This is a genomic window from Leptothoe spongobia TAU-MAC 1115 (assembly GCF_018739885.1).
In the GTDB taxonomy this organism is placed as follows: Bacteria; Cyanobacteriota; Cyanobacteriia; order Phormidesmidales; family Phormidesmidaceae; genus Leptothoe; species Leptothoe spongobia.
Genome location: NZ_JADOES010000005.1, coordinates 1 through 115,343 on the forward strand (window position 1 = coordinate 1; position 115,343 = coordinate 115,343).

Here is a 115,343-nt window from a genome sequence, read left to right on the forward strand (position 1 = left end):
ACCCTTTAGACGTAAGAAAAAGAAGAAAAAAGCGGCCTAACGGCTGATCTAAAACAATCTCTTTTCAGCTTAAATTCTTTCTGCTGAGTGCAGAGATAGAGACACCTGGAATATTTTTTTGTTAAAAGTCCAATGTCCATATACAGCTCTACTTGATTGCGGTAAATTGCGACTGGCACTAGCGGTCTCTTTTTTTGGAGAGGTACAACCCTAGTGTCTTTCTTTATGAATCGCTTTAGTCAATGGTCAATGCTAGAGACTCCTCTATGGGGAGCTTTGATATGACCGGACTACCTATTTGTCATTACCCCTGATTAGCTGCCTATGTAATTGTCACCCTATAGTGCGTCGTGAAGCTGAGGTCAGAAAAGGGGGACACACGAGTAAAACAGACAAGGGGGCAGAACGTCGGGGGATCATCATGACGGTATTGGCAACCCTGAACACTCGCTTTGAGTCCTTTACATTAGAGACCCTGTTAGCAGAAATCACCCGATGGATTGATACCGGAGTATCCCTGTTTCAGGCCGAATTGGCGGATATCAACCAGGCAAATGCTCCGCCTACTGCCTAATCTCTCAAGACCCTCCATAACCTGCTGGCTTCTCAAGAGAGAGCCTGTTTTTCATGGAAATAGACACTTACCTTCGTTGTTAGTATTTGGACGCATTATACTGATGGTCACAACACACAGCAGTTTGCTTAAATTTTAGCGAACCAGCTTTCATCAACTTCTACTGCTTCAATGGTTATTATTTTTACACCTAGCTCTAATTCTTTCAGTTTTTGTACAAGTTGTTCTCCATCAATCAAATCTATTGGAGGAGCTCCATCCCTTGTCGCTTCTTTGATAGCGGCTCTAGTGAAGGTACCAGTTGTAATAAACAAGCCCTTGTCTGTTCGCCCCTGCATGGCCCCACGAAAATCTCTTATGTGGCTGGCAGATACCGATCCTTGATATCGTTTGCATTGAAACAGAACATGAAAACTCAAAAAACCATTAATGCGAACAATTCCGACACCATCAATTCCTCCGTCACCAGATTTACCTGTCACTTGCACCTGAACAAAACCAGATTCCCTCAATAAACGTTGTGCTAATCGTTCAAAAGCTGAGGGATCAAGGGCTAACAGTACTTTATGTAATTGTTGATGCCAAGTTTCTTTCTCTAGTGCATCATCTGAATTTACGAGTATATGTTCTTGCTCATTTGTAGCCTTACGCTCCTTAACTATACTCCTAACAGTTTTAACAATTTCTCTAGCATCAAGACTGTCAAGTGAGATGGCGGTTGAAACAAGTGACCAAACTCCACGCGCCGAATTTTGAAGTAGTCCATATTTCTTTAAATATGTCCGACTCCAAGCCAATCTATACTCAACTTCAGTTTGTGAAGTATTGCCATGTAAAACTTCTAAGACCTCATCAGATAAATTGAGAAGCGAAGCTACTTGATTGTAAATTTCTTCAATTGTACCAGATCCTCCTAAATGTTGTAATGCTTCAACTGTAGGTAACAACATGGAGTCAAATGTGGGAACATTAGGCGGTGCTTGGCTCATATGATGTGGATCGTTTCAATGCAAGATTCCGTGGAATCAAGTTTGTGAGTCTATCTATTATTGGCTATTGGCCGGTTAGCTAAATAATAAACTACTTCAATATTCCCGATTTCTTTCCAATTATTTCCTAAAAAAACTTCACCGGTCTGCCCTATTCTGCTGCTAATTACACATCTTTGTCAGCGAAAGAATCAAACAATGCGGCGACGAGACCTATTAAGGCATTTTACAGTAATCATCAGGGCAATATTCCTGACATCATTCACCTGCACCTGCAGTTTTCATTCCGTCGGTTGACTATTGATGGAAATTTGCAGCCTTTTGGCGTGAGAAAAGCCCCCACGAAACTGAAAGACTGGTTTTCCGGATTACTGCATCAGCGCTTAGATCGGTACTGAACGAATGAATAGTTCGCTAGAATAGCTCAATGTGGTACTAGCACCTGAATGAGCACATTACTTGCAATCGAGCAGACCATTTCAAGTTTTCAAGCCCTGCATGACCGTTTGGGCTTAAACCGTGCCACAGATGCATCATTTTTCTCAGAATGGCTAACTCCGCCTCTTGAACTAACCGAAGACGATCGGGCTTTTTTAGATCACCTACAGCAGCGTTACCTCAATTACTACAATGCAGACCTACTAACCGAAGGCACCGTACTCCTCTCTATTGTTGCCCCTCTGTTAGAGCGACTGGGATGCCACGAGCCGCCCTTTTTTGTACAGTCTGAAGTGCCGGTCAGGTTAGAAGTTACCGAACGAGACGAAATTTATCGGGGGCGCATGGATGTGTTGGTCCTGCGCAACTGTATCTGGATACTTACCCTAGAAGCAAAACGGGCTAAGTTTGCCGCCGATATTGCCCTGCCCCAATGTTTAGCCTACATGAGTGCTGCCCCCCAACAGCCTACCTTTGGTATGGTGACCAACGGGAGTGATTTCATCTTCTGTAAGTTAGACGGTAGCATGTACGATTTCTCGGACATCTTTTCCTTACTGTCTCGAAAAAATAAACTCTTTGATGTTGCCAAGATCCTTTCCCACTTGAAAAATATTCAATCTGAGCAGCAAGATTCTAAAGCGGGCCCAAGGTAAAGCCTGTCGCTTTGGGTGTTCTTCGCAAACTTCGAGATGTTTCTTGCTTATCTTCCCGATTTCTTCCCGAATTTTTCCTGAAAAACTTCACCCGGCTGCCCTATTCTGCTGCCAATTGCACATCTCTGTCAGCGAAGGAATCAGACAATGCGGCGACGAGACCTACTAAAACGCGGTACAGCATTTACCGGAGGCGTATCCCTAGCAGCCCTGATCAACGCCTGTACCTCACCAAAACCCACTGCCGAATCAACTGACGAGGCAAAACCCGCTGCTGACGCTGGTAAAGGCTCTGAACCCGCTGTACTCACAGTCGTTCAGGGCGGCGGCTTCCCCAACGGCCTAGACCTCCACCAGGTCGGTACCAACCGCCCCGCCTACGGTATTTCCTGGTGCCTCTACGATCGCCTCGTCACCTTTGGCACCAAAACCCTGGACGACGGCTCCCTCTCCTATGACTACACCGTCATCGAACCAGAACTGGCCGAATCCTGGACCGTCGCAGACGATGAGCTGTCCGTCACCTTTAACCTGCGCAAAGACGCCACCTTCCACGACGGTACCCCCATCACCGCCAAGGACGTGAAATGGTCCTACGACCGGGCCGTGTCCGTCGGTGGCTTCCCCTCATTCCAGATGAAAGCAGGAGCCCTGGAAAGCTCTGACCAGTTTGTCGTCGTGGATGACCACACCTTCCAGGTCATCTTCCTCAGAAAAGACAAGCTCACACTGATAGACATGGCAGTCCCCATCCCTGCCATCATGAACTCCACCCTGATCGAACCAAACATCACTGAGGAGGATCCCTGGGGCCTGGAATGGACCAACGCCAACCCAGCCGGTGGCGGTGCCTACAAACTTGACACCTTTAAACCTGAAGAAAGGGTGACATTAGTGCGGAATGATGACTGGAAATCTGGTCCTGCCCCTGCTATTGAAAAAATTATTTGGCTAAATGTGCCCGAAGCGGGTAACCGTCGTGCTCTGCTTGAGAAGGGCGATGTGGACATCAACTATGAGGTATCTGAAAAAGACATCAGCGAGCTAAAGGCCACTGGCAAGTACACCGTTGTCTCTACACCGATTGAAAACTGTCTCTATACCATCGACCTTAATGCCCAGCCTGAGCTAGCTGGCGCACCTAACCCCTTTAGCGATGTCAAAGTCCGGCAGGCGGTGGCCTATGCCATGCCCTACGATGCCATTGTGGACACGGCCCTCTACGGCGAGTGCGTCAAAATGTATGGGGGCAAAGACTTTGAGCCCAAGACCCTCGACTGGCCACAACCCTATCCCTACAGTACTGATATGGCAAAGGCCAAATCGCTGATAGCTGAGTCGGGCTACCCGGATGGATTTGACACCACCCTAGCCTTTAACTTGGGTACTCAAGAATGGGCAGAGCCTTTCTGTGTGCTGGTGAAAGAGTCCCTGGCCGAGATTGGTATTAATGCCACATTAGAGAAAGTTCCTGGTTCTAACTTCCGGGCGGTTCTGGTGGAAAAGAGTCGGCCCATGATCGTCAACAACTTTGGCGGCTGGCTCAACTATCCTGACTATTTCTTCTTCTATTCTTATCATGGGCAGAATGCCACCTTTAATGGCAGTTCCTACCAGAATCCTGAGCTAGACAAGCTGGTGGATGCAGCTCTGGCCAGTGGCCCAGGAGATCCAGCCTATGAGAAGAATGTCAAAGGATTTCTGAAAATAGCGTTTGAAGAGATGCCCCGGATTGTGGTGGCACAGCCGTATTTGTCGGCGGCGATGCAAACAGGGGTGAGTGGATATCAGTATTGGTTCCACAGGCAGTTGGATTATCGGCAGTTGAAAAAGGCTTAGGCTTCTCCTGTCGATGAAAAGATGCCAAAGGCGGGGGGCAACTATTATCAAGAATTACCGACCGCTATGTCCTCTCCTTTAGAAGCTACGGTGTATATGGAAGTCTTGGAAACTAGCTTTCGCGGTTGCCTAACCCCCTCTAACTCCCCCTTCGTAAGGGGGAGAACCGGATCTTCCCCCCTGACGCTACGCTTTAGCGCATGCCCGAAGGGCTTTAGGGGGGATTGAGGGGAGGTGATGCAGGATTTTGAGCCCTCTTCCAAGATGTGTGTACACTGTAGCCCCTTCTAAAGGGGAACCAGTTTTCGCCAGGCTTCTGAGAGCAATTGATTATCTTTTTGGGAGTCTTAAGGCAAATTATTCCCGTAAGTCTATTATGTCTCGTCCCTCCACACTCTCCGTTGTCATTCGTCGTATCATCGCCGCAATCCCTAGCATTCTCGGTGTCATTATCGTCACGTTTATCTTGACCCGAGCCCTCCCCGGCGATCCTGCTGCCTATTTTGCTGGACCTGCTGCTACCCAGGAAGCCATTGATCAAATCCGCGAAACCCTGGGACTTAATCGTAGTCTACCGGAGCAATTTATCATTTATGTAGGAGAACTCCTGCGAGGGGACTTGGGGAATTCCTTAACCACCGGACAAACAGTTTTATCCGATTTACTAACACGACTACCCGCATCCCTAGAACTTACTCTGGCGGGACTTCTCTTTTCTCTAACCTTAGCCTTACCCCTTGGAATTCTAGCTGCAACTCGCCCTGGTTCCTGGCTTGACCATGGGGTTAGAGTCCTGGCCACAGCAGGCGTATCTTTGCCCACCTTTTTTACGGGACTGCTGCTAATTTATGTATTTTATTTTCGCCTGGGCATCGCGCCAGCTCCCCTAGGACGATTAGCGATTCTCTACTCGTCCCCTGACCAGATAACAGGTCTGTTTTTGGTGGATAGTTTACTCGCTGGAGACTTTGAGACATTTCAAGCGGCGTTTGGCCAGTTGATACTGCCTGCAGTCACGTTAGGACTATTTGCCCTGGCTCCGTTGACACGGGTAACGAGAGCATCAATGCTGAGTGTTTTGTCCAGTGATTTTATTCGAACAGCAAGGGCCAGCGGATTAGCCCCTTCCATGATTCTGTTTGGCTATGCCTTTCGCAATGCCCTGTTGCCGGTGGTAACCACCTTAGGTGTAGTGTTCTCCTTCTTGCTTGGAGCCAATGTGTTAGTGGAGAAAGTCTTTGCCTGGCCAGGGATTGGCTCCTATGCGGTATCGGCCTTGATTGCGTCGGACTATGCGGCAGTGCAGGGATTTGTGTTGACCATGGCCCTACTCTATGTGGTGCTCAATTTATTGATTGATTTGTTGTATACCGTGATTGATCCGCGTGCGGGAGTAGAGTCATGACGTTATCTCAATCTGTCACCCAAAAGTCTTCACTAGCTCAGGCTCGTTATATCATCAGCGAGAACAGTATCACGTTTGGTGCGTTTTTGTTGTTCTTTGTATTTATACTGCTTGCATTATTTGGCAATGCCATTGCTCCCTATGATCCCATTGCCAGCAATGCGGCTGTGGCCCTATCGCCACCGTCTGTTGACCACTGGTTTGGTACCGATGACCTGGGTCGCGATGTCCTCAGCCGGGTGCTCGTCGCAACTCGCCTAGACCTGGGCATTGCGGTGGTGGCTGTGGCCCTGTCTTTTGCTTTGGGCAGTATTTTAGGAACTTGTTCAGGGTATTTCGGTGGGTGGTGCGATCGCATCATCAGCCGTATCATCGATACCCTCATGGCCTTTCCCTTATTCATTCTCGCCATGGGTCTAGTAGCTGCCCTGGGCAATACGGTAGAGAACATCATCTACGCCACCGCCGTCATCAATCTCCCCTTATATACCCGTGTCGTACGAGCCGAAATTTTAGTCCGTCGAGATGCGGGCTATGTAGAAGCAGCCAGACTAGCAGGCAATGGCCATTTGCGAATTATGGCAGCCCATCTATTTCCCAATGTGTTGCCGGTAATGATGGTGCATATTTCATTAAATATGGGCTGGGCAATTTTAAATGCGGCAGGACTGTCGTTTATTGGTTTAGGAGTAAGACCGCCGACACCGGAGTGGGGGATTATGGTAGCAGAAGGAGCGACGTATATTATCTCGGGCGAATGGTGGCTAGCAATTTTTCCAGGGGCCGTGCTGATGTTAGCAGTATTTTGTTTTAATTTGCTAGGCGATGGATTGCGAGATTTGATTGACCCAAGAATGAGGACTTAGAGTTATATGGATAAATATCAGAATCTTCCAGAGGCTTGGCGACACCTGGTTCCCCTTTAGAAGGGGAACCGTCAGGGAGGGGTCTGGACAACTTGCGCTAATGATCGAGACCCCTCCGCCTACGGCACCTCCCCTTCTAAAGGGGAGGATCATGTTACAACAGCTTTACTCATGTGAACTGATCTATGATCTCCCCACTCACCACCACCAAACCAGTCCAAACCTCCCTGCTCTCCGTACGAGACCTGTCAGTCGAATTCCGCACCCGCACTGGCATCGTCAAAGCCCTAGAAAACATCAGCTTCCACATCAGTAAAGGCGAAACCCTAGGCATCGTCGGCGAAAGCGGCTCCGGCAAATCCGTCCTTGCCCTCGCCATCCTAGGCATCCTCGACCGCGCAGGCCACATTACCAACGGAGAAGTGCTCTGGAGCCAGAATACAGAAACCCATAATCTCCTGAAAATGCCTGAAAAGAAACTGCGACAGTTGCGGGGCAAAGAGCTGTCTATGATTTTTCAAAATCCTCGGGTGGCATTAAACCCTATTCGCAAAGTGGGTAAACAGCTGGTGGATGTGCTGCGCTGCCACTCAAACCTATCCCGAAATCAGCTAAAAAAAAGGGCTCTAGAATTACTGGCCAGTGTAAAAATTCCTGACCCGCAACAGCGCTATGATGCTTATCCCTATGAACTGTCTGGTGGTTTGTGTCAGCGGATTATGATCGCATTGGCATTGGCTTGTTCTCCTAAATTGCTGATTGCAGATGAACCAACGACAGGGCTGGATGTGACCACCCAGGCAACGGTGATGAATCTGTTGAAGGACCTGGCCACGGATCAACAGATGGCAACGGTGGTGATTACCCATGACTTGGCATTGGCCTCGGAATATTGCGATCGCATCATCGTCATGCACGCTGGCCACATTGTCGAAAGTGCACCCACCCATCCTCTCTTTAGTCAGCCACGTCATCCTTATACAGCTAAGCTAATTGCAGCTACACCGGAACCTCATAAAGAGTTTAATGATTTGATTCCGATTTTGGGGAGTTTGCCGGATTTACGGCGAGAGGATTTGGCACCCTGTCGGTTTATTAGTCGGTGTGATCGGGCGAGTGAGAGATGCCAGCAGGAGGCGCTAATGTATCAACAAGTGGATGAGGCGCATTGGGTGGGGTGTTGGTATCCGTTGGAGGTTTAGTGGGGTGTTGGCAAATGGTGATAAAAACTGCTCAGGGCTTTCCTCCCCGAACCCCTCCTGTTCGTGGGGGCCTCAACTCCCCCACACCCCCCGAAAGTAGGTTATTGTTTATGGCTAATACTTTGGTAGGGGTGGAGTTACGGCGACGTTAGGGTAAAAGTTATCCCCATGTTATGTAATTGCTTCTTATAAATATTTTTTCTCCGTTCTTTTTTCTTTTTCTCCTTTTCATTTCCCTATGTTGCAAGTCACTAATCTTACAAAATTTTTTCCAGTTGCTGCTAAGACACCTCGTTGGATGCCTGGTGGCAAGCAGACGCAGTATCTCCACGCGGTGGATGGTCTGGATTTGACGATTCAGCCGGGGGAGAGTGTGGGGTTGGTGGGCGAGTCTGGTTGTGGTAAGTCGACGTTGATTCGATTAATCTCTCGACTGTTGGAGCCGACAGCGGGGGCGATTTTGTTTGATGGTGTGGATATTGGTCAGATCCCTGTAGGAGATTTTTCCCATAGTGCTCAACGGGCAAAACTGCAGATGGTATTTCAGGATCCGAGTGATAGTTTGAATCCTCGGTTTACGGCGTTTGATACGATTACGGAGCCGATTCGGCGGCTGGGTTCGAAACAGGATCAGCGGCGTCTACAACAGCGGGCTACGGAGCTGGCTCAGCAGGTGGGATTGCCGCCAGAATTATTGAGCCGTTTTCCCCATCAGCTGTCGGGGGGACAAAAGGCACGGGTGGGGATTGCTCGGGCGATTGCATTGAATCCGACAATGCTGATTTTAGATGAGCCCACATCAGCATTGGATGTATCGGTGCAAGCCGTAATCTTGCATCTATTGGCAGATCTGCGAAAGCAGATGAATATAAGCTATTTGTTTATTTCCCATGATTTGAATGTAGTGCGTTTGTTATGCGATCGCATCCTGGTGATGTACCTGGGCAAGCTAGTGGAAACTGGCCCTACGGATGATATTTTCAATCATCCCAGACATCCTTATACCCAGGCCCTAATTTCTGCCATCCCTGCGTTTGAGGCTAATCCCCATCGGATTCCCCTCACAGGCGAACCGCGCAGTCCCATTAATCCATCACCGAATATCTGTCGTCTGTATGGTCGCTGTCCCAAGGGAGACGATGGCTGTCAGCAAGCTGCCCCTAACCTGCAACCCATTAACGATTATCATCAGGTGGCTTGTCATTATCCTGCGTATCCTCAATGACGCCACTCCGTTCTACCAAACTGTGGGGAATTGGTTTAGTTCTCCTCAGTGCCCTGGGTCTGTCGATTCAAAACGTAGTCTTACGATTGTTTTTTACTGAGAGTCAGTTGTTTGGTCAGATTCCCTTTGGTGGATTTGTGACTCCTCGCCTGAGTAATGTAGTACTGTTACTGGCCATACGGATGTCGGTCATGACGTTATTGTTGGCGGGGCTGACTCCCTGGTTATATCCGAAGACGTTTAGGGTATTAAGTGCGTTGCCAAAGACGCCTAAGTTGTTAGGCTCTGTGGTGGCCAGCGGTGTTTGTTTGTTTTTTGGGTTGGTTTTGTTATACACAGCCCTGAGTCAGGTGGCGACTGGAGTTGCGATCGCAACGTTCTTTATCTATCCAGCCATTACAGTGCTGTTGGCCTGGTTATTTTTCCGACAGGCCCCGCCAAACTATCAGCTTTGGCTGATGGGAGTCATTTTTATAGGTGTTGTGCTCACCTCTCTGAACCCATCTGCTACACCTGCAGGCAATCCGTTGCTAGGAGGTATCTGTGCCCTGGGGGCTGGGCTGGGGTTGGGGCTATATGGCATCGTTGCTGAACTGTCGCTTAAGGGGCAACCGCCCCATTCCGGTTTGCATCCTGTGCCTTTTTCGCTATGTATATTCACATTGGTAGCAATCTTAGCTAGTCTGATGCTCCTGTTTCTTCAGGAAACAACCATTGCACCTATGGTTTGGCCTCCAGTCCTGGGGATGACTTTGTTTTCGGCTATTCTTACGTTGATGGCCTATGTTTTGAATAATTCTGGCATTGGCCTGATTGGGGCATCATTAACGGCGTTGCTTAGTGCTAGCGCGCCGGTATTAACTGCATTATTTGCCTGGTGGATATTGCAAGAAGAATTACAGCAACAACAAATTATTGGAATTGGGCTGGTGACCGTAGGCGTGGCAATGTTAAGCCTGAAATCTCGAAAGAGTGACTGAAACAAGGCCTCCTCTTTTTGATGTACAGACGTTGCATGCAACGTCTCTTCAGCATTAATTTTGGGATCTGATAAAACCCTTATCCCTTAGCTTCTAGCAACCGCTGCTCATTCAACCATTCTGAGTCGTAGATTTCTAACAGTTGTGTCAAAATCTCAAAAAATTGCTCTTCTGTCCCATCAATCGAGCGTCTAACCCACCAGCCTCCTGATGTAATGGCTACGTACCAGTAATGGGAATTTTCCTCCCCTTCAAAGGTATTTTCATGTTTAGTCGCTAAATAATCCGCCAGCCATCTACAGTCTTCGCCTAAATCAAAGCCAACATCTGACGCTGGGACATGTCTATTTTGAATGCGGGTTAAATAGTTGTTCTTGATTTCGTTAACTGTCAACGTTTCTTGCGCAAATCTTAAACTCAACCGATCGCCTGCATCTGCCTCCAGGATTTCTTGGTAATAGTCTCGAACAATTTCGTAGTCTTGCTTCACCGCCTCAAATTCTTCAGGAGTTCTGAACAAAGTCTGGTGAGCTTGATAGAAAACTCTTGCGATTAGCCGAATCTTAGAATCATAAACTGATTGGAATCGGTACTTTAATACCCTGTCATTAGGTGCAACCAGCACTTTTTCTTGGATCCAGGTCAAAAAGTCTGGATTGTAATATCCAAACGCGTATTCACCCCGTAAACTCAACTCGGCATCAGTATGGGGTCCCTGTCTAAAAATAGGTAGGCCAGACTTTACAGTTAATTTTTGATAATCAACGAACGGTTTGATATGACAGTAAAGTGCCCGCAACCCATACTCGAGATTAGTGTCACAGTCCACATAGCCATATTCTATGCCGTCATCGCCCGTGTAGCTTGTATACCCTATTTTGGGTCGATTAAGGTTGATCCAGATAGAACGAATCAGCTCGTCTTGGGTATGTGGTTTCGCAGCAATAGTACGCTCTACCTGCTTGACCGGCCCTGACTCTGCCCCGACTACTCTGACCGAAGCTAGCATTAACCCGACGGCAACACTACTTAGGACAATAATATCTCTCTTTTGCTTGCGAAGCTGCTTACGCTGCATCCTAATTCAACCTCTGGGCTTTTCCTAGATTTTCTTATCGTTTCGATTACTTCCGGATGCCCACCTTTTAAGGTATTACAACCAGGACTCATCGAAATACAATCTAAGTTAATAATTCTTGCTAAAGATAAATGACCATCATTTTACAACCTATCCATGCAGAGACGACAGTTTATTTATGCGGCGGGGAGTAGCCTGGTAGCCCTGCAATCCCATCGATTGCTTTATCCAGCCCATGCTTCTACCGATCAGTCTTTTCAGTGCCGGGCTTACCTACCCAATGGTGAGCCCTTGCCAGAGGCATCCTTGGCAAAACTTTACTTTCTGAGTCTACAGGATGAGCCGCTGCCCAACCCTGAACGGACTGTTGAAAATGGCTTACTGGTGTCTCAATCTCCCCTGCAGTGGCCCGTTGTCATTGCCCTACAGCTGCCGGTGGCAGGCTTTGGTGATGTGACTGTCTATGCTGACAATAAGGGACAAGGGTTTATGCCAGGGGACTTTCCGCTGGTGTTGAATCGGGCATTTGCTTGCGATCGCATTGCCCGTGTTACCCAGACCTTATCCCACTGGCAAGCCCAGGGCTATCACTTTTCTGCAACGATTCACCAAACCCTGGAAACAGCCCAAGACCTTTTCCAAACAGCCGAGCACCACGACACCCTCTCGGGTCAAATCCGAGGCTGGAATGATGCCCTTAGCCAAGCTCTTTGGGCTGGGGAAAACCTGGCCCTTAGTCGGGCTAGGCAGCGGATTGCTAGGGGCGAACCCCGACTAGATTTCAAATTTGGCTGCAATGCGTTTGCCCATCCCTCAGCAGGACCAAAATACGACCGCTATTTTACAGATTTGTTCAACTACGCCACTGTCCCCTTCTACTGGAGAAGTTTTGAGCCAGAACAGGGAAATCCCCGGTTTGATCGAGTGGATCAGCAGGTAGCCTGGTTAGAGAATGCAGGGATTACGCCCAAGGGACATCCCCTGGTGTGGTTCCACGAAATTGGGGTGCCTAACTGGATACGAGAGCAGCCCTACAATCAAGTCAAGGAGTCTTTGCGCCAGCGGATTCTGGAGATTATTCACCACTACGGCGATCGTATCCCCTACTACGATGTGATCAACGAAGCCCACGGGGTGCCCTGGGGCAATGAACTAAACTACGATAACGAACAGTTTCTCGACCTGACTCGCATGGCCTGCGATGTTGTTAGGGAAGGTAATCCAAAAGCGCAGCGTGTTGTTAATAGTTGTTGCCTGTGGGCACGACAGGTTGCCTTACTTGGGCCATCGGTGCAGAGTCCTTTTCAGTATGTCAAAGCCTGTCTAAAGGCCAATATTCCCTTTGAAGTTATTGGTCTTCAGCTTTACTATACCCATCAGGATATGTTTGAAATTGATCGCATGCTGGATCGTTTTACCACCTTTGGTAAGCCTATTCACATTACGGAAATGTCAACGTCATCCAGCACTGGTATGGATGAAAATTCTCAACTGGGTGCGGCCCGTGGGTTATGGCATGCTCCTTGGTCTGAGACAGTTCAGGCTGACTGGGTCGAGCAGATTTACACGCTGGCTTATAGTAAACCGGAAGTTGAAGCTGTTACTTGGTGGGATCTATCAGATAAGAATACGTTCTGGCCCTTTGGGGGATTGTTGAATGAGGCGAATCAGCCGAAGAGGGCCTATTACAGGCTTCAGGGTTTGAAAAAGTTGTGGGGACTAGCTGAGCTGCAGGCACTCTAACAGTATTACTGAATGCCAGGGCACCATTGCTATACAAAATTCAGGGCTTTGGTCAGCTATTCTATAGAGCATAAAAAACTTGAAGAGAGCTTAACCTCTAAAAGGTTAGGCCCTAAATCAGCAATAGCTATGAATCATGCCATTCTTAACCACATTAATTAGTAGAAAGCAAAATCAGGGCAGTTCGGAAGAGGGGATGACGTGATAAAGCCGATGATTGAATACATTTTATGCAAGGCCTCATCCACACAAGGAGAATAATCTGATGGGATGGTTTCACTCTAGTAATTGCCTACCAGTAAGGGGCTTACTAATCAGCAGTAGCCTTGTTGGTTTAACCAGTGGGTTAGCCAGTGGAGCTCTAGCAACAGAAAAGATCCTGATCGCACAGATTATCCCAGATAGCACATTGGGAAATGAGAGTTCTGTTTTAATACCTGGTATCGATGTGAGGGGAACCCCCGCTGACCTGCTTGAAGGTGGAGCCACTCGAAATAGTAATCTGTTTCATAGTTTTTCTGACTTTAATGTAGATGAGGGGCAACGAGTCTACTTTGCCAATCCAGTTGGGATTCTCGACATCTATAGCCGGATTACAGGCAGTACGCCCTCGTCCATACTCGGCACTTTGGGTGTAGATGGCGGTGCCAGCTTATTTCTCATCAACCCCAATGGCATTATCTTTGGACTGGAAAGTCAGCTAGATGTGACCGGTTCATTCACTGCTTCTACAGCAGAAAGTCTAATCTTCAGTGATGGCTCGTCATTTAGCTCAGTCAACCCCGATGCCGCCCCTCTATTGCTTATTAATTTAACCCCTGGGTTGCAATATGGTAACAACGCCTCAGCAGCCATTAACAACCAGGGGAACTTAGCCGTTGGCCAAAATTTAACCCTGGGAGCACCCCTGTTATCGCTCTCAGGTTCATTGACAGCCGGGCAAGACATTATCTTGCAAGGGGCAAGTCGTCAGCTGAGTAATGCGGACTATACCGTGGGAGGCTATCTGTTTACCCAAGCATTGGATGGCACCGGAGTGGAGATAGTTATTCCCCATTCCCAGGTGATCATAGCCGATGGTGATGTGCAGTTGGCAGCTAATTATAATGGGCCATCGCTGCATATTTTGGCGGGGGGACAGGTCACCCAGGCTCCTGGTGTGGAAACTATCACGGTAACCGGCGAGACCGGGGGCGATGTGAGCGGTACCCTGTCTGATGGGGATGGGGGCCGCCAGTTTGTAACAATCTCGGCAACCGAGCAACCTACGGTCGACATTCGCAGCGGTGTAGATTGGTTTACCCTAATTGGGGGACTCCCTGGAAATATAAACGCCAGTAATTTAGCGGTTATTTTTAGTGAAGCCACAGCTCCGAGCATTGCACTAGATGTAGTGACTAATCCTGGTGGCGCTATTGTTTTACAATCACCTGAGGATATTGCCGTCAGATTGCTAGATACTTCAGTGACGGTAATTTCGGTAAATGAAGATGCGGTAGGCAAAGATGGCGGCCCAATTACCCTGCAAGCAGGGCGTGATATATCGCTAACGCCGGTAGACGAGTCTTTTAACAATAATTTAGAATTCTTGTCGCGGATAGAGTCTGAAGGTGGAGACGAGTCTATTGACAATAATTTAGAATCCTTGTCGCGGACAGAGTCCGAAGGTGGCAATGTAGTTGGCGGCAATGGGGGGGCTATCACTCTGACTGCTGGCCGAGATATCCTTAACGCCTCCTCTGAAACGTCCTCTGTCTCTTTTTCGGTCTCCTCTTCAACGATATCAGGGGATGTAAAAGGAGGGAATGGCGGGACCATTTCTCTTTCTGCTGGTCGAAACATCTCCAATTCTAACTCTTTCTCTCTCTCTGACTCTGATTCTGACTCTGTCAATGCGTCGACGACATCAGGGAATGTAGAAGGAGGGAATGGCGGAACTATCACCCTCTCTGCTGGCCGAGACATCTCAAACTCGAACTCCGACTCAAGTTCAAACTCAAACTCGGACTCGAACTCGAATTCTTACTATATCTATGATAATTTTTTCACTATATCGGGGGATGTAGTGGGAGGAAATGGCGGGACGATAACCCTTTCCGCTGGTCGAAACATTTCCGACTCTGACTCTGAGTCTCTCTCTGTTTCGGACTCTAACTCTGACTATTCCTCTAGCTTTCTTTTCTTTCTTCCCTCTTCTTCTTCTTCGACCATATCGGGGAATGTAGTGGGAGGAAATGGCGGAACTATTGCTCTTTCTGCTGGCCAAAACATCTCTGGCACTTCCTCTGAAGCCGACTCAAGATCTTTCTCCTTTTCTGACTCTGGCGCTGAGTCCCTATCTTCTTCGACCATATCGGGGGATGTAGTAGGAGGAAATGGCGGGACCATTTCCTTATCCGCTGGCCAAAACATCTCCGCTTTCTCTGAGTCTGAATCCTACTCTTTTTCTTATACTAACTTCAACATTAGCCTTAACTCTCGCTTTACGTCTTTCTCAACTGTAACAGGGGATGTGACTGGAGGAGATGGTGGAGCGATTTCCTTATCTGCCGGTCAAGATATTTCTGGCAGTTCTGACTCTAACTCTTTCGCTTATTCCTTCAGTTATTCATTCTCGGCCCCTACTGCCTCTCCGACGATCTCGGGAAATGTGACTGGAGGGAATGGTGGAGCGATTTCTTTATCTGCTGACCGAGACATCTCTCGTTCCTTTTCTGACTCTCAATCTTTTTCTCGTTCTTTTTCCGATTCTATCTCCTCTCCAACTATATCAGGAGAGGTAAACGGAGGAAATGGTGGCATTACTTTTCTCAGAGCTAATCGTGACATTACAATTAATCGGTTAAGCTCTTTTTCACTTGCAGAATCCGACTCAGATAATCCTGAGCTAGTCAGTACGGGGGGTGGGGGTAAGGTAACGCTGATAGCTGAGTCAGGAGGGATTTTGGGTGAAGTGTCCGATAACATCTTTACCCCTGACCAGGAAACTCAAGCTAACATCTTTACGTTTTCAGTCGTTGAGAATGGAATGGCTAATACTGGAGGCTCAGTTTCGCTACAGGCCAATAGCATTATTCGTGACCTAAACATATTGACAACATCTTCCTCAGCTCAGTCAGGGGATATTACTCTAACTGGGTCAGGAAATCTGTTGATCGAAGGCGTTGATATTGCTACCAGTCAAACCGTCGAAATTGACAATCCTAGCATTCGTTCTAATCCTGACGAAAAAATAATAATTCCTGTTGGGGGTATCGGCCAGCCAGGAGATATTTCTATTGAAAGTAATCAAGCAGACAATCAGGATCTTATTTTTACTGACAGCCGGATTCTGAGTACAACCAACAGTCTTAACCAAGCAGGCATCATTAATATCACGAGTTCTGGTCAGCTTACCTTCACCAACGAGAGCGAGATTCGTAGCGAATCCCAAAGTAAGGCTGCCGCTGGTAGTATCCGCCTGAGAGCACCTACAATACTTATTGACCAGGAATCAGCGCTATCCACCTCAACCACAGCTAGTGGAGTCGCAGGCAACATTAACATCGACACTGATACGTTAACCCTGGTCAACGGTGGAGAAATTCTATCCGGCACCTCAGGACCTGGTGCAGGAGGCAACGTCATCATTCAGGCTACCGAAGCAGTCAACTTGGGGGAAGGTGTCCAAAACTTTGAACCCATTATTTCAGTGGAAACCAGTGGGGCTGGTACCCCCGGCAATATTGTCATCAATACTCCTCAATTCACCCTATCCGAAACTGCCCAATTGACCGCCACAGCCACTGACACCGCCACTAATTCTGAGGGGGGCGGCAGCATTACCCTTAGTGCTAACACCATGGATCTAGCAGGCATTGTCGGCATCTTTGCTGAAACCCAAAGCCAAACACCCGGTGGTACCCTCACCCTTGAACCCTACCGGCCCAATCCAGATCAATCCGTAACCGATCCTAACCTGACTGTCATCTTTGAACCAGGTGCTAAAATCTCAGCCTCTACCAGTAGCGACGGGCCAGGGGGGAACATTGAAATCGAAGCACCTGAATCAATCACCCTGATGGGGCCTGGTGAGCTAACCGTTGAAACAACAGGGGCAGGCCCTGCAGGGACAATCTCGTTCAATACCCAAAACCTGATTATCCAAAATGGCCTCACAGTATCTGCCGCTACTGAGGGTGGCCCAGGCGGCAACATCACGATTAATGGAACAGATACCGTTCTGATTGATAACAGCACCATCACCAGCGAAGTATTAGAAAGCGGAGAAAACAAGGGTGGCACAATAGAGGTTGTTACAGCTAATCTAGACCTCACCAATGGCACCGAAATCAGAACAGCCACCGCTGGGAGTGGCAATGCCGGAGACATTTTTCTAGTTGTTGAGGATACCTTCAAAGCTCAAGACAGCAGTCTACTGACCAATGCTGAAACAACGGCCGGTGGAGCCATTACAGTGAATGCATCCAATGTTCGACTATTTGGCGATAGCAATATTTTTTCCTTTGTCGAAAGCGGTGTAGACGGTGGTGGAACCATCACCTTCAATGGTGATACCGTAATCGCTTTAGATGACAGCGATATTCTGGCCTTTGCCGCCGATGGCCAGGGGGGAAATATTACGTTTAACACGGTCTTCTTTGGTGAAAATTATCAACCCGCCCCCCTTGGCACTGATCCACGCACCTTAGATGGCAATGACCGCGTTGATGTCAATGCCAGTGGCACTATCAGTGGAGAAATCTCTATTCCCGATGTCTCCTTTATCGAAAATAGCCTGTCTGAACTTGATGACATCTTGGTAGATCCCAATACGCTCACCGCTGGCAGCTGCATTGCCCGTACCACCGAAAACGAAGATTCATTCATCATCACGGGAACAGACGGGCTGTCCCAGCGACCTGACGACACAGCCATCAATCAGTTCTCCTCTGGCCAAGTCCAAACAATATCATCTAACGAGGAGAGCCCCCTTCTCTGGCACCCTGAAATGCCGATCATTGAACCTACCGATATTTATCAACTCTACAACGGACGCATCGTCATGAGTCGAGAATGTTCATCGGGGTAAAAATTAGGAAAATTTACTTTTGTAAGCAATTTTTAGCTATGAATCATCAACCTTTTGATTGCTAGCTCGGTTATCTTCTATATTTCTACCGAATCGTGGTTAGGTTACCGCTCAAAGACTCTAACTCGAAAAATTCATAAATTGGCCTTGAGGTTCGTCTTAAGTATGAAGAGCAAAATTGGACGACAGCAAAGTGGGTCAGTTGACATCAGTTGAGTGCTCAGGAACATAACTAGTTTCTTTATCAGAGCACCCTTAAACATCCCTGAGTTTCCACCCTTGGCTGTCGTCTGATGAGCGCATCCGTAACATGCCTAACTCTAGAGCAGTGGACCTATCTCTAATTTGGAAGGAGTAAACCGATGTGCGAATCCTCACCCTAGGACAGGTGCGGCTACCTAAAACAGCCGCACCTGCTTTTTTAGCAGCTAACAAAGATGATGCAGTCCGATAATGGGGCTACCGTGTACATGCATCTCGGTCAGTATTAGACCACTATCGGTCCATGTTAGAAAAGCATTGAAATCAGCTTTTCAGTTTAAGCTGACTTGCTGTGTCTTTTGTCTGCGCTAAAAAAGCATCAAGCAGTGGGCTGCCCAATTGCATAAATGATTGCACAATTTCTTCTCCCGCTGTTTCGGGTGTCCCCGCATTAAAAGGAGGTTCAGGTACGTATTCCATCATTAGTTGAGCCATCTTCGCAACCTCATCGTTTATTTCGGGGTACAGCGTTGGGGTATTTCGCTTCTAGACACAGAGAACCGTCTGGTTAGTAATGATAATGACCGGTCACTATCCAAACTATGATGTAAAGGTTATTTGCAAGGGATAATGGACAAAGTTAGCTGGCTCCACAACAGCCATGCTACTAGTTTCAAAACTTCACCATGAGCAGTCCAAAGCAGTCCAAACAGGAAATGTATCTGAAGATAAGACATTCTACAGCAGCTGACCGACTTACCATTAGTGGTATTCATGCCAATGCTTTTGGCGAGGAGCAAGGCCAAGAAATTGTAGAACTTGTTAATGATTTGTTCGTCGATAAGACAGCAAAACCTTTGCTATCACTAGTAGCAGAGACAAACGCAAGATTGTTAGGCCATATCCTCTTCACAGCAGCACAACTCCAACCCAAGCACCAAGAAACTTCAGTGCGGATTCTTGCTCCACTAGCAGTCCTGAGCGACGTTCAAGGCGAAGGTGTGGGAGGTGCCTTGATTAAAGAAGGTTTGAAACAGTTGACCGCTTCAAGGGTAGATCTAGTTTTTGTGCTTGGTTATCCTGGCTACTATTCAAAATTTGGATTTCAAACTGCAGGTATACTTGGCTTTGAAGCCCCCTATGCCATTCCTACGGAGCATGAAGACGCGTGGATGGTACAAGAATTGAAACCTGGAGTCATCGGTAATATTGTCGGTCGGGTTCAGTGCTCAGAGACTTTAAACCAGCCCCACCATTGGCAGGAGTAGGGCCTGCTAAGCATCGCACTATATCAGGATATTGACCCATAGCTAATTGTCCAACAAAAGTTATCCATAAAACGCCCGTCTCTACCGGATGAACGGTACGGTGCGGGAATAATGTGAGTACCCTCCTGATATCAGGCCCGTCTATGGTTGCCAGCCCATGAAGAATTTGCCAGAAAATACGAGTCGTCGATTGACGGTTTTATATATTTCTTCATTGAGTGCGATCGCAACCCTAGCCATCATGGGTCAGTTCCGTGTGCAACGGCTACTCAACGAACAAAAGCTAGACATTCAAGTCATTACGGCAGCCCAACGGCAGCAATTGGTCAGCCAACAGTTGGTAAAATCCACCCTGACCATCAGACTACCTATGGCGGATGACGCTAAGCAGGAGCATGCTGAACACTTACAAGAGGTGATTCAAAGCGCAGAATCCTGGCGACAAAAATTGATTGCCTTGCAAACAGCAACCCATCTGTCACAGCAACAGCAACAGCAAGTGCAAACCATGACCACCGACCTTGCTCACCAATATGAGATGTTGGTTGAAACGGCAACAGCAGCACTAGCAGACATATCCACCGGGAACACAAGGATTCAATCACCCAGACAAAATTTACAAGACGTAACCCAACTGCTTAGAACAGAAAAAGCCTTTATCAACGACATGGATCGATTGATCCTGGCCTACAATCAACAGGTTGACCTTGAAGCCAATCGGCTGAAACGCCTTGAGCATGGCCTTTTCTTAGTGACAATCACCGTTCTGATTTTAGAAGGCTGTTTAGTCTTTCGCCCAGCGACTCGCAAGATCCGCCACACATTGAACAGCTTAAAGCAAGCCTTGCAAGAGACCCAAGAGACAGCTGCCCAATTAGCCATAGAACAACAAAAATCAGAGAAACTGTTGCTCAATATCTTGCCTCAGCCCATTGCTCAACGCCTGAAGCAAGAGCCCCAGGCCATTGCCGATGGATTTTCTAGCGTTACTGTTTTATTCGCTGACATTGTTGGCTTTACCCAGCTGTCCACCCAGATTTCTCCAGAAAAGTTAGTTGCTCTGTTAAATAGCATTTTCTCCGCCTTTGACCAACTGGTAGAAAAGCATGGGTTAGAGAAAATCAAAACCATCGGTGATGCCTATATGGCTGTTGGTGGCTTACCATTACCCTGTGCTGACCATGCCCAGGCTGTGGTTAAGTTTGCCCTCGATATGCAAACTGTGATCGACAAGTTTAATTGGGAAACAGGCCACAATTTAAGTATTCGCATTGGCATTAATTCGGGACCGGTGGTGGCTGGAGTGATTGGTATCAAAAAGTATATTTATGACCTTTGGGGCGATACGGTGAATACCGCCAGCCGCATGGAATCCCATGGCACACCGGGAACGATTCAAATTACGGAAAGTACGTTTCAGCTGATCCAGAATCAGTTTCGAATTGAGCCCATTGGCCAGATTACAGTTAAGGGTAAGGGGAATATGATGACCTATCGAGTCATTAGCTCGTTAGCCGTCTAGGGCCTTTGCTACCATCCTTTTAATACTCCCCGGTAGTAAATTAGCTTCACTTAAGGCGTAAGGGCAGCAAAATCGACTATAATATGACGCTGCTTTGCTCACGGTTATCGGTCTAAATTTAGTCATATGAATAGTTTTGACCGCTCTAAACATGTCTACGTTTCTCCGGATTTTGATGAAATAATAAAAGACACAATACGTTTTTTTAACGGTACGCCTGTACATTCAATTCCTGTACCTGAACGTTTTCACGGCACAGGTGTTTATGCTTTGTATTGCATTGCTAAGTCTGGAATTTATTCAAGATTTAATTCAGTTAACAGGACTGCATTTCGTATTCCTATTTATGTTGGAAAAGCAGTCCCAAAAGGCTGGCGGCAAGCCAGAGAGTCATTATCTTCAGATACAAAAAGCTACGAGCTAAATAATCGAATAAGGGAGCATAGTCGCAGTATAGAGATCGGAGAAGGGATAAACAGCTCCGATTTCTTCTGTAGATTCATGATTCTTGAGGGTAAAGAAAGCGACTTAATTGGGACTGTTGAAGCAGCACTCATCAGAAAATATCAACCACTTTGGAATACTTTAATTGACGGTTTTGGCAACCATGATCCTGGAAAAGGGCGATATGAGCAAGCCAAATCTGACTGGGATGTTTGCCACCCAGGTCGTCTTTGGGCAGAAAAATGTCAGGGAGTTCACGCTAGCAAAGCAGAGCTCTTGCAAAGCATTGAAGATTTTATGAATGAATTGAATGAAGAAGATGCCTAAATTATCCTGTTTAGAGTTGTTTACAGGAGCAGGAGGTCTGGCAAAAGGTCTAGAGATGGCTGGAGTTCAGCACAAGGCCTTTGTTGAATGGAACAAGGATGCTTGCCTCACTTTGGCTAATAACTACAGTGCTCAGCTTGTTCATAATGTAGATATTCGTACATTTAAATTTTCACAATTTGGTCATGTTGACATAGTTTCAGGCGGACCTCCATGTCAACCATTTTCGATGGGAGGAAAACATAAAGGGAATATGGATCAACGAGATATGTTTCCTTATGCTTGTAAAGCGATAAGTATTTGTACACCTAAAGCCTTTGTGCTTGAGAACGTCAAAGGATTGCTACGTAAATCTTTCAGTAGCTATTTTGAATACATCCTCTTAAGATTGAGATATCCTGACCTTTCTCTCAGAGCTTCAGAGCATTGGGAAGATCATCTTGCAAGACTTGAGAAGATTCACACTTCAGGGAAGTATGATGGCATCAAATACAATGTTATCTTTCGGCTAGTGGACGCTGCAAATTATGGAATTCCTCAGCGTCGAGAAAGGGTTTTTATTATTGGGATTAGAGAGGATTTGAATATCGAGTGGTCTTTCCCTAAAGAATCTCATTCTTTAGATTCTCTATTGTGGTCACAATTTGTTACTGGTGATTACTGGACGAGAAATGAAGTAAAACCATCAGAAGTTGAACATCTAGACCAGAGAACAAGACAACGGGTTAAGCAGCTTATGCAACAGCCTAGTTTATTTCCTCCTTCTCTAGAACCCTGGAAGACAGTTCGAGACCAAATTGGAAAACTTCCAGATCCTGATACCAAAGGTAGTTTTGACAATGAACATGTCTTGAGAGAAGGTGCTCGGTCTTATCCCGGACATACTGGTAGCTATATTGATATGCCATCTAAAGCTCTTAAGGCAGGGGATCATGGAGTTCCTGGTGGAGAAAATATGATTAGATATCAAGATGGTCGAATACGTTATTACACTACGTTTGAAGCCAAACGAATCCAGACCTTTCCGGACAATTATAGGATTTCTGGCTCATGGACAGAAGCAATGAGGCAGATCGGTAATGCTGTGCCTGTAGAGTTGGGTTATCAAATAGCTAGCTCCTTAACCCAAATAATACATCCTCGATCGGATGAGCCAGCTAACCCTGCGTTGGTGCAGACGAGTTAAGAGGGATCGATGAAACTTAGCATTCGCTTGCCGCCGCACAACTCCAACGTTCAGCACTATGCACCAAAGCAGCCCTCCTGAAGTCGCTTTAAACAATTCCTAGGAAACTTTCTGATCCGTGATAGCGTTCTCAACTGGACAACCTTGAACTCGACACACAGACTCATTGCATAGGCGACAAATTCGTCTAGCCCCTTCTTGACCATCAGTCAAACCGCCAAGGATTGTCTCAAGCACTGGTATCAAGGCTTGTTGCTACTCGGTCGGAAGAGAGTTGAGCATCTGCGACGTGATCTGCTCACGGGCATGCAAGACGTTGTCGGCACGCTTTTGGCCTTTTGCAGTGACGCGTAGCACGACCGCTCGAGCATCGTCCTCGCTACGGTGTCGCTCAACTAATTCTTCTTTTTCCAGGGTGTTGATTAGTCGAACTGCCCCAGAATGACTGATCCCCAATACTTTACTCAATACATCAATGCTGTCATTTGGGTGGTTACAGATGGCTACCAAGGCAGCTTCATGGTTCAGGTTGCGTCCCCCCAATTCGGCGATTTCATCCTCGATCCGGGTCGAAACTGTAGTGGCGAAGGCCCCTAGAAGATTGGCTAAGTAGTCGTTATTGCTCATAGCTAAATTTTATATGACTGAATCATAAAAATCCATAGACAAATACTTTAGCTCCGACCAATACATGAGTGATTCATATAAATTACTTTGTAAACAGCCCCCATAAACCATGGAGCCAAGGACCAAAATGAGCACTGATACTGAAACCCTGCGTTATAAGAAACAGTTCAAAACCATTCTCGGTAAGCGGATGGCTTATGTTGACGAGGGCATGGGCAATCCCATTGTCTTCTTGCACGGCAACCCCACATCCATTTACCTATGGCGCAATGTCATGCCGCATCTGGAAGGGCGTGGTCGGGTAGTCCTATTTAGGAAAGGATGACCAAAAGCCTTGCCACAAAATCCTTTCAAGGATATCTACTCAGAACAAGAGCTTGAAGTATCTGGGCGATTTATAGGCATTTTCCGCTATTCAGCCAAAACATGAACGAAAGAATGAGCCTTTCAGCCTCTATTTTGTGCAAATACTTAGCTCTTCCCATGAAGTGATAAATCCTTGAAATCAATACTACAAAAGGATTCTCGCTATCCTTACCTTCAGGGCACTACCCACATATGGACTGGGGAGAATTTAGTATCCCACACGCTGTTTGTTGGCGAGTTTGATAGTCCCTTTCGATTTTCTGATGGCAAAAAAGTTATTGCAACATCGTACTGATGAACTTAAAGGGTGACAAGGAACTTCAAATTACTGAGTACCAGTAGAGGAGTAACACATTTTTGTTGTTGATGAGTAAAAATAATCGCTAAAAAAACTTTAAATCAATCTTTTTTAGAGTTATTTAAAGAGTTCTTGTAAAGTTCTGTTTGTTGCCCGGATTAACTCAAGAGCTAATATTCCCATAATCTTCTCTTTACCTGAAATCATTATCTTACTGGCGTGTGAGCGTCGAGATTTTCTTGCGCGAAGGGTTTGGATATGGTTTTGTTAATCTCTTCTTAACTGTATCTCTCTAGGCGTGGATCGTTTTGTCGCTCAGGGACACAGCTCAATTGAGCTGTTTGTTGAAGCCAAAATTCTATTGTTCCTCTTCGCTCTGCCTGCCGTTTGGTGTCAGGCCATTTTGTCATGTCAACGTCCGTTTCAACTCAATTCAATACTTCTCCCAATCGTCAGTCTGTAGAAAATATCGAGTTTTTGGGTGAGGTCCGGTTTCCAACGGGCACCGTATTTACACAACTGACTCCTGAAGGGTTTACTAATAATCAAACTGAGGTGGGCGGCCTGTCTGGTCTCGCCTATGATTCAGCCCGTGGCGTTTACTATGCCCTGTCGGATGACCGCAGCTCCGATGCCCGCTTCTATACGGTTGATATTGACCTGGGCGACGGCAGTTTGGATGATGGTGACGTAGAGTTTAAGGATGTTACCTTCCTACTAGATGCTGATGGTGAGCGGTTTGCCGATGGTGACGTTGATCCTGAGGGAATTGCCATTACTGGTCAGGGCACTCTGTATATTTCTTCTGAAGGAGATGCCAATGCGGTGATTTCTCCCTTTATTCGGGAGATTACTCTGGATGGAGACTACATTAAGGATTTGCCGATTCCTGATATTTATTTGCCCACGGCGGATCAGTCTAGCGGTATTCGTAATAATCTGGCGTTTGAAAGTTTAACAATTACACCAGATCAGCAGTTTCTTTATACCGCCACTGAGAATTCTCTATTTCAGGATGGTCCAGCAGCGGATGTGGACCAGGGAAGTTTGTCCCGCATTCTTAAGTACGATTTGACCACAGGTGAGCCGGTGGCCTCTTTTGTCTATGAGGTGGATCAGGTGCCGGAGGTGCCGGACCCTGGGGATGCTTTTCGCACTAATGGTTTGGTGGAGCTGTTGGCGGTTGATAATAATGGCACATTACTGGCGCTGGAGCGGGGTTTTTCTGTCGGCCAGGGCAATACGGTTAAGCTGTTTGAGATTCAGACCCAGGGGGCTCTGGATGTGCTGGATACCGATGACCTCTTCCGGGAGGATGCCCTGGTGGAGGATGGCGAGGTTTTGGAGCCCGGTCCCTTTGAGATTGACCCGGCGGTCATTAAGCGTGAGATTTTAGACATTGAGCAGGATTTGGGCATTGCTCCTGACAATTTGGAGGCGCTGGCCTTTGGCCCCATGTTAGAAAATGGTCGTCAGTCGCTGATTATTGCTAGCGACAATAACTTTAATCCCGATGGGCAGTTCACCCAGTTTCTGGCCTTTGCCATTGATACTGAGACCACTCCGGCGGCATCGCCCGTGGTGGAAACCCCACTGACCCAGGACGATGAGGATGCGGACACGCCCCTACTGGGTGACTCAGACGATCCGGCGATCTGGGTAAATCCTGCAAACGGCGATGAGAGTCGGGTGATTGGCACCCTGAAAGATGGCGGTCTAGCAGTGTTTAATCTTCAGGGTGAGGTGGTGCAGACGATTGCCCCCGAAGAGTTTGGTGACTTTCGCTATAACAATGTGGATTTGCTCTACGACATTGAGATTCCGGCGTTTAATCCCACGGGTAGCTTGACGACGGACCTGGCGGTGGTTAGCGATCGCGAAAATGATTCTCTGGCCATATTCTCCATTGGCGACGATGGCACCCTGAACGACATTACCCTGCCCCTGGTGGATGGTATCAACGATCCTGAGTTCTCTATCTTTGGTGTGGATGACGGAGAAGCGACTGCCTATGGTTTAGCCACCTACAAGAGTCCGGTAACGGGTAAGGCCTATGCCTTTGTTACTCAGGCCGATGGTAATCAGGTGGCTCAGTTGGGGTTAACCTTTGGTGTTTCTGGCGGTGGTGAGGAATTTTTGGATGGGGAGGCTGCGATCGCAGATGCTTCCTTCGTTGAAGCCAGGGTTGTACGCACCCTAGATCTGCCGGTACCGACGGGGGATGTTGCCGACTCCCAGTCCGAAGGCATTGTGGTGGACCAGGAACTGGGGCTGCTGTATGTGGCCCTGGAAAACGAGGTGGGCATTCTCAAGTTCTCGGCAGAACCAGACGGTGGCAATGACTTTCAGGTGGTGCAACCGGTGGGGGCAGACTATCTGGTGCCCGATATTGAAGGTCTGAACATTTACTACGGTGCGGACGGTAGCGGTTATCTGCTTGCCAACAGCCAGGGAGATTCATCCTACGCCGTGTTTAGCCGCGAGGGCACTAATGAGTACCTGGGCAGCTTTGTTGTGGGCGATGGTGTAAATGAGGGCGGCGACATCGACCAGGTGAACGAAAGCGATGGTCTGGATGTGATTAACGTGCCGGTGGGCTCTGCATTCCCAAACGGGTTGCTAGTGCTACAGGACGGCGCTAACGATCCTCAGAATGTGGTGGAAGATGACGAGGAGCTAGAAAACAACAGCACCAACTTTAAGTTTGTCCCTTGGGAATCGGTTGCGGGTGCCTTTGAGAATCCTTTGGATATTGATACCACTAGCTACGATCCCAGAAATCCTGAGGTACATTCCCTGGTCAACGGTGTGGCCAGCGGCGATGTCACCCAAGATTCTGTGGTGCTGTGGGCGCGCAGTACGTTCCCCGGTGAAGTGACATTTGAATATTCCACCAGCGAAGACTTTAGTGAGATTGCTGGTACCGCAACAGCGACGGTGACTGAAATCAACCTGCCGGTAAAAGTAGATGTAGCTGGCCTGGATGCTGGAACTGAATACTTCTATCGGGTGACTGATGCCGCTGGCGATAGCGAAGTCGGTCGTTTTGAAACCGCTGCTGTGGCAGGAGAACAAACAGGTCTGCACTTTGGTGTGACTGGCGACTGGCGCGGTGAGATTGCTCCTTATCCTGCGGTTAGCAATGTGGCTGAGAAAAATCTTGACTTTTTCTTGCTCCATGGCGACACCATCTATGCCGATGATGACTCTCCGGCGGTGCTTAATCCCGATGGCACCCCCAGCGATCAGGCCATTACTGTAGATGAGTTTCGCGCTAAGCATAATGAAGTCTACAGTCAGCGGTTTGGTCAGAATGTGTGGGCGGATGTGCGGGCCTCTACTCCGGTGTATGCCACCATCGATGACCACGAAGTCACCAATGACTTTGCCGGTGGGCAAACCATTGGGACAGATAGTCTTAACCGATTTTTGACCGCCTTCCCTGATGATGACCCCAACGCGCTAATTAATGACAGTACTCTCTACGAGAACGGTCTACAGGTCTTCCAGGAATACAATCCGATTCGGGATGAGTTCTATGGTGAGACTGGCGATCCGGTTACGGAAGGTGAGCGTAAGCTCTATCGCTACAACACGTTTGGTAGCGATGCAGCCACCTTTGTATTGGATACTCGCTCCTTCCGGGACACTGCGATTGCTCCCCCTGTGAATCCCTTTGACCCGTCTGAGGTCGGGGCTACATTGGCAGCCACCTTTACCCCCGGTCGCACCATTATGGGCCAGGTGCAACTAGCGGACCTCAAGGCTGATCTGTTGGATGCTGAAGCATCTGGGGTGACCTGGAAGTTCATCATGGTGCCGGAGCCCTTCCAAAATCTCTTCCCCGGTATCAATACCGATGCTTGGGATGGGTATAACGCCGAGCGCACTGAGATTCTCAAGTTTATTGAGGATAGCAGCATTGACAATGTGGTGTTTGTGGCCGCTGATGTGCATATGACCTCGGTGAACAACATCACCTATCAGGAGGTTCCCTTTGGGGAGCACATAGCCACGGGAGCGTTTGAGATTACCACAGGGGCCGTTGCTTACGAAGATCCCACCGGGCGCTTTTTGGGTGAAATATTCACTGCTAGCGACCCAGATCTACGGGCGTTTTACGACAGTCTTCCCATTGCCCCCGATACGGACGATCTGCCCAATGACAAGGATGACTTTGTGAAGGCCGCCATCAATGACACCCTGCTGGCACCGCTCGGGTATGACCCCATTGGTTTAGACGGTAGCCCCATTGATGCCACCCTGCTGCAGGGGGATTACTATGTAGGCCATAGTTCTACCTGGAGTGAGTTTGAGGTTGACCCGGTCACTCAAGCTCTAACGGTGACCACCTGGGGGATTGATGGGTATACCGAGGAAGCATTACTGGCTGACCCAACGTCCATTATTAACCAGGAGCCGGTAATTCTTAGCCAGTTTGTGGTGAATCCCCAGGGAACAATCCAGGGCGGCACTGACTCCGATGATGTTTTTGTCAACGGTGACGAGAACAGCAAGCTGGTGGGTCTGGCGGGTGACGATGTGCTGGCCGGTGACCTGGGTGACGATGTGATTCTCGGTGGCGACGGTGATGATGTGCTCAGGGGAGATCGCAACTCCCGCAGCGCCCAAACCGGCGAAGCGGGTGGTGACGACCTGATTTACGGTGGCAACGGCAACGACCGCATTGGCGGTAAGTCTGGCAATGACCGTCTATTTGGCGATGCCGGTGACGATCAGATTTGGGGTGACGATGGCGATGACCTACTAACAGGTGGTCTTGGCAACGACACTCTCACTGGCGATAACTTCTCCGGTGGCCAGGGTGCTGATACCTTTGCCTTTGCAGTGGGGCACGGTACGGATGTTATCACTGACTTTGAAGTGGGTATCGATACCATCGGTCTGCTGGATGGCTTGAGCTTTGGTGCTATCACTCAAACTCTTCAGGGCAGTGATCTGCTGTTAAATACGGGTGGTGAAACCCTGGCAGTGCTAGAAGAGGTGACTACTACATTAGAGGAGTCTTCTTTCCAGCAATTCTTTGCTTAAGTATCTGGCCCAAGTTTAGGGTGGTTGGCGTTAGCAGTAGTTTCTGTTGAATGCTAATTGCTCTGAATGTAGGCAGGAAATAACTTTAAAGTGGGTTGATGTAATATGCACCAACCCACTTTTTGTCTATCACTTACGTTCTCTCTCTGTGGTGATGGTCTTCGCCTTAACTTGATTGGCATTCGAGCTTGTAGAGGCGCTCCCTACTGCAACTTTTACTACCTTTAAAGTCCCACTAACCTTAATATTCGCTTTACTGGCCCTTTACCTGTCCCTGCAACAATTATTGGGGCAGAATTGCCGGGGACATCTACCTAATTTAGGTGAAATAACCACGCTGCGATAATAATAATATAGGCAAAGTATGAGCGTTTTTATTAACGAATTCCATTACGACAATGACGGTGCTGATACGGGCGAATTTATTGAAATTACTGGACCGGCAGGGACTGACTTAACGGGTTGGAGCATTGTTCTTTACAACGGTAATGGCGGTTCATCCTACGGGACGATTAATTTGAGTGGCACGCTCACTGATCAGAGCAACGGGTATGGCTTTGTTGTTGAAACCTTCTCGGGTATTCAAAATGGTTCCCCCGACGGCATTGCCCTGGTGGATAATACAGATACTGTGGTTGAGTTTCTCAGCTATGAAGGCTCTTTTACCGCGACTAATGGTCCTGCTAGTGGCCAAACCAGTATTGACATTGGTGTAAATGAGCTGGGGTCTACTCCTGTTGGTGAGTCTCTACAGCGTACGGGAACAGGGGCTGTGGCTGCAGATTTTACATTTGTTGCACCAGCAGCTGAAACCCCTGGCGCAGTCAACACCGGTCAAACATTTACCGGAGGAACAACGCCTGATAATGTTTTCATTAGCGAGATTCACTACGACAACGATGGTGCTGATACGGGTGAATTTATTGAAGTAACCGGTGATGCTGGTGTTGACCTGAGCGGCTATAGCCTGGTGCTGTACAACGGTAACGGTGGGGCCCCCTACAATACCGTAAGCCTGAGTGGCATATTTGCTGATGAGTTGAATGGTCTGGGTGCGATCGCATTTTCCATCTCCGGTATTCAGAATGGTAGCCCCGATGGTGTAGCGCTGGTTGATCCTGACAACAATGTGGTGGAGTTTTTAAGTTATGAGGGCTCCTTTACCGCTGTGGGAGGCCCCGCTGATGGCCAAACTAGCACCGACATTGGTGTCTCAGAACCCAGTAACACTCCTCTGGGTGAGTCGCTACAGCTCATTGACGGCATGTGGACTGGCCCCGCCGCAAACTCCGAAGGAGAGGTGAATGCGGCTCCTGTGGTTTCCGCCAATGCCTTTATTAGTGAGATTCACTACGACAACGCTGGTGCTGACGTCGGAGAGTTTATCGAAATTACCGCTGATGCCGGGGCTGACCTGGGCGGCTATAGTTTGGTGCTCTACAACGGCAATGGTGGCACTGCCTACAACACCGTTAACCTGAGCGGCATTGTCCCCGATGAAGTTAACGGTCAGGGGGCTGTTGCTTTCTCCATTTCCGGTATTCAAAACGGTTCCCCTGACGGTGTGGCCCTAGTGGACCCCGATGGCAATGTGGTGGAATTCCTTAGCTATGAGGGCACCCTCACCGCCACTGACGGTCCCGCCGCCGGTCTTACCAGTACGGATATTGGGGTAGCAGAAACCAGCTCCACCCCCGTGGGACAGTCCCTACAGCTAATCAATGGTGTGTGGACCGGTCCCGCCGCCAACTCCGAAGGTCAGGTTAACTCTGGCGGTAACGGCGGCGGCCCTGGCGAGAGTAAATTTATCCACGAAGTTCAAGGCAGTGGCACCGACAGTCCCCTGGTGGGTCAAACCGTCACCGTCGAAGCAGTGGTGACCGGAGACTTCCAAAATGGCGATGCGGATACCCTGCGTAACTTAGAAGGTTTCTACATCCAGGAAGAAGATACCGACTCCGATGCCGACGGCAGCACTTCCGAAGGTCTGTTCATCTTTGAAGATGGCAATTTCCTCACCGATGTGAATGTGGGGGATGTGGTGCAAGTGACCGGTACCGTCGAAGAAGCCTTTGGCCAGACTCAGCTAACGGTCACCAGTGCCTCAGACATTACTGTTGTGAGTTCCGGTAATCCGTTACCCACAACAGCCACGGTTAACTTCCCGGTGGCCACGGTTGATGACCTGGAGTCCTTTGAGGGCATGCAGGTGACCATTCCCGACACCCTCTTTGTTACCGAGTACTTTAACCTGGACCGCTTTGGTGAAGTGGTGCTGTCCTCTAATGGTGCCAGCAACGCCCCCGGTACCGACGGTCGTCTGGACCAATACGCCCAGTTCAATTCTCCTGATGTGGCCGGGTTCACCGCCTATCAAGAAGACATTGCCAAGCGTCGCATTGTTTTAGATGACGGTCAGTTTATTCAAAACCCCGATCCCATCATCCACGGACGCGGTGGGAATCCGTTGAGTTCTAACAATACCCTACGTGGCGGGGATACGGTGAACAACCTATCCGGTATCCTTGGGTTCGGCTTTGGCGACTATCGAATTCAGCCCACAGCTCCCGTTGATTTCCAGGCAACCAATCCTCGCCCCAATGCGCCAGAGGATGTGGGTGGCGATCTCAAGGTCGTGAGCTTCAACGTGCTCAACTTCTTCACCACCCTGGATGTATCTGGTAATCCCGGTAGCGGTCCCATTGGGCTAGACCCTCGGGGGGCTGACAGTCAGGCTGAGTTTGACCGTCAGCTCGATAAGCTAGTAACCACTCTAGAAATTATCGATGCAGATATTGTCGGTCTAATCGAGCTAGAGAATGAGTTTGTTAGCGATCAAAATGGCGACGGCTTAGTGGCCATTAATACCCTGGTGGATGCCCTCAACGCCAAAGTTGGAGCTGGCACCTACGCAGCAGTAAACCCCGGTCAAACCTTTGTAGATGTGAGTGATGCCATCTCTGTGGGGGCTATCTACAAAACTAGCACTGTAGAGTTAGCCCAGGGGACTTCCGTTGAAATTCTGGATGATTCTGACCTACCTGGTCTGGGTTTGAACCCTGGCAATGCCGTATTTAATGGGCCTAGCACCAATCGTGCTGCCCTGGCGGCTACCTTTGAGGAAAAGGCCACGGGTGAAAAAGTCACTGTTGCGGTAAACCACTTTAAGTCCAAGGGAAGTGTGAGCCCAGGTGCTGGTAACACAGATGCAGGTGATGGGGCTGGCAACAATAATGCCATTCGTCTACAGGGAGCACAGGCGTTAGATGCCTGGCTAGATAGCGATCCTACCGGTAGCGGTGACTCTGACTATCTGATTATTGGTGACCTTAATGCCTACGCCAAGGAAGATCCCATTACCTTCCTAGAAGGTGAGGGCTATACCAATGTGGTGGATAATCCTGAGTCTGCCTACTCCTTTGTCTTTGACGGTCAGTTTGGCACCCTGGACTATGGTCTCGCCAGTACCACTCTGATTTCCCAGGTGACTGGGGCAACAGAATGGCACGTCAATGCTGATGAGCCCGATGCCCTGGATTACAACCTGGACTTTGGCCGAGATCCCAGTCTGTTCGATGGCACTGTTCCTTTCCGTAACTCCGACCATGATCCGTTGATCATTGGTCTGGATCTAACTGGCGGCGGTGGAAATTCACCAACAGAAATCAACGGTACGAATCGTCGTGATACGTTGACTGGCACCGAAGGTGACGATATCATCAAAGGCTTTGGTAGCCGAGATCGGATTACCGGTGGTGCTGGTGACGACATTATTGTCGGTGGTCGCGGCTCTGATATCTTAACGGGTGGTGACGATAATGACACCTTCGTATTTGAAAAGATATTGGATCGAAGTGATCGCATCACAGACTTTGAAGTCGGTGCTGACTTACTTGACTTCAGTGGGGTATTTGAGCTGAGTCGATATGGAAGTTTAACGCCCTTTGATGACTACATTCGAGTGAGTCAAGGTAACGGCAGAACCTTTGTCCAAGTTGACCTCAATGGTGACTTTGGCAACCGTGACCGGTTCAGAACATTTGCAACGCTTAATGGTGTGATAGCGGCCGATCTCACGGTTGATAGTTTTGTTCTTTAATTACTGTTCTTGTTTCAAGAATAAATAAAAAGATCAAATCCTGATTAATCAACTGAGTCGTTACTAATTGATAGTCGCATTCTTTTCTCTATGTGAAAAGAATGCGACTTTTTTGAGCCACTTCACGGTGAATACAGGAGGATTAGCAAGGAGGATGTTTACAATACAACTTGTAATTTAGCCCCGTGGGGTAATGAAAATGGGTGAGGCACTTTCTGAATGGATACCTGGGGTATTAACCTAAGCCGGAAGGATTCACGGCAACAGAGAATTCACTCGGAACAACCCCAGGTATCAGCGGTAGGTTATGAACTGATAAGCCTGAATTATCCTCTAAATAGGTCGAGCGTGGCTCATCAACACCTAAAGAGAGAGGATTGTTTTCGATGCCGTCAGATGCGATTAGATTTGAGCCGGTTAGAGATAGATCTTCATCCAGGGTCAGGGGTATCTCTAGCCCAGGAGACTGAATCTCAGAGAAAGAGTCCGTCAGTGGATCTGTCTCCTTGTTTGCTCCGACCAGGCTAGACTGCTCTAACCGACCCACCAAGTTGTCTACCGATTTACTATCCTGGGGAAGATTAGGGGTATCGGTCCATTCCTTGGGTGTCCAATCAATTCCGGACTTAGGTGTCCATTCGCCCTCTGGTGGGATTGTCCAGCCTCCCGACGGCCAGTTATCTAAAGGGGGCCAGTCAGCTGGGATATCCTCAGGAATGGGCTCGGAAAGGGATTTTTTTAAGACGGTAAATTCATAGGCCCCACTCCAGTAATTGCCCGTTGTAGGACCATCATCCGTATCGCTGCCGGTAATGACAAAATTATATTGGCCTGGGTTTTCTTTGAGCTGAGCCCATTGCTCTTCGGTCATTGTCCACTGGGTCGCATCCTTGACCTTAGGGCTGATGGCTATCCGATTAAAGGCCTGATCGAAAATGATCACTTGAAATTCGTCATTGGCATAGTTGTTACTTGCCCACCAAAAGAAAGTAGGTGGTGGACTTTCGTCTCCACTTGGAAAATTAACATAAAGAGTATTCTGAGGTGAGGGCGATACATGGGCCTCTTCAAAAATGGCACCGATCTCGGCCAGCTGACGATCGGTGAGACTTCCCCGTTCAAAATGATTCCATAGATCATCCAAGGTTTCTAAATTAGGAATCGTTTTGAGTAGGTCGTAAAGACCTTGATGGCCGTAGGAGATGGTATCCCTGAGCCCATGCCGGAAAAGATCTTGGTTACTATCGGCTAAATCGAACAGAATGCGAGATACAGAGAGTTCATCCGCTTCCCCTCGACTGAAACGAATGCCCTCGTCTTCTAAATCATAGGAGATATTCGACTCAATCAAATCCGTATACCGGGTATCGCCTGTATTAAGGATGCCAGGAAGTATGCCAGCCTCTTGGGCAACCTGTTGAGCGGCAATACTTAAATAGGTTGACAGCCCTTCGTCCCAGGCCAGTCGGATAGCTCTTACTTTACCTTGGCTGGCCAGGTTGCTTTTCCCGGCAGCATGGGATCCACCAGGGCTGTTACTTAATTTATCTTCTTCTGCTAAGAAATGGCCATATTCATGGAGAATCACATCCCAATCCCAAGCGTCATCAGCATCAATATTGATGCTTTGGCTGCTGGGCAAGAAAAAAGAACCATCAGTGGTGTAGTTAGCTTCGACAACGGGCGGTGTTCCCCGCAACGTTTTGGCAAACATGGAGCCGACATATAAGGCATCGCTCACGGAAAAAGCTCGCTCAGCCTCTGTCTTATTCCCGAGGGTGAAAGCCAGGGTTCGGGGGCCATCGGGGATATCGTCAATCACCATGGATTTAACAGAATAGGCAGTGTTATCTCGGTCAACCGTACCTTCGACAAAATGATGGGGGCCATCGGCCACCACTTCGAGATAAATATCACGACCGCCACTGAAGAAGCCGTCGTCATTATCAAAGGTTGCAGTATAGTTACCAAATTGGTCGGTGGTCACCGTCGTCACCAGTTGATCGGCACCGACACTTTCTTGATCCCAGATCTTAACGGTGGATTCGCGTACAGCATGGGCCTGCCCCTGGCTATCTGTCCAGCGAATGATGCCAGAAAGAGTGACCTGGTTGTTAGCTTGCTTGATACTAGATTTGAGGTTGTTGCCTGTGCCAGCCATAGTCGTGCCTCACAACAGATTTACAAGTCCACCATGGCCAAGGCCCTATCGTGTTGTCAGTCGGCGGAGTCGGGTAAAAAAGTCGGAAAAGTCGGCAGTCTAGTCGGCAGCCAGATATTATGGTGCTTAACGTCAGTATGGGAGGTCAATGGTACCCAGGCGGGTACTGCCAACATCGAACGGAGCAATCCAAGCTTAAGTTGACGGTAGTTCAATCATCAAAACGCCTGTAGAGAAGGTCATAGAGACGCTACTCACCGCTATTTTAGCCTGAATTGAGGTTACTCACAGATTTCGATACCAGAAGAGCGCGCCATGAATGTTGAAGATGCTTTTACTCAGGTAGAGGCTGCAATCACAGCCCAGGGTGGACAACGGCTAACAACGTTACAAAAGGCAATCTTAGAAAGTGCCTGGTTTGGCCAGTCCTATAAAGCAGTGGCGGCAGCGGCTTACTGTACCGAAGGTCATGTCAAGGATGTTGCTGCCGATTTCTGGAAACAGTTATCAGCAATCTGGGGCGAAAAAGTTGGCAAGAAGAATTTTAAGGCGATGCTGACAGCCCAAGTGCAGACAGACTCCCCCTTTTCGATCATGGGTGGGATTCAACGAGTAAAGCCGATTGTCACCCAGGCTTACGATTGGGGCGATATTCCTGATGTCTCTCACTTTCTTGGTCGCGATGCCGAGCTAACCCGACTAAAAAGTTGGATATTACAAGATAGTTGTCGCTTAGTGGCGCTTTTAGGTATGGGGGGTATTGGTAAAACTGCTCTAGCGGCTAGCCTGGCCCGTCAGCTTCAGGCCGATTTTGACAAGATTATTTGGCGCAGTCTCCGCAATGCACCTCAGATTGATTTGCTGTTGGCTGAGCTGATTCCATTTCTCTCGGGGCAATCGGCCATGGCCTTAGCCCCCCACCTGGACGGCCAACTCTTGCAATTGCTTGAATGCTTGCAGACAAACCGGTGTTTAATCATTTTAGATAATGCCGAATCTGTCTTGAGCAGTGGGGCTAAAGTGGGTGTCTACCGGTCTGGCTATGAGGGGTATGGTCAGCTCTTGAGAACCATTGGGACCGTGGCTCATAACAGCTGTTTAATCTTGACATCTCGGGAAGAACCGCAGGGCCTAAAAGCAATTGCGGGAAAAAAATTGCCCGTCCGCTGCCTGGTGTTACATGGGGTACCGTTAGCAGTTGGCCAGGCGATATTTCAAGCCAAGGGCAAATTTAGCGGTACCCAGGCGCAATGGCAGCTCCTGACTGAGCGGTATGGTGGCAATCCGTTGGCATTCAAAATTGTGGCAGTTGCGATCGCAGATTTCTTTGACCATAGCCTGACCAACTTTCTAGACTTCTTACAACAAGGGCCCTTTATCTTTGAAGATATCCGCTCCCTGCTAGCCCAACAATTTGAGCGTCTCAGCCCCCGCGAGCAAGCGATCATGTATTGGTTGGCCATCAATCGGGAGCCCATGACATTTCAAGCCCTACAAACCGATTTAATCCATCCTGGCTCCAACCGTGAGTTGTTTCAGGCATTGGCCTCGTTACAACATCGCTCACTCATTGAAAAAAATGCAGTGGGCTTTAGCCAACAACCCGTCGTTATGGAATATCTCATCGATCGGTTTATCGACCAGGTTACCGATGAGATTAGCCAGGGTAAACCCATTTTATTCAACCAGCATGCCCTGGTTAAAGCTCAATCCAAAGATTACATCCGCACCGCTCAAACCCGTTTGATTCTTCTGCCAACAATAGAGAAATTAGCCCTCCAGTTCGCAGCCCCCCAAGAAGTTGTTAATAGGCTCACCCATCTGTTAGAGAACCTACGCATACACCCACCTGACCAGGGTTATGCCGGTGGCAATATCCTCAATCTCTTGCGCCAACTCCAAGGCGATTTAAGCGGTTACAACTTTTCTAGCCTCACGATTCGTCAGGCAAATTTGCAAGACATCTGTTTGCATAACGTCAATTTTGCCAACGCCGATTTAAGCCAGTCCACCTTTTCAGAAACCCTGGGCAGCATTTTATCAGTGGCCCTAAATCCAACCGGTAATCTGTTGATCTGCGGTGATATCGAAGGACATATCTACCTGTGGCAAATGCCCACCGGCCAGAGATTGTTGAGCTACTCTGGCCATCTCAATTGGATTCGCTCAGTCGCCTTCCATCCCCATGGCCAAACCTTTGCCAGTGGCAGCTACGATCATACTCTCCGGCTCTGGTCAGTCGACCATAGTAACTGTCTCAAAACCTTTCAAGGTCACCAACGAGGTATTTGCACCATCGCCTTTAGCCCAGATGGACGCATCCTGGCCAGTGGCAGTGCTGACGAGACCATCAAGCTGTGGGATGTTGACCGGGGCACCTGCCTCAAAACCCTCACTGGGCACAACAACTGGGTCAATGCTCTGAGCTTCCATCCAGACAACAGGATATTGACCAGTGGTAGCACAGACGGCACTATTCGGCTATGGGATACGGCCACAGGAGACTGTCTCACAACCCTGACAGGACATACATTAGGGGTGACTTCAGTTGCGTTTTCCCCGGATGGTCAAACATTGTTGAGCGGCAGTAGTGACCATACCCTGAAATTATGGCAAGTCTCCCAGGGACAGGCACAAGAACAATGCCTCAAAACCCTGAGTGGACACACTGACACCATCAATACCATTAGCGTCAGCTTTGACGGTCAATACCTAGCTAGCGGCAGTGCCGACCAAACCATCAAATTATGGAATAGCCAAACAGGACAATGCCTCAAAACCCTCACCGGTCATCGTAATGACATTTGGTCTCTGGCCTTTAGCCCTGTGGATCATACCTTGATCAGCGGCAGTGCCGACCAAACTATCAAACTATGGGATGGGCAGACGGGCCAATGCGACAAAACCATTAGTGGCTATACCCATTGGATTAACTCAATTGCCTTTAGCCCCAATGGAGAGACTCTGATTAGCGGCGGCTTTGGCCAAACCCTCGGCCTGTGGCATCCCCCTACCGGCCAATACCAAAAAACTCTCATCGGCCACACTGCCCCCATCTGTTCTGTAGCCTTCAAACAGGATAATAGTTGTTTTGCCAGTGGCAGTGCTGATCAGTCCATCCGACTCTGGCATGGCCAGACTGGAGACTATTTGCAACAGCTCACCGGGCACCATAGTTGGGTATGTTCCGTGGCCTTTAGCCCCGATGGTAAACATTTGGCCAGCGGTAGTTTTGACCACACAGTTAAACTCTGGGACCTTGACCAGTCCAGCTGCACCAGGACATTGACCGGTCATAACAATGTCGTCTGGTCAGTCGCCTTTAATCCCCTCGATCATCTCCTGGCCAGTGGCAGTGCCGATCACACGATTAAACTCTGGAATAGTCAAACCGGGCAGTGTCAAAACACATTAAGAGAACACGACAATGTGGTCTGGTCGATTGCCTTTGCCCCCACCGGCAGCACTCTGGCTAGCGGTAGTGCCGACCAGACAATTAAACTCTGGGATGCTCAGACTGGCACCTGTGTAACCACTCTGGCTGGGCACACAAGTTGGGTCTGTGCTGTTACCTTTAGCCACCAAGGGCATCTCTTGGCCAGTAGCAGCGCCGACCACTCTATCCGGATTTGGAACCTCAATACATTAGCATGCGACCAAGTTTTGACCGGTCATACCCATGGTGTATACACAATCGCCTTTAGCGCTGATGATCAAACGCTGGCCAGTGGCAGTCAGGATGGCACCCTCAAATGCTGGCATGTGAAAACTGGCAAACTTCTCAATACGCTGAGACCACCGAGACTTTATGAAGGTATGAATATTCATCATGTTCGCGGTCTCACAACAGCTCAGCGATTCACCCTGAAGGCTTTGGGCGCTGTCGATTAAGTTGGAGTAACAAGTACCGAGCTGCTCCATGGACACCCATTAGCACAGGCTGTTCTTCAGTCGTTTTTTGGTGTCACTCCACCGATTTGTCTGCCACAAAGCTGACCAGATTGTCTACGGTCAGCGCTCCCATAGCCGTTAGTCCGCTTAGTTCCCGATGGAAACAGTACTTAACGCTTTTCCGTTGGACATTAAGAGATAGTATAATTAAATAGTTTGAATGCCACGATAGTGGTAAAATTTGCAGCCTGCATAATAAGGTTTGGATAGTTATCTAGAAAGATAGCTATCCAAACCTTATGCCAAAAATTCCCAGCCTAGGATCTCAGTATTTATGCGTAGACTTACAGATAGTTCACGCGGAACTTACAATTACTGATGATTGTTATTCAGCTAAAGTACGAATTCTGATTATGGCTCCAACCCTTACTATATATATAACCTGAAAAGTGTCTCAACGCTGGACATATAGTAACTTGTTATGAGATGTGAGATTAAATCGGCCCCAGCCATCAGCTGTAAGGAAATTTTTGCTGTGAAACAAAGTCCACGAGGACTTCGAAGGAAAATCGAACTTTACAGCACAATCATTCACACTCTACCAGATCTCATATGGCTAAAAGATCCTGATGGTGTCTATCTAGCGTGCAATCAGCGTTTTGAAGATTTTTTCGGAGCTTCTGAACAAGAAATACGGGACAAAACCGACAATGACTTTGTGAATGCTAGGTTGGCAGATTTGTTTCACGAGCATGATGCAGCCGTAATGCTGAAAGGAGCTCCATCAATAAGCGAAGAATGGACCACCTTTGCCAAGGATGGACACCGCGAACTTCTTGAAATAAGCAGGCTTCCCATGTATGACGATAATGGGAAGCTGATCGGCATACTAGGCATTGGACACAATGTTACTGCTCGTAGAGCATCAGAGGAAAAACTTCAGAAAAGTGAAGAACGGTTTTCTCTAGCTATGCGCGGAGCCAATGACGGGCTTTGGGACTGGAACTTTGAAACCAATGAAGTCTATTATTCACCGCGCTGGAAAAGCATGTTGGGGTATGAAAATGATGAACTGACTGATAATTTGAACACTTGGCAAAGCCTGGTTCATCCAGATGATAAAGATATAGTCTTGAAAATGGTTCAAGATTATGTTTCTGGTAAAGCTAACTCATTTGATGTTGAAATGCGTATGCAGCATAAAGCGGGACATGACGTTTTTGTGCTGTCCCGTGCATTTCTTGTACATCGTGATTCTGACGGCAAAGCCGTTCGCTTGGTAGGAACCCACGTTGATATAACAGCCCGCAAGAAAGTAGAGTCATTTGATGACAAAAATGCCGAAATTCTGGAGATGATCGCAACCGGGAAACCAGCATCGGAAATCTATCCAGAAATTGCATTAATGTATGAAGGGCGTCATCCTGGACTGCGATGTTCCATGCTTGAGTTACAAGATGGTCGACTCATGCATGGAGGAGCTCCCAGTCTACCAAAGGAATACTGCGATGCTGTTCATGGCTTAAAAAATGGCCCTAATGTAGGCTCATGTGGCACATCGACTTATACCGGCAAGCGTGTTCTGGTTGAGAATATTGAAACAGATCCTAAATGGGCCAAAATTAAACATGTGGCTCTTCCCCATGGCATGCGTTGCTGTTGGTCTGAACCAATTAAAAACTCCTCGGGAATGGTATTAGGTGCATTTGGGATGTATTACAACCACCCGGCTCTACCAAATGAAGAGGAGTCAAACGATCTTAAGTCTGCAGCAAGGCTAGCTGGCATTGTAATGGAGCGAGACCACGCTCAGAAACGGATACGAGAACTAGCCTATATCGATGACTTAACAGGGGTTGCCAGTCGTGCTCACTTCTATCAAAACCTTGAATCATCAATCAAATGTTCTGACCGAAACACATCTCGTTTTGGTCTTCTATATATCGATTTAGATAATTTTAAGAGTGTGAATGACAGTCTGGGGCATGATGCTGGAGACTTCCTGCTCCAGGAGATTGCGAAGCGACTGCAAAATGTGGCTCGTGACATTGATTTTGTTGCTCGTCTGAGTGGTGACGAATTCTGTATTCTCGTGAATGATTTAGAGGATGATCATGCTGCTGCCCACGTGGCTCAACGGTGTCTTGATGTAATATCAAAACCAATCGAGTTATCGGGAAGAAAATTCACTCCAGCTTGTAGCATTGGGATTGCCCACTATCCTGATGACGGGCAAGATCTCTCCACATTAATAAAAGCAGCTGATACGTCCCTTTATGCAGCCAAGGAACGCGGAAAAAATCAGTATGCGTTCTATAAGCCGGAGCTAACTGAGAAAGCAGAGTATCGGTTTCGCGTAGAGCAAAGTTTAAGAGAGGCGGTCGAAAAACAGCAGTTATCATTGGTTTATCAACCCCAGGTTCAGATACTGACTGGTAACATTATCGGTGTTGAAGCATTGTCACGCTGGCATCATCCACGATTAGGTCAGATTTCACCCACTGAATTTATTGCCACAGCCGAAAGGATAGGTATGATTAAGCCCCTCACTGAATGGGTGTTAAGAACAGCCTGCAATCAAGCGGTTGCTTGGAAGCAGGCAGGTTTACCTGCAATTCGCATGGCGGTTAATATTTCTCCAGTCCATTTCCTTGATAAGGATCTTGTGTCATTAATTAAACGTGTGCTTGATGAGACAGGAATGGTACCATCTGAGCTAGAACTGGAGGTTACTGAGAGTATTGTCCAGACGGATCAACAGAATCTTTCCATTTTTCGAGAGTTGAAAGATCTAGGGGTGTTACTGGCAATCGATGATTTTGGCACAGGCTACTCATCGTTTGCATCGCTCAAACATCTTACGGTTGATTGTCTGAAAATCGATAAATACTTCATCAATGACATGCTTATTGACAATAAATCAAAAATCTTGATTGGCTCTATGATAGAAATGTGTCGCAATCTAGAGCATAAAATCATTGCTGAAGGGGTGGAAACCGAAGAACAATGTCATACGCTCCAAAAATTTGGTTGTGAGACTGTACAGGGATATCTGTTTAGTACGCCTGTCAGCCCCGATGAAATAGCAAAACTTCTGAATAATAATGTTGTCCATGGAAGCAGCATGTGGTCTTATTCTAGGTAATCACTGGGGTAATCTGCTCACTAGATTGCATCTCAACAGATTTTATAGGTAGCAAGCTTAAAAAGCCCCCAAACCAAGAAGTTTGGAGGCCTGAACAAACTTTAATCACCTTGATAAAGACATCAAGCCTATTCAATGCAATCCTTTACTTTGAATAGGCTAAACGATGGCTATTTAGATTGGTTATCTAGGTGATCTAAACGTGTCTCCTGGATATCTTTAACACTCTTGGATTGGTTATCTAAATGATCCAAACGAGTCTTGTGTAAACTGTTGCCACCAGAAACGTCTGCTAGCTGTTCGTCAGAAATTTGCTCGTCAGCCTGATTGTTCTTAGTTTGGTCTTCCATGGTAATAACCTCAAAAAACTAGAATGGGTAACAATTAACAAAAACAAAACGCTGTGTTCAACGCTTTATCTATCCCTCTACTAAGTTACCGATATTCAGCCGCTGTAGGCTGAGGGATTGATTAGAAGTCCATGACAGATTTGCATTAGTTTGCTGAGACTTCTCTCATAGAAGATGAGATATTAAATAACTGAAGAAGAAAACACGCTTCTCATCGCAGCATTATCTCGTTTTACGATGAGTTAACGGTGTAAACCCAGCTCGTTTTTCAGATTCAAGCTGATAACTCAGCAGTGTATTGTTTTTCAGCTCAGCTGTATATCGCCGTAAAGAGGACTGGGACGATTCAAACCACAGCTCAGCCCATACATGCCCCTGGTTTTGTTTCAGAATCTGCCCACTAGCTTTTCCCTGAAACCATTCCCATTGATATTGTCGTAAAAGCTCCCTTTCTAAAATCTGGAGTGGCTTAGGCAACAGACTCCAACCGCGATAGGTGGCAAGCAGGAGTTCAATATCCCCCTGCTGTTGGAGCAGGCACAACAGGGACTCCTGATTAAGGTTGCCGTAGTAACGACCCTGGGGAAAATCAATTAACGTAGGGGCAAATCGGTGGCCGCCAATGTGGCTGATTTGCCAAGGCTGAACTTGCTGGGTCAGGTTTAGGGTTTGGATAGCCGCGATCGCATCCTGATAAAACGGATAACCATATATGCCACAGCATTCATTATGACTAGCATGGGTGCACACCATCAAATGTCGTTGGCCAGAGTGTGCTGGCTGCCCAACCGGCTCACCTTTCAAGAACCCGTCCAGAGCTGGAGCCATATTAGCTGGACTATCCACCTGAATTTCCCAAGCCTTGTATCCCCCCAATAGCTGCCCAAACTGTCCTTGATGAGGCCGGGCGGATCGTCGAAACAGTAGGATACGTCGCCGCTTTTGATTGGGCGTTTGCTCATGGGCAATCAGATGAACCCGGACACCCGCTGCTAACCATGGTCTAATCACCTGCCTAACAGATTCAGGTATACCTGGGGACAACAGGGCTGGCTTATCCCAGGGGTGTGGAGTTTCCAATAGGACAAAGGTATCAGCCGGGACTGCCGTACCAATGAGGGATTTAGATTGAGTCAGCGTCGCCGTATTCATTGATTATTCGCCTTGTTCGCCAAAATATCCAGTCAATATGCTCTGGAAACATGTAGGGCAAATTGAGCCCCATCTAATGATAACTATTTTCATTAAAGATGCCATGTATAAAAAGTAACTTCTTGGTGTTCATAAACCCTGTTTATTAGATTTTTTAGTCTAAAATCTCTTATTAGATGGAGGTTTAACCCTGTGGCATCGTAAAAATAATAATTTCAATTTTGCACCACTATTGATATTAAGTTTCACTTTTGAGATAACCTGATTCAACTTCTGAGATCAATTATCAGAAGCGTTTGCAGATAAGGGTGTATTAAAATGAGTTATCTATCTACCAGTGAACCGGTGGGTTGTTATCGATTTGGCTTAGAACATGAGGTGGCCTTTTGGGATCAGCAAACGGATCAGTTTGCTGATTTTTCTAATACTTCGTTTCAACGATTTGATCGTTTAATTGCCCAACTGCCTGAGTATGCCTCCGACTATCCACAACTGCGCATTGGCGATGCCGGTATTAAACGCAAGCGCTGGTATATCGAAGGCTATGAACGTTTTTCTGAAACAGGCAACCTGATAGGCTGTATGCCCAAGGGGATTGAAATTCGCACCACACTCCAGCCCACCATGACTGGAGCCGTACAAGAACTGCGAGAGAGTTTTGCCCAGCTTTCTGAGGTGGCACTTCCCGCTGGCTTATTACCGGTATTGACTAGCTTTAATCCCATTCACAAAAGATTTGTCCCGGAACCTCCCCTAAATCATTTTGAAGCCCAGCGGCGGGAAGCCTCTCCCGAAAAGCAAACGGCCCATATTCCCATGATGACCTATGGACCCGATCTAAATTTTTCGATCCAGGGTTTATCCACCAAGGCCCTCATCCAGGCTGGTAAAAAACTGACCTATTACAGTCCTGCCATTGTTCCCTTTAGCTTTAGTTCACCGTTCTATGGGCAACAACTGTGGTCAGGTCTGTCGGTGCGCACCCATCTACGCACCGGACGACGACCGGCTGCCATGGTGTTTGTCGAACATCCTGAAGAGCTGATTTCTAGTTCTCCTTCCCTCACCAAAATTGCGCGTCTGCCTGCCGAAGTGGGGAGGATTGAATTTAAAGCCTGCGATAGCTGCGGTGATTTTGAACTCTATGGCAGCCTTTTGGCATTACTCAAGGGCATTGTGTTAGATCAAACTTTGCCAGGTGCAGCCTTGGTGCCCGATGCGGTGATGCACCAGCACGCTGCAATCCATGGGTTTCAGGATCCTGAGCTACGCGATCAGGCCCTCAGGCTTTTAGCAGCAGCCGACCGAGCGTTATCAGAAGCTGATGAAAGAGAACGATTGCAACCGCTGTGGCAGTTTGCTCAGCAAAAGACAACACCGGCCCAGGTCATGTGCGATCGCTGGCGATCTGGGGTAGATTTGGTCAACCTTCTGAGCCAGGGCTATACCACAGAATATGCTGCAATTAAGAAGAATCGGCTAATCCCTCAGGCTTGATCCAGCCCAGGGTAAGGTCAAGCTATTTACGCTAAAACAATAGAAGTATAAGGCCCTTACCCTGGCAAACCCTTGGAGGTAGACCCATGATTGTCTTGCGTACTGCCACCCCTGACGATTTAGAACTGCTCCGCTACTGGGATCAACAGCCCCATATTCTTGCATCTGATCCTGATAGTGACTGGGAATGGGAAATCGAGCTACTCCGCACCCCTGATTGGCGAGAACAGCTAATTGCTGAACTGGACGGGCGACCGATCGGGTTTATCCAGATCATTGATCCAGCCCGTGAGGATAGCCATTATTGGGGAGATATTTCTACAAACTTGCGGGCCATCGACATTTGGATTGGCGAAGCCTCTGACCTGGGGAAAGGCTATGGAACCCAAATGATGCAGCTTGCCTTTATTCGCTGTTTTGCTGATCTAGCTGTGACGGCTATATTGATCGATCCGCTAGCCAGCAATATCCATGCCCACCGATTCTATGAACGACTCGGTTTTCGATTTGTCGAACGTCGTGCTTTTGGAACTGATGATTGTCTTGTTTATCGACTCAGCCGTGATGACTGGTCTCATTTGGAAAATAGCTAATGTTCGAGTTATGTTAGCTTCAGTCCTTAACCCTAATACAGGACAAGATATAGGCAAAAATTATGCAGTCGGAACTGGTAATAGCAATTATATCGGGCCTAATTACCCTAGCAGCATCTTCCCTCATCGCGGTATATCAAGCCCGCACCGAATTCCGTAAACTGACAAAACAATTAGAGCAAACCTACACAACCTCCTTATTTGACAAACGTCTAGAGGTCTATCCAGTTCTATTCAAAGCCCTAAATCAATTCAACCACAGGATCGAATACGGTTCTCCCCATAAGCAACAGCTGATTGAATTTCAACATCATTATGATGATTGGATCTCTACCCATGCAATCTTACTAACACCCACTACAGCCCAGATAGTGTGGGGCTATCACAACTACCTGATTGATACGTTAGAGCAATATCACGACAGCTCCATACCGCTAGAGCAGTGGATAGAAATAAGAAATATACAGATTGTTATCGGTAAATTCTTACGGGCAGAAATTGGGGTGTTTGATACCACAGCCGCAGGCATTCCTGAACTGGAAAAACCCTATGTCAAGAGAATTCTTGACAAGCTGCAACATAGCTCGCAAAAAATCCGTAGTAGATTTGGCTACTGAGGGTGGGGTATCTCTTTAAGTGAGGTACAAATCTGGATAAATCAGCTCTACTATGCTCATATATAGTCTCAGTATGTTTTGAGTTGACCTGCCATGATGAAACCCTGGCTCCAGCCCCCTCGTCTCTGGGTGGGTGAAACCGCAGACGAACAACCTCGCCATGCTACCTGGTTAGAACTGTTTTACGATCTGGTTTTTGTGGTAGCAGTTTCCCAGCTGGCGCATATGCTCAGCGCAGATGTATCGGTCAAGGGATTCTTAGATTTTACCACCCTGTTTGTCCCCCTATGGTGGGTGTGGATTGGCACCACATTTTATGCCAACCGATTTGATAGCGACGACCTGGCGCGGCGAATTTTGATGGGGTTACAGATGCTGGCCGTGGCAGCCCTGGCGGTAAACGTTCACCATGGGTTAGGTGAGAGTTCTGGTAGTTTCGCTTTGGCCTATACAGCTTCTAGATTTCTATTAGTGTTGGAATATCTATGTGCTGGCTGGCATATCCCAAAAGCACGGGGGTTAACGAATCGATACGCGTTGGGATTTAGTCTGGGTGGACTGTTATGGCTGGTTTCTGCCTTTGTGCCGCTGTCACTACGGTTTGTACTGTGGGCAATGGGCATGGCCATCGATTTTGTGACTCCCCTAACAGCGAGAAACATGATTCAGCAGTTTCCACCCCATCCAGAACATCTGCCTGAGCGGTTTGGACTGTTTACAATTATTGTGCTGGGAGAGGCGATTATTGCCGTGGTTAATGGGGTGTCGGAAATGCATTGGGGATTAGCGAGTACCTTGTGTGCGATCGCAGGTTTCACTACTGCATTTTCCCTCTGGTGGCTCTACTTTGAAAACGTCTCCGGCTCTGCCCTAGAAACCGCCCGTACCTCTGGCCGGGTCCAGATTCTACAGCTTTGGCTCTACATTCATTTACCCCTGGTTGTGGGTCTTGCTGCGACCGGCATCGGTGTCGAAAAAGGCATTCTTGCAGCAGGAGAAACCGCTGTCTTACCCTCTTCTGCGCGTTGGTTATTATGTGGTTCAGTCGCCCTATGTTATGCATCACTGGCAGTCCTGCATCGCATGGGTGTGATCTTTATGTGTAAGGCCCGCACCCGGCATCGGCTGGTGGGGATGGCGGCTATGTTGGGAGTTGCTCTAGTGGGCACGGCTCTCTCTCCCATTGGTGTGATGAGTTTTGTGGCCCTGATGGGAATTGTGCAAGTTGGTCTGGATCTGTACCAGGGTAAACCCGCAACTTTAACAGGAGCATAGGATGGACCCTATCATTGTGATCACGGGAGGCAGTCGTGGCATTGGAGCGGCGACTGCTTGCCTGGCGGCAGAGCGGGGTTATGCGGTGTGCGTGAACTATCACCGGAATCGTCAGGCAGCTGATGCTGTTGTGGAGACGATCCGGCAACAAGGGGGGAAAGGGGTTGCGATCGCAGCCGACATAGCCATCGAATCCGATGTCATCAAACTCTTCAAAGCAGTAGACAACCAGCTTGGTCCAATCACGGCCCTGGTCAACAATGCAGGCATTCTAGAACAACAAATGCGAGTAGAAAACCTTGACGCCGCTCGCCTAAATCGAGTATTCGCAGCCAACGTTACTGGCTCCTTTCTCTGTGCGCGAGAAGCAGTAAAACGCATGTCTACCAAACATGGTGGTTCAGGGGGTGCGATCGTAAATGTCTCTTCGGTCGCCGCTCGTCTGGGAGCACCGGGAGAATATGTAGACTATGCAGCGTCTAAGGCTGCCATTGATGCCATGACTATCGGTTTGGCCAAAGAAGTAGCTGAAGAAAAAATTCGTGTAAATGCCGTGCGGCCAGGCTTTATCTATACAGATATCCATGCCGATGGCGGCGAGCCCAATCGGGTTGATCGGGTTAAAGAATTTCTTCCCATGAAACGAGGCGGTCAACCCAGGGAAGTCGCTCAAGCAATCCTATGGTTGCTCTCCAGCGAAGCTTCCTATACAACTGGCACATTTATTGAGGTGGCCGGGGGACGATAGCCATAGCATCGGCCATCTAGAATACTTTTGGTCTCAGTTTATCAAGTCTAGAATTTGCAAGACATGGATAAATCTGTTGCACACAGTTTTTGAAAAACTAAACTAGCAACAGCTTCATTACCTAGAGGATTAAGGTGTACCTTATCTCGAAAATAGGAATCAACCGTCGAATCAGGCAATGAAGACCAAGCCTGGTGTACATCTATAACAGAAATTTCAAGTTCTTCCAAAACTTCTAGAAATTCTGCCTTATAATCGGGCTCTGAAAATTCAGGTATTAAATCCTTACGAGAAGGTATAAACAACACAAAAGTCGGCATCTGAGATGCATCTATAAAGTTATCGATAGCTGTTAGAGATGCCATATTTTGTTGAAACTGGCGATCAATGGTTTCAGTTGTTGGGATCTCCTCAGCCAATTTTCCTTTAGACTGATTTAGTTTGAGGGTAGTTATTACTCGTGGCCAAAGATACCTGACTAGAAGTTCTTGAATTGCTAGTAAAGGTTTCTTATCTGGATGAGTAGATCGACCGACGACGTCACTAGTACTTGTAGGTTGAACTAGATCATGAGACCCAATTTGTAAAATAACAATATCACTATCAAAGAGACCAAATTTTTCGATGTATCCTGCCTGATTACCAATCCCCCAAGACCCTGCAGAGGCATTGAGCACTTCTACAGTGTCAACTCCATTAGCAGATATCTTCTGTTCTAATTTTTCTGTCAGGATATCTGCTTGATCAGTTGGATTACCTCCGTTAAGGACAGAATCTCCTGTCATCAGAACTCGAAAAGCCTTAGTTGTTTTATCTTCTGCAATGGCCTCAGAACGCTGCGAGTATTGATTGTACTCGATATATTTACCAAAACGAAAAATCCTCTGATTTGGCTTAAAGCGATAACCGGTTTGCTGGTCTGCAACTGACAATGCAGGCGAAGCTAACCCAAGAGATTTACGCAGAGCAATTTCAATACCTAATGATGCACACAGCAAAAAGGCAACTAAAATGTAGCATTTACGCATATAGGAAACATTCTTCAACTTAGAAAGTTAATACTAAACAGAAACACAGAAACACAGATTATTTTATTTTGTCGGTTTCTGGACATAGTTTAAAGCATTTGGGAAGAGACCATAAAATAATTCACCACTAAAAAACTATATCTTTTGGCAAACAATGATTCTCAATGACTATCTCATAAACATTTATTAATTGCTCAGCGATTACATCCCAACTGTAACGCTGCTGGGCTAGCTTCTTGCCATTTTTACTAAATTCTTTTTGCAACTCAGGGTCACTCATTAACTTTTCTATTGCCTGACTTAGATAGTCTTCTTCTCCTTCTACAATTAGACCAGCTTTGGCAGAGGCAATTTCCGGTGAAATTTGAACACCTGGCGTTGTAATTACTGGCAATCCTGATACTAAAGCTTCCGCAACAGCAACACCAAAATTCTCTGAAAAAGATGGCAGAACGAATGCGTTTACTCCTTGAAGTAACAAATCCTTATCTCGCCCTTGAACAAATCCAGTAAATGTAACACGGCCATTTAGATTAAGAGAGCTTACTAAATCTTTTAACTTACCAATATAATCTTTTTCACCTGTGCCTGCTAATAGCAAGTGAATATCTTTACCTCTATAGACTAGCTGATGTACAACTTGCAAAAGTAATTCTGGGCGTTTTTTATAATGTATTCTTGAAAGGAAAAGTAGCGTGAAACGTCCATTAGGTATTTCGTAAACTTGGTAAAGCTGACGAGTGGCATCAGGTATTACAGCAGGAACATCAACACCAAGTGGAATAGTAGCTGTTGATGTTTGGATGCCAATCTTTTTCACATCTTCCACCTCTCCCGTGGATGTGCAATGAATAGCAGCAGCAGACCTAAGGTTATGCTCTTCAAATAAAAAAGAATAGATTCGTTTTTTTGTCTGACTTTGCTTAAGTGCCCAAGGACTCAGCTGCCCCAACGGTCTTACAATGTAAGGAACATCATTTTGTCGTGCAGTTATACCTGCACAAGTAGGCGCAAAAGAAAATAGATAATGACTGTGAATCACATCATAGTCAGGTGCATTTTTCCACAACCATTGGAATAATGCGGGTGAAAAAATAAATTCCTTAAGAGGGGGGGAGAAACGTGGTAAGAACCAAACTGGGACACCTTTGTGGATAACTCTTTGTCTAGTAGGTACATCGAGAACATCATCTCGATCATCATTTGTAGTAACAATCTCTGCATCAATACCTTTTGTGATAAGAGCTTTAACTAGATTAAGTACAACATGAGTTGGACCACCTAGACTAGGGCTAACGGATGGAATAACATGTAGAACTTTCATAGGTCCAAGTACTGAAAGCTAAAGTGGGCTCTCTAAATGAGAGTACTTCATTCACGGCAAGACTAAATCAATATCAACCTAAAAAATAAAGAACTACCTGATATAACCTTCTTTTCGAGTAAAGTATGCGAGTTCCTCAGATAAAACTTTTACAGGCTTTGCAGGAACTCCTGCATATAAATGATAGCTATCAGAATATTTTTTATTTAAGAGTGCTTTGGCTCCTAGCACTGAAAAATCAGGCAACTGAGAACCTGGCAGAAGCACACTACACGAACCAATAAGGCAATAATCACCTATCTCTATACCCTGAGACGCCTGGACACATTTTTCAAGATCTATACTATGCGTTAGCAACTGTGAAGCATATCCTGCAAGTATCGAATATTGGCCCAAGGTAACTTTATTAGTGCAGTCTAATAAATGACGATGAGTTACTGCAGAGTAAGGTTTAAGCACAAGAGATGACTCTCTTGCGGGTTCATTAACAAATGATTTACTACTAGACTTTGGATGTCCCGTAACTAGATTAAACCTACCAATTGATGATTTTTCTTCCATCACTAAAAGGTCTAAGCTTTTACAAACTGTAAAGTCACCTATCTTTGCATTTGCTTCCATCGTTAACATTTTGGGAATAACTACAGAAAGTCCAATCCTGCTACTTGGATGTAGTTTATATCCCAAAAATTTCTCTAGAAAAATGCGACGTAGAAACCAGGGTAGTATTGAACTAACAGCAAAGATTAACAATCTTTTTTTCTGTGACTCTACAGTCATAGGGAAGATATCGAAATGCGGCTAAGGCATCTTAAAGCATACATAAAATATCTATGATCTAAGACGTTACCACCTTACGACCATAAACTTTTCCATTCAGAATTTTTTGATAAAAGTTACCAGGATTTGTAAAAAATCTAATTAACTTAAATAACCAAAAAATAGGAATATCGAAATAGCTAGGGCTTCTACGTAAAACCTTCTCAAATCTTCTTCTATTGAATTCTTTGATTAAATCGTCTATTTTCTTAGAGCCTGTAATGCTAGACCCTGTCAGTCTATAGCTGCTCAAGAATTTATTGATTACTAAGAAAGATGCGCCTGACTGATAAAGATCTAGCCAAAGCTCACCATCCCAATTAGAACGATTATTTGGGTTGAATCCACCTACAGATAGAAATTTATCAGCCTTAAAGAATGTCGATGGTTGCATCAAGTATGCAGCCTTATATGCAGCTTTGATCGCACTATAATTATCGGAATAACTTAGCCTGAGGATATTGTCAGATTCATCAATAATAGTTGTATGGCCTGAAATCACATCAATTGAACGATTTTCTTTAAAAGCATTTACAACTTTAGTAACTGCACCAGGCAATAATAAGTCATCTGAGTTAAGAAAACCTAGAATATCTCCTGTGGCCACTTGAAAGCCTTTATTCAAGCCATCAGCTGGTCCTTTATCAGGCTCTAAGACAACTTTAGATATTCTTGAAGAATATTTTTCAATGATATCTCTACTTCCATCGGTAGAACCAGGATCAACAACAATATATTCAAGATCACCATAATCTTGATCTAATACAGATAGAATAGCTTTTTCTAAAAAATCAGCCTGATTAAATGAAATAGTTACTACTGAGACACGCATATTCAGATTCAGTCAAGGAAATACAAAAGTAAAAAGCTTTAGCCTGAAGAAACAGACTTACGTCCTAACAAATAAGCCATCCATCTGAAGAATTTTGCCACTTTCCGGTTCACAAACTACTGGAGATAAGGCATATAATTCATAGCCTAAAGCACCTAAATAACGAATCATATCCTGATAAGGCATCTCATTTTCATATAAAGGAACCATTGAAAGCTCTACTTGAATCCCAGAAACAATGTCCAATATCCTCTTACTTCCTTCTAGGACCTTATCTTCAAATCCTTGTACGTCAATTTTCAGAAAAATAGACTTTTCATTAGAAAGAAAAGACTCTCTAACAAGATTATCTAGTCTTCTCATCAAAACTTTCTCTGTAGAGATATACGCTGATTTAGGGAAATGCTTTATATGAATATCTTCAAGATTTAAAGCCGAGCTACTTTGGCTATTTTCAGACACATTTATTATAAGCTCTCCATCTTCATTGGCTAAAGCAAACCTAGGAGCAACTTCCCAGTTAGCATCACCAGTACTAGCTTTAACTAAAGATTTATGGGCAGATGAGAGCGGCTCAAATGAGATAATTCGACCTTTATATTCTAACTCCCGCAAATACTGAGCATATTGCCCAGTATTTGCGCCCACATCAAGAACAAGATCAACCTTTAAATATTTAACAAAATACTGTAAACGTGCTTGAGAAGATGCTCGGGGCGAAAAACTAATAAAATCGTATCCTATACGCCTCAAGGCTTTTCTAAATAGAGTCTTCATGGGAGCATTTCAACCAAGCAAACAGAGCAAATAATATCAGATTCAGTTATTGGAAGGCTTGCTAAACACTGATTAGAAACCTATGCACATAACAACTATCTTTCTCAAAGCACAGTAGTCACTATAAGTTTCAACTCTCTAAGCGATACTGAATGCATTTCTAATAGATATACACATGTATCTAAAGAACTCCAGGAAAACTTCAAAAAGCAGAAAATTGATATCTTATATCTTAAGCTGCTCAAGCTTTTTATCAATATCAAAAGCTACAGTCTTACTGTAGGAAAGCTTATAGCATGAGCCTAGCAGCATTGGCAGAACAACATTCCAATATGTTGGATAATTCAAGAGTGCATTTAAAAGACAAGCAATCACCGCAGCATTTATCATCAGAGAATGCTGTTCTAGCTCTGAGTAAATTTTTGAAACTTGTTTATATTTTTCAGAAGTATTTGAAAGCATCCTAAACGTACCTTTCAATCTCTTTAGGAATTTTCTTCCTTGCGAAAATCTAGTCGAAAAAATAAAAATAAAAACAACTAAACCTAAAACCCCTACTTCAGCCAACATCCTTAAAAGCATCGAGTAACCATCATTTGAATTAAGTCTAGTCTCAATAAAATTAGCAGATGCTGCAAGATCGTATGAAATCGAGAAATTACCCAAACCAGTTCCAAAAAGTGGATTTTTCTGAAGTGCAACTACAGTTGAATTATATGAATTTAATATAACCTGAACACTTAGATTAGAGTAATTATCATACTGTTGAGTGATAAAAAAATTAGCCAAATCTTCAATCCTTGAGGCAATTGATACATGGAAAATATTTTTATATTTCAAGGCTAGATCTAGAGCAAAGCTCAAAGAGAAATAAAAGGAGACTGAAACCATAGAAAAAACGATCAAAAACTCTTTAAACGAATAAAAAACTCTATTTCTAAATATAACAAGAAGAAAAATAATTAATAATAGAAATATACTCGTTACTGATGCTGACAAAAATATTGCATAACCATACAAAAGTAGTATCAAGCCAGTTGTTATCTTAGTTCTTCGTTGACTACAGAAGAAAAACTTTGATAGTAAAGCTGAAAAAGCAGGAATAATGTAGTTTCCAACATCCCCAGGCTCGGTTAAAATACCTTTATACCTATCGTGGATTGATATATCTTTCCAAGGAATGGATGGATAAGGTAGATAATCATGAACTCCTTTAATAAGGTAATAAAAATAGTTTCTACCAGTCAATTTTACAAATAAGAACTCAACTACCACCAAAATTGAGATGACAGTTGAAACTGTAATAAAATCCCTTATGAATGTCTTCGCAATTTCAGGACCTTCATTAAAGTATGAAATAATAGAATAAACACCTAAAAATGCAATTAGTGAAACCAGAACTCCAATAGACTTATACAGAGAAACAAAATTGAATCCAGGTACAAGAAAACTAGTTATTGTAGATATAGTGATTATAAATAGAAATAAAAATATCATCTGTAATGAACTATTACTTCCCAATGACTGTTTCAGTGAAATCTTTTTCTTACTAGGAATATAATTAAAAAGGAACGCCGCAATAATTAAAAATAGTGACGGTTGAATAAGACCTTTCCCCGCAGCAAAAAAAGAAAAGGCCATTAATGGACTAGTATATATAGATAAACGAAGTAAACGTATAGATAGATTATTCATTGTAGATATTATAGATAGATTAGTATCGATGCAATTGCTCTAAAAAATCTTCAAGAAATTAATTCTTTATAGAGTTGATGATATTTATCAACTTGTTTGGTAATTGTAAATTTTTTCTCTACTGACTCACGAGCTTGGCGTGATAGAGCTATCAAATGTTGCTCATCATGCAATATCCAGCTTATTCCATAAGCAAGATCATCTACACTAAAGCACTCGGCACGATAACCAGTCAATTTATGCTCAACTATATCTTTTAAGCCTGTAGAATCAAAAGATATAACTGGCGTAGCACAAGCCATAGCTTCAATAGCTGTTTTTCCAAATCCTTCTTGAATAGAAGGTACAACCATTACATCAGCAGCTGAATATACTAGTGAGAGGGTGACATCATCGTGCAATCTTCCTAAGTAATTAATTTTAAAACCTATATCAACCTCCTGTTCTGGTTTGGAAGAGCCAAAGATTAACACTTCTAGAGAGTCTTTGAAGTTCTCATTGGATAATCTTTTCAAAGCTTTAGCTAAATACTGGAATCCTTTTTTCTTATTCCTTAATGGATTAATTGCACCGAAAGCGATGATTTTTTTATTTGGTGGAAGAGCTAAAGCTTCCCGGGAAAAATCTCTAGACATAGGTCTGAATTTTTTCTCATCTACTGCATTATGAATAACAACTATTTGTTGATTTCTAAATAGACTACTTGCTCTAGCACAATCAGCTAACCAATTACTAATTGCAACTACTCTGATGTTAGAGTTTTGCCATGCTTTCTTCTTCCTACTCCACAGATTTCTAGAAATATCGTTTTCCGATTTAGACCGCAGTATAGGACATTTTCCACAAGATTCAAGATATTTATTACACTCTCCAGCATAATGACATCCACCAGAAAATGGCCACATATCCCGTAATGTCCAAACAGTAGGTATATTCAAGCCACCTATCATTTCTGGGTTTAAAAAACCACCATTAATCCAATGAAGATGAACAATATCAGGTTGTATTTTACTGATAGTCTCTTTGAGCTTAAAAGAAGATGTATAGGCAGGTGAAAATCTTTCTCGTAATCTATTCTGGTAGAAAGCTAAGGATAGTTCATCAAAAGAACTCCTCACTTGGTCCAATTTACTCAAAAAAGTATTCTGAGAATTTTTTATAATAGTGGAATCATCACTAAGTTTATTGCTAACGAGAATTTTTGAATCAATTCCTTTTCTCAACAATCCTTGATGTAACCAATAAGTACCTCGAAACGCTCCGCCGCCAAGATCTCCAGTGCTGAGGTGCAAGACTTTCATATAGACACTCTTTAAAGTAGAAAATTTATTTGTCGTCATTTTTTTGTTTTCGGATCAGATGATATATCAATCTGCCAATTAGATTGGATATGAAATGAAAAACCACACATTATGTGAGTTAAATTGAGCCCTTGTATATAAAGGGTTTCAGTTAGCACTCAAATCAAGAAGTCAAAGAATTCTGACGTATCTAGGGCATTTCAGCTTTCAACTCACATAAGCCGTAAATCTCAATAATCATTGAGGCTCAGCAAAATGCATAGCATCGATTATTATCTGTCTTCTAAGTTAGATTGGCTACAGTAAATCAAAATATATATTACTTAATCTCATTTCCTGAACCCTGCATTATATTCATTTGCAATATACTGCTCCCCTTCTATTAAAACTTCAGACCATTACTCGAAATTTTCAACCCAATAACCTGATTTGCTAAACTATCAGGTTATTTTTCCTCAGCTCAAAAACTTCTACACCGATCAAAGAGAATCTCAGAAATATTGTAGTTCTGTGTACTCACAACAGACATACCTTACACAAGACTAGAAACTAGTACACTATCTTCAGTATCATCATTCTCAGCAGTAATTTTAGTTAATCAAAAGACATTTTTTGATTAACTTTGACATAAATATATTATTGGATTGAAAGTCAAGAAAATTTACTCTCGATGTGAAGCTATACTAATCAATTAGAACAAACTTTTTGCTTCTCTTCCTGACTAGCGAATATCAGAACCTAATTCGCCAATGACCATTACCTTAAATCTTCATTGGATTGCTTAGAAGCTAACTTTAAGCAGGTTGCAAATTACTCATAATGAGTACATCCTTCTGTATAATGCTCTCCTCTTATAGTTGAAAAGATTGATTCTTGATCTCGCTTAGGATAATTTTTAAGAGCCATTTTTCGGCTAAATATCTAACTGTTGAGAGTTAATGAAGGTATATTGCTTCGTCAATTAAATAGAACTATGAGATTTCAGTTTAAAGCTTCTATTTCATCGGGCCTAGACAGACAATGTAATCTGTTTGATTGGTTTAATATAGCTGCTAAAAGCACTGGATAGCTGGATAAGAGTCTACTTTTTCGGAGCTATACCAGAAGAATTCGATATGAGTTCTCTGAATAGGGGCTTTGCCAGACGAAAATATTGAATAAAATCCAGAGATATGGATTTTGTCCAGAGAATCTGACGTTGAATTGTAAGTTACAGAGTACGACAACATGACCTTAAAGACGAAATTAAAATTGTTCGCAAAGCAGATTCTATACTTTGGAGGGCAACGTTATTGCATCGTTTGCAATAACAACTCAAACAAGTTTCTACCAGCTGGTGTCCATTTGAGATCGGACGCACGATGTCCGTTTTGCTATTCTCTTGAGCGCCACAGACTCGCAATGTTTTTTTTTCGTGAGAAAACCAATCTGTTCGACGGCCAAGCCAAGCATCTTCTGCATGTCGCACCCGAGCATGCATTTAAGAAAATCTTTTCTGAGGCTATTGGAAACGGTTATCTCACTGCCGACTTAATGGCTACAGATGTTATGGAGAAGATGGACATCACCAATATACAACATCCTGAAAACAGCTTTGATATCATCTATTGTTCACATGTTTTTGAACATGTCCCTGATGATCGCAAGGCAATGCGTGAATTTTTCCGTGTGCTACGGCCATCTGGCTGGGCAGTACTTAACGTGCCAATAGTTGCTGACGTGACGTACGAAGATCCTTCAATTACCGATCCTGATGAGCGAACACGTCTTTTTGGTCAACCTGATCATGTTCGAAATTATGGCCCTGATTATAAAAATCGCCTTGAAGAAGCAGGTTTCAATGTCTCTGTATTCTCTCCAGAAGATTTCTTAAGCACTGATGAAATCGAGAGACAAGGTATGGGCAATAGAAAGGCTACCGGTGCGATCTACTACTGTAGAAAAAAGTAACAAACAGATAAACTACAGCTAAGTAGGTTATCCAAATTAGGCTTCAGATACCGAGGCTCCCTTCCGTCCCCAAATCCTGGGGGAGGCTAGACTCAAAACCCTCAAAATTTGGGGTTTGGGGGATATACGAGGAGACCTATTTTCGCTCTTCTATCTTATAAATGATTAGGTCAACCTACTTAGATCAGTTTTGCATGTGTACTTCACGCATCGGTGTTTCCCCGGTTAGATTATCCTACTGGTCCAATTGTTTTGATTGCAAATTAATCAGAAAGTCGAGTTGCTGAAGGAGATTCAGTAACTGTTTTTTGATAGTTGGGAACAAGCAGCAATTACTCCAATAATGCAATAGAAGCATAAGGTTTCAGCCTAAAGCTTTTATTTCAAAATGTCTACATAGACAATACAGTCTATTTGATTATCGGTTTAATAAGTCGATATATATATTGCCTAACCTTTTACCTTGCACTTTTGCATCATATTCATCCTCAATATATCGACGTCCTTCTAGCAATACTTCAGACCATTGCTCTAGATTTTTGACAAGCCAAGTCAAATGAGTTACTAAACCATCAACATCCCTTTCCTTAGCTAAAAAACTTCGACACCGATTAAAGGCAACCTCAGGAATATCGCAGTGTTCAGTACTCACAACTGGCATACCTGACGCAATCATTTCAATAATGGAAACTGGTGCACCACCTTCAGTATCACCGTTCTCTGCAGTGACGCTGGGTGATAAAAAGATATGATTTTTATATGCCTCTGCCATCAATACATCATGGGGCTGAAAACCGAGGAAGTTAACTTTTTCAGTTAGTTTATAGTCATCAATAAGAGAAAGTATTTTTCGCTTTTCTTCTTGGCTCCGAACATCAGAACTTGAGTCTCCAATAATCGTTATTTTGATATCTTGTTTATGTTGAAATTCACCTAATGCTTTAATCGCAAACTGGATACCTTTTTTCTCACGAAAAGAAGCAACTATCAATATATTTAAGGTTTCACCAGGTATCCAGTTTCTAGGTCGAAAAGGAATTTTGTCGAGTACAACTCCTAAATGATGCACCCGAATCTTTTCCTTTGGGCATCCCATCTTAACAATACACCTAGCCATGTAAGAGCCCTCACATAGCACACCATCAATCTCTTGAAAGACCTTCTGATAGCGATCAAGCCATTCAGGATTCTGACGCGGCAAATAGTTGACATCCAGCCCATAGAAAGTCACTAGATGCTTTGCATCACAATGCTTAACTATCGATAGATTCTCCCACGCTCGGGGGCCGAAATGCGAGTGAATTATATCGACATCTAGTTTTTGAGCAATCTCTTTGAAATACCCAAGATAGTTTCTGAATCCCAGTTTTCTTAATCCCTTATCCCAAAAATATCTCCACTTGGGCACCTCCGAAAAAGAGTAGATATATGGGATAGAGAATGTTTCACTATTCAGACGTCTGTCACACAGCACAGCATTATTAATATTTGGAGGTAGATAAACAACCTGGTTATATAGCCAGTTTTCAGTCAGATTCAGCCATTGCTGATGAGAATGACACACTTGAATAGTTTTTTTATTAGATATCACAGCTTTATTAGTATTTTTCATGGCAAAGCTAATCATTATTCAATGTGACTATAAAAGATCTAAGAGTTTCAAAATAACTTTATTAGCAATAGCCAATTAGGCAGTGACTACTCTTCATATCATTCGATTGTTCTAATGTATAGTTTCAATTTTTCTGGCATCCAAAAGTTGTTAACAAACTACTCATTTGTTCTTGATTTAGTAACCAACTGGCTAATAGATAAGAAGTTAATCCACTAACCACAAGAACTGCTAATACAACTGAGGGAGCAAACGTTACAGGCAGGATCCACATCTTTAGTCCCACCAAGACAGCAAGCATACATATGCTCACCATAAAAGGTCGCCAAAGTACTCTCAGCATGTTACGCACACGTAACTCTATCAACTGAAATGGAATCGCAAAGTTGTGATAGGAAAGTACAGCCACTGCAATGGCATAGGCAGTGGCCACTCCGATAATATCCCATCTCAAACCAATTGCAATTGCAGTAGTAACCACTAAACCTGAACCAACTCCCCAGATAAACATCCAGTCTGTACGACCTTTTGCCGTGTAGATAGTCCCTACTGTTGTCACAATTGACTGCAGCAGTCCTACAGGGGATAAAATCATCAGAAGTAGAATAACAGGTTGCCATTTATCTCCAAAAAACGTCATGACAAATGGCTCTGAAAGCACTAAAAGCCCCATCATCATTGGAAATGTGACTAAGGCAATAGTGGATACCACTTTGAGGTAAGCCTGCTTAAATCGAACATTGTCATTTTGGATTTGAACAAATGTAGGAAACATTACACGGGTAATCACTGTAGAAATATTTTGTAGAGGGTAAAGCATCAGGCGATAAGCAAGCGTGTAATAGCCCAATGCCTCAGTACCTAAAAATTTGCCAATCAATAGATAGTCTGCATTTCTAGCAAAAAAATTAAAGATGTTAAAACCAGTTAAATTTAGACTATAACTACTAACTTGCTGTATATCTTTCAAAGAGAAAAACAGTTTTGGCCGCCATCGGATTGCCCCCAAAGTTAGCAAAGTAGTCACGCCGGCAACCACAATAGCTTGATATACCAAACTCCACACTCCAAGCCCCATAAACGCCATGCCAATTCCTATCAGTGCACCTAGTACGACAGCAGCTAGTTCAATTTTAGCCAAGGCGTTAAAAGCTAAATCTTTTTCTAAAAGTGCCTTTTGCAAAATGCTAAGGCCAGAAATTCCAAAGGTCAGGGATAGTAATCTTAGAACAGGGATTAGTCTAGGCTCTGAATAAAAGGCAGCTATCAAAGGTGCGACCAGTAGCAACACAAGGGTTCCTGCGATACCAAAGGCCACGTTAACCCAAAAAATACTGTGGACAAGAGAATCAGAAATCTCACTTTTTTGAATGATTGCAGATGATGTCCCCAAATCTTTAAAGAGATTCACAAAGCCAATTACTATTGTAGCCATCCCTAATAAGCCAAAATCATCCGGCGACAGTAACCTAGCTAACACAGCAGTCGTAAAAAATTGCATAACTTGTCGCCCCACTTGGGAGATAGCAGACCACTTAATACCAGATGTTGCTTTTTCCCTTAGAGACAGCATAATTTTTTCGCTGAAATAGTATAGCTCGCTGTTTCTTGCGGATGCCTATCATGCTTATCCAAGATCGGTGCAATGGTTTGTCCTAACCACCAAACAGGAATCCAAAAAGACTTCAAAAAACCAGTAGAAAACCGCATCGTATGGTAGTTGAATTTAAGAATCCACGTCTGCCAAAAGCCTGTGTTTTCGGTGATTTCTATTTCAACAAACCCATTTTTTTGTAGGAGATACTCTAAGCCGTAGCGTGTGTAGCGAAAATAATCATAGGGCTCCTCGTGAACATGCCACATAAATGGGACAGTTATAAATATTTTGCCTTGAGGCTTGAGAATACGAAAACATTCTGACAGAAAAAGGCTAGGTTCTGGCAAATGTTCAAGAACCTGAAAAGAAGTAACCGTGTCAGCGTAATTAGAATCAAAGGGTAGTCTTTCACAAAGGTTAGCAAAGACATCAACATGAGTCTGATCATGCAGACTATTTTCCCAATCAACTCCTACATATTGTTTTGCAACACTGAGTATGTGACGTTTGTAGGGAGCTGTTCCACATCCAAGATCTACAACTAATCCTTCATAAGGTAAGGATTTGACAATCTTTTCGTTGATTTTATGAATAAGAAAATTATAATTACTCATACCAACTGCTTTTAATTTTCTTGCAAGGTACACCAGCATAGATAGAGTTTGCTTCAAGCGCACCTTTTATAATTGCCCCTGCTCCAACCACTACATTTTCATTAATAATGCTCCCTGGTAAAATAGTACAATTGGCACCAATAAATACATTATTTTTAATAACTATATTTTTGATTACTCGTTCTTCAGTCACTTTTTTCCCAAAGTTATAATGGTTAGAATAAGCAATAACTTTAGTGCCAGGCCCGATAGCGACATCATTTCCAATCGATACTGTTCCATGGCAAACGTTGACATAACAAAAGGCTGCTAAGTGCGAGTTATCTCCAATACTAAAAGTGCCATGTGTATTTAAGATATAGCAAGCATGATAAAGGCAACTTTTATTGCCAGATTTAAAGTTATTTTTATTGGTTATTAATACGTTTGTATCTATAAAACATTCAGTTTTATAAACTATTCGCCTTAGGCAGACGGCTAATTCAGAATGATTTCCTCTAATAAAAGCCTCAATAAATCCCAAGAAGAAATCTATTATTAGTTTGCATTTCTGAGCTATTAGTTTAAGCATGGAAAGTTTATGCAACATTCAACAGCCTTATCAGCATTTGGAAAGCCCTCAACTGTCTGTGAAGGATGAATATTTGTACGAAACCAAACACCAGGAATTACGCCCAACTTTTTGTAAGCCCAGGTAGTGTTCCTTTTTTTTTCAGGTTCTACTAATATTGGATATCGTAAATATACTGGAATAGAATCTTGAATCACGGTGGGCTTTCTGTAACCATGTTCTTCACACCAGTAATCCCAACGTTTAGCATATTTCCTTCTACGGTCATTGTAGCTATCAATCTTTAAAAGCTGATTTGAACCAATAGCAGCTAATGGTGCTGCCATCTTTTGGCCATAATGCTTAGGGCGAATACCTTTAGTTTCTTCGAGTGTTGTTGAGATTAGCTGTTTATGGCCATATCTCAAATCCCAAATATCTCCTAACCACCAACGCTGAGGATGTTTAAACTTATAAAAATCTAAAATAACATTGTGTAACTGCTTATCAAGCCAACCTACCTTTGGATAAGGTACTTGTTGATAGTATTCCTCTAGTTTTGTTGCTAATTCTGGGTTATTTGTAGTAGCAATACCGCCCTGAATAGTAGTGAAAATTTTTGAATGTTCACTACTATAAAAAGCAACATCACCTAAATTTCCAACTTTTTGACCTCTAAACTCAGCACCTGTTGAATGAGCACAATCTTCAATCACCTTTAGATTGTAGTGCTTTGCCAAATCGACAATAGCTTGATAGTCTCGGCAAACCAAACCATAAAGGTGATGTAATAAAATAGCACGTGTTTTAGAAGTAATGCGAGCCTCGATTCTATTTATATCAAGCCCATAAGTATCAAGCTCGATATCAGAGTAAACCACTTTTACACTGGCAAACTTAAAAGCATTAGGTACAACAACACATGTATAAGCAGGTACAATTACCTCATCTCCTGGCCGTAGTCCTAAAGCATAAATACATGCACTTAAAGCTACTCTGCCAGCCATAAATGCCAAGGCATATTTTGAACTATTCCAGGCAGCAAATTTACTCTCAAAACTTTCAACTGTGCTGCTATCGTCCCACTTCCCACGATCTGCCAAAAGCTTTTTTGCCAGGTTTACATCATCTGAATCGAGAGTCATTGAGACTAATGAAGGCGTCACTAATGGCTCACCTGAAAGAATCTTTTTAAGATTTCTAGCTTGGTTTTTACCAACCTTCAAAAATCTCCTGATCTCTATATATTCTGCTTTAAGGGTGTTTTTCAAGTTACTTAAGATTACTCTTGTGAAATAGCTAGCTTCATCCTAATCAAGCACCTAATTCAAAATCTTTTTGACCGCTTTGATAACATCTTCAACATCGCTCTCTGTAAGTTTTGCAGACAATGGCAAGCTTACCGTTTGTCTACCAATCTTCGTAGCTACAGGATATTTCGATATATCCCATCCAAACTTTTGCTGGTAATAAGGGTGCTCAGGAATACTCAAATAATGAACACCAACACCAATATTTTCAGCTGTCATTCTATTGAGAAACTCATCCCGACTTAGCCCTACCTTCGCCTCGTCAATCAGAACCGTATATAAATGGTAGGCATGACGAGTGTTCATCTCTGGAGAAGCAGGTAACCCAATAGGCCAATCAGCAAAAGCATCATTATATCGATGCCAAATCTCTTGTCTCCGATACCAATACTTATCAACTCGCTTCAGTTGATGTAAACCGATAGCCCCTTGCAGGTCCATCATATTGTACTTAAATCCACACTCGGTTACATAATAATGTTTATAGCCATCATCACCAAAACGTTTCCAAGCATCTTTGCTCATACCATGCAGAGCCAATACCTTGATTCGTGAAGCATCACTTTCCTCACGACAAAGCACCATGCCACCTTCACCAGTGACAATATTTTTAGTCACATAAAAGCTGAAACACCCAAAATCACCCAATGTGCCAGCTTTTCTACCCTTATATTCCGTTTCAATAGCATGGGCACAGTCTTCAATCAACTTTAAGTTATGGCGCTTAGCTATCAAACAAAGTGCATCCATATCACAAGAACGACCAGCAAAATGAACAGCAATAATTGCTTTTGTTTTTGGGGTTATTTTGGCCTCGACCTGTGCAGGATCGATATTCATCGTCATTGGATCAACATCAGCTAATACCGGTTTAGCTCCCGCATGAATAATGGTATTAACAGTGGCACAGAAGGTCAGTGGCGTTGTAATGACCTCATCGCCTGGATCTAACTCAGATGCCAACATACTTAGATGCAGTGCTGCCGTACAAGAATTGAGGGCAACTGCATAGCTAGCATTTTTGTAAGCTTTGAAGTCATTTTCAAATTGGGCAACCTTAGGCCCTGTCCCCAACCAACCACTTTTGAGACTTTTCACAACTTCTTGGATCTCAGCATCTTCAATCATGGGAGAACCAAAAACCAAAAAATCATCTTTTGTTCGAACGGGGCCATTAAGTTGTGTCAACAGAACTGGAACTTTCATATACAATCCTCTCTGCGAATTAAAATAATTTGAGTTAATACGCCAGTGAGCAATTCAGAAACTTCAAGTCAATATTTTTCGCCCGAGAAGCCTTACCAAGAGGTCGGTTGATCGGAGTATCATCTTCTAGAAGCTCTAACAAATAAATGAGCCCCCCTCGCTTTAGTTTGACTACTCTTTGCAAGATTTCAACTAAGACATTTCTGTACAATAAATTATCGCCAAGAGCTAAACAAACGGACTGATTATCAATAAAATCTTTACCTAAAATAAAAGCCTGAGCCAATCCATCTGGAGTCGCTTGTATTTTACAGTTAAGGTTTAGCCCCCATTGACTACCATCACCCAAAAGTTTTCGAAACAAAGGCAAATCATGGGGAGTTGAGATTACCAAGATTTCTCTAATTCCAGCTACAATAAGAACCGATAATGGATAGTAAATCATCGGCTTGTCATATACTGGCATTAATTGCTTATTAACGACTTGTGTTAGTGGATATAACCTTGATCCAGTACCACCAGCTAATAAAACCCCTTTCATCTGTTAGAATCGGTGAAGTTTACTTATTTTAAATTCTAGTTGCGTGTTTCTTATACAGCTTTATTTGCTTGGTTATTTTTAATCCAGTCATCATTTCCTTACAAAATTTATAACATTAGTAACAAGAATATGGCGAGGGAATTGTTTATCATATTCAAGCTTAAATAGTACAGCCACCCTACCTAATACAATAGAACCACTGTGACTATTCGTTTGTTCTAACAAGATAGATTCAAGTGATTTGGGAATCGTCAAGACAGTCTCCTTTTATGTTATAAAGCCTTCAAAAAAGTTTCCCCTGAAGAAGGTTTTTGAAGGCTTATTGCTTAGTTAGCGCTTTTATATATTGTTGCCCGATAGCATAAGGCGTGAAAGAGGTTGTCATCTCATATCTGCCTCGATTGCCCATCTGCTCCACAAGCTCAGCATTAGTGCTTAGTAAACGTATAAATCGGGCTAGCAATTCACTGTCTCCATTTCTAAATGAAGACCCATAAGCACCTTTCTGAACTAGCTCTTCCAAATAAGTCCCCTTCGGACAAATCAACGCAATTGGCCTTCCCGCTGCCAACGCTGGATATAACTTACTCGGAGCCACCAAACTCTCCATCCCCTTACTCACACTAACTAAGGAAACATCACATGCTGTCATTGAGTAGGGAATATCTTTCTTATCCTGATAGGGCAGAAACAAAAAGTTGGTTAAATTTTCAAACCGCACACTTTCTATCAGCTTCTCTCGTTTTGCTCCACCCCCAATACAGACGAACTTGATAGGTTCATCTCGCAGTAGCTTAGCAGCTTCGAAAATAGTGTCAATATCGTGACAACGCCCCATATTGCCTGAATACATCACAGTAAAGGTATCCACTAAGCCATGTTTATGAGCAAACCAATTATCTTTTTTAGAAATAGGTTTTATGAGCTCTGGATCTGCCCAACTATGAATAACTTCTACCTTATGAGCGATCTTGGGACAATGGCCTAGTACTCGTTCCTTCATAGCTGGGCTCAATACTACTAGGGATTTAGCTCGACGCCACACTAGCTTATTAAGCCAACGCCATAATCTTGCAACTGGATGATTGTAATTCACTACGCCTAATTCCACTGCAATGTCTGGATATAGGTCATACAAAATAACGACATAGGGAGTATCAAATAGTAAATTAGCGAGATAGCCAACCACTGGTAAAAAAGGAGGAGCTGTTGTTAACAACAGGACCTGATCTTTCTTCCAGCCGTGGCGCAGTAAGTGCAAAAAAGCCCGAGCAGCGAACAATAAACCATTGATGGCTTTTCCTCTAATTCGGTTAGACCAGAGTTGAGTTGCGCGCGAACGATAGACTTTTAAATTCTTAAATGACTCTCGGCTAGGCGCGATCGCATCTCCATACGCATATCCCGGTTGCCCCGTAAACACCTCTATCGGCATCCCCTGTTTCGCTAACTGCCTAACCAGCTCATCCAGTAGTTGCCCCGTTGCCGCATAATCGGGAGCAAAAAACTGTGTAATCAGTTTCACCTTTTGCCGAACTGACCGCGTCTCTGCTAAGTCTACGAAGTAAGCTGTGTCAGAAGAGATATCCCGTTTGCCAAGTACCATGGTTGTAGACGCCAAAATGGAAACGATAAAAAAAGCCGCTGTAACTGATTAATCTAAGTGACAAGCGTTTAAAGGAGTGCTTAGGATATGTGCGCTAGATACCATGATCGCTAGAAAATCAAACCCATAGGCTGGAGTGATTAGAAAATACAGATAAATCGCTCAATATAACTGCTAGGGTCAATTTATGACTGCTAGCCATACAAATAAAAGTTGAATAAACGATACACCCAAAAGCCAGGTGAAATCTACCCTAAGCAATGGCCAAACTGTTCACTGCTAACAAACATGAACAGCACACCTATATCTTCATCCAACATACTGTCGTTATTCAGGACAATGAAACAACACTAGCAAATGAAGATATGAGAAGACATAGCCAGAGTTAGGAGCAACATTAACAGACACTCGGGGATTTGCACCACATTATTTATAAAAAACCTTGTGAGCCAATATTACTGCGACAGATGAACGTTCACAGCTGCCTGACTCCAAAGGATAGTCATGCAGGAGAACTCCCATAGGACAAACATTTGCTATGCATATCTATGGTTAAATGCAAAACTGCTCCTATTCAAAATATAAACTTTAATGAAGTTAGGCTTGCAATATGAGTCTTAGTTAGAGTTTTTAGAGTATTGTTTCTGCCTAAAGCTACGGCTAGAAAAAATCCGTTCTCGCTCTAGTCAATGTGTTCTTGTGGATGTTAAGACTAGCCCATACCTATAAGTCATGGCTTATAGGTTTTTCAAGGCTCTATCTACCGCTATGACAAGTGTTTCAACGCTAACGCGTTTAGTAGTTGCAGGAATCGTACTCGGCACTGTCTTCGCTAATGCGAAAACAGTTATTGCTAATGTCGCGCCATTGCCTGAGCCGACTTCAACAAGCGTTACCTCCCCTAACGACGTTTACCTCTTGGGTCCTGGCGATTTAATTGGTATCGATGTTTTTAATGTGCCGGAATATGCAGGTGAGCAACGGGTTTTGGCTAATGGAAAAGTAAATTTGCCAGCCATTGGCCAGTTAGCAATTGCAGGGCTCACAATCCCTCAGGCAGAACAAGCGATTAGCAATGCTTATAGTGCCAATGTGCGTTATCCCCGCATCACGGTTAGCTTGCTCACACCACGCCAGCTACGCATTGCCATTACTGGAGAGATTCATCAGCCCGGTGTATACACCATCTCAGTGGATGAAACAGGTCAATTTCCCACATTAGTGGATGCGATTCAACTAGCAGGTGGCATGACCCAGTCTGCAAACCTGGAGCAGGTGCAGGTGCAGCGTAATGTGGAGAACGGCAATACTCAAAATGTTGTCAGCAACTTGTCAATGTTAATTGGCCAGGGCGATTTGCTACAGAATATTCCTCTTCGTGATGGCGATTCCATTACCATTAGCCAGGCCAGTGCAATCGATCTACGGGCCTCAAATCAACTGGCAGTATCGAATCTAGCCACTGACGAAGAGGAAGCTATAAGTGTGGTAGTCGTGGGTGAAGTGTTTCGTCCCGGTACTTACAATTACGCCTCCCGCAGCGCATCGAATCAATCGGTGACTGTGGGTAATGACACGACAGCTAACACGGTACAACAGCCTGGAAGACTAACTGTGACACGGGCACTACGTTTAGCAGGTGGAATTAAGCCCTTGGCAGACCTGCATAGGGTTGAGGTTAAACGCACAGCTCGTTCTGGTGATAGTCAAACTATTTCTCTTGACCTGTGGCAGTTGGTAGAAGCTGGTGAAAATAGTCAAGATCTGGTGCTGCAGGCAGGCGATACCATTGTTGTCCCGACGGCAGTAGCGGCGAATCCAGAACAGATTAGTAGACTGACTGCCACCAATCTGTCACCTGACACGATTAGTGTAAATGTAGTCGGAGAAGTCGAGCAACCGGGGACAGTCACCGTAGCAGCCAATACCACACTCAATCAGGCGATGTTAGCAGCTGGTGGCTTTAATCGACGGGCTAAGGAAGAAACCGTTGAGCTGATTCGGCTCAATCCCAATGGTACGGTTACTCGCCGAGTTATTGAGATTGACTTAGCTCAAGGATTAGATGCTGAGAATAATCCGATTGTGCAGCATAACGATATTGTTGTTGTTGATCCAAGTACAGCGGCAAGTTTTGCAGACAATCTCGGGGTCCTATTGAGTCCTTTTTTACAGATTTTGCCTATCCTGAATTTTGCGAACTAGTACATGGTGTCATCCTGTAGTGTTTGGCAATATTTAACCTTTAGACGTCACTGGGTCGATGGATAATTTAGCAACAAGCAATGGTACATCTGCCGAAGGGCATTGGAAGGGGCTGCCGTTCTCCCAAATGCCTTGGGATGATGATGATCTTGATCTGCATCAGCTGTTTACGGTGTTACGTCGAAGGGCTGTGATGATTGTAAGCATCGCAGCAGGTGTTATGGGAGCAGTGGTCGCCCATACTCTGCTGCAAGAGCCTATTTATGAGAGCACCTTCCAGGTTTTAGTAGAGCCGGTTAATGCAGATAATCAGGTTAAGGACTTTGGTGATTTACTGGGAGATGCATTACCGAGTAAATCCTCTGGGTTAGACTATGAGACTCAGGTGCAGGTACTACGGAGTCCGGGGCTCATAGAACAGGTCCTGGCAGAGCTACAAACTATTGATCCAGACCCCGATCTAGACTATGAAAAGTTTTTAGAATACCTGACCATTAGACGTGTCGGTGAAACAAAAATCATAGAGGTTCTCTACCGGGGTAAAGATCCAGAAAAAATCAAAGAAACATTAGATGTTTTGGCTGATGTATATCTCGAATATAGTCTTAAAGAGCGCCAAACTAATCTACGGCAAGGTATTCAGTTTGTAAACAAGCAGTTGCCAGAGCTGGAGGGCAAGGTCGATGAGTTGCAAAGTCAGCTAGAGATATTTCGTCAGACCCACAATTTTATTGATCCAACTACCCAGAACGAGCAAATTGCAAGGCGTTCCGAAGAACTGAGTACTCAGCGGCTGGAAGTTGATCGCCAGCTGGCTCGGGCGCAAACAAACTATGATCTATTGGCATCTTCTGAGGGGAGTGAGGCTGCTCTACAGGATGCTGCTGTTTATCAGCAGCTGATTCAGGATCTACGGCAGATTGAAGCCGATATTGCGGCAGGTTTAACGCGGTTTCAGCCTGATAGCCTTGAGATTTTGGTGTTACGGGAAAAACGGGAGCTGTTATTACCCGTTATTGAAGCAGAAGCCCAGCGAGTTTTGAGTGCTCATTCGGCTGGGGCAATTAATGATATCCAGGTTTTAGAAGATCAAAGCTCTACGTTAAATACAGCCGAGACACAGCTGCAAGATACCTTAATCCAGCTGCCTACATTGGCTAGGGAATATAGTGATCTACAGCGTGAACTGGAAATTGCGGTACGGGCATTAAGCCGCTTTTTGGAAACTCGAGAGACGCTGCAAATTGAAGCTGCCCAGACAGAAATTCCTTGGGAGTTAATTGAGGCTCCCTTAGAACCAACTCTCCCTATTTCACCAAACGTTTTCCGAAATCTGGTGTTAGGTTTGGTGGCAAGTTCTCTATTGGGCGTGGGTACTGCACTAACGCTAGAGAAACTGGATAGCGTTTGCCGCACAGTGGATGAGCTTAAGGCTATTTTGAAATTACCGCTATTAGGCATCGTTCCCTATCAAGCTGAGTTTGATAATGCTGGGACAGCAACTGGTAACGGTTTGGGAAATTGGCTAAAGCGATATTCACAACAACGGAACCATGGCCTGGGTCCCTATGGTTATGGGGGGTCGCAATTTTTAGAGTCCATGCGGTTGTTACAGACCAACCTACTGTTATTAGGGGCCGAGCGACCAATTCAGTCAATTATTTTAAGTTCCTCCATGTCGGGGGAAGGTAAATCGACGGTGGCTCAACACCTGGCTCAAACAGCGGCCACGATGGGTAAACGGGTTCTCTTAGTGGATGTTGATCTGCGACGACCGGTCATTCATAAACGTTTAGAGCTAGAGAATATAAAGGGATTAAGCGATTTACTATCTGGTAATGCAACTAAGGCATCTGTGTTGCAGCGGGCAATGCCTTTTATTGAGTTTTATGCAATGACAGCGGGTAGTATTCCGCCGGATCCGGTCAAACTGTTGTCGTCTAAACGGATGCAGCAGTTAATGGTTGATTTGGAAAAAGAGTTTGATTTGATTGTTTATGATGCACCTCCACTAGTGGGTTTGGCCGATACAACATTAGTGGCACCCCATACAGATGGAGTGATCCTGGTATCGCGGGTAAATAAATGCGATCGCGATATCCTCAGTCACACCATTGAAAATATTCGCTTTGCCAAAATCCCCGTCCTGGGTCTGGTGGCCAACGGCGTCATCCCCGATGGCAAAGGCTATAAATACTATAGCTATGGCTATGAAACCCCCCAGCAGGAACAAGATAAGCCACTGGCCCATCATGAAAAAAACGGTAGCAATGGCAATGGATCAACCTCCCCCCGCGAAGAGGGTCTCAGTCTGACTGATTTCTTTAAATCGCATAAATAGGCATGGCTGATTTCTCCATTCCCATGTCTATCGCAGTTGGGCTAAAGCAAAGACAGCTGTTGATAGCCTAAGTCCTTAGCTGAGACTAAATTGGCGATCGCAACCCCCAACAACCTCACCCGAGGCCGGGGCTCCAAATGATGCTCCAACAAAGCTTGAGCCAAGGGTCCCATCTCTGCCGCCTGGTGCATGGGTAGGGTTACTGTACGACTACGGGTGATTTGACGATAGTCAGCATATTTAATTTTGAGGGTGAGGGTATAGCCCATTTTTTTGGCCTTTAGCAGCCTGGCCTCCACATCGTCGACGATCACGGTCAAAGCCTCGAACATGGCATCCAGGGTGCAGAGATCTTCGGCAAAACTTCGTTCTGCACCAACGGATTTACGAATGCGGTTGGGATTCACCTGACGGCTGTCCTGGGCATTGGCCACTCGAAAATAGTGACGCCCCACTTTGCCAAAGTTGGCCACCAGATCAGATTCGCTCCAACACTGTAGATCAGCCCCGACCTCAATCCCTAGCTGTTTCATCTTGCGGGCAGTCGCTGGACCAATACCGTGAAATTTTTCGATGGGGAGGGTGGCGATAAAGGCCATGGCATCCTCTGGCAAGATGACGTACAACCCATCGGGCTTATTCACATCCGAGGCCATTTTGGCTAAGAATTTATTAATGGAGACGCCAGCCGAGGCAGTGAGCCGAGTGGTTTCGACAATGCGTTGCTTGATGAGTTTGGCCGTTGCGATCGCAGACTCACAGCCAGTCACATCCAAATAAGCCTCATCCAGGGATAAGGGCTCAACCAGATCTGTATAGTCCCGAAAAATGGTCCGAATCTGCTCCGATACCGAACGGTACACATCAAACCGAGGCCGAGCAAAAATCACATGGGGACAGCGCTGGATCGCAATCCGTGACGGCATCGCCGAATGGATGCCATAGCGTCTGGCCTCATAACTAGCCGCCGCCACCGCTCCACGTTGCTCTGGCCGTCCTCCCACCACGACCGGCTTATCCCGATACTCAGCATGGTCACGTTGCTCAATGGACGCATAAAAGGCATCCATATCGATATGGAGGATTTTGCGAAAGTCCATGGCCTGTAGAGGCCCTTACATAAGAGCAAGTTATTATAACAACCCCAGCTGGAATTGGGATGCCCTCAGGGTTGAAATCAAAAAGTGGTTGTCACACATTGATCAATTAGTGCGAACCTCTTCTATTGGAATAACGTCTTCGGGATCATCCCACCGTAAATGTCCACCAACACGAATAATAAAATCATCATAATCGTAGTCAGTATTGATATCACCCACTAACAGTGAGCCGGTATCCTCCCAACGGAGTAACAGACCACCATTGATCACATCTTCTAAGGGTCCTTCAAATCTTGCATAGTCACGACTCCCAGCATTTAAGTTACTGGTTGAATACAGTGTGCCTGCCGGTTGACTGCCAAAAGAAGACTCCAAGTAAAAGCTATAGTCAGTATTGGCGGCAAATCGAAATTCTCCTAGGGGTCTAGGAATCGTATCACCGGGAGAACCGTAAAAATCACTTTGGTTTTGAGGCCCCGCATCATCTTGATAACTTGAAGGTTTGTTGACCGGTTGGGGCACATCGGAGTCTTTAACTTCTCCGTACAGTGGAAACTTCTCTCCAGTTTCTAAGTTGATAATCCCAAAAACAGATCGATAGCTGCCGTTGGACTCCAAAAACTCAAACTCAACTACAGTATCGACTGCTAATCGAATACCCTGATTGCCAAAGAATTCCTGCGCCTGGGTCGCAGCAGGCAGTCCCCCCAACGCAACAGCGGTGACGGTCAACCCTATGGCTGTTTGGCGCAGGGGAAAAAAGTCAAAGTATCCACTCATTTTCGATGTAAGGGCTATGATTAAACTATTTGAATATACTAACTACCAGATACGCCGATTTACTGCGGCAGGCTGATTATTACCCTGGTTAGCTAAGGCCTCTTGGGCTAATTCGATTAAACGGCCCAACTCAGCACAGGCGGGTGTAAGTTCAGCATTAGCTCCCGGTTCACGGGCAAAACGTCGAATTGCCGATTGGTCCTCACAGGCTAGCTTGGCCTGTCTTAATTGCTCCGCCAGACTTACGTTAGGGTCAATGCCCAACTCGTCACCAAACTCATTGAAAAATTCCTGGAAGAAGTCAGATAAGCGTCCTTCTTCATCGGCATTACCAATAATAGGATCGCCTAAGAGGCCTGTGTTATCTGATTGGTTAGGACCAGTCACATCGGATAAGTTGGGACCAGTCACATCGGATAAGTTAGGCCCCGTGACATCGGACATATTGGAACCGGTGACGTCAGATTGATTTTGGGCAAGTCCGATGGATGGGTGCATTAGGGGTGCGATCGCAACCACACTTGCCAACAGAGGTCTCCAGAAGATGCCCATTGATGTTAGCGACTTTTGTAATACCATTTGATTTCAAACCTATACATTTCAAATCGTTACATTCAAAGTTGAAATGAAACGCCAGCACCGAGTACAAATCGGGAGCCGTCCCCTGCCCCAGTAATATCTCTAATCGCAGGTAACAGCACCAGGGGTAAATCTCTAAACGGCGTAATTGAGACCCCTGCAGCTAAGTCCTGACCAGTCCACTCCACAATGGCACTGACAGGTTCCACTACCCGCACAGCCACGCTACCAAAGACGTTAACGTTATCTCGATTATCAAAAACATCATCTTCCGTACGAAAACGACCATTCCCCACCCCGGCAGTCACGGCAACGCGACTAAAGGGCTCGGTGATACTTTCCCGCGTGCGGATCAAGTGGGAAACAGACCCATAAATCGAGTCTTTAAAGTCCACAGGAGAATCGGTGGTAATAAATCCTTCCCAGCCCAAAGCAACGGACCAACTCTCAGTCAAACGCTTGTGTACCTTGGCATTAAAGCCACCGGCACCAAAATCTCGACTGCCGCCAAAACTGGCTACTGTATAGGACAGCTGCACTCCCACATTTTCACGGGCATCCCCTAAACCGATACCAATCACAGCACCACCATCATCTTCATTGCCAAAGCGAGTTCTTTCCTGGTAGCCAACGCCGACAAACGCCGTATAGTTGTCAGCACCAAAACCAGAAGGATTAGAAATCGTAATGGCTGGAGAACTTTGATAAGGTCTGGAGACCGTTGCACCAGGTTGTTCAAGTTCTCGCAGCAATTCATCAACTTCCGCTTGACTCGGAGCATCCAGGTTCTGCAAAGGCGGCTCTAGAGGCAACTGAGCCGTGTCAACAACAGTCTCAGTCTCAGACGCTTCAGAATCGAAACCTGAGACTGTTATTTCAACAGATGCAGTATTAGGAGTCATAGCAAGGCTCCCAGGCACAGCACCATTTGGAGTCACCGTATCCGCTGCGGCAAGAGCTTGCGACACACGCGCTTTTAATGCCTGAATGGAGGCTGCATCTGCCCTACTGTCACCACTATGGGGCAACCCCACCTCAGGAGATCCATGATCTCTCAACTCATTCTCAACTGCGGCCTGGGGGGGATCAGGCAACATTACCCGCGTTGTGGGCAATGCCCCTGTGGGCATCTCTGTGAGAACAGGCAATGGACGACGGGCGGTGGTGGTTGCAATCACCTCAGATCCACCTGTGTCGCTAGAAATCTCATCCACTGCGACGGGGGCCGGGCTAACAATTTCATCAGCCATAGCCAAAGGCTCTACCACAGCGCTATCGGGCGAAATCACTCGGGCTGTTGGCAATGCTCCCGTCGGTATATTAACCTCTGGACTAGCCGATGGGTGACTTGCCGTGACCGTCGACTCACTAGAAATACTAGGGGTAGCTGTTTGGGATGCTGCTGCTGATTGCTCTGTTCTATCTAATAGAGAACTATGAGTAGGGATCTCACGAGTGGCCGTAGCCACTAAATGCTCCAGCTTTGTAGCACTGCTGTCAGACTGTGTTGGAGCCTGTGGTGGCGGCGAAATCTCCAACACAGGCTCCGATTGTTCAAGCTGATCGGTGCCATTATTAGTCTGAACTGGAGCAACCGTTAATGGCTGAGCGGCTTTAGTGACTAACGGGTCTAAATGATCAAACTTAGTAGCCTGATCAGGCGACACCGGATCAGCCTGAGGCACAGATGCACCAGGCAATGGCTTGGTCGCAGTAGCCACCAAATGCTCAAGCTTAGCAGTAGTGTCATTACTGTCATTTGGTGGCACCACTGGTGACTCTAGCGGCGGTGATGCCAAAGACACAGGTGTCGTACTAGTTTCCTGGGAGACCGGGACCTCAGAAGCGACTTCAGCAATGGCCTGGGGACTAAATTCAGGCTGTTGAACTTCATTCTCTGGTGCAATGCTTTCGGCATTGATAGCGACAGCAGCATTGCCCGCTGCAACGGCGTCCGATTGTTCAGTAGAGGCTAAATCAGTAGCACTGTCATTGGCTGACGGCTCAGGGGTAGCTGTTGTGCTTAACTCACTAGCACTAACCTGTCCTAAATTTGTTGAGGCAAAGGCAGTGAATAGGGTTATCCAACCAATTAGGACTTTATCAGAGGGCTTGATCACGGTTTTACTCCTCTAGCTAACCTCTTTAATGAGCTCTAAAACATGACAGCGGCTATCTTAATTTAATAGCTACTAAATTGGGGCTATTTTCATTACGCTTCCCAAATGGGATTAAAAAAATAGCAATGGACCCAAATACTTTGATAAATGAAAATCCTTAATTATTAATGATTAATAAATAGCATAAGCGGGAAGGGATTTAAATCCCCTTCCCGCTTATAAAATCTGGATAGTGGGCATTCGCCCTTAGCTATTCCATTCAGATTTTCATCCTAAGAATTCAGGTTTATACCTTCTTTAGCCAGCTAAACATTGCCCGTAGATCCTTGCCGACTTCTTCGATAGGATGCTCAGCTTCACGACGACGAATGGCATTAAAACCTGGATTTCCAGCTTGACTTTCTAGAACAAATTCACGGGCAAATTGACCGGTTTGAATTTCTTTGAGGATCTGTTTCATTTCCTTTTTGGTGTCCTCAGTAATAATCCGTGGCCCGCGAGTGTAGTCACCGTACTCAGCTGTATTGGAAATGCTGTAGCGCATGTTGGCCAGACCACCTTCAACCACCAGGTCAACAATGAGCTTGACTTCATGGAGACATTCAAAGTAAGCCAGTTCGGGCTGATAGCCAGCTTCGATCAGGGTTTCAAAACCGGCTTTGATCAGTTCACTAAGGCCACCGCACAGAACCACCTGCTCACCAAATAGATCGGTTTCAGTTTCTTCGCGGAAGGTGGTTTCTAGGATGCCGGCACGGGTACCGCCGATGCCCTTGGCATAGGCCATGGCCATATCACGGCCTTTTCCGGAGGCATCTTGGAAAACGGCAAACAGGGCAGGCACACCTTGACCTTGCTCATAAGTACGACGAACCAGGTGGCCAGGCCCCTTAGGCGCAATCATCACCACATCCACATCTGCGGGGGGAACGATCTGGGCAAAGTTAATGTTGAAGCCGTGGGCAAAGGCCAGAACGTTACCCGCCGATAGATTGGGGGCAATGCTCTCTTTGTAGACAGTCTTTTGGACTTCGTCCGGTAGCAGAATCATGATCATGTCTGCCGCTGCCGCTGCATCAGCCACAGGCTTAACGGTCAGACCTTCTGCTTCTGCTTTGGCGGTAGAACGGCTGCCTTCGTAAAGACCCACAACGACGTTGACGCCGCTGTCTTTGAGGTTAAGGGCATGGGCATGCCCCTGGGAACCATAACCGATGATGGCAACGGTTTTACCATTGAGTAAATCTAGATTTGCGTCGCTGTCGTAGTACATCTGGGCCATTATGAAAGCTCTCCTTGATTTGCGGCTGTAGGTGATCAATCCTGATCCAGCACCGACTTATCTGGACCGGTTGTGCAGCCTTTCATCCTACCAAACCATCCGTCGATGTAAGCATTCATACACTAGAGTCTTTAGGGATATGTGTTTAAATACAAGCGCTATAGTGTGAACATCCAGGTTTACTGATGCTCGCTTCTATGGTGGAAACTCTTCAGGCTAATAGAATAACCCTTGTACAACTTGCGGAGGATTTTGGCCTAGTTGCGGATACAGCTGGTACAGCATTTCCAGAATGGCAAGATAGTATGCCTGAGCTAACGACTCGTGAAATAGAGACGGTTGAAGAAGTCAAACAGGAATACCTTCATCTAGCTAGATATGACCTACTTGAACCTGTCGTTAAGTTAGTCATATTGTCACCGCTCTTAAAACTTGCAGGATTCTATCGCCCACCGTTTTATATCGCGGCTGAAAAATCTATCGATTTAATCTCCCAAGACGGTGAACTAACCGTACGGGGACAAATTGATATCCTGGTTTTTCAACCTAAATTCTGGGTCATCTTAATCGAAGCTAAACGTAGCTACTACTCCTTGAGAGCAGCTATTCCTCAAACTTTGGCCTACATGATGGGAAACGCCCAGCCCATTAGTTTTGGTTTTGTCACTAATGGTAGTGAGTTTCAATTCCTCAAGTTGACTAACCAAAATGGCTGGCAATACAGCCTATCCCATACTTTTTCCTTAGATCGCAAAGATGACTTGCAGCAGGTCACTCGTACCCTAAGGCATTTAGGACAAGTAGCCACAAGAAAACAGTCAGAGGACGCATAAAATAACCTGTTGGGCTCTGAATATCAAAGCCCAACAGGTTAAAAGGTGAATACAAAGTCTATTACTGGTGGTTAAGTCTCTATGCCAGCAAACGACGACGTAGCATCATGCTACCGAAGATGGCTAGACCTAACAAAGCGCCGGGTTCAGGCGTTTCAGCTGTATCTGTACCTTCTTCAAAATCAAAGGACTGGTCGCTAAAGCGCAAGGAATAGTTATCCGTTTCAAAACCACCGCCACCGTTCTGGGTAATTTTGATGCGATTAAACAGACCCTCTGCTTCGTTGGCGTAGAAATGTACAAAACCGTTGTACTCGTTATTATGATGGGCTGCTTTTGTAGGCAGCTTAGAGTCACTCGAACCAAAGACATTATTGTAGTCAAACAGACCCAGGCTGGTTTCAACGCCCTGGTCGTCAACTTGCAAAAATTCAAACTTGTTCTCAGGACTCAAGGCTCCCCAGTTCATGCCGAAGTAGTTGAGACTATTCGCTAAATCAACAGTGACCGAATTACCTTGAAAGACAGCCAAATAATCAGAGGTATTTCTCTCGGCATTAGCGCCAGTAGGTGCCCATACATCACTTTTGACATTTGTTCTGTTGCTACCTAGGGCTTTATCAAAGGTAAATACCACGGACTCATCACCGAAGGTATAAGCATTAGATTTACCGGCAACGGCCTGACGCTCGCTAGGATCGTTAAAGTCGATATTGACAATCCCTTCTTTGTAGTAGAAGTCGGAAAATGCACCCAGAGAACCGTTGGGGTCATCGGTCAGGTTGAGACCCTTAGTCACCTTAGCCGTAATGCTATCGATGGTGAACTCGCTATAAATAGGTAAAGAAGTATCATCGAAATCTTCTGCTTGAGCCAGGGGTGCAACTGCTAGGGAAGTTGATACAGTAACGGTTGCAGCTAGCAAAACCTGAGAAATACGCTTCATGGTAAGAGTACTTTATTTGATACTGAGTGAACGATTTAACCTGGATGCTGCAGATGTGCTTCCTGCTACAGGCTTGTGATCAGTATCACCAATAGGGGGCTTCACCCCTATCGGGAAAGACCCTTAAAAAGGCGTATCAGAGCTTTAATAGGTTTTTACGGGGTTCAATATTAAATTGAGACACCAAATATCAATTGATACGTAAATATACTTAGGGAGCCTACCAATAAACCTGCTGATTAGCAGCTTTGCTCCAGTTAACTTAACTGAGTTCATAACATTGGCTTACGTCTTACTGCGGAATCAGGTCAGACCAACACCTTAGCCAAGCCGTTTACCTCACATAAACTTATTCCAATCATCAACGGCAATTTTTTTCAAAAGAAAAGACATGTAGAAAACAAACTTGAAACTCTTCTGTCCTCTGTCTTTTGAATTCTCATCGAACTAAGATAACCTCAGCTCAGTTGGATAACCTGATAGTCTGTCACAATTAAGGACTTAGGATAAGGCATGTAAAGAAAAAGATTAGAGGGTTGAGAGATAACTCTCTACCCTCTAATCTTCATCAATGTCTGATTTCGATCTTTAGCTTTGATGTTGAACTCTAAACCTGTGGCATTTTTTCATGCCAGGGAGTTGCCTGTTCATAAGCTGAGGCAACTTCAAATAGGGTATCTTCTCGCAGAGCATTCCCAATCAACTGCAAACCAATAGGCATCCCTGCTTGATCAAACCCGCAGGGCAAACTAATCCCTGGTAGACCCGCCAAATTGACCGTAATCGTCATCAGGTCAGAGAGATACATACTGAGGGGGTCATCCACTTTGGCTCCAGCCTTAAATGCAGTGCTCGGCACCGTGGGTGTCAGCAACACATCCACATCTTTAAAGGCGGCTTCAAAATCCTGCTTAATCAACGTGCGGACCTTTTGGGCCTGGAGATAATAGGCATCGTAGTAACCGGCGGAGAGGGCATAGGTACCAATCATGATGCGGCGCTTCACCTCAGCACCAAAGCCTTCGGCGCGGGTCTGCTTATACATGGACAGCAAGTTATCGGTTTCAGCGCGCTGACCATAGCGAACACCGTCGTAACGGGCTAAATTCGAAGAGGCTTCTGATGGGGCAATGATGTAATAGGTGGGCAATCCATAACGGAAATTGGGACAAGAGATTTCAACAATCTCTGCCCCCAGCTCTTTGAGCTGGGCAATGGCAGCATCCATCGCTGTGGCCACATCACCATCTAGACCTTCGCCAAAGGTTTCTTTGACTAGACCGATGCGCTTGCCCTTGAGATCAGTTTTGAGATGCTGGGTATAGTCAGGGATTTTGACATTGAGACTAGTGGAATCTTTGGTATCGTAACCTGCGATCGCACCCAATAAAATCGCCGCATCTTCCACCGTGCGACTAAAGGGACCAATCTGATCCAGCGACGAAGCAAACGCCACTAATCCAAATCGGGACACTAAACCATAGGTGGGCTTCATCCCCACCACCCCACAGTAAGATGCAGGCTGACGAATAGAGCCCCCCGTATCTGATCCCAGGGAAATGGGAGCCTGGTCCGCCGCCACAGCCGCCGCAGAGCCACCCGAAGAACCACCGGGTACGCAGCTGGTATCCCAAGGATTAGCCGTCAGCTGATAGGCAGAATTTTCGGTGGAGCTGCCCATGGCAAACTCATCCATATTGGTCTTACCCAGGAAAATTGCTCCGGCATCCGCCAATCGCTGGGTCACTGTCGACTCGTAGGGAGGAATAAACCCTTCTAAAATTTTTGACGCGCAGGTAGTACGAATGCCCTTGGTGCAAAGGTTGTCCTTGAGAGCAATGGGAATACCAGCCAGGGGACCGAGAGATGTGCCAGCTGCGATCGCATCATCCACCTGCTTTGCCTGGGCCAATGCCTTATCCGCCGTCACCGCTAAAAAGCTATGGAGTTTAGGCTCTAGCGTTTGCAACCGATCTAAATAATCTTGAGTAATTTCAACCGCAGTACGCTCCTTTTGAGTGAGCTGTTGCTGCAACTTGCGGATGACTGACATTAGGGCTCCTTCAGTATGCCTAGCAATTCCAAGCTAACAGTATAGGTGGGAATGGGGAGAATGAAACCATTGATAACGGCAATACAAGGCTCAGTTGCCATGGAAATATTTTTCGCGAAATGTGTAGCCTGGCACAATCTTTCCTATTATTTTTCTATTAAATCGTTAAAGAACATCCATTGCACTTAGTAACCCAGGAGGCAATCGTTCATCCTGGTTATTAGCAGCAATATCCACCTATCGTTGCTGGTTTGGAAATAAGCCTGTAGGTTGCAATCTCTGGGTTGTAATCACTGTATATTTGCATCTAGCAACCTGATCCAAACCAAGGCTCAGTAACGTTCCCCCTTAATTCCTGACAGTCATTAATAATCGCAATTGTCATCCTTGGTTCATAAGCCCGTATGATCCTTTTTCGCTCTACTCCTAAGCCTATCTGGCGTCAGACTTGGTTGCGCTTGCTATTGCTGTCTGGCAGCACCGCAGGGATGGCCATGCTAATAGTGCCTCGACTGCCATCGGCATGGTTAGTAAACACCCAAGCGTGGATGACATCAGTCACTGTCGCATCAGCTGGTAGTAGTGATGTAGAAGTTTTCAATGAACCCCCTTCTCGATCAAAGGAGCAGCTACGTCAGGTCAACACCAATGGTTTCGTTAAGCCATACATTGCCCTGACCCAAATCAGCTATGACATGACCCAGGGTGTTCTAAAAAAAGAACAAGCGGCCGTTAACTATAACCAAGCAATCAACCTGGCCCAGCAAGCCTTAGCATTGCGTAAACAGGGCAATAGCCTCGAACTTCGCCAACAGGAAAAAGACCTGTGGCAAAATGCTGTCCGTACGTTGGGGGCAATTAACCGCGATTCAGCCAACTATGCCCAAGCCCAAGCCAAATTAAAAGAGTACGGCACCATAGCAACGGTGGTAAGTCACCGGATTAAACAAGAGCAATCTTCCTTTTTAACCCCCATTGCTGCGGCCAAGGGTAATCCCAACGCCGTGCGCATTTCCTTGTGCCAACTAGGCACCCATGAATGTCGTGCATTTCGTGGCAATGTCCCCCCCCTCAGCCTAGCAAGCCTGGTAAAGCTGCCCTTGGCGATAGCGCTCATGCATAAGGTAACCAGTGGCCAGGCTAATCTGGAGGAGCCGCTGTACATTAATCCCAGCAACTTTACCGAAAATGCTCAGGGGGCCAAGATCTTTGTTGATAAGACCTACACCCTGCGGGAAGTCATGGTGCGCATGATTACCGAAAGTAATAATATTGCCACCAATCAGCTGATCGACTACATGGGCTATGACGCCATTAACAATGCCCTCAAAGCCGAAGGATTTACATCTACCACCGTGGGTCACAAGCTGGTGGGCAATAGCACCTATCCCAAAAGCATGGGTTCAGGTCGAAACATTAGTACCGCCGATGAGCTCACCAAAATGATGATGCGCATCTACAGCTTTACTAAGTCGAGTGATGAAGAGATTTTAAATGCCCTAGTCGGCCAGTATGACCTGGATTTTGGTTATCGAGCTCTGATCAAAGAAAAACCGGACATTTTCTGGATCGGTGAAAAAACAGGTCAAAATTCATCAGTGATTGGTAGCACCGTAGCATTCAAAGTTGATGAAGAACGCTATGTGATGACCGTCACCATTGATAAGAGCACCAACCAAGGAAGACTACGGCAGATTATCCGAGATGTGGCTCGGCACGTACTGGAGCATGGACCTTTGGACCAACAACAGCCAGCCCCCAAAGTGGCCAAGCGCCTTTGAAAGCACCTCTGGAGATGAACTTGCCCTAATCATTGACGGCTCCTTGACGGCAACCGCTTTAGAATAGCTATTTTTTTCGCCGACATATGTATTCCAGAGAGTCAACTTCTAAGGTGTTTTTTGATAGGGAAAATTGGACCTATTTATTAGTTGTGACTATCAAAAATTCCACCCATTTCTAGCATGAATCCTTGCTTAAAATTCGCCATTAACAGGGCCAGTTTTAAGGATTCTCGTAGCGACAGCGGCAGCTGACAGCTGCTGTTTAACGCTAGCGGATATATCCAAAATTCTCTGTCATTTGCTCAACTTATAACCCTAATAGGAATAGGTATAGGGCGATCTCAACTTTTACGTATCTCAGAGCACAAACCAAAAATAAATTGTTTCAACCTCTTGTCAAGGATTAGATACACCCTCAAACTAAATAATGAATTAACAAACTGCGCTAGTGAGACGATCCTGTGAAAAGAGTTCTTTCGATTATTCTCGGCGGTGGTGCTGGTACTCGCCTCTACCCTTTAACTAAGTTTCGTGCAAAGCCCGCAGTTCCCCTAGCCGGTAAATATCGATTGATTGATATTCCAGTTAGTAACTGTATCAACTCAGAAATATTAAAAATCTACGTCCTCACGCAGTTTAATTCCGCCTCGCTCAATCGCCATATCACCCGCGCCTATAACTTTTCACAATTTAGCGATGGTTTTGTCGAAGTGCTGGCGGCCCAACAGACTCCGGAAAGCCCAAGTTGGTTTCAGGGTACTGCAGATGCTGTTCGTAAGTATCTCTGGCTATTTGAAAGCTGGGATGTGGATGAAATCATCATCCTCTCTGGCGATCATCTCTACCGTATGGATTACGGCCTGTTTGTAGAGCGTCATCGAAGTACAGGGGCCGATGTCACCCTGTCGGTAGTGCCTGTAGGCTATAAGGTAGCGTCCAGCTTTGGTCTTATGAAGATCGACGGGTCTGGCCGCATTGTTGACTTCCATGAGAAACCCAAGGGTGACGACCTTGAGGCCATGAAAGTAGATACGACCACCCTGGGGCTCAATCCTGAGCAAGCTAAGGAAAAGCCCTTCATTGCTTCCATGGGTATCTACGTCTTTAAGAAACAGGCACTTATTGATCTGCTGAGACGTTCCCCCGAACAAACTGACTTTGGCAAGGAGATTATTCCCGGTTCTGCCCGTGAATACAATGTCCAGGCTTATCTGTTTGATGGCTACTGGGAAGATATTGGAACGATTGAGGCATTCTTCAATTCCAACCTGGCGCTTACCCAACAGCCCCACCCACCGTTTAACTTCTACGACGAAGACGCCCCAATCTATACCAGAGCCCGCTATCTTCCCCCCAGCAAAGTTCATAACTCTAAGATTACTGAGTCAATTGTTGGCGATGGCTGCATCCTCGAACAGTGCAACATCCATCGCACTGTGATTGGACTACGGCAGCGCATTGGTGCCAATTGCGAAATTGAGAATGCGCTGTTGATGGGGGCCGACTACTACGAATCTGCGTCTGAAAGTCACCAGCATCTAACCCGTGGCAAGGTACCTGTGGGTATTGGTGAAGGCACCATGATCAAGCAGGCCATCATTGATAAGAATGCTCGTATTGGCCGCAATGTAAAAATCGTCAACAAGGAAAACATTCAAGAAGCCGAACGGGAAGACCTCGGTTTCTATATCCGTAGCGGCATCGTCGTTGTTCTCAAGAATGCAGTCATCCCTGACGGCATGATTATTTAAGGATATTCGGAAGGATATCCGTAGGGTGGGCACTGCCCACCATCTACCACCATTCCTGCCACCAAAAGGGCTCCCTTTCTGGGAGCCCTTTTGTCCTCAATGTCGTTATTGAATCTTGGGTTTATTCTGGTGGTATCGATCTCTGGTGGGCAGTGCCTACCCTACAAATGGATTTTCGCGAAAGTCTTACAATGGCGGTTAAAACCCTGACTGCTAGCAAACTTCGCAGTGGCCTAACCATGTTGGGCATTATCATCGGTAATGCGTCGGTTATTTCCATGGTGGGACTGGGAGAAGGGGGTCGCCACTATATCAATGAGCAACTCCAGAGTCTGGGGCCAAATATTTTATTTATCGTGCCCGGTAACCGGGAAACAAGGCGGTTAGGCGGATTGGAAATCTCTCGCAACCTGGTGCTGGCGGATGCTAATGCCATTGCCGAGCAGGTGCCTTCAGTCATTGATGTGGCCGCTGAAAATACAACGCCAGGATTGCTATCATTTCTCAACCGCAATGCCAATGCCAGTGTGATTGGCACTAATCCAGCCTTTATCACCGTACGTAATTTCACCATCGGCCAGGGGCGGTTTATTACTGACTTAGATCTGCAGCGCACCAGTGCCGTTGCTGTTCTAGGAAATTCTCTGGCCGAACGATTATTTGAGGACCAGGTGCCCCTAGGGCAATCATTGCGCATTAATAATATTGCTTTTGAGGTGGTGGGGGTGCTGGAACTCCAGGGTTCAAATCTGGGGGTTAACTATGATGATGCGGTGATTATTCCCATCACCACTCAGGCTAGTCGGATTGTAGGACGCACATCTCCCTATGGTATTGAGGTGAGCTTTATTTCGGCGACAGCGCGTAACGCAGATAGTATGCAAACGGCAGAATTTCAGATTACTAATCTGCTACGGCTACGTCACGGGATTGTCAATGTCGAAGAAGATGATTTCTTTATTCAAAATCAGGATACGCTGCTTTCTATTGCCGATACGATTACTAGTGCATTGACCCTGATGCTGGCTGCGATCGCAAGCATTTCTCTTCTGGTTGGCGGCATTGGCATCATGAACATCATGCTGGTCTCTGTCCGCGAACGCACCCAAGAAATTGGCCTCCGCAAAGCCGTTGGGGCCTCCCAGAATGACATTCTCATCCAGTTTTTAATCGAAGCCATTATCCTCTCTGCCGTTGGTGGAGCCATGGGTACCTTCCTAGGCGTCAGCGGCATCAGTTTATTGAGCTTGCTTACCCCCTTCGAAGCCTCTGCCTCCATCAGTGCCATTGTGGTCGCCGTCGGCGTTTCCGGCAGTATCGGCCTATTCTTTGGCGTCATTCCTGCCCGCCAGGCAGCCAAACTAGATCCAATTGTGGCGTTGAGAAGTATCTAACAAATTTTTCCATGCCTTCCCTGATCGACCTTCACCAAATCTCCAAAGTCTACGGCAGCGATAACACCGAGGTGAAAGCGCTGTGGGATGTCAGCCTAACCATTGACCAAGGAGACTATTGCTCGATCATGGGACCCTCAGGATCAGGGAAATCGACAGCCATGAATGTAATTGGCTGCTTGGATCGCCCCACCGGGGGACAGTATTTTTTTGATGGCCAGGATGTTGCCCAGTTAGACGATGACACTCTGGCAGCTATTCGCAATCGCAAAATCGGGTTTGTTTTTCAACAGTTTCATCTGCTACCCCAGCTCAGTGCCTTAGATAATGTTGCCTTACCCATGGTTTACGGGGGGGTGGCAGCAGCCGAGCGGCGTGAGCGAGCGACCATGGCTCTACAGCGGGTAGGCCTCGGTAACCGTTTAACCAATAAACCCAGTCAGCTGTCCGGGGGACAGCAACAGCGAGTGGCGATTGCCCGAGCCATTGTCAATCGTCCATTGCTGTTATTGGCCGATGAACCGACCGGGGCCCTGGATACCACCACCACTGCAGAGGTCATGACCATTTTTGAGGAGCTCAATCAAGGCGGTATCACCGTGGTGATGGTCACCCACGAACCAGCTGTAGCCAGGCTAACAAAACGGGTGGTGTGGTTTCGGGATGGTCAGGTGGTAAATGCCCATATGCAGCCCGAAGACGTTAGTTATGGGGCCCTGGTGGAGTAAGGGAAATTACTGACACAACGACGTAAGATTACTGGAATTAGGTGGTAGGCTATGAACCATTGCCATGTAACATTTCGAATTCTTAAAAATGTTCGACTTTCAGCCATCCACGGTCTAGCAAACATTACTCGTTCAGCAATCTGCTAATTCAGGGGATACTTCTCAATGAACTTAGGTCACCGCTATGGGCTATCACTATTGCTAGCACTAAGTCTTAGTACTGCAAAACCTGCTATTGCCGAGCAGTTTCGCAATGCTGAGGCCGCCCTGGAGCAAGGGGTGATCTATGTCCAACAGGGGCAGTTGGATGATGCGATCGCAGCTTTTCAGAGTGCCATTACCCTCGACCCCACACTGGCTGTTGCCCACTACAATCTTGGCTTAGCCTACCGTGAACAAAATCAAATGCAAGCGGCGGCAGATGCCTTTTGGAAAGCCATTCAAGCCGATGCCGAATTTACCATGGCCTATGTAAATCTGGGAGCCGCACTCCTGGATGGCGGCAATCTGGAGCAGGCAGAAAGCTATCTGCAACGAGCTGTGACCCTGGAACCCCAGTTAGGAATTGGTCATTACAACCTGGGATTAGTACAACGACGTCAGGGTAATTTATCAGTAGCACTAGAGTCTTTTCTAACCGCTGCAAATCATAGTCCTCAAGCGCCAGAAGTTCACTATCAGATTGGGCTAATTTATCTGCAACAAAATCAGCTAGAGGGGGCTGTAAAGGCTCTAGAAACAGCAATCAGCCTCGACAATAATTATCCAGAAGCCCATTACAATCTAGGCATTACCCACTTTGGCCGAGGTCAATCAGACCTGGCCCTTGAACAGTTTGATCGCGCTATCCAGCTCTATCCAGACTTTGGCCATGCCTACTATTCAAAAGGTCTGGCACTTGCAGAGCTAGGCCGTACTAATGAAGCAGAACAAGTATTACAACAAGCTCTAAATCTCTACATTAACCAAGAACGTAGTGAGTGGGTAACCAATACTCAGGCCCAGTTAGAGCGTATTCGCCAATAGTCACTAGAAAATCATGCTGAAGGGTCATAAGTAAATGACCTTCAACATGATTTTTGTGGGTTGTTTATTTTGTTATGGCAGCCCTCAAACTAGCTAAAGAAATCTAGCTCAAATGCACGGGGTTGGCCACTTTCCAACAGTGCCAAGTTACTCTTCAGCTGACGCCAGACCAAGCCTGCGCTGAGAAAAGTTAGAGGAGCTGCGGCTGCGTAGGATAACCAGGTGGGCGTACCAAAGCAACCTAAGCCAGAGGCAAGGAAAATTGCTGTTCCTGTGCAAATACCCAAAAAGGGCAGCTGAATGTTGATACCACCCAGCTTGGTCACAACTTCAGATGAGCGAGTTTTTTGCCATGTGGCCACAATGTCCTTGAGGACAGCGCTAAAAGCTGCGCCTGAAGTCACTGCAATCAACAGACCAGCCACCATAAAGAAATAGGGAGGTGTAAACCAATAGTAATAAGTCATGACTGGGCAGTAGCGCTCTATGTGTAAAGTTCTGTTAATTCATTTATTATACGCTCAGTGGTCACCGCTAGCGCTGTGTACCTCTTATCGATAGGCTGAGTAATCGAGGGTGACGCATTCATCTTTGATCAATGGACTGAATGATCAAGAGCGGCGCACCCACTCTCCTGCTGTCTAGTCTTCGTTACGCTATGTCCCAGGCATCCATCGGTGTTGCTGTTGTTGGTACAGGGTTTGGCCAAAAAATCCATATTCCCGGCTTTAAGGCCCATCATCGGACTAAGGTGGTGGCCGTTTATCATCGCGATCTCAACCAAGCCCAAGCCATCGCCGAACGCCATGGTATTCCCCATGCCTGCGACACCATCGAAGCGATCATCGCCCTACCTCAGGTACAGGCTGTCAGCATATCCACGCCCCCCTTTGCCCACCACGCCATGGCAACAGCAGTGCTCAAAGCAGGCAAGCATTTGCTGCTAGAAAAACCCACTGCCCTAAATGTGCAGGAGGCCAGACAACTCCATGGGCTAGCTCAGCAGCACCAGGTAACGGCCATTATGGACTTTGAATTTCGATTTATTCCTGCCTGGCAGCGATTGGCAGAATTACTCAAAGAAAACTACGTCGGTCAAAAGCGCTTGATCAAAATTGACTGGATTGCTGGCAGCCGAGCGAATCCAGAACGGGCCTGGAATTGGTATGCCCGCCAGGATCAAGGCGGTGGAGCTCTAGGTTCGATTGGGTCTCACATGTTCGACTATGTTGACTGGCTGTTTGGACCGGTCAAACGTCTATCGGCAAACCTTAGTACTACCATTACCCAACGTCCAGACCCCGTGTCTGGTGAATATAAGCCAGTTGATTCTGACGACACCTGTAGCATTACCCTGGAGCTAGTCGACGGGACTCCCGTACAGGTCACCCTTAGTGCCGTTACCTTAGCCGGTCGTGGGCATTGGGTTGAAATTTACGGCGAGCGGGGCACCCTAATTCTGGGTAATGCCAGCCAGAAAGACTATATCCATGGCTTTATCTTATCTGGCAGCCAGGCCGGTGAGCCCTTAACTGAGCTAGATATTCCAAAACGCTTAGCGTTTCCAAAACTCTATGACGACGGCCGCCTGGCTCCCTTTATCCGAGTTGTGGACCATTGGGTCGCTGGTATTGATAATCAGCAAACATTAGTCCCATCCCTTGCACAGGGTGTCTACTCACAGCTGCTAATGGATCTGACCCACCAAGCCCATAATCAACAAACCTGGGTTGCAGTACCTCAGTAAAGCCAATGGGAACAGACCCATAGCCTAAATCTCGAATGACATACATTTCTAGTGGAAATTACTTAAACACTAGGCAAAAAGTACCTAGACAAGATTGTTCAAAAAGTTCGATCATAACCAGAATGTATGGTGAACTTACTGCGAAAACATCCATTACCTTGTTATTAGCAATGAACTAACAGGATGCTTAGGTCAAACCATGTTCTAAGTAATGTACATTGAGTGATGCACATTGAGCAATTATGCGTTGCACCTTGAGGATACAGATCGTCCACAATCATGTCGTCGCAGCAATTTCCCATAACCTCTTTACAAACCCTTAGGCGTTCCCTCAAGCAGCAGCTGGTCTTACCAGAATGTGAGCATACTCCCAGCGCTACTGCCGCTGATAACATGCCTGAGCCTGACTCTCTAGCAAGCTTGAGTAACCTATTTCGAAAGGGAGGAATTACTCATACAGAGGGTTCAACTCCCAATGCTAATGGTCGATGGTTTATCAGTACTGTCGATGCCAGTGCAGTCTTCAAACATCTCCCAGGCATTAGTCTCAAGCCCAATTATTGCTTAGTCACCTATCTCTATCGCATTCGACGATCAAATATAAACCATGGCGGAGCTGTCACCTGGGCTATGGTTAATCAGCTCAGCACCACATCTCATTTAGAAGCAGCCCTAGCAAAAGCTGGTGATCATAGCACTCCCCCATATCCCGAAGGGGCCCTGCTAAATTACATGACTGCTGTTACAGGAAATTTGACTAGTGGCTCCTTTTTGATCGCATCTGTGCTGCAGCGGGAGCTACAAGAATTTGGCCGCTGCGGGAAATTTCACCGCTGGCAGCATCATCGCCTGATTGGTAACGTGCCTAAACAAAAACAATGGCAGTGGCGCATGGAACCCCCCAGGAACTTAACCCCAAAGGTACATAACTTACCTAACGGCAAAATGGCGGTTGAATTTTACACATGCCGAACTATACCCCCTATAGGCATCTTTCGACATGTCGATCGATACACAGCCAATAGCTATGTAGCCAAGGCCAGCAATCAAGCTATTGCATCTGCCGTAGAGTAAATGCTCTACAAGCAAGTGCTCTAGCGGAGGAAACTACTAACAAACCAAAGCAATGTCATCGTGACAATTGCCACTAAAGCATTTACTCGCTCTGGGGATAGGCCCAAGCTTTGTTGGCCGACTAGGCTAATAGCTAAAAGTCCCAGCAAAACACCTATGAGTAAACCACCAGCAGCAAAAGCAAAGGAACGCCAGAATTTGTGCTCCTTACGATTGAGAAAGAAAATCGTTGCTGCTACAGAAAACCCTAGGGCCGTTGCAGAACTATTTACAGTAAACCAAGCTAGTGCTGCCAACGCCAAAAACACGACCGAGGGCCATAGGATATCGTCTCGACTAGGGGTGTCTAACCAATCCTGTAACCAACCTGGCGTCTGGGGAGCAGGTAAGGATACTCTGGGTGCCGATGTCGATGATTCTGACGTTTTTTCGGCAAACCGAATCCGATCGGGCACTTTTATCTTGCCTTCCTGCCGCATTCGCAGTCGTTCCATTAAAATGGCGTCGTAGGCAGCTTCAATAGCTTCCTTTTGCTGGGGATCGCTATTACATTCTTCTAGGAGACGTTTACGAGCCACCTGAACCTCTTCAAATGAAGATGACTCATCCAATCCCAACGTTTTATAGTTGCTCTCATTCATGTCGACACCTGGTATGTACGGTGGCCATTACGACGCTTACAAATGATGATACGACGAACACCCCGGCAAATAGTGTGATGTACATCAAAAACACCATTGCCAACTGGCACCATTGCTAATCGACAATATTGCCAATTGGCACCATTGCCCATAATTAATTACCAGTTTAACCACCTTGGCAAAAAAAACAGGCATAGCATAACAGAAATGTCAGATAACTTTTTAGAAGTTTCTTTGTTTCCCATGTCTCCATCCTTATAATTACTGGCATCTCTGGTATCTAAATTTGGATAATCCAGCGTAGATTTTTTTTGACCCCACACCGTGCATCCACTATCAATAGAAATATATATTCCAATAAATATATGTATGGCACTTGATTGTGCCATTTTATCCAGCTGTTTTTAGCAGAATTCTTTGATAAGGTGTGGAAGCCCTGTAAAACTTCTCTGAAGTTATTGAAAACTTGTGAAATAGGACTTTAGATGTGTCTTCACGGGCAGTCTAACTCCAGTAGGATTTATGCCGTTGCTGATTTACAGAATGAATCGATCTAGAATGGACGCCGTTTGTCGGACCTTTTTAGATTCAGTCCTCACAGGGATCAGCGACGCAAGATTTATTTTTACCTTTTTACCTAGACTCGTATTTTTTTTGGTGTAAGGATTATGACCACGGCCTCTGCCAAAATTTTAGTTGTTGACGACGACCCAGCCATCCGGAATCTTATTCATCGATTTTTAGCAAAGCAGACCTATGAAATGGAATCTGCTGAGGATGGGAAACATGCCCTGGCCGTGTTTGAGCAGTTCAATCCAGATTTAGTGATTTTGGATGTCAATCTGCCCGATGCCAATGGCTATGACCTGTGTAAGGAAATGCAATCGCGCACGGGCGTTTTTGTGTTGATGTTGACCAGTCGTACGGATGAATCAGATAAGATCCACGGCTTTAATCAAGGTGCAGATGATTACATTACTAAGCCATTTAGCTTAGGTGAGCTTGAGGTGCGGGTAGGCGCAATTCTTAAGCGTCAACGACCGGTTACAGCAGCTGAGCAGCAGTGTCTCACCTTCAACTCTCTGGCCATTGATCCTATTCGTCGGGAAGTTACCCTTGAAAGCCAGCTGGTCCCCTTGACGGCACTTGAGTTTGACCTACTTCACTTCCTGGCCAGTCACCCCGGTCGAGTATGGCGACGGACTGAATTGATTCAAAAAGTATGGGATTACGAGTATGTAGGTGACCAACGTGTGGTGGATGTACATATTGGTCAGATTCGTAAAAAGATTGAGATTGATACCAATCAGCCTACATTGATTCAAACGGTACGGGGAGTGGGGTATAAGTTTGAACCACCGGCAACGGGTGCTGAGGCTGTTGAAGCATAGTTTGGATGCATATGAGTAGCGTTGCTGCTAATGCAACGCTTATTTAATTGAATTACTCAACTTCTAATTTTTTGGCATAACTTCTGAGGGCTACAGATAAATTCTGTAGCCTTTATTCGTTTAACGTTCTTTGACAGAGGGACTAACGAGTTCTGGTGATAAACCTGGCATGTCCCCTTGACATGGACTGAAGAGTAACTTAGCACGGTTGAAAAGTGGCCAACCTCGTGCGTAATCGAAGAGCATCCACTAGGAAGTGCCCCTCCAGGATTATCCATTTTGAATCAGGATTGAGGCATTCGGATTTGTGATCACTCACTTAAAAAAAAGCCTCCGCAATGCGAAGGCTTTGGACGTGCACTCAAGGAAAGTTTTTTGGAGACGACTGTGAGCAGGAGAACTACTCTTTAGCTCCATTATTTGTTTTAGCCCCACTTGCAGGCTTAGCTACAGGCTTAGCTACAGGCTTAGCTGAGCGACTGGTATTACGGAGCTTCCATGCACTGGATACGATTTGACTCCAGCGACGCTGGACACGTTTGGGGGTCCAGCCGAGTTGCTGAGCAATTTCAGCGTCGGATGGAGTAGCGTGTTGTCGATCCTGCATTTGCTGCTGTTTTAAGGCTAACAAGTGCTGCTGATCGACTGTCAATTGACCGATAAACTGAGTCCACTCTTTGGGGGATAGCCCTAGATTTTTATCTAGATCAGCGCCTAACCACTGGTGTACCAATTCCCAGTTGTGAGACTGAGCAAATTTTTCCACGTGGTACTTAAAGCGCTGCTGCAAGTAGTCACGCTGACGAGGTGTCAGGCCAAGCACTTCATCAATTTCGGAAGCGGCCATATCCTGGAGGCGTAAAGCTAGATAGTTGATGCAGGCATGTTGGTCCTGCTCTTCTAAATACTCTACGAGTTCCTTGATAATGCGATCGCGTAAAACCGCTTCAGCCGGATCGGTGACATCGGCCACCATCTGCTCACGAATTTGCTGCAATGCTGACGAACGAGAATCAGCATCGTCACTTTTAGGTGAATCAACCGCCATCTCAATATCGACACAGGTTTCTGCCGGTAAACGCTTGGCAAAGCTTTGAGCCCGCAAAACTAGGAGCTGCTGGTTGTAGCAACCTGGCAGGGAAATCCGACGCTTGGCGTACTGTTCACTAAATGCCATATACTCAGCCAGCTCCAATCGAGTTCTGGGAGAGTAGTCGGCTTCGAGATGATTTTCCCGACGAAACGCCTTGAGCACTTCAATGTAGAAACCCTGAAGAAAGTCTTCTAGTAGATTGCAACGCCCCTGAAATCCTAGCTGAGTCTTAGCAGGTGCGATATAGCGATAGGCGATCGCACTCAGTCGACTTTGTAGCTCTACCCTGCCTTGGCGAGAGCCCAGACGGTAGTACTCCAAGTACTTCTGAATCCTATTTTCTGCTAAGGAATGCTGCCATGCATTTACTTCACCAGAGGCTTGAATTCGGTCACTTTTGCGACAGATACGAGCCACTTCAATAGCCAAGCGATTGGCCACAGCATTGACAGTACGATTACTGCCTTTAACCTGCTCTTGAAGCATCTGCACCAAGAAACCAACTAAGGCCTGATCAACAGGACACAGTTCAGCTTCATTTTTGGTATTAGCAGAGTCGTCCTTAGTTGGCCGGACAGAACCAGCAGTGGGCTGGACAGAACCAGCAGTGGACTGGATATTGCCAGCAGTGGGATGAAGAACGACGTTATTAGTTGGCTTAGTTAGGTTTAATACGTTTGTAGCGGTAGATTGAGCTTTCATAATTCCCTTAGTGATGCACGCCCCTTCTATTCGAGGAGCTGTTCAATTTGGCAGTTGGAGCTGTAGGCCTGTCCGTTAGTGGACAGTTTCACTGTAGGGGGACTCAATCTGGAATCGAAATAACAGTGTGTCACTATCCAAACCAAATCGGCATAGAGTCTGTTTAAAGACCGGATGCTGCTCGAATATGTAGGGCATCAATAACTCTAAAATGATTACTACGTGGTCATTTGGTAGATAACACCGGTCGTAGGCTAAACACCTACATTAATATAAAGGCGACGTCCTTGACTGTGACAGTTGAGTAGATAGTCTATCTTATAAATCTATTTTTATCCTTGTGACAGTTACGCGAAAATGATGGGTTTTGACGCATCCATCGCAGTTGATCATCCGCGCCTGTTAATCCCATAATTCCCTGACGTATTGCACTATTTAATAGCTACGGCAATACCAGAGCCTGTCCGGTGGTTTTACGGGAGGCTCGCATGAAGTGTATGTAGAGAAAAATTGCGTTCAGGGGAGAATCTGTAAAGCTATGGAAAAGATTGCCTATTTCGATTGCCCAACGGGCATTGCTGGCAATATGTGTCTCGGTGCAATCTTGGCTGCAGGGATGCCTCTGGGGAATTTGTTAGCTCAGCTAAATGGTCTCGGGTTAGAGGATGAGTATGAGTTTACAGTCGCCCAAGTTAGACGTCAGGAACAAGCAGCGACCGCAGTTACGGTCAACTTGAGTGGGGCCCATGGCCATCGCCATCTACCAGAAATCGAAACCCTGATTCAACAGGCCCATTTACCCCCACGTGTAGTGGAGTGGAGTTTAGCCATTTTCCGAGAGTTAGCTGCCGCTGAAGCAACGGTCCATGGGATTCCGCCAGAGCAAGTGCATTTTCATGAGGTGGGAGCCACTGATGCCCTGGTGGATATAGTGGGCACCTGTTTGGGATTGGACTGGCTTGGCGTGGACCGAATAATATGCTCACCTTTGCCAGTAGGCGGAGGAACGGTCAAGGCGGCCCATGGACAATTGCCAGTACCCGCACCGGCTGTCCTGGAGCTGCTCAGACGGGCCCAAGCCCCGATCTATAGCAACGGGATTAATAAAGAATTGGTCACACCGACGGGGGCAGCGATCGCCACTACCCTGAGCCAATATTTTGGTCCCCCACCGGCCATGACTCTGCACCAGATTGGTCTGGGCGCAGGCGGCCATGATTTACCCATACCTAATATTCTCCGACTCTGGATCGGGACAGCATCGCAGTCGTTATCCTTTACCCATGGCCATAGGGACCATCAGCACCCAGACCATCAGCACCCAGAAGACCATCAGCACCCAGAAGACCATCAGCATTCAGAAGACCATCAGCATTCAGAAATCCAGCATTCAGAAATTCAGCAAGCGACGCTCGGCTATAGCGAGTCTGTTATCGAACTACAGACACAACTAGATGACCTGACACCCCAAGCAATCGGCTATCTCTACGAAGGTTTATTGCAAGCCGGTGCCCTTGATGTGTTTACCCAAGCCGTGGGCATGAAAAAAAATCGTCCGGGCATTTTGCTGACGGTTATTTGCAAGGAATCGACGGTCGATGCTTGTCAGTCCTTACTCTTTGCAGAAACGACCACGTTGGGAATCCGCAGAACCCCACAGCAACGGCAAACCCTTTATCGCAATTGGCAATCAGTGATGACGACCTATGGCCCTGTAAAGATCAAGGCCGGACTAGCAACACCCAATGGTCCTGTGATTAATCTTCAACCTGAGTATGAAACCTGTGCAACCCTTGCCCGGAAACACAGCATTGGCTGGAAACGAGTGCAATGGGAGGCAATTGCCGCTGCCCAAACCCTATATCAGGCCGATAGTTGGCAGGCTATCCAAGCCACCTAGACAGTTCCTTCCTAGGCAGCTTTTCACTAAATAGCGCAAACATTAAGCTCCAGCATCTTTGCGATCGGATGATGATTGGGTAAGGGGAGCCCAATGAAACTCCTTCATAATTTGGGAAAAAATTCGATACTCATCCAGGGAGGCTGTCTCTGGATTTTCAGCAGCCCCTTGCTGGATATGGACTAGATTGTATTGCACATCGCTACCGCAGATGGCCAGGGTAACACCATATATTTCTAAGAAATTGATAATCCACTGACACTCTTCCCGAGGAAATTGTTCGTAGTAACGAATAAGATCAGCAATGCGAGCGTCTAAATACGGGTGGGAGTTGGGAGATGCCAGAATCAGCTTAAGCAGTACAATCGCCAGCGTCAGCGGTCGGCCATTGGTTAATAACAGACTAAACAGTGACGACGGAGTTTCAGCATCTTCCGTCATCAGATAGTCAATCACGCGATTACTGGTTAGCAGTGCCAAAGAGGGATCCAGGGTTTTCTGATTAAACTTGAGGTACAACCCGTTTAGCTTTGCCCTAAGCCTGTTTTCAAGGGTTACGACAAACTCAGTTTTGACAGCAGAAAAAAGCAGATATTCAACCAGGCTATTTTTATAGCTGGCATAGCTTAAACCATGGGTTTGCTCATGGAAAATCCGAGCCAGGTTACGGTGACTAAACATCCCACGTTTGGCCACCAGAGCCCTAATCACCCGCAATGCACTATCTCCCAGCATAGTCGGGTTATCTCGACGCCCTCGCTGAGTAGACATCTTTTGAAAATGGGCCGTATACATGGCTAAGTCAAACTTAAACTGGTTCCTCAGCCGCTGTGATAAGGCCCTCGCAGCTTCTCGCTGCTCCAAAGGGTTACTAGTGTCTATATATTGCGGTGCTAGCAAATAGGCCGTATACCGCCTCGACCAGTTGGGGTCCTCGCTACTGAACCGATTTTCTACAAATAGCTTGAGGTCTTGAAAGTCATCGCTCTCTACAAAACTTTTCAACCATTGACGTAACCGCTTGATCGTGGGCGAAACCGAAATTTTATGGATAGCTGGATCGGCAAATAGCTGAATAAGGCCACGGATAGCCCCATATTCGCGGGCAACCTCCCAGTTATTGATCAAGATATAGCAGGAACGCTTGAGGGTATTGTGAAACTCCTTTTTATCGTTGGCAAAGAGGATGGCATAGAGTGCTGGCACGGTGTTCGTGCTAACAGTTTCATGATGCTGCAGAAAAAGTGACTTGAACTCTGCCAGCACATCTGCTGCAGGCCAAGATTTAACAATGTCTAGTAAAAAATCATAGATTGTTTGCTGGGCTTGCTGAACGTCTTGATGACGACGCCTGGGATTAAACGAATCAGAAACTCTATCAACAACCATGCAGATTATTGGTATACAAGGCCGTATGTACTATTGCTAGAAACATCAGCGGCTAAATAGATAAATACTTAGTCGAAGCAAAGAAATATGTCCGGATATTCACTTTGTAACAAGAATACACCCACCTTGGAAAGTATATTTACTCTGAAGTCCTCTCCGTAGCACTACTGATCGACTAATCATACGTATGCTTGAAAAGGGCAAACTCCATAGCTGGCATACCTTGTAATACCTAAAAACGCTTAATGTCAGTAACGAAATTCGTGCCATTGCACTTTTGGTACAAACTTACAGACAAATTGTATAGCGTTAGCTTTTTAGAATAGCTAAAGAAACGATAAAAATGGGGGCGGAGGGACTTGAACCCTCACGACCGTTTAAGGTCAGCGGATTTTCACCCTCCCACAGCTTTCGCTGTTGCCACGCAAAGCGGGCTTTGAGGATTGGACCCTCCCTTTACCCTCGACTTGACGTTAGGGTAGCTCCCGTCGGGCCTCTGCACCTTCCCTCTAAAGGGATGAAAGATGAAGCATGAAGGATGAGTTTATTTTCCGCCTTCCGCCTTTCGCCTTTCGCCTTTTAAAGGGCTTGGCTCAGGATTGCCGTATCTCCACCCATAAAAATTGGTTATGGAGACTTAGGTTTCCCTGAGTTTGAGAGCTTCCACTTAGCAGATTTCTCCACTAAGGCTCAGTTTTCTAAGTCCGCAGCGTCTACCATTCCGCCACGCCCCCTTAGTTGGTCACTGACTGAAATTTCAGTGTAGACATTTAGCCTACTAGAAAGTGTCAGCCAAGAAACACCTGTTTAATTCCAACACCAACTGGTACTCTGTGCAACCCCCTGAACGTTATGATGACTAACGATATGTGCGAAGTGTCTGCAGATTCATGGATAACCTCGATATCTCACTTTTGATTACGCTGGCGGTTTATGCCGGGTTGGCAGGGCTCTATTTGCTAGTAATTCCTGGAGTACTGCTTTTTTATCTAAAGCAGCGTTGGAATGTGGCTACATCCATAGAGCGCCTATTGATTTACTCGTTGGTGTTTGTATTTTTTCCAGGGATGCTATTGCTATCGCCCTTTCTCAACTTTAGACCTCAACGGCGTGAGATTTAGTTATGCGGCGAATTGATGTGATCGGGATTGGGCTCGGTGTCTTTGTGGTTGGAGGAGGGTTGTACTTGATACTTTCCCTGGCTGGTTTAGATGGGATTTCGGCAGGAATCTGGAGTCAGGTGATTTTTGCAGGCGGTCTACTGGGCTGGGTACTGACCTATTTGACTCGGGTGTTTTCCCAACGCATGACCTACAACCAGCAGCTCAAAGACTATGAGGATGCAGTCCTTCAGAAACGTCTGGATGAGATGTCTGATGAAGAGTTAGCTCAGCTACAGTCGGAGCTAGAGGCAGAGAAACGGCCCCAATCATCGTCCTAATTTTTTCAGATCAAATACACGGATCAAACACACAAACTATGGGTAAATCGGTTTCAGCGCAATTTCAGGCGTTGTGCGATCGCAAAAGCTGTGCACTTATTCCATTCATTACAGCGGGCGATCCTGATTTGGAAACGACAGCAGCAGCGTTACGAGCGTTGGATCGAGCTGGAGCAGATTTAATTGAGTTGGGTGTCCCCTACTCTGATCCATTAGCCGATGGTCCAGTCATCCAGGCAGCAGCGACACGGGCATTGGAACGGGGGGTCACTCTGGATGCAGTATTGAATCTGGTGGCTGAAGTATCCCCAGAGCTATCTGCACCGATTGTGCTGTTTACCTATTACAATCCCATCCTCAACCGGGGGATTCAGCAATTTCTCCAGGATATTCATCGGGCAGGAGCTCGCGGTCTAGTCGTACCGGATCTACCTCTAGAAGAAATGGAGGTGCTGCTACAGCCCGCTAAAGAGATTGGGATTGAAGTAACGCTACTGGTAGCACCCACTACTCCAAAAGAACGAATTATTGCGATCGCACAGCAATGCCAAGGCTTTATCTATTTGGTCAGCGTTACCGGGGTTACCGGCATGCGTAGCGAAATAGGCAGTCGTGTACAAGATTTATTGCAAGAGCTACACACCGTTACCGATAAACCGATTGGTGTTGGATTTGGCGTATCATCACCAGAGCAGGCTGCTCAGCTAAAGGCCTGGGGTGCCGATGGGGTCATTGTTGGTAGTGCCTTTGTTAAACGGCTAGCCTCAGATAGCACAAGCCAGACTGCGGGGGTTGCTGATGTGGAAACCTTTTGCCAGCAGCTCAAGACAGCCCTAGACTGACAAAAACAGCAACATTCTTCAAAAATACTGTTTTCACACGGGTCTGTTAATGGAGCAAATCTGTTGCTTCATTAGGCAACAGCGGCTTCAAAGCATTTTGTTGAGATCGACAAATTCTGTCGATCTCAACCACTCCCTCTGTCTCCCTACGGCTCATTTCGTTAGAGCACACAATGAGATGAGCAATTTCAGTAATCAACCTGGGCAGCAGGTCAAAATTATATCAGTGCCACAACAAGTTCATACATCAGAACACTCCTTTGTACATTAATATCCGGATTCTTCTTGATGAGGCCACATCAGACGATGTCGTAACAGCGCTTACGTGTTACGAACTGATGATAAATATTGCAGCATATGAACTTCAATGATTCTTCATGTTCATTTAAGCGATCTTCAACCAACACCTAGATCTCTCTTAAGTCAGGACATGGGAGTGGCGATCCCCATGAATTTAGTAGGCGAAATTGCTAAATTTTACAGATCTTTTCCTATTTACAATCAAAGTTTCCTGATTCAGTGTGTCTCCGTATCAACCCTTAAAAATTACCTGATGTTGTTAGGTATTGCACTCTTCTAAACTGGAGTGTCATAATCCTTGACCAGAGATAGGAATAACCGTATAAATACGGCAAACTTCCTTGATTTATTGAGTTGTCAAACACTTTTGGTCAGTGGTTATCCTTAGACCGGCAGCAAAATCTCTAGGCCTGCAAGTCTAAGGTGGCTGGAGTATTTACTTAAGTGTTTTTCAATTCATTTACAGAATGCATGTGATCAAGAGTCATATGTGGTTGCAAATGGTTACTTTGAGTTGCTTGTAAATAAAGGGCGATGTTGATCAGCCGTTTGCTTTGTTGTTGGTGCCTGTGAGGGGTTATGAGAGTTCTGAAAAACCGTCCTAGAGGTGCTGTCCGGCACTTACTTAAAGCTGTAAGTTTTTTCTTGGTGGGTGTTCTGCTGAGCACGTTGCTGGTTTACACCCATGCCCCTGTGATGCCGGTAAGTGCTCAGGTCCAGATTGAAAATACCGCATCTGGAACCTTTGACGATCCGAGTAATCCCAACCGTAATCGGTTGTTAGTCGTTCCAGCCAACACAACAAGAGTTGGAACTAGCACGGGTAATCAACTGCTGAGACTGACAAAGACAGCCGACAAATCCGCTGCTGAACCCGGTGACGTGGTGATTTATCGATTACTAGTTGAAAACCTGAGCACCGTGGCAGCTACTCCCTTGACCGTTATGGATAATCTGCCACGGGGTTTGGAATATATCGAAGACTCGGTCAATACAGCGCCAACTCCGCCTAACTTAACGTCCTTTACCCCTTCGGGGCGGCAGCTTGATTTTCAATTTGATTCTTTAGCCGCTGGCACAGCGCTACAAATTCTCTACGCAGTCACACTGACGCCTGATTCAGTTCGCGGCTCTGGTGTGAACGTAGCGTCAGCATCAGCCCCCGGATTCCCAACGGCCCAGGCTGAGTTTCGCTTAACCATCCGTCCTGGCATCCTGTCTGATTGTGGCACCATCATTGGCCGAGTCTTTGTGGACAAAAACTTTGATGGTGAGCAGCAGACCGGTGAGCCTGGTGTACCCAATGCAGTCATTTACTTGGATGACGGTAACCGTATCATTGCTGACCCAGACGGCTTATTCTCCATGGCTAACGTGGTATCGGGCAATCGCGTCGGTGTCCTTGACCTGAGCAGTTTGCCAGGTTACACCTTGGCTCCTAACCTCTACCGCCTAGAAAACAACAGTCAGTCTAGATTGGTGCGATTAGAAGCAGGTGGTCTGGCACGTATGAACTTTGCAGTAACACCAACCTATGGGGAGGGGCAGAACTAATGATGATGCGTCTGTTATCAAATTCAATCTGTTTGGGACTGCTCACTACATTGACAGGTGCAATAGCACTGGTCCAGCCAGCCAAAGCAGCTCAAGAACAAACAGCTAGTTTTCAAACCTTTGAAACCACCCAATCATTGCTATCAGCAAGCACTGGGCTACCAGGAAACACTGATGCAATTGACGTTCTAGAGGCTGACACTCCAGCCCTATTGACCCAGGCTAGTGATGACCTGCCTAGCGATCTGCTTGATGCCAATACACTGCCAGTGGAAGAAGATCCTGGTGAGGCTGACGGATTTATTGATGAAACAATTATTCGTCAAGTCCCGAGTAGTCTGCCCCCACTGATCCAAGATGAACTAGGGGATGAGCTCACCCTAGAGATTTTTCCGGTAGGTGATTCCTTCTTGCCTGCCGATGGTCGGTCCACCCTCAAGTTAAGAGGCTCTATTTTGGATGCCTCTGATCGGTCTGTGAATAAGGACGTTGTCGTCACGCTGACCACATCAGCAGGTACGTTTATCGGTGCCGATTACGACATTGACCGTAGTGGTTTTCAAATACTGGCTCGTCAAGGAGAATTTGAGGTTGAACTGCGTTCATCTCTCGATGCTCAAACGGTAACCGTGCGAGCCAGTGTGCCTGCCCGAGAAGCGTTAGGTTTGGTCGGTGATGAAGCAACCGCTCAGCGACCGGTTGCTGAGCTGGATGGCTACACTCAGCTAAATTTCACCACCCCCTATCGCCCGTCGTTGGTCGCTGGTGTCGTTGACTTTCGCTTTGGTCCTGGTGCTACTGATTTTTGGGGTCGCTATGCGGACTTCCTCGATCCAGGAGACATCGGCGACTATGAAGCAGATCTGGATGCGGGTATTTTTGCAACCGGGACCATTGGTGACTGGTTGTTAACGGCAGCGTTTAATAGCGAGCGCGCCCTAAATGAACGCTGTAATGATAACCGTCTATATCGAGATGTTCAAAACTGTGAACAGACTTATCCCACCTATGGCGATAACTCAACCACTGACTTTTTGACGCCCTCTATCGATAGCTTCTACGTTCGTTTTCAACAAGATTCTCAAATCGTCGGCTACGAACCCAACTTCTTTATGTGGGGGGACTACAACACGGAGGAATTTTCTCGGTTCTCCCAGGAATTTTCGGCGTTAAATCGTCAGCTCCATGGCTTTAAGGGTAACTACACGTTTGCCAATGGCCTACAGCTGACTGCTCTCTATGCCAATGATTTGCGAGCGTTGCAGCGGGACACCATCGTCCCCGATGGCACCAGCGGTTACTACTTCTTGTCCCGCCGTCTGATATTGGCTGGGAGTGAGGATCTCTTCTTTGAAATCGAAGAACTCAACCGACCAGGGACAGTCATTGAAAGAGTGCGATTGTCGCGGGGTGTGGACTACAGCATTGACTACGATCGTGGTTCCGTTCTGTTCAACAGTCCTGTGTCTGCTGTTGATGCCAATCCATTTGGGCCAGCGTTAATCCGTCGCATCGTGGCCACATACCAAGTGGACGGTGACGAAGCTGAAGGTAATTTGTTTGGAGGACGGCTACAGTACAACTTTGATACCAGCCTTGAATCACCCAGCTGGGTAGGGGCGTCAGCGATCTTTGAAGACCAAGGAGCCCAAGACTTTAGTCTCCTCGGTCTAGATGCTCTGATTCCGTTGGGGAATAATGCACAGCTGGTAGCTGAGGTGGCTCGGTCTGAGCTAGACAATCCCCTGGTGGATGAAGAGGGCGTTGCCGTCAGGCTTGAAGCTACTGGCCAAATCACTCCTGACTTGGGAGGTACGGCCTATTTTAGAAATGCTGAAAGCGGTTTCCGCAACAGCGCCACCACTAGTTTTAGACCAGGACAGACTCGCTGGGGTGGTCAGCTGGGCTATAACGTCAGTCGCAACACTCAGCTGCAATTTCAGTTTGATCGTGAAGAAAACGACGGCAACGAAGATCTCATTCCCACCACCCTGGATGAACTGATTAATCCTGGATTGACACGACCCACCGGAGCCGTTGTCAATAACTCGCTGACCACGGTTCGAGCTGGGATACAGCAACAGTTTGGAGCGCTCACAGGTAACCTGGACTGGGTTTATCGCGATCGCAACGACCGAGTCACCGGCAACGATGTTGAATCTAACTTGATATCAGCAGGTTTAACCTGGCCTCTTGCGGAAAAAGTCTCTCTCCGGGCTCAAACTGACATTGCCATCGGCGATGAAGATGAAGCTTATCCCGGTCAGACCGTTGTTGGCGTGGACTGGGCTGTCCTGCCAGAGGTAACGCTGAGATTTGCCCAGCGGTTCTTCCACGACGATGACATTACCCCCGATGCTCTCACCACCGTTGATGCTCTGGTCAATTATGACCTTACCGATAACACTCATCTCACTGGCCGCTATTCCGTTCTGGGAGCCAACAGCGGCATGAGTGGTCAAGGAGCCTTGGGATTAAACCATCGGATTAATCTCAGTCCTGGTTTACATGTAGATTTAGGCTACCAGCGAATTTTTGGTGATAGCCTGTCGTCCATTACAGGCGGAAACCAGTTTGCCCAACCCTATGCTGTGGGGCAATCGGCAGCATCCCTGGGTTTGATAAGTGGCAGCACCTACACGGTGGGTCTGGAATACACTGATAATTCTGATTTCCAGGCCAGTGCCCGATTTGAGCATCGCGACTCGGATGGTGAAGACAATACAGTGATCACTGCATCCGCTGCCGGTAAGCTATCCCCAGCCCTCACCACCTTACTGCGGTTAGAACATGCCAACTTTGGTAACTTTACCAACGACACGGTTAGCAATCGACTGAACAGTTCTACCAGTGCTCGTTTAGGCCTGGCCTATCGTAATCCTTACAGCGATAAGTTCAATGGATTGTTGAGCTATGAATACGCCATCAACCCATCGAGTACCCCCAACTCTCTATTAGTAGGTGCAGGCTCAGACTCGATTCAGGAACACACCCTGGCCATGGAGGGGATTTATGCCCCCAGCTGGCGTTGGGAGTTTTACGGCAAGTATGCCCTGCGGGCAACCAATGCAGACCTGGATTCTTTGGGAGTGTCATCGACCAATGCCATTCACCTGGGGCAGTTTAGGGCCACCCACCGGTTTGCCTACCGCTGGGATGTTACCGGTGAAGTGCGCTACATTACCCAACCTGAAACCAACTACGACGAAGTTGGTTTTGCCCTCGAAGCAGGTTACTACATGACTCCCGAGTTGCGGCTCGGTTTGGGTTATAGCTTTGGTAGTGTGAACGATCGTTCCCTGGGCGGCAGCGGTTACCGGTCTGACGATGGTCCTTACATTGGTATCACCTTTAAGGTGAACGAACTTTGGGACCAGTTTGGTTTACAGCAGGTGGCTCCATCACAGCAAGAAGAATCTTTGGTGGAAACGGATAGTTCGCCACCGCCAGAATCAGTCAGTAGCAATCCGGTTTCTTCACAGACAACAAATGGGGGTGAGGAGTAATGAGATCAATCATGCAGATATCTAGATTAATTGGAACGGCTTCCCTAGCAATTACTCTGCCATTAACAGTTGACATCATGGCAGCTCAGGCACAACAAAAGATGACGCCCTATTCCGTGATTGTCAATTCGGCTACTGATGAGGCTGTTATTCGTCCCAATGATGAGCTCACCCTTCGAGAAGCCATTGAAGTCATCAATGGAACATTGCCATTGACGGCATTGAGCGAGTCTGAACAAGCGCGAATTTCACCTACGGCTAGCAACCCATCGATTAATTTTAGTTTGGCAGGTGATACTACCATTGATTTAGTGGCTCCTCTGCCACCTATCAATGCCCCAGGTACTTTGATAGATGGCTCCAGCCAACCCGGTTATGGGCCTGTTTCCATGAAGGATACGATGGTCACACCTGTACCCACTCCCGTAATAACGCTCACCCCCGCCAATGGAGTGGAAGTCTTGCGTGGGTTAATTGTTACTGCTGATGAGGTAACGGTCCGTGGTCTAAGCATTTATGGATTTTCTGCGAGACACCGTTCTACCGAAACAACGCCACCTGCCGATATCTTAATTACTCATCTAGCACCACCTGTGGATGCAGGAATACCTGGTGAGTATGCCCTAAGCCTAATGTCTCTTGAAAACGCTAATTCTCTTCCTTCAGAAGGCAATGGCTTAGTGATTGTTGCGAAAATTGACGATTTATATCATGTTCGTATTTTCGACGTAAACGGGCAAATGATCCTTGACGAGGAAAACAATGAAACGATCCTTGACGAGGAAAACGATAATTTGTCATCTGATGATTTGGCAGACCTTATTCAGGAAATAGAAACAGCGTTTAGTAGGGACTTAGTTGATAACCAAACAAAAATTAATCTCATACGAAAGATTACGTCGAGATTGGATCATACTTTGCCAGATACACCTGGGTGGCGAACCCTTCGCCCAGATGAGGATTCCGATGCCCCAGTTGGAGTTGTGGTTGAAGACAACTGGCTAGGAATGTCGCCATCGGGTCAAATGCCGACCGAGGAGCAGATGTCTGCCCTGGGCGTATTTGTCTTTAATGGACTAGATACTGTCATCCAGCGCAATCGTATTGAGTTCCATGAGGGCAGCGGAATTATTACCGGTGCCCAGGCCATGGGCATGGAGGTTACCGAAAATAGGCTGTATGCCAATGGAACAGCCGGGATTCCTGATGGCATTCGTCTAGATGGCAACATTGACGGCACCGAAATCTATGGCAATCTCATGTGCGGCACTGACGGCAGTGGCGTATTTATGTTTAAGCCGGAAGGGTCGGCCCGCATCTATCAGAATGATATTCGGTTTAACGGTCGCCGATTGAGACGGGCAGCTGTCTATCTCATGGGTAGCGGTCATGAGGTGACCGAGAATGTGATTCAACATCAACCAGGTCCAGGGGTAGCGATCGCATCCTATCCCCGCAGTGAAGGCAATATTATTCGTAACAATACCTTCGCTGCTCTCGATGGCCTCAGCGTAGACCTGGGACATAATGACAATACTGGAATTCAAGATTTCCAACGCAAAGATGGTCCTAACCCACCGCGCAACTCTTCCCAGCGGCGACGTGATACGGCCAACGGTGCGGTCAATGCACCTGAATTTGACGACTATGTCTTTCCAGTAAGCAATGGTCAGGCCACCCTGAGGGGTGTTGCCGATCCGGGTACGGCTATTGACATCTACACGGTAATTGACCGAAAAGATTACTACGGTTCGTTAAATCAGTATGTGGCCACCGTCACCGCCGATGATACAGGTAGCTTTAGTGCTGATGTGAATGCACCGGAAGGGACCTTATTGAGTGCGATCGCAACCGATGATGTATATGGCACCTCTGAGCCCTCAGCCATTACCGCCATTGGTATCCTGGGAGACGGGCCCAGCTCACCCCAAATGCCCAGCTGTGAGATTGCCCAGGATCCTCCACCAGAGCCCGAACCAGAACTACCGCCAGAGCCAGTAATACTACGTATTCCCCGCAATATTCACTTTGCCCTTGACAAGTCAGACATCACTGCTAAGTCTGCCGCCATCATGGACGAGATCATTGCTGTTTTACAGGAATATCCCTTTATCACGGTTGAACTCCAGGGCCACACTGACCCTAGAGCTAGTAATGCCTATAACCAGGCCTTGGGTGAACGGCGGGCTTTGGCAGCTAGAAATTACCTGCTTCAGCAAGGTATAGCAGCTGAGCGCATGAGAATTCGCTCCTTTGGTGAAACGCAACGGGTATCTAGCGGAAGTGGACGCATTGATTATGCCCGCGATCGCCGCACCGAGTTTATCTTCACTGATACTCGCGGCCTCGACATCATCTACGAAAATCTTGAGACTGACCTACAGATCGAACCGTAGACCCCATCCGTTATCTCTCCCCAATGCCGTCACCCTTTACTAGGAATTAAGCGATGAAGCGCTTGCTCAAGAAGACATTTAAAAAACAATTTGGAGCTGTTGCACCTCAGCAGCATGCTGCATCGACAACAAACTGGTGCCAACGGCAGGTCAGACAAAAGATAGCTGTCATGACCTCAGTGCTCACTGCAGCTACTTTGAGCTTAGTGACGGGTCGCCCTGCCGAAGCACTTTCCGTTTTTCCAGTTGACCTAAGTAATTATCCAGAATTTGTTCTCAACACAGACCTGATCGTCAGCGATACATTCGGGAACGACGTCAATGTCAATTTCTCCTGGACTGGCAATACAGACAATTTCGAACAGCTAAGACCGTCTGACCGCCTCACTGGCGGATTTTCAGTCGGCAGTATCTTGGAAATCCAGCACGACCCTGCATTATTCGCTGAGTCAGTTACTCTGAACATTAACTTTGGGGCTGAAATTGAGCAGGCCCGTCTGATTGTCATTGACGTTGACCGTGACAATGCTAATACCTGGCAAGACCAGGTAAATATAGGTGGTAGTGTTGCACCAAATACCATTACCCCAGCAACTGTTGCCTCTCCTCCACTAGAAGTCTCACCCGAAGCAGCAGCGGGGGTTACTGGCGTAGCCTTGGGTATTGATCAACCTAACGGTGCAGTTACTTTTCCTGGACTAGCTGCCGCAAGTGACTTTACTGTAGATATTACAGGCACCGAATTTATTGGGGTCTACAATCCCAGATCGCTTGACCCCAGATTAAATGGAGCGGTATCCACAACTGAATTCACCCCTCAAGACGCTACACCTACCGGTGGAGTAGCTGTCAATCCGACCGCTCCTTTACCTAACCCTCAGGACCCCAATCCACCGGTAGTAGGGGCTCCCCCAGAAAATGGGGTTGAGGCCCAGAACCAAAGCCCTGAAGGTACAGTCACTGCCGATTATTCAGCCGCTAACGGCCCCCTAACTAATCTCACCTTTACCTATAGCAGTGGTCCAGCGGCAGTCCCCGACGGATTAAATCCTGCAGGCCCCGCTGGCTATATTACAAATGCTAACGATGCCAATGGTGGTCCTGGTAATCATGGTGTGGGTCTCTACACTATTTTCCTGGTCCCTGGTAATATCGGCACCGCCAAAAGTGCTGGCACGCCTGTACAGGTAAGCGCCACTGAGTTTGATGTCACCTACACCGTTAGTGTGCAAAACTTTGGTGCCAGAACTCCCCTAACCAACATTCAGATCACTGACAATCTGGTTGATACCTTTGAAGGGACAACCGGTTTTACAGTGGTGGCACTACCCACGTTTATTTCCGGCCCAGAATCCATCACTGGACCACCGAACGCACAGAGAGTCAATAATTTATTTAATGGCAACGGCGACGTAAATCTGCTGGATGGTACCGGTTCCCTGAACCCTGGGGAAAGGGCTGTCATTCAATACACTGTCAGGTTAGATTCTACAGCGGCAAATATCACACCGGGGAGGCCAGAGCCCTACAACAATATCGTTGTAGGTGAGGCTGATACTCCCATTGGTCTACGGATTACCGATACTTCCCAGGACAATAGTATTCCACCAGACCCTAACCCCAGTCCTAATCCAGACCCCAACAATGATGGGGATCCACGAGAGTTTTTACCGACTCCAGTGGTCTTGCCAAACCTAACGTTATTACCTCGCATCAACGTTTCTGAGCAGGTAGTCGGCACACCAGTTCTTAACCCAACCACCGGCCCTGCTCCCACATTTCCCAACAACACAGCTCGCGTTCTTTATCGTATCCGCGTACAAAATACCGGTAATGAGCGATTAGAGCAGGTGCAGTTAATTAACGACTTTACCGATACCTTTGACAATAGCGATCGCGGCGGCTCCGGTCTCGATACGGGCTTTGAAATAATCTCAGTCATCCGGTCTGGCGGCAACGAAACAACGCCTATTCCCGCCAACGTTGACTACAACGGAGGTGATACCTTTATTGGTGGGGTGAGAAATCCAGCCCAGGCGAACGAAATCCTAGCTACCAATGGGGTCCTAAATCCTGGTGAATTTGCCGAGTATGACATCCTTGTCGATGTGGACACTAGTGGTAATGGTGAGACCTTAATTCGAGAGCTACCCGGCCCGTTTGACAACTTCACCACGGCAACGGGTGTCGGCACTGATCCGAACACTCCATCTGGTATTACTGTCAGGGATATTTCCAACGATGCCACAGGTTTTAACAGCTTAGAAGAGGCCCTGAATCCACCGGGTGGCTCAGCCACGGGTGGTAGTACGCTTGACCCAGCTCCAGCACCCACACCGTCCGCCGACCCCGCCAATGAAAACGTGCCCACACCGGTTAGCTTAGCCCTCACGCCTGAAATTTCGGTCATTGAGCAGATTGATGATAGCCGCACGCAGGTAGGAGAAATTCCTCCTGCCGGTGGACTTCCAGCCTCCACCTTTGGCGGGAGTAACGTTCGTTTGGTTTATCAAGTTGTGGTGCGCAACATTGGTATTGAAGATCTGCAGAACGTTCAACTTACCAATAGCTTTGTAGATACCTATGGGGTGAGCGGCGAGGGGCCAACGGATGACTTTTTCATTGTTGGTGTTGGGCAGCCGGCCCAGGGCAGTGGTGTCACCACAGTACCGGTAAATCCAAACTTTGACGGCAGTGGGGATTTACTGCTAGCAGGTGATCCTAACAATCCTGGCAGTACCTTGAATGTAGATGAGTTTGCCGTTTATGAGATTGTGGTGGATGTCAACACAGCCGGTACCAACGTAGTCCCCCGGCTGCCAGGGCCCTTCGATAACCAAACCACCACCACCGGTATTGGTATTACGTCTGGGGAAACAACCTCAGATTTCTCCAATGACATCAACCCATTCCCCAATGGTGGGACTACGCCTGATCCGACAACCAGTGACCCGAATGGCAACCTAGAGGCTAACGAGCCTGGTGAAAACACTCCCACTCCTGCGTTGTTAGGTGCCGATCTAACGGTGGTCAAGCGGATTACCCGTGTGATTAGGGGCGGTGTTGACCTACCCGTTGCCGGTATCGATAACTTTAATAATGAACCAGCAACTAACGATGACGATACACTGGCCAATTTGTCAGGCAACAGTCTACCGTTGGGTGTCTTTATTGGTCCTGACCAGCTACAGTCTGGAGACTTAATCGAATATACGATCTACTTCTTTAACTCTGGTGTAGCCACAGCAACCAATGTCGAGATATGTGATGAGCTACAGGTGCCAAGCGTACTGCAACCTAATAGCCTAACCCTGGCTTCTCCAACAGCACTTTCCCAGCTCGGGACTAACCTCACGTTTGCGGCAGATGGTTCGCTACTGTTCCCTCAGGCTCCCCTGGCAACCTTGGCCGAGTCTTGTCTGTCATTCCCAGGTAGCTTCCCAGCGGGGACACCAACCGGTGGGCTAGGTGTTGGTGCTGGCGGTGGTGTGATCGCTGGGGGTGCAAATCTAGGTCTCAATGTCAATACAGGTGAAGTGGGTGCCGTCCGCTTTACAGTGGCCATCCCCTAGTCGCTGGTTGGTTTTGACCAACCGGATATTGATTAGACGTTAGTAGTATTAAGGTGGGCTAGAGATTCTAGTCCACCTTTTTTATACCAAATCCGAATTCATTAAACCCGATTCAAAATAGACCATCCTGTAGGGGCACTCCCTTGTGGGTGACCTATGAAAGCTGTGATGCAAGTCACCCAATCGCCGTAGGGAACTGTACACAATAAAACCTCAGGGGAAGATTGTGGAAGGTTGGCAGCATGATGGATGGAAGCGTCGATGGATAAGCGGACGGAAAGCATAGTCATGGTGAATCCCAGTGAGCGGCCAATTTTTGTTGTTGGAATGCCCCGGTCAGGAACCACCTTGTTGACCACTATGCTCTCAGCTCATCCCCATATTGCCATTTCCCCTGAAAGTCACTTCTTAACCTATTGGATACCCACATATCGTCATTTAAAGGTAGAGAATACTGATGATTTCCAACAGTTTTGGCAGCTATTGAGTCAGAGTAAGCGATTCTCTTACTTTGATATAGATGCCGATAAAACCTTAGCCACTATCCTGGCTAAGGGATCTCCTAACCCTGCAACAATCTTTGCAGGATGGCTGGAAACCTATGCCGAGCGATGTCATAAACCTCGCTGGGGAGAGAAGACACCGCTCCATTATCAGCATTTAGAACAACTATTGACATGGTTTCCTAAAGCCCAAGTGATATGGATGTTACGAGATCCAAGGGCGGTAACAGCATCCCTGTTAAAAATGACATGGGCTAGCAACTATACGCATATTCATGCTGAACAATGGTACCGGAGTACCCAACTCTATGAACGAAACTGGCATAGCGATCCACGGATAAAACTGTTGCGCTATGAAGATTTGGTACAACAGCCAGATCAAACCCTCGAAGGAATTTTTCAGTTTCTAGGAGAAGACTATCCGAAAGGACTATTGGCACAACGGTCTACCCAGACTATGCCCATTGTTAATCGAGAAGGATGGGCCTTGTCTCACTTAAATCAAGCACTACAACCGGTGGAAACCACGGCTATCGATCGCTGGAAACAACAACTGAGTCCTAACCATGTCGCAATTGTGAACAGCCTGACAAATAGGCTACAACAGCGATACGGATATACCGATGGAGATCCCCCCTCCCTCTCCCTCCAGGCAAACGTGCTTTTAAGGTTGGAAAGGCTGCGCTGGAAGCTAGACCGCAAGCTAATGGGATGGCGCACCAGGTTACTGGGACCATCAGCTCGAAGGGCTCAAGACATTGGCGCTGTGGCAAAAATAGAACAATATGATTAACACACTACCGATTAGAAAGCCCCATTTACGCATTAGACAGACCGCCAGCTATCTGTTGCGTCGCCCCCCCATGAGTCCGATCCGGTTTATCCTGTTTGGACGAGGTCGCTCGGGTACAACTGCATTGGTAAGCCTCTTGGACGGGGTAAAGGAAATTCACTGCGATGGAGAAATTTTAAGTACACCTGTCCTATTGCCTAAGCTTTATTTGCAGAGCTGTAGTGCCAACTCTCCGACAATCGCTTACGGTTGCAAAGTTTTGAGTTATCACATTCGAGATGTGCAGCCATTGTTGCAGCGACGACGGTTTTTACACCATCTGGACAAGGCTGGTTTTAAGATCATTTACCTGCAGCGGCGGAATCTTTTCCTCCATGCCCTATCCAATATCAGGGCTCGGGTATCTGGGTACTCTCAAAAAAAGACGGATGGTCCGACTAAAGCTAAGGTGATTCACGTCAAGCCTGAAAGCATATTGGACTGGATGCAGCGGAGTAAACGGAAGGCTGCCTATGAACTGGAGCTGCTGCAAGGTTTGGATGTCCTGGCACTGACCTACGAGGATAATATTCAAGACAGTTCGCAGCATCAACCAACGGTAGATAAGATTTGCGACTTTTTGGGCGTACCCTCCTCTCCAGTAACCAGCGCCTATCGCAAACAATCACCGGGGCGATGGCAAGATGCGATCGCAAATCACGAAGAACTCACCGAGTTTTTTGAAAACACCCCCTACGCCCAATACCTTCAGGATAGCTAAACGTTGTTGTGCCAGGGGCTTGAATCCCATCAGCCGGAACCACTGCCGGATAAGGAATTATCATACAAAATATGGAGTTCATTCCTATACATGAAATATAAATAATCGACATGCAATCTGATTTAAGTCAGTTCACATACATCCTGGATAAAATTAACTCATCAGATTTTTGCGAAGAGCCATTTAAGCATTTAGAAATTCCTAATTTTCTTTCAGATGAACACTTCAATGCAGTCATTACTGCTGATCAGGTGGCAATGACTGCATTCCAAAGATCAGATGATTTGATTGACCAACTCTTAAATAAAGGATATGAGCCAATACCTTTTCCGGGTTGCACCACATCAGTGCACGATTATCTAAACTGGCTCAAAGGAAAAAATAGCCACGATAATCATGAGGTATGTGAGGGATTTGGCATCACATTCCGCCTTAAAAATCCCAAGGCCAGAATATTAATAGATCTTGATGTTTTTTTCAAATCATCTATTTTCAAGAAATTACTTGAAGAAAAATTTAACATTACAAGACCCACTAAGATTGAAACAGGCCTGCAAAAGTATCTCCAAGGGTATGAAATCAGCCCTCATCCAGATATCCGACAGAAGGCTCTTACCTACATGCTAAATGTGAATCCTTCCAGGCATTCTGAAGAACTCAATATCCATACACACTATCTGACGTTTAAGCCACAAAAACGATTCATTTCCGAGTTCTGGCGTTACAACGAAGATTATGATAGGTGCTGGGTTCCCTGGGAATGGTGCGAGACGATCAAACGGCAATGCCTGAATAATAGCATTGTGATCTTCTCTCCTGCTTGGGACACATTGCATGCGGTAAAGCTAAACTACAACCATCTCAAAACACAACGAACTCAATTTTATGGAAATTTTTGGTATCAAGATTCTCCCCAGCTGCAAAAACCTCAATACAGTGACTTTATGATTAAATCTAGTCCTACACCGAGATTAACGATTAAAAAATCAAAGTTAAAGTCTTATATGAGCAAATTTATTTCACACTTTAGGAATTAACCATGGCAGATCCATGGTCTTACCCATAGCGATCCACCACCTCGTCATAAATCATCTCTAGCTGACGAGTATTTTTAGATAGATCAAAGTTAGTAGCCACATGGGCCTGCCCAGCTAGCGCAAATTTCTGTCG

The 115,343-nt window shown here is 46.2% G+C and carries 80 protein-coding genes and 3 pseudogenes (1 of these 83 running past the window's edge); 48 read left to right on the forward strand and 35 right to left on the reverse strand.

What is annotated here, in order from left to right; genetic code table 11:
- Positions 1–343 precede the first annotated feature (343 nt).
- The gene (locus IXB50_RS03840) at positions 344–574 is read left to right on the forward strand and encodes a hypothetical protein (protein ID WP_215607623.1); all 231 of its coding nucleotides are present in this window, start codon (positions 344–346) and stop codon (positions 572–574) included.
- A gap of 128 nt (positions 575–702) precedes the next feature.
- On the opposite strand, the gene IXB50_RS03845 is transcribed toward IXB50_RS03840, so the two are convergent.
- Positions 703–1,563, reverse strand: a complete 861-nt coding sequence (locus IXB50_RS03845; protein WP_246564073.1) for a restriction endonuclease — start codon at positions 1,561–1,563, stop codon at positions 703–705.
- Between the two features lie 446 nt (positions 1,564–2,009).
- Here IXB50_RS03845 and IXB50_RS03850 point away from each other — a divergent pair, with 446 nt between their 5' ends.
- From IXB50_RS03850 to IXB50_RS03880, 7 genes are all read left to right on the forward strand, one after another.
- A complete protein-coding gene (locus tag IXB50_RS03850) occupies positions 2,010–2,657 on the forward strand; it encodes a type I restriction endonuclease (protein ID WP_215607624.1) in 648 nt (215 codons plus the stop codon).
- Between the two features lie 147 nt (positions 2,658–2,804).
- Positions 2,805–4,496 (forward strand): ABC transporter substrate-binding protein, encoded by a 1,692-nt coding sequence (locus IXB50_RS03855; protein WP_215607625.1) that lies wholly within the window; start codon positions 2,805–2,807, stop codon positions 4,494–4,496.
- 376 nt (positions 4,497–4,872) lie between these two features.
- Positions 4,873–5,901, forward strand: a complete 1,029-nt coding sequence (locus tag IXB50_RS03860) for an ABC transporter permease (RefSeq protein ID WP_215607626.1) — start codon at positions 4,873–4,875, stop codon at positions 5,899–5,901.
- Complete coding sequence (locus tag IXB50_RS03865; RefSeq protein WP_215607627.1) at positions 5,898–6,767, forward strand: ABC transporter permease; 870 nt, start codon at positions 5,898–5,900, stop codon at positions 6,765–6,767. The genes IXB50_RS03860 and IXB50_RS03865 overlap by 4 nt, the downstream gene beginning before the upstream one ends.
- Positions 6,768–6,952: 185 nt before the next feature.
- The gene (locus tag IXB50_RS03870) at positions 6,953–7,969 is read left to right on the forward strand and encodes an ABC transporter ATP-binding protein (RefSeq protein WP_215607628.1); all 1,017 of its coding nucleotides are present in this window, start codon (positions 6,953–6,955) and stop codon (positions 7,967–7,969) included.
- A 238-nt stretch (positions 7,970–8,207) separates the two neighbouring features.
- The gene (locus tag IXB50_RS03875) at positions 8,208–9,194 is read left to right on the forward strand and encodes an ABC transporter ATP-binding protein (protein WP_215607629.1); all 987 of its coding nucleotides are present in this window, start codon (positions 8,208–8,210) and stop codon (positions 9,192–9,194) included.
- Positions 9,191–10,174 (forward strand): DMT family transporter, encoded by a 984-nt coding sequence (locus IXB50_RS03880; RefSeq protein ID WP_215607630.1) that lies wholly within the window; start codon positions 9,191–9,193, stop codon positions 10,172–10,174. The genes IXB50_RS03875 and IXB50_RS03880 overlap by 4 nt, the downstream gene beginning before the upstream one ends.
- A gap of 79 nt (positions 10,175–10,253) precedes the next feature.
- On the opposite strand, the gene IXB50_RS03885 is transcribed toward IXB50_RS03880, so the two are convergent.
- Entirely contained in the window at positions 10,254–11,252 is a 999-nt protein-coding gene (locus IXB50_RS03885) for a hypothetical protein (RefSeq protein ID WP_215607631.1), read from the reverse strand.
- Positions 11,253–11,408: 156 nt separating this feature from the next.
- On the opposite strand from IXB50_RS03885, the gene IXB50_RS03890 reads away from it, so the two are divergent.
- Together IXB50_RS03890 and IXB50_RS03895 are read left to right on the forward strand one after the other, a co-directional pair.
- Entirely contained in the window at positions 11,409–12,995 is a 1,587-nt protein-coding gene (locus tag IXB50_RS03890; RefSeq protein WP_215607632.1) for an endo-1,4-beta-xylanase, read from the forward strand.
- Between the two features lie 265 nt (positions 12,996–13,260).
- The gene (locus IXB50_RS03895; RefSeq protein ID WP_215607633.1) at positions 13,261–18,066 is read left to right on the forward strand and encodes a two-partner secretion domain-containing protein; all 4,806 of its coding nucleotides are present in this window, start codon (positions 13,261–13,263) and stop codon (positions 18,064–18,066) included.
- A 525-nt stretch (positions 18,067–18,591) separates the two neighbouring features.
- Here IXB50_RS03895 and IXB50_RS03900 read toward each other — a convergent pair.
- Positions 18,592–18,762 carry a hypothetical protein gene (locus IXB50_RS03900; RefSeq protein ID WP_215607634.1) on the reverse strand — a complete coding sequence of 57 codons (171 nt, stop codon included), beginning with the start codon at positions 18,760–18,762 and terminating at the stop codon, positions 18,592–18,594.
- Between the two features lie 191 nt (positions 18,763–18,953).
- Here IXB50_RS03900 and IXB50_RS03905 point away from each other — a divergent pair, with 191 nt between their 5' ends.
- The 4 genes and pseudogenes from IXB50_RS03905 to IXB50_RS03920 all read left to right on the forward strand — a co-directional run bounded on the left by IXB50_RS03905 (position 18,954) and on the right by IXB50_RS03920 (position 23,014).
- On the forward strand, positions 18,954–19,535 hold the full coding sequence (locus IXB50_RS03905; RefSeq protein WP_246564074.1) for a GNAT family N-acetyltransferase: 582 nt from the start codon (positions 18,954–18,956) through the stop codon (positions 19,533–19,535).
- Positions 19,536–20,373: 838 nt separating this feature from the next.
- Positions 20,374–21,057, forward strand: a pseudogene (locus IXB50_RS22745) (adenylate/guanylate cyclase domain-containing protein); the annotation flags it as partial.
- A 126-nt stretch (positions 21,058–21,183) separates the two neighbouring features.
- Positions 21,184–21,828 carry an Eco29kI family restriction endonuclease gene (locus IXB50_RS03915; RefSeq protein WP_215607636.1) on the forward strand — a complete coding sequence of 215 codons (645 nt, stop codon included), beginning with the start codon at positions 21,184–21,186 and terminating at the stop codon, positions 21,826–21,828.
- Positions 21,821–23,014, forward strand: coding sequence for a DNA cytosine methyltransferase (locus tag IXB50_RS03920; RefSeq protein ID WP_215607637.1), 1,194 nt, complete (start codon positions 21,821–21,823; stop codon positions 23,012–23,014). Before IXB50_RS03915 ends, IXB50_RS03920 begins: the two co-directional genes overlap by 8 nt.
- A gap of 255 nt (positions 23,015–23,269) precedes the next feature.
- On the opposite strand, the gene IXB50_RS03925 is transcribed toward IXB50_RS03920, so the two are convergent.
- The gene (locus IXB50_RS03925) at positions 23,270–23,641 is read right to left on the reverse strand and encodes a MarR family winged helix-turn-helix transcriptional regulator (protein WP_215607638.1); all 372 of its coding nucleotides are present in this window, start codon (positions 23,639–23,641) and stop codon (positions 23,270–23,272) included.
- A gap of 127 nt (positions 23,642–23,768) precedes the next feature.
- On the opposite strand from IXB50_RS03925, the pseudogene IXB50_RS03930 reads away from it, so the two are divergent.
- The 3 genes and pseudogenes from IXB50_RS03930 to IXB50_RS03940 all read left to right on the forward strand — a co-directional run.
- A pseudogene (locus IXB50_RS03930) lies at positions 23,769–23,948 on the forward strand (haloalkane dehalogenase); the annotation flags it as partial.
- 765 nt (positions 23,949–24,713) lie between these two features.
- Positions 24,714–29,357 (forward strand): phytase, encoded by a 4,644-nt coding sequence (locus IXB50_RS03935; protein WP_215607640.1) that lies wholly within the window; start codon positions 24,714–24,716, stop codon positions 29,355–29,357.
- A 364-nt stretch (positions 29,358–29,721) separates the two neighbouring features.
- Complete coding sequence (locus IXB50_RS03940; protein WP_246564075.1) at positions 29,722–33,456, forward strand: ExeM/NucH family extracellular endonuclease; 3,735 nt, start codon at positions 29,722–29,724, stop codon at positions 33,454–33,456.
- Between the two features lie 235 nt (positions 33,457–33,691).
- Here IXB50_RS03940 and IXB50_RS03945 read toward each other — a convergent pair whose 3' ends face one another.
- Positions 33,692–35,617 carry a hypothetical protein gene (locus IXB50_RS03945; RefSeq protein ID WP_215607641.1) on the reverse strand — a complete coding sequence of 642 codons (1,926 nt, stop codon included), beginning with the start codon at positions 35,615–35,617 and terminating at the stop codon, positions 33,692–33,694.
- A 33-nt stretch (positions 35,618–35,650) separates the two neighbouring features.
- Between IXB50_RS03945 and IXB50_RS03950 the strand changes: the two genes are divergently transcribed.
- The 3 genes from IXB50_RS03950 (at position 35,651) to IXB50_RS03960 (ending at position 42,653) form a co-directional block, all read left to right on the forward strand.
- Positions 35,651–35,821, forward strand: a complete 171-nt coding sequence (locus IXB50_RS03950) for a hypothetical protein (RefSeq protein WP_215607642.1) — start codon at positions 35,651–35,653, stop codon at positions 35,819–35,821.
- Positions 35,822–35,932: 111 nt separating this feature from the next.
- Positions 35,933–39,508, forward strand: coding sequence for an eIF2A-related protein (locus IXB50_RS03955; protein ID WP_215607643.1), 3,576 nt, complete (start codon positions 35,933–35,935; stop codon positions 39,506–39,508).
- Positions 39,509–39,989: 481 nt separating this feature from the next.
- On the forward strand, positions 39,990–42,653 hold the full coding sequence (locus IXB50_RS03960; RefSeq protein ID WP_215607644.1) for a bifunctional diguanylate cyclase/phosphodiesterase: 2,664 nt from the start codon (positions 39,990–39,992) through the stop codon (positions 42,651–42,653).
- Positions 42,654–42,823: 170 nt separating this feature from the next.
- On the opposite strand, the gene IXB50_RS03965 is transcribed toward IXB50_RS03960, so the two are convergent.
- Entirely contained in the window at positions 42,824–43,003 is a 180-nt protein-coding gene (locus tag IXB50_RS03965) for a hypothetical protein (RefSeq protein WP_215607645.1), read from the reverse strand.
- 222 nt (positions 43,004–43,225) lie between these two features.
- A complete protein-coding gene (locus tag IXB50_RS03970) occupies positions 43,226–44,155 on the reverse strand; it encodes a sucrase ferredoxin (protein WP_215607646.1) in 930 nt (309 codons plus the stop codon).
- Positions 44,156–44,473: 318 nt separating this feature from the next.
- Between IXB50_RS03970 and IXB50_RS03975 the strand changes: the two genes are divergently transcribed.
- The 5 genes from IXB50_RS03975 to IXB50_RS03995 all read left to right on the forward strand — a co-directional run bounded on the left by IXB50_RS03975 (position 44,474) and on the right by IXB50_RS03995 (position 48,885).
- Entirely contained in the window at positions 44,474–45,652 is a 1,179-nt protein-coding gene (locus IXB50_RS03975) for a glutamate--cysteine ligase (RefSeq protein WP_215607647.1), read from the forward strand.
- Between the two features lie 86 nt (positions 45,653–45,738).
- The gene (locus IXB50_RS03980) at positions 45,739–46,245 is read left to right on the forward strand and encodes a GNAT family N-acetyltransferase (RefSeq protein ID WP_215607648.1); all 507 of its coding nucleotides are present in this window, start codon (positions 45,739–45,741) and stop codon (positions 46,243–46,245) included.
- Between the two features lie 62 nt (positions 46,246–46,307).
- Entirely contained in the window at positions 46,308–46,862 is a 555-nt protein-coding gene (locus IXB50_RS03985) for a hypothetical protein (RefSeq protein ID WP_215607649.1), read from the forward strand.
- 96 nt (positions 46,863–46,958) lie between these two features.
- Positions 46,959–48,137 (forward strand): low temperature requirement protein A, encoded by a 1,179-nt coding sequence (locus IXB50_RS03990; protein ID WP_407658788.1) that lies wholly within the window; start codon positions 46,959–46,961, stop codon positions 48,135–48,137.
- A 1-nt stretch (position 48,138) separates the two neighbouring features.
- Complete coding sequence (locus tag IXB50_RS03995; protein ID WP_215607651.1) at positions 48,139–48,885, forward strand: SDR family oxidoreductase; 747 nt, start codon at positions 48,139–48,141, stop codon at positions 48,883–48,885.
- A gap of 47 nt (positions 48,886–48,932) precedes the next feature.
- Here IXB50_RS03995 and IXB50_RS04000 read toward each other — a convergent pair whose 3' ends face one another.
- From IXB50_RS04000 to IXB50_RS04030, 7 genes are all read right to left on the reverse strand, one after another.
- Complete coding sequence (locus tag IXB50_RS04000; protein WP_215607652.1) at positions 48,933–49,913, reverse strand: SGNH/GDSL hydrolase family protein; 981 nt, start codon at positions 49,911–49,913, stop codon at positions 48,933–48,935.
- Between the two features lie 127 nt (positions 49,914–50,040).
- Positions 50,041–51,237, reverse strand: coding sequence for a glycosyltransferase (locus tag IXB50_RS04005; RefSeq protein ID WP_215607653.1), 1,197 nt, complete (start codon positions 51,235–51,237; stop codon positions 50,041–50,043).
- A gap of 93 nt (positions 51,238–51,330) precedes the next feature.
- Positions 51,331–52,017, reverse strand: coding sequence for an acyltransferase (locus tag IXB50_RS04010; protein WP_215607654.1), 687 nt, complete (start codon positions 52,015–52,017; stop codon positions 51,331–51,333).
- 58 nt (positions 52,018–52,075) lie between these two features.
- Positions 52,076–52,888, reverse strand: coding sequence for a glycosyltransferase family 2 protein (locus IXB50_RS04015; protein WP_215607655.1), 813 nt, complete (start codon positions 52,886–52,888; stop codon positions 52,076–52,078).
- Positions 52,889–52,945: 57 nt separating this feature from the next.
- On the reverse strand, positions 52,946–53,665 hold the full coding sequence (locus tag IXB50_RS04020; RefSeq protein ID WP_215607656.1) for an FkbM family methyltransferase: 720 nt from the start codon (positions 53,663–53,665) through the stop codon (positions 52,946–52,948).
- A gap of 225 nt (positions 53,666–53,890) precedes the next feature.
- Positions 53,891–55,360, reverse strand: coding sequence for an O-antigen ligase family protein (locus IXB50_RS04025; RefSeq protein WP_215607657.1), 1,470 nt, complete (start codon positions 55,358–55,360; stop codon positions 53,891–53,893).
- Positions 55,361–55,410: 50 nt separating this feature from the next.
- Positions 55,411–56,661: a glycosyltransferase gene (locus tag IXB50_RS04030; RefSeq protein WP_215607658.1), complete on the reverse strand. Its 1,251-nt coding sequence runs from the start codon at positions 56,659–56,661 to the stop codon at positions 55,411–55,413.
- A gap of 1,401 nt (positions 56,662–58,062) precedes the next feature.
- Between IXB50_RS04030 and IXB50_RS04035 the strand changes: the two genes are divergently transcribed.
- The gene (locus tag IXB50_RS04035; protein ID WP_215607659.1) at positions 58,063–58,611 is read left to right on the forward strand and encodes a class I SAM-dependent methyltransferase; all 549 of its coding nucleotides are present in this window, start codon (positions 58,063–58,065) and stop codon (positions 58,609–58,611) included.
- 418 nt (positions 58,612–59,029) lie between these two features.
- On the opposite strand, the gene IXB50_RS04040 is transcribed toward IXB50_RS04035, so the two are convergent.
- The 8 genes and pseudogenes from IXB50_RS04040 to IXB50_RS04075 form a co-directional block, all read right to left on the reverse strand.
- The gene (locus tag IXB50_RS04040) at positions 59,030–60,238 is read right to left on the reverse strand and encodes a glycosyltransferase (RefSeq protein ID WP_246564076.1); all 1,209 of its coding nucleotides are present in this window, start codon (positions 60,236–60,238) and stop codon (positions 59,030–59,032) included.
- 109 nt (positions 60,239–60,347) lie between these two features.
- Positions 60,348–61,796, reverse strand: coding sequence for an MOP flippase family protein (locus IXB50_RS04045; protein WP_246564077.1), 1,449 nt, complete (start codon positions 61,794–61,796; stop codon positions 60,348–60,350).
- The gene (locus IXB50_RS04050) at positions 61,784–62,473 is read right to left on the reverse strand and encodes a class I SAM-dependent methyltransferase (protein WP_215607660.1); all 690 of its coding nucleotides are present in this window, start codon (positions 62,471–62,473) and stop codon (positions 61,784–61,786) included. The genes IXB50_RS04045 and IXB50_RS04050 overlap by 13 nt, the downstream gene beginning before the upstream one ends.
- Complete coding sequence (locus tag IXB50_RS04055) at positions 62,427–63,005, reverse strand: acyltransferase (RefSeq protein ID WP_215607661.1); 579 nt, start codon at positions 63,003–63,005, stop codon at positions 62,427–62,429. The genes IXB50_RS04050 and IXB50_RS04055 overlap by 47 nt, the downstream gene beginning before the upstream one ends.
- Complete coding sequence (locus IXB50_RS04060; RefSeq protein WP_215607662.1) at positions 62,993–64,255, reverse strand: DegT/DnrJ/EryC1/StrS family aminotransferase; 1,263 nt, start codon at positions 64,253–64,255, stop codon at positions 62,993–62,995. The genes IXB50_RS04055 and IXB50_RS04060 overlap by 13 nt, the downstream gene beginning before the upstream one ends.
- 51 nt (positions 64,256–64,306) lie before the next feature.
- Positions 64,307–65,500, reverse strand: a complete 1,194-nt coding sequence (locus tag IXB50_RS04065; RefSeq protein ID WP_215607663.1) for a DegT/DnrJ/EryC1/StrS family aminotransferase — start codon at positions 65,498–65,500, stop codon at positions 64,307–64,309.
- Between the two features lie 142 nt (positions 65,501–65,642).
- Positions 65,643–66,041: pseudogene (locus IXB50_RS04070) on the reverse strand (sugar nucleotidyltransferase); the annotation flags it as partial.
- A gap of 319 nt (positions 66,042–66,360) precedes the next feature.
- Positions 66,361–67,647 (reverse strand): glycosyltransferase family 4 protein, encoded by a 1,287-nt coding sequence (locus IXB50_RS04075; protein ID WP_215607665.1) that lies wholly within the window; start codon positions 67,645–67,647, stop codon positions 66,361–66,363.
- Between the two features lie 768 nt (positions 67,648–68,415).
- Here IXB50_RS04075 and IXB50_RS04080 point away from each other — a divergent pair.
- Positions 68,416–69,852 carry an SLBB domain-containing protein gene (locus IXB50_RS04080; protein ID WP_215607666.1) on the forward strand — a complete coding sequence of 479 codons (1,437 nt, stop codon included), beginning with the start codon at positions 68,416–68,418 and terminating at the stop codon, positions 69,850–69,852.
- Positions 69,853–69,910: 58 nt separating this feature from the next.
- Positions 69,911–72,193, forward strand: a complete 2,283-nt coding sequence (locus IXB50_RS04085; RefSeq protein ID WP_215607667.1) for a GumC family protein — start codon at positions 69,911–69,913, stop codon at positions 72,191–72,193.
- Positions 72,194–72,234: 41 nt separating this feature from the next.
- Here IXB50_RS04085 and dinB read toward each other — a convergent pair whose 3' ends face one another.
- The 5 genes from dinB to ilvC form a co-directional block, all read right to left on the reverse strand.
- Entirely contained in the window at positions 72,235–73,293 is a 1,059-nt protein-coding gene (dinB, locus tag IXB50_RS04090) for a DNA polymerase IV (protein ID WP_215607668.1), read from the reverse strand.
- A 102-nt stretch (positions 73,294–73,395) separates the two neighbouring features.
- Complete coding sequence (locus IXB50_RS04095) at positions 73,396–74,073, reverse strand: DUF4114 domain-containing protein (protein WP_215607669.1); 678 nt, start codon at positions 74,071–74,073, stop codon at positions 73,396–73,398.
- Between the two features lie 42 nt (positions 74,074–74,115).
- The gene (locus IXB50_RS04100; protein WP_215607670.1) at positions 74,116–74,601 is read right to left on the reverse strand and encodes a hypothetical protein; all 486 of its coding nucleotides are present in this window, start codon (positions 74,599–74,601) and stop codon (positions 74,116–74,118) included.
- 86 nt (positions 74,602–74,687) lie between these two features.
- Entirely contained in the window at positions 74,688–76,772 is a 2,085-nt protein-coding gene (locus IXB50_RS04105; protein ID WP_215607671.1) for an atrophin-1 family protein, read from the reverse strand.
- Positions 76,773–77,058: 286 nt separating this feature from the next.
- Positions 77,059–78,054 (reverse strand): ketol-acid reductoisomerase, encoded by a 996-nt coding sequence (gene ilvC, locus IXB50_RS04110; RefSeq protein ID WP_215607672.1) that lies wholly within the window; start codon positions 78,052–78,054, stop codon positions 77,059–77,061.
- Positions 78,055–78,239: 185 nt separating this feature from the next.
- Here ilvC and IXB50_RS04115 point away from each other — a divergent pair, with 185 nt between their 5' ends.
- On the forward strand, positions 78,240–78,887 hold the full coding sequence (locus IXB50_RS04115) for a type I restriction enzyme HsdR N-terminal domain-containing protein (protein WP_246564079.1): 648 nt from the start codon (positions 78,240–78,242) through the stop codon (positions 78,885–78,887).
- Positions 78,888–78,966: 79 nt separating this feature from the next.
- Here IXB50_RS04115 and IXB50_RS04120 read toward each other — a convergent pair whose 3' ends face one another.
- On the reverse strand, positions 78,967–79,833 hold the full coding sequence (locus tag IXB50_RS04120; RefSeq protein WP_215607673.1) for an Npun_F0296 family exosortase-dependent surface protein: 867 nt from the start codon (positions 79,831–79,833) through the stop codon (positions 78,967–78,969).
- A gap of 607 nt (positions 79,834–80,440) precedes the next feature.
- The gene (gatA, locus tag IXB50_RS04125; protein WP_215607674.1) at positions 80,441–81,886 is read right to left on the reverse strand and encodes an Asp-tRNA(Asn)/Glu-tRNA(Gln) amidotransferase subunit GatA; all 1,446 of its coding nucleotides are present in this window, start codon (positions 81,884–81,886) and stop codon (positions 80,441–80,443) included.
- 404 nt (positions 81,887–82,290) lie between these two features.
- Between gatA and IXB50_RS04130 the strand changes: the two genes are divergently transcribed.
- From IXB50_RS04130 to IXB50_RS04150, 5 genes are all read left to right on the forward strand, one after another.
- Positions 82,291–83,667 carry a serine hydrolase gene (locus tag IXB50_RS04130; RefSeq protein WP_215607675.1) on the forward strand — a complete coding sequence of 459 codons (1,377 nt, stop codon included), beginning with the start codon at positions 82,291–82,293 and terminating at the stop codon, positions 83,665–83,667.
- A gap of 464 nt (positions 83,668–84,131) precedes the next feature.
- Positions 84,132–85,421, forward strand: a complete 1,290-nt coding sequence (locus IXB50_RS04135; protein ID WP_215607676.1) for a glucose-1-phosphate adenylyltransferase — start codon at positions 84,132–84,134, stop codon at positions 85,419–85,421.
- 167 nt (positions 85,422–85,588) lie between these two features.
- The gene (locus IXB50_RS04140; protein ID WP_215607677.1) at positions 85,589–86,815 is read left to right on the forward strand and encodes an ABC transporter permease; all 1,227 of its coding nucleotides are present in this window, start codon (positions 85,589–85,591) and stop codon (positions 86,813–86,815) included.
- 11 nt (positions 86,816–86,826) lie between these two features.
- The gene (locus tag IXB50_RS04145; RefSeq protein WP_215607678.1) at positions 86,827–87,543 is read left to right on the forward strand and encodes an ABC transporter ATP-binding protein; all 717 of its coding nucleotides are present in this window, start codon (positions 86,827–86,829) and stop codon (positions 87,541–87,543) included.
- A gap of 165 nt (positions 87,544–87,708) precedes the next feature.
- Positions 87,709–88,569: a tetratricopeptide repeat protein gene (locus tag IXB50_RS04150; RefSeq protein ID WP_215607679.1), complete on the forward strand. Its 861-nt coding sequence runs from the start codon at positions 87,709–87,711 to the stop codon at positions 88,567–88,569.
- 89 nt (positions 88,570–88,658) lie between these two features.
- On the opposite strand, the gene IXB50_RS04155 is transcribed toward IXB50_RS04150, so the two are convergent.
- Positions 88,659–89,036, reverse strand: a complete 378-nt coding sequence (locus IXB50_RS04155; RefSeq protein WP_215607680.1) for a hypothetical protein — start codon at positions 89,034–89,036, stop codon at positions 88,659–88,661.
- Positions 89,037–89,227: 191 nt separating this feature from the next.
- Here IXB50_RS04155 and IXB50_RS04160 point away from each other — a divergent pair, with 191 nt between their 5' ends.
- Positions 89,228–90,316, forward strand: coding sequence for a Gfo/Idh/MocA family protein (locus IXB50_RS04160; RefSeq protein ID WP_215607681.1), 1,089 nt, complete (start codon positions 89,228–89,230; stop codon positions 90,314–90,316).
- Positions 90,317–90,595: 279 nt separating this feature from the next.
- Positions 90,596–91,390, forward strand: coding sequence for a hypothetical protein (locus IXB50_RS04165; protein WP_215607682.1), 795 nt, complete (start codon positions 90,596–90,598; stop codon positions 91,388–91,390).
- A gap of 20 nt (positions 91,391–91,410) precedes the next feature.
- On the opposite strand, the gene IXB50_RS04170 is transcribed toward IXB50_RS04165, so the two are convergent.
- Together IXB50_RS04170 and IXB50_RS04175 are read right to left on the reverse strand one after the other, a co-directional pair.
- Positions 91,411–92,031 carry a CPP1-like family protein gene (locus tag IXB50_RS04170; RefSeq protein ID WP_215607683.1) on the reverse strand — a complete coding sequence of 207 codons (621 nt, stop codon included), beginning with the start codon at positions 92,029–92,031 and terminating at the stop codon, positions 91,411–91,413.
- Complete coding sequence (locus IXB50_RS04175; RefSeq protein ID WP_215607684.1) at positions 92,028–92,183, reverse strand: hypothetical protein; 156 nt, start codon at positions 92,181–92,183, stop codon at positions 92,028–92,030. The genes IXB50_RS04170 and IXB50_RS04175 overlap by 4 nt, the downstream gene beginning before the upstream one ends.
- Before the next feature lie 516 nt (positions 92,184–92,699).
- Here IXB50_RS04175 and IXB50_RS04180 point away from each other — a divergent pair.
- Positions 92,700–93,422: a response regulator transcription factor gene (locus IXB50_RS04180; RefSeq protein ID WP_215607685.1), complete on the forward strand. Its 723-nt coding sequence runs from the start codon at positions 92,700–92,702 to the stop codon at positions 93,420–93,422.
- Between the two features lie 400 nt (positions 93,423–93,822).
- Here IXB50_RS04180 and IXB50_RS04185 read toward each other — a convergent pair whose 3' ends face one another.
- Entirely contained in the window at positions 93,823–95,217 is a 1,395-nt protein-coding gene (locus IXB50_RS04185; protein WP_215607686.1) for a HetZ-related protein, read from the reverse strand.
- 538 nt (positions 95,218–95,755) lie between these two features.
- On the opposite strand from IXB50_RS04185, the gene larC reads away from it, so the two are divergent.
- Positions 95,756–97,117 carry a nickel pincer cofactor biosynthesis protein LarC gene (larC, locus tag IXB50_RS04190; RefSeq protein ID WP_215607687.1) on the forward strand — a complete coding sequence of 454 codons (1,362 nt, stop codon included), beginning with the start codon at positions 95,756–95,758 and terminating at the stop codon, positions 97,115–97,117.
- Between the two features lie 42 nt (positions 97,118–97,159).
- Here the strand turns inward: larC and IXB50_RS04195 are convergent, their stop codons facing one another.
- Positions 97,160–98,506, reverse strand: coding sequence for a hypothetical protein (locus IXB50_RS04195; protein WP_215607688.1), 1,347 nt, complete (start codon positions 98,504–98,506; stop codon positions 97,160–97,162).
- Positions 98,507–99,396: 890 nt separating this feature from the next.
- Here IXB50_RS04195 and ndhL point away from each other — a divergent pair.
- The 10 genes from ndhL (at position 99,397) to IXB50_RS04245 (ending at position 115,210) form a co-directional block, all read left to right on the forward strand.
- The gene (gene ndhL / locus IXB50_RS04200; protein ID WP_215607689.1) at positions 99,397–99,627 is read left to right on the forward strand and encodes an NAD(P)H-quinone oxidoreductase subunit L; all 231 of its coding nucleotides are present in this window, start codon (positions 99,397–99,399) and stop codon (positions 99,625–99,627) included.
- 2 nt (positions 99,628–99,629) lie between these two features.
- Positions 99,630–99,947 carry a DUF3007 family protein gene (locus IXB50_RS04205; protein ID WP_215607690.1) on the forward strand — a complete coding sequence of 106 codons (318 nt, stop codon included), beginning with the start codon at positions 99,630–99,632 and terminating at the stop codon, positions 99,945–99,947.
- A gap of 38 nt (positions 99,948–99,985) precedes the next feature.
- The gene (gene trpA / locus IXB50_RS04210; RefSeq protein ID WP_215607691.1) at positions 99,986–100,789 is read left to right on the forward strand and encodes a tryptophan synthase subunit alpha; all 804 of its coding nucleotides are present in this window, start codon (positions 99,986–99,988) and stop codon (positions 100,787–100,789) included.
- Between the two features lie 879 nt (positions 100,790–101,668).
- Positions 101,669–102,643 (forward strand): DUF11 domain-containing protein, encoded by a 975-nt coding sequence (locus IXB50_RS04215; RefSeq protein ID WP_215607692.1) that lies wholly within the window; start codon positions 101,669–101,671, stop codon positions 102,641–102,643.
- Entirely contained in the window at positions 102,643–106,149 is a 3,507-nt protein-coding gene (locus IXB50_RS04220; RefSeq protein ID WP_215607693.1) for a TonB-dependent receptor, read from the forward strand. The genes IXB50_RS04215 and IXB50_RS04220 overlap by 1 nt, the downstream gene beginning before the upstream one ends.
- 11 nt (positions 106,150–106,160) lie before the next feature.
- Positions 106,161–108,545 carry an OmpA family protein gene (locus IXB50_RS21990; RefSeq protein WP_246564080.1) on the forward strand — a complete coding sequence of 795 codons (2,385 nt, stop codon included), beginning with the start codon at positions 106,161–106,163 and terminating at the stop codon, positions 108,543–108,545.
- A gap of 53 nt (positions 108,546–108,598) precedes the next feature.
- Positions 108,599–112,117 (forward strand): hypothetical protein, encoded by a 3,519-nt coding sequence (locus tag IXB50_RS04230; RefSeq protein ID WP_215607694.1) that lies wholly within the window; start codon positions 108,599–108,601, stop codon positions 112,115–112,117.
- 261 nt (positions 112,118–112,378) lie between these two features.
- On the forward strand, positions 112,379–113,413 hold the full coding sequence (locus IXB50_RS04235; protein ID WP_215607695.1) for a sulfotransferase family protein: 1,035 nt from the start codon (positions 112,379–112,381) through the stop codon (positions 113,411–113,413).
- A complete protein-coding gene (locus IXB50_RS04240; protein WP_215607696.1) occupies positions 113,406–114,173 on the forward strand; it encodes a sulfotransferase family protein in 768 nt (255 codons plus the stop codon). The genes IXB50_RS04235 and IXB50_RS04240 overlap by 8 nt, the downstream gene beginning before the upstream one ends.
- A 110-nt stretch (positions 114,174–114,283) precedes the next feature.
- Complete coding sequence (locus IXB50_RS04245; protein ID WP_215607697.1) at positions 114,284–115,210, forward strand: hypothetical protein; 927 nt, start codon at positions 114,284–114,286, stop codon at positions 115,208–115,210.
- 19 nt (positions 115,211–115,229) lie between these two features.
- Here the strand turns inward: IXB50_RS04245 and IXB50_RS04250 are convergent, their stop codons facing one another.
- A protein-coding gene (locus tag IXB50_RS04250) for a glycosyltransferase (protein ID WP_215607698.1) crosses the window boundary here: on the reverse strand, positions 115,230–115,343 show its 3' end. It continues 1,044 nt past the right edge of the window; only the last 114 of its 1,158 coding nucleotides appear in the window; the start codon falls outside the window, past its right edge; the stop codon is at positions 115,230–115,232.

Excerpts from the sequence above, each read along its gene's own strand:
- IXB50_RS03845 (WP_246564073.1), bottom strand. The coding sequence starts at position 1,563 with ATGAGCCAAGCACCGCCTAATGTTCCCACATTTGACTCCATGTTGTTA.
- IXB50_RS03850 (WP_215607624.1), top strand. The coding sequence starts at position 2,010 with ATGAGCACATTACTTGCAATCGAGCAGACCATTTCAAGTTTTCAAGCC.
- IXB50_RS03855 (WP_215607625.1), top strand. The coding sequence starts at position 2,805 with ATGCGGCGACGAGACCTACTAAAACGCGGTACAGCATTTACCGGAGGC.
- IXB50_RS03860 (WP_215607626.1), top strand. The coding sequence starts at position 4,873 with ATGTCTCGTCCCTCCACACTCTCCGTTGTCATTCGTCGTATCATCGCC.
- IXB50_RS03865 (WP_215607627.1), top strand. The coding sequence starts at position 5,898 with ATGACGTTATCTCAATCTGTCACCCAAAAGTCTTCACTAGCTCAGGCT.
- IXB50_RS03870 (WP_215607628.1), top strand. The coding sequence starts at position 6,953 with ATGATCTCCCCACTCACCACCACCAAACCAGTCCAAACCTCCCTGCTC.
- IXB50_RS03875 (WP_215607629.1), top strand. The coding sequence starts at position 8,208 with ATGTTGCAAGTCACTAATCTTACAAAATTTTTTCCAGTTGCTGCTAAG.
- IXB50_RS03880 (WP_215607630.1), top strand. The coding sequence starts at position 9,191 with ATGACGCCACTCCGTTCTACCAAACTGTGGGGAATTGGTTTAGTTCTC.
- IXB50_RS03885 (WP_215607631.1), bottom strand. The coding sequence starts at position 11,252 with ATGCAGCGTAAGCAGCTTCGCAAGCAAAAGAGAGATATTATTGTCCTA.
- IXB50_RS03890 (WP_215607632.1), top strand. The coding sequence starts at position 11,409 with ATGCAGAGACGACAGTTTATTTATGCGGCGGGGAGTAGCCTGGTAGCC.
- IXB50_RS03895 (WP_215607633.1), top strand. The coding sequence starts at position 13,261 with ATGGGATGGTTTCACTCTAGTAATTGCCTACCAGTAAGGGGCTTACTA.
- IXB50_RS03900 (WP_215607634.1), bottom strand. The coding sequence starts at position 18,762 with ATGGCTCAACTAATGATGGAATACGTACCTGAACCTCCTTTTAATGCG.
- IXB50_RS03905 (WP_246564074.1), top strand. The coding sequence starts at position 18,954 with ATGAGCAGTCCAAAGCAGTCCAAACAGGAAATGTATCTGAAGATAAGA.
- IXB50_RS03915 (WP_215607636.1), top strand. The coding sequence starts at position 21,184 with ATGAATAGTTTTGACCGCTCTAAACATGTCTACGTTTCTCCGGATTTT.
- IXB50_RS03920 (WP_215607637.1), top strand. The coding sequence starts at position 21,821 with ATGCCTAAATTATCCTGTTTAGAGTTGTTTACAGGAGCAGGAGGTCTG.
- IXB50_RS03925 (WP_215607638.1), bottom strand. The coding sequence starts at position 23,641 with ATGAGCAATAACGACTACTTAGCCAATCTTCTAGGGGCCTTCGCCACT.
- IXB50_RS03935 (WP_215607640.1), top strand. The coding sequence starts at position 24,714 with ATGTCAACGTCCGTTTCAACTCAATTCAATACTTCTCCCAATCGTCAG.
- IXB50_RS03940 (WP_246564075.1), top strand. The coding sequence starts at position 29,722 with ATGAGCGTTTTTATTAACGAATTCCATTACGACAATGACGGTGCTGAT.
- IXB50_RS03945 (WP_215607641.1), bottom strand. The coding sequence starts at position 35,617 with ATGGCTGGCACAGGCAACAACCTCAAATCTAGTATCAAGCAAGCTAAC.
- IXB50_RS03950 (WP_215607642.1), top strand. The coding sequence starts at position 35,651 with ATGGCCAAGGCCCTATCGTGTTGTCAGTCGGCGGAGTCGGGTAAAAAA.
- IXB50_RS03955 (WP_215607643.1), top strand. The coding sequence starts at position 35,933 with ATGAATGTTGAAGATGCTTTTACTCAGGTAGAGGCTGCAATCACAGCC.
- IXB50_RS03960 (WP_215607644.1), top strand. The coding sequence starts at position 39,990 with ATGAGATGTGAGATTAAATCGGCCCCAGCCATCAGCTGTAAGGAAATT.
- IXB50_RS03965 (WP_215607645.1), bottom strand. The coding sequence starts at position 43,003 with ATGGAAGACCAAACTAAGAACAATCAGGCTGACGAGCAAATTTCTGAC.
- IXB50_RS03970 (WP_215607646.1), bottom strand. The coding sequence starts at position 44,155 with ATGAATACGGCGACGCTGACTCAATCTAAATCCCTCATTGGTACGGCA.
- IXB50_RS03975 (WP_215607647.1), top strand. The coding sequence starts at position 44,474 with ATGAGTTATCTATCTACCAGTGAACCGGTGGGTTGTTATCGATTTGGC.
- IXB50_RS03980 (WP_215607648.1), top strand. The coding sequence starts at position 45,739 with ATGATTGTCTTGCGTACTGCCACCCCTGACGATTTAGAACTGCTCCGC.
- IXB50_RS03985 (WP_215607649.1), top strand. The coding sequence starts at position 46,308 with ATGCAGTCGGAACTGGTAATAGCAATTATATCGGGCCTAATTACCCTA.
- IXB50_RS03990 (WP_407658788.1), top strand. The coding sequence starts at position 46,959 with ATGAAACCCTGGCTCCAGCCCCCTCGTCTCTGGGTGGGTGAAACCGCA.
- IXB50_RS03995 (WP_215607651.1), top strand. The coding sequence starts at position 48,139 with ATGGACCCTATCATTGTGATCACGGGAGGCAGTCGTGGCATTGGAGCG.
- IXB50_RS04000 (WP_215607652.1), bottom strand. The coding sequence starts at position 49,913 with ATGCGTAAATGCTACATTTTAGTTGCCTTTTTGCTGTGTGCATCATTA.
- IXB50_RS04005 (WP_215607653.1), bottom strand. The coding sequence starts at position 51,237 with ATGAAAGTTCTACATGTTATTCCATCCGTTAGCCCTAGTCTAGGTGGT.
- IXB50_RS04010 (WP_215607654.1), bottom strand. The coding sequence starts at position 52,017 with ATGACTGTAGAGTCACAGAAAAAAAGATTGTTAATCTTTGCTGTTAGT.
- IXB50_RS04015 (WP_215607655.1), bottom strand. The coding sequence starts at position 52,888 with ATGCGTGTCTCAGTAGTAACTATTTCATTTAATCAGGCTGATTTTTTA.
- IXB50_RS04020 (WP_215607656.1), bottom strand. The coding sequence starts at position 53,665 with ATGAAGACTCTATTTAGAAAAGCCTTGAGGCGTATAGGATACGATTTT.
- IXB50_RS04025 (WP_215607657.1), bottom strand. The coding sequence starts at position 55,360 with ATGAATAATCTATCTATACGTTTACTTCGTTTATCTATATATACTAGT.
- IXB50_RS04030 (WP_215607658.1), bottom strand. The coding sequence starts at position 56,661 with ATGAAAGTCTTGCACCTCAGCACTGGAGATCTTGGCGGCGGAGCGTTT.
- IXB50_RS04035 (WP_215607659.1), top strand. The coding sequence starts at position 58,063 with ATGTTTTTTTTTCGTGAGAAAACCAATCTGTTCGACGGCCAAGCCAAG.
- IXB50_RS04040 (WP_246564076.1), bottom strand. The coding sequence starts at position 60,238 with ATGATTAGCTTTGCCATGAAAAATACTAATAAAGCTGTGATATCTAAT.
- IXB50_RS04045 (WP_246564077.1), bottom strand. The coding sequence starts at position 61,796 with ATGCTGTCTCTAAGGGAAAAAGCAACATCTGGTATTAAGTGGTCTGCT.
- IXB50_RS04050 (WP_215607660.1), bottom strand. The coding sequence starts at position 62,473 with ATGCTGGTGTACCTTGCAAGAAAATTAAAAGCAGTTGGTATGAGTAAT.
- IXB50_RS04055 (WP_215607661.1), bottom strand. The coding sequence starts at position 63,005 with ATGCTTAAACTAATAGCTCAGAAATGCAAACTAATAATAGATTTCTTC.
- IXB50_RS04065 (WP_215607663.1), bottom strand. The coding sequence starts at position 65,500 with ATGAAAGTTCCAGTTCTGTTGACACAACTTAATGGCCCCGTTCGAACA.
- IXB50_RS04075 (WP_215607665.1), bottom strand. The coding sequence starts at position 67,647 with ATGGTACTTGGCAAACGGGATATCTCTTCTGACACAGCTTACTTCGTA.
- IXB50_RS04080 (WP_215607666.1), top strand. The coding sequence starts at position 68,416 with ATGACAAGTGTTTCAACGCTAACGCGTTTAGTAGTTGCAGGAATCGTA.
- IXB50_RS04085 (WP_215607667.1), top strand. The coding sequence starts at position 69,911 with ATGGATAATTTAGCAACAAGCAATGGTACATCTGCCGAAGGGCATTGG.
- dinB (WP_215607668.1), bottom strand. The coding sequence starts at position 73,293 with ATGGACTTTCGCAAAATCCTCCATATCGATATGGATGCCTTTTATGCG.
- IXB50_RS04095 (WP_215607669.1), bottom strand. The coding sequence starts at position 74,073 with ATGAGTGGATACTTTGACTTTTTTCCCCTGCGCCAAACAGCCATAGGG.
- ilvC (WP_215607672.1), bottom strand. The coding sequence starts at position 78,054 with ATGGCCCAGATGTACTACGACAGCGACGCAAATCTAGATTTACTCAAT.
- IXB50_RS04115 (WP_246564079.1), top strand. The coding sequence starts at position 78,240 with ATGCTCGCTTCTATGGTGGAAACTCTTCAGGCTAATAGAATAACCCTT.
- IXB50_RS04120 (WP_215607673.1), bottom strand. The coding sequence starts at position 79,833 with ATGAAGCGTATTTCTCAGGTTTTGCTAGCTGCAACCGTTACTGTATCA.
- gatA (WP_215607674.1), bottom strand. The coding sequence starts at position 81,886 with ATGTCAGTCATCCGCAAGTTGCAGCAACAGCTCACTCAAAAGGAGCGT.
- IXB50_RS04130 (WP_215607675.1), top strand. The coding sequence starts at position 82,291 with ATGATCCTTTTTCGCTCTACTCCTAAGCCTATCTGGCGTCAGACTTGG.
- IXB50_RS04140 (WP_215607677.1), top strand. The coding sequence starts at position 85,589 with ATGGATTTTCGCGAAAGTCTTACAATGGCGGTTAAAACCCTGACTGCT.
- IXB50_RS04145 (WP_215607678.1), top strand. The coding sequence starts at position 86,827 with ATGCCTTCCCTGATCGACCTTCACCAAATCTCCAAAGTCTACGGCAGC.
- IXB50_RS04150 (WP_215607679.1), top strand. The coding sequence starts at position 87,709 with ATGAACTTAGGTCACCGCTATGGGCTATCACTATTGCTAGCACTAAGT.
- IXB50_RS04155 (WP_215607680.1), bottom strand. The coding sequence starts at position 89,036 with ATGACTTATTACTATTGGTTTACACCTCCCTATTTCTTTATGGTGGCT.
- IXB50_RS04160 (WP_215607681.1), top strand. The coding sequence starts at position 89,228 with ATGTCCCAGGCATCCATCGGTGTTGCTGTTGTTGGTACAGGGTTTGGC.
- IXB50_RS04165 (WP_215607682.1), top strand. The coding sequence starts at position 90,596 with ATGTCGTCGCAGCAATTTCCCATAACCTCTTTACAAACCCTTAGGCGT.
- IXB50_RS04170 (WP_215607683.1), bottom strand. The coding sequence starts at position 92,031 with ATGAATGAGAGCAACTATAAAACGTTGGGATTGGATGAGTCATCTTCA.
- IXB50_RS04175 (WP_215607684.1), bottom strand. The coding sequence starts at position 92,183 with ATGGGCAATGGTGCCAATTGGCAATATTGTCGATTAGCAATGGTGCCA.
- IXB50_RS04180 (WP_215607685.1), top strand. The coding sequence starts at position 92,700 with ATGACCACGGCCTCTGCCAAAATTTTAGTTGTTGACGACGACCCAGCC.
- IXB50_RS04185 (WP_215607686.1), bottom strand. The coding sequence starts at position 95,217 with ATGAAAGCTCAATCTACCGCTACAAACGTATTAAACCTAACTAAGCCA.
- larC (WP_215607687.1), top strand. The coding sequence starts at position 95,756 with ATGGAAAAGATTGCCTATTTCGATTGCCCAACGGGCATTGCTGGCAAT.
- IXB50_RS04195 (WP_215607688.1), bottom strand. The coding sequence starts at position 98,506 with ATGGTTGTTGATAGAGTTTCTGATTCGTTTAATCCCAGGCGTCGTCAT.
- ndhL (WP_215607689.1), top strand. The coding sequence starts at position 99,397 with ATGGATAACCTCGATATCTCACTTTTGATTACGCTGGCGGTTTATGCC.
- IXB50_RS04205 (WP_215607690.1), top strand. The coding sequence starts at position 99,630 with ATGCGGCGAATTGATGTGATCGGGATTGGGCTCGGTGTCTTTGTGGTT.
- trpA (WP_215607691.1), top strand. The coding sequence starts at position 99,986 with ATGGGTAAATCGGTTTCAGCGCAATTTCAGGCGTTGTGCGATCGCAAA.
- IXB50_RS04215 (WP_215607692.1), top strand. The coding sequence starts at position 101,669 with ATGAGAGTTCTGAAAAACCGTCCTAGAGGTGCTGTCCGGCACTTACTT.
- IXB50_RS04220 (WP_215607693.1), top strand. The coding sequence starts at position 102,643 with ATGATGATGCGTCTGTTATCAAATTCAATCTGTTTGGGACTGCTCACT.
- IXB50_RS21990 (WP_246564080.1), top strand. The coding sequence starts at position 106,161 with ATGCAGATATCTAGATTAATTGGAACGGCTTCCCTAGCAATTACTCTG.
- IXB50_RS04230 (WP_215607694.1), top strand. The coding sequence starts at position 108,599 with ATGAAGCGCTTGCTCAAGAAGACATTTAAAAAACAATTTGGAGCTGTT.
- IXB50_RS04235 (WP_215607695.1), top strand. The coding sequence starts at position 112,379 with ATGGATAAGCGGACGGAAAGCATAGTCATGGTGAATCCCAGTGAGCGG.
- IXB50_RS04240 (WP_215607696.1), top strand. The coding sequence starts at position 113,406 with ATGATTAACACACTACCGATTAGAAAGCCCCATTTACGCATTAGACAG.
- IXB50_RS04245 (WP_215607697.1), top strand. The coding sequence starts at position 114,284 with ATGCAATCTGATTTAAGTCAGTTCACATACATCCTGGATAAAATTAAC.